Source organism: Streptomyces sp. NPDC052042, from assembly GCF_044548345.1.
In the GTDB taxonomy this organism is placed as follows: Bacteria; Actinomycetota; Actinomycetes; order Streptomycetales; family Streptomycetaceae; genus Streptomyces.
In genome coordinates this window covers 1-110,514 of sequence record NZ_JBIUBU010000020.1, presented here as the reverse complement: position 1 = coordinate 110,514, position 110,514 = coordinate 1, and the positions used below count along the sequence as shown (strand labels likewise).

117 protein-coding genes, 1 tRNA gene and 1 pseudogene (1 of these 119 only partly in view) are annotated in these 110,514 nt (G+C 66.8%); 33 read left to right on the top strand and 86 right to left on the bottom strand.

What is annotated here, in order from left to right:
• The 8 genes from ACIHCL_RS27700 to ACIHCL_RS27665 form a co-directional block, all read left to right on the top strand.
• Window positions 1-193, top strand: the end of a protein-coding gene (locus tag ACIHCL_RS27700) for a hypothetical protein (protein ID WP_399865940.1). Its footprint begins 497 nt before the window's first position; the window shows 193 of its 690 coding nt (coding positions 498-690); the start codon falls outside the window, past its left edge; its stop codon occupies window positions 191-193.
• A gap of 74 nt (window positions 194-267) precedes the next feature.
• Window positions 268-1,062 (top strand): hypothetical protein, encoded by a 795-nt coding sequence (locus tag ACIHCL_RS27695; protein WP_399865939.1) that lies wholly within the window; start codon window positions 268-270, stop codon window positions 1,060-1,062.
• The gene (locus ACIHCL_RS27690) at window positions 1,059-1,844 is read left to right on the top strand and encodes a hypothetical protein (protein ID WP_399865937.1); all 786 of its coding nucleotides are present in this window, start codon (window positions 1,059-1,061) and stop codon (window positions 1,842-1,844) included. Before ACIHCL_RS27695 ends, ACIHCL_RS27690 begins: the two co-directional genes overlap by 4 nt.
• A 91-nt stretch (window positions 1,845-1,935) precedes the next feature.
• Window positions 1,936-2,448: a hypothetical protein gene (locus ACIHCL_RS27685; RefSeq protein WP_399865935.1), complete on the top strand. Its 513-nt coding sequence runs from the start codon at window positions 1,936-1,938 to the stop codon at window positions 2,446-2,448.
• On the top strand, window positions 2,448-3,485 hold the full coding sequence (locus ACIHCL_RS27680; protein WP_399865933.1) for a hypothetical protein: 1,038 nt from the start codon (window positions 2,448-2,450) through the stop codon (window positions 3,483-3,485). Before ACIHCL_RS27685 ends, ACIHCL_RS27680 begins: the two co-directional genes overlap by 1 nt.
• Window positions 3,486-3,577: 92 nt before the next feature.
• Complete coding sequence (mobL, locus tag ACIHCL_RS27675; protein ID WP_399865931.1) at window positions 3,578-5,884, top strand: relaxase MobL; 2,307 nt, start codon at window positions 3,578-3,580, stop codon at window positions 5,882-5,884.
• A gap of 10 nt (window positions 5,885-5,894) precedes the next feature.
• Entirely contained in the window at window positions 5,895-6,650 is a 756-nt protein-coding gene (locus ACIHCL_RS27670) for an SGNH/GDSL hydrolase family protein (RefSeq protein WP_399865929.1), read from the top strand.
• Window positions 6,651-6,978: 328 nt separating this feature from the next.
• On the top strand, window positions 6,979-7,527 hold the full coding sequence (locus tag ACIHCL_RS27665; RefSeq protein ID WP_399865926.1) for a hypothetical protein: 549 nt from the start codon (window positions 6,979-6,981) through the stop codon (window positions 7,525-7,527).
• Between the two features lie 116 nt (window positions 7,528-7,643).
• Here ACIHCL_RS27665 and ACIHCL_RS27660 read toward each other — a convergent pair whose 3' ends face one another.
• Window positions 7,644-8,216, bottom strand: a complete 573-nt coding sequence (locus ACIHCL_RS27660) for an ATP-binding protein (RefSeq protein WP_399865924.1) — start codon at window positions 8,214-8,216, stop codon at window positions 7,644-7,646.
• Window positions 8,213-8,566 (bottom strand): hypothetical protein, encoded by a 354-nt coding sequence (locus ACIHCL_RS27655; protein ID WP_399865921.1) that lies wholly within the window; start codon window positions 8,564-8,566, stop codon window positions 8,213-8,215. Before ACIHCL_RS27655 ends, ACIHCL_RS27660 begins: the two co-directional genes overlap by 4 nt.
• A 246-nt stretch (window positions 8,567-8,812) precedes the next feature.
• Here ACIHCL_RS27655 and ACIHCL_RS27650 point away from each other — a divergent pair, with 246 nt between their 5' ends.
• The 5 genes from ACIHCL_RS27650 (at window position 8,813) to ACIHCL_RS27630 (ending at window position 20,738) form a co-directional block, all read left to right on the top strand.
• Window positions 8,813-9,682, top strand: a complete 870-nt coding sequence (locus ACIHCL_RS27650; RefSeq protein ID WP_399865919.1) for a helix-turn-helix domain-containing protein — start codon at window positions 8,813-8,815, stop codon at window positions 9,680-9,682.
• Window positions 9,679-9,888, top strand: a complete 210-nt coding sequence (locus tag ACIHCL_RS27645) for a DUF397 domain-containing protein (protein WP_399865916.1) — start codon at window positions 9,679-9,681, stop codon at window positions 9,886-9,888. The genes ACIHCL_RS27650 and ACIHCL_RS27645 overlap by 4 nt, the downstream gene beginning before the upstream one ends.
• A gap of 323 nt (window positions 9,889-10,211) precedes the next feature.
• A complete protein-coding gene (locus tag ACIHCL_RS27640; RefSeq protein WP_399865913.1) occupies window positions 10,212-13,139 on the top strand; it encodes an AAA family ATPase in 2,928 nt (975 codons plus the stop codon).
• A 162-nt stretch (window positions 13,140-13,301) separates the two neighbouring features.
• Entirely contained in the window at window positions 13,302-15,485 is a 2,184-nt protein-coding gene (locus ACIHCL_RS27635) for a hypothetical protein (RefSeq protein WP_399865910.1), read from the top strand.
• A 126-nt stretch (window positions 15,486-15,611) separates the two neighbouring features.
• Entirely contained in the window at window positions 15,612-20,738 is a 5,127-nt protein-coding gene (locus tag ACIHCL_RS27630) for a type IV secretory system conjugative DNA transfer family protein (protein WP_399865907.1), read from the top strand.
• Window positions 20,739-20,828: 90 nt separating this feature from the next.
• Here the strand turns inward: ACIHCL_RS27630 and ACIHCL_RS27625 are convergent, their stop codons facing one another.
• Window positions 20,829-22,787 (bottom strand): zinc-ribbon domain-containing protein, encoded by a 1,959-nt coding sequence (locus ACIHCL_RS27625; RefSeq protein ID WP_399865905.1) that lies wholly within the window; start codon window positions 22,785-22,787, stop codon window positions 20,829-20,831.
• 164 nt (window positions 22,788-22,951) lie between these two features.
• Between ACIHCL_RS27625 and ACIHCL_RS27620 the strand changes: the two genes are divergently transcribed.
• From ACIHCL_RS27620 to ACIHCL_RS27605, 4 genes are all read left to right on the top strand, one after another.
• On the top strand, window positions 22,952-28,555 hold the full coding sequence (locus ACIHCL_RS27620; protein ID WP_399865903.1) for a hypothetical protein: 5,604 nt from the start codon (window positions 22,952-22,954) through the stop codon (window positions 28,553-28,555).
• A gap of 1 nt (window position 28,556) precedes the next feature.
• The gene (locus tag ACIHCL_RS27615; RefSeq protein ID WP_399865902.1) at window positions 28,557-30,374 is read left to right on the top strand and encodes a hypothetical protein; all 1,818 of its coding nucleotides are present in this window, start codon (window positions 28,557-28,559) and stop codon (window positions 30,372-30,374) included.
• A 43-nt stretch (window positions 30,375-30,417) separates the two neighbouring features.
• Window positions 30,418-30,783, top strand: a complete 366-nt coding sequence (locus tag ACIHCL_RS27610) for a hypothetical protein (protein WP_399865900.1) — start codon at window positions 30,418-30,420, stop codon at window positions 30,781-30,783.
• Window positions 30,784-30,893: 110 nt separating this feature from the next.
• Entirely contained in the window at window positions 30,894-31,241 is a 348-nt protein-coding gene (locus tag ACIHCL_RS27605; RefSeq protein ID WP_399865899.1) for an HU family DNA-binding protein, read from the top strand.
• An 86-nt stretch (window positions 31,242-31,327) separates the two neighbouring features.
• On the opposite strand, the gene ACIHCL_RS27600 is transcribed toward ACIHCL_RS27605, so the two are convergent.
• The 21 genes from ACIHCL_RS27600 to ACIHCL_RS27500 all read right to left on the bottom strand — a co-directional run bounded on the left by ACIHCL_RS27600 (window position 31,328) and on the right by ACIHCL_RS27500 (window position 51,817).
• Window positions 31,328-31,576 carry a hypothetical protein gene (locus ACIHCL_RS27600; RefSeq protein ID WP_399865898.1) on the bottom strand — a complete coding sequence of 83 codons (249 nt, stop codon included), beginning with the start codon at window positions 31,574-31,576 and terminating at the stop codon, window positions 31,328-31,330.
• Window positions 31,577-31,587: 11 nt separating this feature from the next.
• Window positions 31,588-31,812 carry a hypothetical protein gene (locus tag ACIHCL_RS27595; RefSeq protein ID WP_399865897.1) on the bottom strand — a complete coding sequence of 75 codons (225 nt, stop codon included), beginning with the start codon at window positions 31,810-31,812 and terminating at the stop codon, window positions 31,588-31,590.
• 189 nt (window positions 31,813-32,001) lie between these two features.
• Window positions 32,002-32,517 carry a hypothetical protein gene (locus tag ACIHCL_RS27590; RefSeq protein WP_399865896.1) on the bottom strand — a complete coding sequence of 172 codons (516 nt, stop codon included), beginning with the start codon at window positions 32,515-32,517 and terminating at the stop codon, window positions 32,002-32,004.
• Window positions 32,504-32,932 (bottom strand): hypothetical protein, encoded by a 429-nt coding sequence (locus tag ACIHCL_RS27585; RefSeq protein WP_399865893.1) that lies wholly within the window; start codon window positions 32,930-32,932, stop codon window positions 32,504-32,506. Before ACIHCL_RS27585 ends, ACIHCL_RS27590 begins: the two co-directional genes overlap by 14 nt.
• A 276-nt stretch (window positions 32,933-33,208) precedes the next feature.
• Complete coding sequence (locus tag ACIHCL_RS27580) at window positions 33,209-33,694, bottom strand: hypothetical protein (RefSeq protein ID WP_399865892.1); 486 nt, start codon at window positions 33,692-33,694, stop codon at window positions 33,209-33,211.
• 387 nt (window positions 33,695-34,081) lie between these two features.
• On the bottom strand, window positions 34,082-34,789 hold the full coding sequence (locus ACIHCL_RS27575) for a hypothetical protein (protein ID WP_399865891.1): 708 nt from the start codon (window positions 34,787-34,789) through the stop codon (window positions 34,082-34,084).
• A gap of 60 nt (window positions 34,790-34,849) precedes the next feature.
• Window positions 34,850-35,500, bottom strand: coding sequence for a hypothetical protein (locus tag ACIHCL_RS27570; protein ID WP_399865889.1), 651 nt, complete (start codon window positions 35,498-35,500; stop codon window positions 34,850-34,852).
• A gap of 39 nt (window positions 35,501-35,539) precedes the next feature.
• Entirely contained in the window at window positions 35,540-35,899 is a 360-nt protein-coding gene (locus tag ACIHCL_RS27565) for an HNH endonuclease (RefSeq protein ID WP_399865886.1), read from the bottom strand.
• Between the two features lie 92 nt (window positions 35,900-35,991).
• Window positions 35,992-36,579 carry a hypothetical protein gene (locus ACIHCL_RS27560; RefSeq protein ID WP_399865884.1) on the bottom strand — a complete coding sequence of 196 codons (588 nt, stop codon included), beginning with the start codon at window positions 36,577-36,579 and terminating at the stop codon, window positions 35,992-35,994.
• Window positions 36,580-36,638: 59 nt separating this feature from the next.
• Window positions 36,639-36,941 (bottom strand): hypothetical protein, encoded by a 303-nt coding sequence (locus ACIHCL_RS27555; protein WP_399865882.1) that lies wholly within the window; start codon window positions 36,939-36,941, stop codon window positions 36,639-36,641.
• A gap of 171 nt (window positions 36,942-37,112) precedes the next feature.
• On the bottom strand, window positions 37,113-37,295 hold the full coding sequence (locus ACIHCL_RS27550; protein ID WP_399865881.1) for a hypothetical protein: 183 nt from the start codon (window positions 37,293-37,295) through the stop codon (window positions 37,113-37,115).
• A complete protein-coding gene (locus ACIHCL_RS27545) occupies window positions 37,249-38,355 on the bottom strand; it encodes a hypothetical protein (protein WP_399865879.1) in 1,107 nt (368 codons plus the stop codon). The genes ACIHCL_RS27550 and ACIHCL_RS27545 overlap by 47 nt, the downstream gene beginning before the upstream one ends.
• Window positions 38,356-38,545: 190 nt before the next feature.
• Window positions 38,546-39,634, bottom strand: coding sequence for an AAA family ATPase (locus ACIHCL_RS27540; protein WP_399865877.1), 1,089 nt, complete (start codon window positions 39,632-39,634; stop codon window positions 38,546-38,548).
• Window positions 39,635-39,744: 110 nt separating this feature from the next.
• Window positions 39,745-40,347 carry a hypothetical protein gene (locus ACIHCL_RS27535; RefSeq protein ID WP_399865876.1) on the bottom strand — a complete coding sequence of 201 codons (603 nt, stop codon included), beginning with the start codon at window positions 40,345-40,347 and terminating at the stop codon, window positions 39,745-39,747.
• Window positions 40,348-40,469: 122 nt separating this feature from the next.
• A complete protein-coding gene (locus ACIHCL_RS27530) occupies window positions 40,470-43,277 on the bottom strand; it encodes a UvrD-helicase domain-containing protein (RefSeq protein WP_399865874.1) in 2,808 nt (935 codons plus the stop codon).
• Window positions 43,278-43,577: 300 nt separating this feature from the next.
• Window positions 43,578-43,790 (bottom strand): hypothetical protein, encoded by a 213-nt coding sequence (locus ACIHCL_RS27525; RefSeq protein ID WP_399865872.1) that lies wholly within the window; start codon window positions 43,788-43,790, stop codon window positions 43,578-43,580.
• 110 nt (window positions 43,791-43,900) lie between these two features.
• Complete coding sequence (locus ACIHCL_RS27520) at window positions 43,901-45,871, bottom strand: AAA family ATPase (protein ID WP_399865870.1); 1,971 nt, start codon at window positions 45,869-45,871, stop codon at window positions 43,901-43,903.
• 468 nt (window positions 45,872-46,339) lie between these two features.
• Window positions 46,340-48,031, bottom strand: a complete 1,692-nt coding sequence (locus ACIHCL_RS27515; protein ID WP_399865869.1) for a hypothetical protein — start codon at window positions 48,029-48,031, stop codon at window positions 46,340-46,342.
• A gap of 109 nt (window positions 48,032-48,140) precedes the next feature.
• Window positions 48,141-49,379 carry an AAA family ATPase gene (locus tag ACIHCL_RS27510; protein ID WP_399865867.1) on the bottom strand — a complete coding sequence of 413 codons (1,239 nt, stop codon included), beginning with the start codon at window positions 49,377-49,379 and terminating at the stop codon, window positions 48,141-48,143.
• A gap of 278 nt (window positions 49,380-49,657) precedes the next feature.
• Window positions 49,658-50,701, bottom strand: a complete 1,044-nt coding sequence (locus tag ACIHCL_RS27505) for a hypothetical protein (RefSeq protein ID WP_399865866.1) — start codon at window positions 50,699-50,701, stop codon at window positions 49,658-49,660.
• A 108-nt stretch (window positions 50,702-50,809) separates the two neighbouring features.
• On the bottom strand, window positions 50,810-51,817 hold the full coding sequence (locus ACIHCL_RS27500; protein ID WP_399865864.1) for a hypothetical protein: 1,008 nt from the start codon (window positions 51,815-51,817) through the stop codon (window positions 50,810-50,812).
• 137 nt (window positions 51,818-51,954) lie between these two features.
• Between ACIHCL_RS27500 and ACIHCL_RS27495 the strand changes: the two genes are divergently transcribed.
• Window positions 51,955-52,476: a LysM peptidoglycan-binding domain-containing protein gene (locus tag ACIHCL_RS27495; RefSeq protein ID WP_399865863.1), complete on the top strand. Its 522-nt coding sequence runs from the start codon at window positions 51,955-51,957 to the stop codon at window positions 52,474-52,476.
• A 286-nt stretch (window positions 52,477-52,762) separates the two neighbouring features.
• On the opposite strand, the gene ACIHCL_RS27490 is transcribed toward ACIHCL_RS27495, so the two are convergent.
• Window positions 52,763-53,320 carry a hypothetical protein gene (locus ACIHCL_RS27490; protein ID WP_399865860.1) on the bottom strand — a complete coding sequence of 186 codons (558 nt, stop codon included), beginning with the start codon at window positions 53,318-53,320 and terminating at the stop codon, window positions 52,763-52,765.
• Between the two features lie 800 nt (window positions 53,321-54,120).
• Window positions 54,121-56,028, bottom strand: coding sequence for a helix-turn-helix domain-containing protein (locus ACIHCL_RS27485; protein ID WP_399865858.1), 1,908 nt, complete (start codon window positions 56,026-56,028; stop codon window positions 54,121-54,123).
• 421 nt (window positions 56,029-56,449) lie between these two features.
• Between ACIHCL_RS27485 and ACIHCL_RS27480 the strand changes: the two genes are divergently transcribed.
• On the top strand, window positions 56,450-56,956 hold the full coding sequence (locus ACIHCL_RS27480; RefSeq protein WP_399865856.1) for a hypothetical protein: 507 nt from the start codon (window positions 56,450-56,452) through the stop codon (window positions 56,954-56,956).
• A 195-nt stretch (window positions 56,957-57,151) separates the two neighbouring features.
• Window positions 57,152-57,718: a hypothetical protein gene (locus ACIHCL_RS27475; protein WP_399865855.1), complete on the top strand. Its 567-nt coding sequence runs from the start codon at window positions 57,152-57,154 to the stop codon at window positions 57,716-57,718.
• A 73-nt stretch (window positions 57,719-57,791) separates the two neighbouring features.
• Here the strand turns inward: ACIHCL_RS27475 and ACIHCL_RS27470 are convergent, their stop codons facing one another.
• From ACIHCL_RS27470 to ACIHCL_RS27250, 45 genes and pseudogenes are all read right to left on the bottom strand, one after another.
• Window positions 57,792-59,024 carry an IS30 family transposase gene (locus ACIHCL_RS27470; RefSeq protein ID WP_399865989.1) on the bottom strand — a complete coding sequence of 411 codons (1,233 nt, stop codon included), beginning with the start codon at window positions 59,022-59,024 and terminating at the stop codon, window positions 57,792-57,794.
• 254 nt (window positions 59,025-59,278) lie between these two features.
• On the bottom strand, window positions 59,279-60,001 hold the full coding sequence (locus ACIHCL_RS27465) for a hypothetical protein (protein WP_399865853.1): 723 nt from the start codon (window positions 59,999-60,001) through the stop codon (window positions 59,279-59,281).
• The gene (locus ACIHCL_RS27460; protein WP_399865851.1) at window positions 59,992-60,291 is read right to left on the bottom strand and encodes a hypothetical protein; all 300 of its coding nucleotides are present in this window, start codon (window positions 60,289-60,291) and stop codon (window positions 59,992-59,994) included. The genes ACIHCL_RS27465 and ACIHCL_RS27460 overlap by 10 nt, the downstream gene beginning before the upstream one ends.
• 52 nt (window positions 60,292-60,343) lie before the next feature.
• On the bottom strand, window positions 60,344-60,751 hold the full coding sequence (locus ACIHCL_RS27455) for a hypothetical protein (protein ID WP_399865849.1): 408 nt from the start codon (window positions 60,749-60,751) through the stop codon (window positions 60,344-60,346).
• Window positions 60,744-61,304 (bottom strand): hypothetical protein, encoded by a 561-nt coding sequence (locus tag ACIHCL_RS27450; RefSeq protein ID WP_399865847.1) that lies wholly within the window; start codon window positions 61,302-61,304, stop codon window positions 60,744-60,746. Before ACIHCL_RS27450 ends, ACIHCL_RS27455 begins: the two co-directional genes overlap by 8 nt.
• Before the next feature lie 81 nt (window positions 61,305-61,385).
• Window positions 61,386-61,667 carry a hypothetical protein gene (locus ACIHCL_RS27445; protein WP_399865845.1) on the bottom strand — a complete coding sequence of 94 codons (282 nt, stop codon included), beginning with the start codon at window positions 61,665-61,667 and terminating at the stop codon, window positions 61,386-61,388.
• Complete coding sequence (locus tag ACIHCL_RS27440; RefSeq protein WP_399865844.1) at window positions 61,664-62,962, bottom strand: replication-associated recombination protein A; 1,299 nt, start codon at window positions 62,960-62,962, stop codon at window positions 61,664-61,666. Before ACIHCL_RS27440 ends, ACIHCL_RS27445 begins: the two co-directional genes overlap by 4 nt.
• Window positions 62,963-62,965: 3 nt before the next feature.
• Window positions 62,966-63,418: a hypothetical protein gene (locus ACIHCL_RS27435; protein ID WP_399865842.1), complete on the bottom strand. Its 453-nt coding sequence runs from the start codon at window positions 63,416-63,418 to the stop codon at window positions 62,966-62,968.
• Between the two features lie 124 nt (window positions 63,419-63,542).
• Entirely contained in the window at window positions 63,543-63,833 is a 291-nt protein-coding gene (locus tag ACIHCL_RS27430; protein ID WP_399865840.1) for a hypothetical protein, read from the bottom strand.
• Between the two features lie 525 nt (window positions 63,834-64,358).
• Window positions 64,359-64,733 (bottom strand): hypothetical protein, encoded by a 375-nt coding sequence (locus tag ACIHCL_RS27425; protein WP_399865838.1) that lies wholly within the window; start codon window positions 64,731-64,733, stop codon window positions 64,359-64,361.
• Window positions 64,734-65,069: 336 nt separating this feature from the next.
• A pseudogene (locus ACIHCL_RS27420) lies at window positions 65,070-65,297 on the bottom strand (WhiB family transcriptional regulator); the annotation flags it as partial.
• Window positions 65,298-65,561: 264 nt separating this feature from the next.
• Entirely contained in the window at window positions 65,562-65,999 is a 438-nt protein-coding gene (locus tag ACIHCL_RS27415; protein ID WP_399865837.1) for an SsgA family sporulation/cell division regulator, read from the bottom strand.
• 652 nt (window positions 66,000-66,651) lie between these two features.
• Window positions 66,652-67,215, bottom strand: coding sequence for a hypothetical protein (locus tag ACIHCL_RS27410; protein ID WP_399865836.1), 564 nt, complete (start codon window positions 67,213-67,215; stop codon window positions 66,652-66,654).
• Window positions 67,216-67,226: 11 nt separating this feature from the next.
• Window positions 67,227-67,703: a hypothetical protein gene (locus ACIHCL_RS27405; protein WP_399865834.1), complete on the bottom strand. Its 477-nt coding sequence runs from the start codon at window positions 67,701-67,703 to the stop codon at window positions 67,227-67,229.
• A 148-nt stretch (window positions 67,704-67,851) separates the two neighbouring features.
• Window positions 67,852-68,130 (bottom strand): hypothetical protein, encoded by a 279-nt coding sequence (locus tag ACIHCL_RS27400; RefSeq protein WP_399865833.1) that lies wholly within the window; start codon window positions 68,128-68,130, stop codon window positions 67,852-67,854.
• Between the two features lie 2 nt (window positions 68,131-68,132).
• Window positions 68,133-68,567, bottom strand: a complete 435-nt coding sequence (locus ACIHCL_RS27395; RefSeq protein ID WP_399865832.1) for a hypothetical protein — start codon at window positions 68,565-68,567, stop codon at window positions 68,133-68,135.
• A gap of 3 nt (window positions 68,568-68,570) precedes the next feature.
• Window positions 68,571-68,774, bottom strand: a complete 204-nt coding sequence (locus tag ACIHCL_RS27390) for a hypothetical protein (RefSeq protein ID WP_399865831.1) — start codon at window positions 68,772-68,774, stop codon at window positions 68,571-68,573.
• A gap of 36 nt (window positions 68,775-68,810) precedes the next feature.
• The gene (locus ACIHCL_RS27385) at window positions 68,811-69,185 is read right to left on the bottom strand and encodes a hypothetical protein (RefSeq protein WP_399865830.1); all 375 of its coding nucleotides are present in this window, start codon (window positions 69,183-69,185) and stop codon (window positions 68,811-68,813) included.
• Window positions 69,185-69,835 (bottom strand): hypothetical protein, encoded by a 651-nt coding sequence (locus ACIHCL_RS27380; RefSeq protein ID WP_399865828.1) that lies wholly within the window; start codon window positions 69,833-69,835, stop codon window positions 69,185-69,187. The genes ACIHCL_RS27385 and ACIHCL_RS27380 overlap by 1 nt, the downstream gene beginning before the upstream one ends.
• 55 nt (window positions 69,836-69,890) lie before the next feature.
• The gene (locus ACIHCL_RS27375) at window positions 69,891-70,733 is read right to left on the bottom strand and encodes a hypothetical protein (protein WP_399865826.1); all 843 of its coding nucleotides are present in this window, start codon (window positions 70,731-70,733) and stop codon (window positions 69,891-69,893) included.
• 120 nt (window positions 70,734-70,853) lie between these two features.
• Window positions 70,854-70,925, bottom strand: a tRNA-Leu gene (locus ACIHCL_RS27370).
• A gap of 223 nt (window positions 70,926-71,148) precedes the next feature.
• Window positions 71,149-71,550 (bottom strand): hypothetical protein, encoded by a 402-nt coding sequence (locus ACIHCL_RS27365; protein ID WP_399865825.1) that lies wholly within the window; start codon window positions 71,548-71,550, stop codon window positions 71,149-71,151.
• 111 nt (window positions 71,551-71,661) lie between these two features.
• On the bottom strand, window positions 71,662-71,973 hold the full coding sequence (locus ACIHCL_RS27360) for a hypothetical protein (protein WP_399865823.1): 312 nt from the start codon (window positions 71,971-71,973) through the stop codon (window positions 71,662-71,664).
• A gap of 6 nt (window positions 71,974-71,979) precedes the next feature.
• The gene (locus ACIHCL_RS27355; protein WP_399865821.1) at window positions 71,980-72,486 is read right to left on the bottom strand and encodes a hypothetical protein; all 507 of its coding nucleotides are present in this window, start codon (window positions 72,484-72,486) and stop codon (window positions 71,980-71,982) included.
• Between the two features lie 80 nt (window positions 72,487-72,566).
• Window positions 72,567-72,833, bottom strand: coding sequence for a hypothetical protein (locus ACIHCL_RS27350; RefSeq protein ID WP_399865820.1), 267 nt, complete (start codon window positions 72,831-72,833; stop codon window positions 72,567-72,569).
• Between the two features lie 309 nt (window positions 72,834-73,142).
• Window positions 73,143-73,472, bottom strand: coding sequence for a glutaredoxin family protein (locus ACIHCL_RS27345; RefSeq protein ID WP_399865818.1), 330 nt, complete (start codon window positions 73,470-73,472; stop codon window positions 73,143-73,145).
• Window positions 73,469-73,858: a hypothetical protein gene (locus ACIHCL_RS27340; protein WP_399865816.1), complete on the bottom strand. Its 390-nt coding sequence runs from the start codon at window positions 73,856-73,858 to the stop codon at window positions 73,469-73,471. Before ACIHCL_RS27340 ends, ACIHCL_RS27345 begins: the two co-directional genes overlap by 4 nt.
• 66 nt (window positions 73,859-73,924) lie before the next feature.
• Window positions 73,925-74,440, bottom strand: coding sequence for a hypothetical protein (locus ACIHCL_RS27335; protein WP_399865814.1), 516 nt, complete (start codon window positions 74,438-74,440; stop codon window positions 73,925-73,927).
• Window positions 74,441-74,448: 8 nt separating this feature from the next.
• Entirely contained in the window at window positions 74,449-74,802 is a 354-nt protein-coding gene (locus ACIHCL_RS27330; RefSeq protein WP_399865812.1) for a hypothetical protein, read from the bottom strand.
• A gap of 269 nt (window positions 74,803-75,071) precedes the next feature.
• Window positions 75,072-75,611 carry a hypothetical protein gene (locus ACIHCL_RS27325; RefSeq protein WP_399865811.1) on the bottom strand — a complete coding sequence of 180 codons (540 nt, stop codon included), beginning with the start codon at window positions 75,609-75,611 and terminating at the stop codon, window positions 75,072-75,074.
• Between the two features lie 12 nt (window positions 75,612-75,623).
• The gene (locus tag ACIHCL_RS27320; protein ID WP_399865809.1) at window positions 75,624-76,394 is read right to left on the bottom strand and encodes a hypothetical protein; all 771 of its coding nucleotides are present in this window, start codon (window positions 76,392-76,394) and stop codon (window positions 75,624-75,626) included.
• A gap of 65 nt (window positions 76,395-76,459) precedes the next feature.
• Window positions 76,460-76,888 (bottom strand): hypothetical protein, encoded by a 429-nt coding sequence (locus ACIHCL_RS27315; RefSeq protein ID WP_399865808.1) that lies wholly within the window; start codon window positions 76,886-76,888, stop codon window positions 76,460-76,462.
• Window positions 76,879-77,307, bottom strand: coding sequence for an N-6 DNA methylase (locus ACIHCL_RS27310; protein WP_399865806.1), 429 nt, complete (start codon window positions 77,305-77,307; stop codon window positions 76,879-76,881). Before ACIHCL_RS27310 ends, ACIHCL_RS27315 begins: the two co-directional genes overlap by 10 nt.
• Window positions 77,255-77,575: a hypothetical protein gene (locus tag ACIHCL_RS27305; RefSeq protein WP_399865804.1), complete on the bottom strand. Its 321-nt coding sequence runs from the start codon at window positions 77,573-77,575 to the stop codon at window positions 77,255-77,257. Before ACIHCL_RS27305 ends, ACIHCL_RS27310 begins: the two co-directional genes overlap by 53 nt.
• 116 nt (window positions 77,576-77,691) lie before the next feature.
• Window positions 77,692-79,551, bottom strand: coding sequence for an SNF2-related protein (locus tag ACIHCL_RS27300; RefSeq protein WP_399865803.1), 1,860 nt, complete (start codon window positions 79,549-79,551; stop codon window positions 77,692-77,694).
• A gap of 63 nt (window positions 79,552-79,614) precedes the next feature.
• On the bottom strand, window positions 79,615-80,589 hold the full coding sequence (locus ACIHCL_RS27295) for a C2H2-type zinc finger protein (RefSeq protein WP_399865800.1): 975 nt from the start codon (window positions 80,587-80,589) through the stop codon (window positions 79,615-79,617).
• Window positions 80,586-81,110: a dATP/dGTP diphosphohydrolase domain-containing protein gene (locus ACIHCL_RS27290; protein WP_399865799.1), complete on the bottom strand. Its 525-nt coding sequence runs from the start codon at window positions 81,108-81,110 to the stop codon at window positions 80,586-80,588. The genes ACIHCL_RS27295 and ACIHCL_RS27290 overlap by 4 nt, the downstream gene beginning before the upstream one ends.
• The gene (locus ACIHCL_RS27285) at window positions 81,107-81,436 is read right to left on the bottom strand and encodes a VRR-NUC domain-containing protein (protein WP_399865798.1); all 330 of its coding nucleotides are present in this window, start codon (window positions 81,434-81,436) and stop codon (window positions 81,107-81,109) included. Before ACIHCL_RS27285 ends, ACIHCL_RS27290 begins: the two co-directional genes overlap by 4 nt.
• 5 nt (window positions 81,437-81,441) lie before the next feature.
• Complete coding sequence (locus ACIHCL_RS27280) at window positions 81,442-81,861, bottom strand: hypothetical protein (RefSeq protein WP_399865796.1); 420 nt, start codon at window positions 81,859-81,861, stop codon at window positions 81,442-81,444.
• A 212-nt stretch (window positions 81,862-82,073) separates the two neighbouring features.
• A complete protein-coding gene (locus tag ACIHCL_RS27275; RefSeq protein WP_399865793.1) occupies window positions 82,074-85,247 on the bottom strand; it encodes a hypothetical protein in 3,174 nt (1,057 codons plus the stop codon).
• Window positions 85,248-85,358: 111 nt separating this feature from the next.
• Window positions 85,359-87,173, bottom strand: coding sequence for a phage/plasmid primase, P4 family (locus ACIHCL_RS27270; RefSeq protein ID WP_399865792.1), 1,815 nt, complete (start codon window positions 87,171-87,173; stop codon window positions 85,359-85,361).
• Between the two features lie 1,223 nt (window positions 87,174-88,396).
• Window positions 88,397-88,720, bottom strand: a complete 324-nt coding sequence (locus tag ACIHCL_RS27265; RefSeq protein WP_399865790.1) for a hypothetical protein — start codon at window positions 88,718-88,720, stop codon at window positions 88,397-88,399.
• A gap of 350 nt (window positions 88,721-89,070) precedes the next feature.
• A complete protein-coding gene (locus ACIHCL_RS27260; RefSeq protein ID WP_399865789.1) occupies window positions 89,071-89,484 on the bottom strand; it encodes a hypothetical protein in 414 nt (137 codons plus the stop codon).
• 225 nt (window positions 89,485-89,709) lie between these two features.
• Window positions 89,710-90,495 carry a lysostaphin resistance A-like protein gene (locus ACIHCL_RS27255; protein WP_399865786.1) on the bottom strand — a complete coding sequence of 262 codons (786 nt, stop codon included), beginning with the start codon at window positions 90,493-90,495 and terminating at the stop codon, window positions 89,710-89,712.
• A 19-nt stretch (window positions 90,496-90,514) separates the two neighbouring features.
• On the bottom strand, window positions 90,515-92,437 hold the full coding sequence (locus ACIHCL_RS27250) for a DHH family phosphoesterase (protein ID WP_399865784.1): 1,923 nt from the start codon (window positions 92,435-92,437) through the stop codon (window positions 90,515-90,517).
• Between the two features lie 207 nt (window positions 92,438-92,644).
• On the opposite strand from ACIHCL_RS27250, the gene ACIHCL_RS27245 reads away from it, so the two are divergent.
• Window positions 92,645-93,148, top strand: a complete 504-nt coding sequence (locus tag ACIHCL_RS27245; protein WP_399865782.1) for an Lsr2 family protein — start codon at window positions 92,645-92,647, stop codon at window positions 93,146-93,148.
• A 127-nt stretch (window positions 93,149-93,275) separates the two neighbouring features.
• Here the strand turns inward: ACIHCL_RS27245 and ACIHCL_RS27240 are convergent, their stop codons facing one another.
• Both ACIHCL_RS27240 and ACIHCL_RS27235 read right to left on the bottom strand, forming a co-directional pair.
• Entirely contained in the window at window positions 93,276-93,770 is a 495-nt protein-coding gene (locus ACIHCL_RS27240; protein WP_399865781.1) for an SLOG family protein, read from the bottom strand.
• 58 nt (window positions 93,771-93,828) lie between these two features.
• Window positions 93,829-94,176: a hypothetical protein gene (locus tag ACIHCL_RS27235; RefSeq protein ID WP_399865780.1), complete on the bottom strand. Its 348-nt coding sequence runs from the start codon at window positions 94,174-94,176 to the stop codon at window positions 93,829-93,831.
• A gap of 2,200 nt (window positions 94,177-96,376) precedes the next feature.
• Between ACIHCL_RS27235 and ACIHCL_RS27230 the strand changes: the two genes are divergently transcribed.
• The 11 genes from ACIHCL_RS27230 (at window position 96,377) to ACIHCL_RS27180 (ending at window position 103,476) form a co-directional block, all read left to right on the top strand.
• On the top strand, window positions 96,377-96,856 hold the full coding sequence (locus ACIHCL_RS27230) for a hypothetical protein (RefSeq protein ID WP_399865779.1): 480 nt from the start codon (window positions 96,377-96,379) through the stop codon (window positions 96,854-96,856).
• Window positions 96,857-96,908: 52 nt separating this feature from the next.
• Window positions 96,909-98,186 (top strand): hypothetical protein, encoded by a 1,278-nt coding sequence (locus tag ACIHCL_RS27225; protein ID WP_399865777.1) that lies wholly within the window; start codon window positions 96,909-96,911, stop codon window positions 98,184-98,186.
• A gap of 72 nt (window positions 98,187-98,258) precedes the next feature.
• On the top strand, window positions 98,259-98,462 hold the full coding sequence (locus tag ACIHCL_RS27220; protein ID WP_399865775.1) for a hypothetical protein: 204 nt from the start codon (window positions 98,259-98,261) through the stop codon (window positions 98,460-98,462).
• A 2-nt stretch (window positions 98,463-98,464) separates the two neighbouring features.
• Window positions 98,465-98,944 (top strand): hypothetical protein, encoded by a 480-nt coding sequence (locus ACIHCL_RS27215; protein WP_399865773.1) that lies wholly within the window; start codon window positions 98,465-98,467, stop codon window positions 98,942-98,944.
• Window positions 98,941-99,306, top strand: coding sequence for a hypothetical protein (locus tag ACIHCL_RS27210; RefSeq protein ID WP_399865772.1), 366 nt, complete (start codon window positions 98,941-98,943; stop codon window positions 99,304-99,306). The genes ACIHCL_RS27215 and ACIHCL_RS27210 overlap by 4 nt, the downstream gene beginning before the upstream one ends.
• Window positions 99,303-100,430 carry a hypothetical protein gene (locus ACIHCL_RS27205; protein WP_399865770.1) on the top strand — a complete coding sequence of 376 codons (1,128 nt, stop codon included), beginning with the start codon at window positions 99,303-99,305 and terminating at the stop codon, window positions 100,428-100,430. Before ACIHCL_RS27210 ends, ACIHCL_RS27205 begins: the two co-directional genes overlap by 4 nt.
• The gene (locus ACIHCL_RS27200; protein ID WP_399865768.1) at window positions 100,358-100,561 is read left to right on the top strand and encodes a hypothetical protein; all 204 of its coding nucleotides are present in this window, start codon (window positions 100,358-100,360) and stop codon (window positions 100,559-100,561) included. Before ACIHCL_RS27205 ends, ACIHCL_RS27200 begins: the two co-directional genes overlap by 73 nt.
• Window positions 100,558-101,616: a hypothetical protein gene (locus ACIHCL_RS27195; RefSeq protein WP_399865766.1), complete on the top strand. Its 1,059-nt coding sequence runs from the start codon at window positions 100,558-100,560 to the stop codon at window positions 101,614-101,616. Before ACIHCL_RS27200 ends, ACIHCL_RS27195 begins: the two co-directional genes overlap by 4 nt.
• Entirely contained in the window at window positions 101,613-102,281 is a 669-nt protein-coding gene (locus ACIHCL_RS27190) for a site-2 protease family protein (RefSeq protein WP_399865765.1), read from the top strand. Before ACIHCL_RS27195 ends, ACIHCL_RS27190 begins: the two co-directional genes overlap by 4 nt.
• A gap of 12 nt (window positions 102,282-102,293) precedes the next feature.
• Window positions 102,294-103,286, top strand: a complete 993-nt coding sequence (locus ACIHCL_RS27185) for a PDZ domain-containing protein (protein ID WP_399865763.1) — start codon at window positions 102,294-102,296, stop codon at window positions 103,284-103,286.
• Window positions 103,261-103,476 carry a hypothetical protein gene (locus tag ACIHCL_RS27180; RefSeq protein ID WP_399865760.1) on the top strand — a complete coding sequence of 72 codons (216 nt, stop codon included), beginning with the start codon at window positions 103,261-103,263 and terminating at the stop codon, window positions 103,474-103,476. The genes ACIHCL_RS27185 and ACIHCL_RS27180 overlap by 26 nt, the downstream gene beginning before the upstream one ends.
• 152 nt (window positions 103,477-103,628) lie before the next feature.
• Here the strand turns inward: ACIHCL_RS27180 and ACIHCL_RS27175 are convergent, their stop codons facing one another.
• The 9 genes from ACIHCL_RS27175 to orn form a co-directional block, all read right to left on the bottom strand.
• Entirely contained in the window at window positions 103,629-103,841 is a 213-nt protein-coding gene (locus ACIHCL_RS27175) for a hypothetical protein (protein ID WP_399865759.1), read from the bottom strand.
• 180 nt (window positions 103,842-104,021) lie between these two features.
• Window positions 104,022-104,312, bottom strand: coding sequence for a hypothetical protein (locus tag ACIHCL_RS27170; RefSeq protein ID WP_399865757.1), 291 nt, complete (start codon window positions 104,310-104,312; stop codon window positions 104,022-104,024).
• Window positions 104,309-104,443: a hypothetical protein gene (locus ACIHCL_RS27165; protein ID WP_399865755.1), complete on the bottom strand. Its 135-nt coding sequence runs from the start codon at window positions 104,441-104,443 to the stop codon at window positions 104,309-104,311. Before ACIHCL_RS27165 ends, ACIHCL_RS27170 begins: the two co-directional genes overlap by 4 nt.
• Entirely contained in the window at window positions 104,427-105,116 is a 690-nt protein-coding gene (locus ACIHCL_RS27160) for a hypothetical protein (protein ID WP_399865753.1), read from the bottom strand. Before ACIHCL_RS27160 ends, ACIHCL_RS27165 begins: the two co-directional genes overlap by 17 nt.
• Window positions 105,116-105,388: a hypothetical protein gene (locus ACIHCL_RS27155; protein ID WP_399865751.1), complete on the bottom strand. Its 273-nt coding sequence runs from the start codon at window positions 105,386-105,388 to the stop codon at window positions 105,116-105,118. The genes ACIHCL_RS27160 and ACIHCL_RS27155 overlap by 1 nt, the downstream gene beginning before the upstream one ends.
• A gap of 61 nt (window positions 105,389-105,449) precedes the next feature.
• Window positions 105,450-105,737, bottom strand: coding sequence for a hypothetical protein (locus ACIHCL_RS27150; RefSeq protein ID WP_399865748.1), 288 nt, complete (start codon window positions 105,735-105,737; stop codon window positions 105,450-105,452).
• Between the two features lie 160 nt (window positions 105,738-105,897).
• Entirely contained in the window at window positions 105,898-106,644 is a 747-nt protein-coding gene (locus ACIHCL_RS27145; RefSeq protein ID WP_399865746.1) for a hypothetical protein, read from the bottom strand.
• 237 nt (window positions 106,645-106,881) lie between these two features.
• On the bottom strand, window positions 106,882-107,424 hold the full coding sequence (locus ACIHCL_RS27140) for a hypothetical protein (RefSeq protein ID WP_399865744.1): 543 nt from the start codon (window positions 107,422-107,424) through the stop codon (window positions 106,882-106,884).
• Window positions 107,425-107,517: 93 nt separating this feature from the next.
• The gene (gene orn, locus ACIHCL_RS27135; protein ID WP_399865742.1) at window positions 107,518-108,120 is read right to left on the bottom strand and encodes an oligoribonuclease; all 603 of its coding nucleotides are present in this window, start codon (window positions 108,118-108,120) and stop codon (window positions 107,518-107,520) included.
• A 235-nt stretch (window positions 108,121-108,355) separates the two neighbouring features.
• Here orn and ACIHCL_RS27130 point away from each other — a divergent pair, with 235 nt between their 5' ends.
• Window positions 108,356-108,838 carry a GNAT family N-acetyltransferase gene (locus tag ACIHCL_RS27130; RefSeq protein WP_399865739.1) on the top strand — a complete coding sequence of 161 codons (483 nt, stop codon included), beginning with the start codon at window positions 108,356-108,358 and terminating at the stop codon, window positions 108,836-108,838.
• Between the two features lie 59 nt (window positions 108,839-108,897).
• On the opposite strand, the gene ACIHCL_RS27125 is transcribed toward ACIHCL_RS27130, so the two are convergent.
• The 4 genes from ACIHCL_RS27125 to ACIHCL_RS27110 form a co-directional block, all read right to left on the bottom strand.
• Window positions 108,898-109,059: a hypothetical protein gene (locus tag ACIHCL_RS27125; protein ID WP_399865736.1), complete on the bottom strand. Its 162-nt coding sequence runs from the start codon at window positions 109,057-109,059 to the stop codon at window positions 108,898-108,900.
• 73 nt (window positions 109,060-109,132) lie between these two features.
• Window positions 109,133-109,600, bottom strand: a complete 468-nt coding sequence (locus ACIHCL_RS27120; RefSeq protein WP_399865735.1) for an NADAR family protein — start codon at window positions 109,598-109,600, stop codon at window positions 109,133-109,135.
• A 2-nt stretch (window positions 109,601-109,602) separates the two neighbouring features.
• Window positions 109,603-109,797, bottom strand: a complete 195-nt coding sequence (locus ACIHCL_RS27115) for a hypothetical protein (RefSeq protein WP_399865733.1) — start codon at window positions 109,795-109,797, stop codon at window positions 109,603-109,605.
• Between the two features lie 39 nt (window positions 109,798-109,836).
• Window positions 109,837-110,331, bottom strand: a complete 495-nt coding sequence (locus ACIHCL_RS27110; protein WP_399865732.1) for a hypothetical protein — start codon at window positions 110,329-110,331, stop codon at window positions 109,837-109,839.
• Window positions 110,332-110,514: the final 183 nt, after the last annotated feature.

Here is a 110,514-nt window from a genome sequence, read left to right as displayed (position 1 = left end):
CGCGGGCGACTACGTCTACGCCGTGCTGGTCGACGTCGCGGTCACCTCCAGCGCGGTCGAGCGGAACGACACCCCTCCGGGGGCGATCACCGCTCACCGCCGGATGCTGCTCCACATCACCGTCGACGCCGAGGGCGGCGTCTCGGGTCTTTCGGGGATTCCGGCAAGTGGTTCCACTCATCTCTCAGGATGATTCTAAAAAACCATTTGACTCGTCTTATTGATAGAGTTGACTGGCATTCGAGAAGAACAGCGAGTTGAGTGTCAATGGCATCGACAGAGAACAAGGAGTCAGCCGGACAGGCCGATATCAGCGTGCACAGAAAGCGTTTCACCGCTTCTTCGGACACCGGGCGGGCGGCGGACGGCACCGACGCCGGGAAGCAGCCGAGGGCCTCGGGCGCGCTGATGAGCCGCACAGCGGCGATCGGCGGCGTGGCCATGGGGGCCGCGGCCCTGTTGTGCTTCGTGCTGGCCGTCGGTTTCTCCGGGGGTGAGACCCCGGTGAGCGAGGAGACCTCCCGTCAGGTCTTCTCCCTGCGCGAGCAGATCCGCCTGGCGGAGGCTCTGCCGGACGCCAAGGACGCGGAACGCGCCCTGGTCATGGCCCGAACGTCGGCCGGCCAGGTCGCGGCGCTGCAGAACGACTACCGGTATCTGTCGCCCCGCGTGGCCGCCGCAGACGGAAGGCTCGGCACCGACGCCATGATGACGACCCGCCGGAACCTCATCCCGTACTTCGGGCCGACGGTCGGCCGGGACTCGCTCGCACCCTGGTATCTGCTGGCGAGCGACAAGGACGTGCCCGAGGGCATCGGAATCCCGATGGGCTTCGACTCCGGTTTCCACTGGAGCGCGCAGACGCCTTTCACGGTGAACGACGACGGCACCGTCCCGGTCACCTGGCTGGCGGTCGAGACGCGGCCCGCGGCGGAACAGACCCCGGTGGTGCTCGCCTGGGCCCGCGCCGACTACGACACGACCCGCAAGACGTTCGTGAACCTGGAGACCGGCGTCACGGCCCCCGGCGAGGAGCTGCGGCTGGAGGTGAAGGCGTCATGACCGTCGACGTGAAGCACTGGCTGCGCGATCACGCGGGCAAGGTCCTGGTCTGCGGCACCGGTGCCCTGCTGGCGCTGTCCGTGTTCTCTCTGGGAACCAGCCTGCTGGCCGGGGAATCGGACGAGGCCGAGAGGCAGGCGGCGCGGCTCATCGTGAAGCTGGAGAACGACCTCGCCGCCGCACAGGACGCCCTGGAGAACCGGCACGAGGCGCTTCTGACGGCCCTGCCGGGCGTGGACACCGAACGGGTCCGGCATGACGCGGCCACAGGACGGTCCATCCTGCTCAGCCTCACCGACTCCTCGGCGTCGAGCCGGGACGTGAAGCAGACGCAGGTGCTGCTGGACGCCCGCTACGAGTTCCTGGACAACGGATCGCGAGTCCTGACCGAGTTCATCCCCGAGTGGATGACGGCGACGGGATCGAGCAGGGGCGTCGGGACGGTCTACACGCCGGCACAGCTCGACATCGACGTGAGCGGCATCCACGGCCAGGACTACTCCTACGCCGGAGTGACCCGGATGGATCCCGTCGCGGTAAGCGGACCGGACAGCGCGAGCGAATACGTGGTGTTCACCTACCGCACCGCCCAGGACGGCACGGTCACCTCGCTGGACGCCTACCGGGCATCGGACAAGACCCGCGACCTCCTCGCCGCAGCCGGAGAAGAGCACGGGGCGGCCGCGACGGGCCGTGCCGCGACGCCCACGACGACGGCGACGGCGACGCGCGCACCTACACCGACGCCGACACCGGCTCCCACGCGGAGCACGGGCGGCTGATCCGCCGGACGGAGCACCGGGCTGCACCGCTTCTTCCCGCCACCCCCTCACGGACACGAGACACGCAACGACGACACGAAGGACAAGACCCATGACGGCCAGGACCCTGGACAGGACCGAGTACGAGCAGACCGGCGAGACCGCAATGGCTGCCGCACCGGCGCACAAGCCCGCCGCGCGCAAGCCCGCCGAGAAGAAGAACAGGCGGCCCGCGAAGGCCCCCAGGCCCTGGATCCCGGTCGCGATCTGGACCGTGTTCATCCGCTCCGTTGTTCTGATCGCCGACTACCTGCTCGCGTACGTGACGGCAACGGTCGTCATCCCGATGCTCGGTGCCTGGCTGCACCAGCAGTCCGGCGCGTCGCAGGGTGCCCTGACCTCGGCCGGGACGATCGCGATGTGGCTGACGCCGCTGCTCTTCCTGGTGCTCCTGATCACCGCAGGTGTGCTCGTCCTCATGCGCGGCCTGTGGCGCTGGGGCACGCGGCTGATCCAGAAGGTCCGCGACGGACGCACCGGCGGCCCCGATGCCGCGCTTTCGCGCGCACCCGCCGCACAGACCGAGACCCGAAACAAGAAGAACACCAGGAAGAGGAGCAAGTGATGCGTACCGCAGGACTGACGATGAACGACGTGTGGGCCGACCGGATCCTGCGCGAACGCGGCGTCGAGACGTACCGCTACGAAGGACTGGACGCCGACATCGGCGTCCTCGTCGAATCGGCAGAGCTCAGGCACCGGGGCAAGGAGGAGAACCACCGGCCCTACCTGCACATCACCGGAGAGCTGCGCTCGATCACTCCGGCCGAACCGCTGCCGTACGGGATCTCCCAGGTGACCTACTCCCCCGGCCAGGGCGAGAAGGTCGACGCCTTCTACGAGTTCGACAACGAGCAGCTGGTCGCTCTGACCCGGAAGGGCTACTTCTCGCGGTCCTTCGGCGTCCCCGAGCAGATCACGGGCATCGAGTGGGAGCTGCCCGCCACGGTGGACGCGCTCGTGCTGGCCCCCTCGGGCACGGAGTCCGAGTCCGACGTGCCGGTGGTGTTCACGCAGGTCCACGGCACCGCAGGACTCGAGATCGACCTCACGTCCTCGGGCTACGACCTCACGGACTACTTCGCCGATCACTCCAAGGGCAGCGCCGAGCGCACCCAGATCCTGACCGACGAGCGGGCACTGCGGGCGCGCTCGGACGCGATCAACTCGCTGTTCACCGAGGACGAGCTGGACCTGACCGAACAGACGGGACACCCGGCGAGCCCCGCCGTCCAGGAGGAGACCGAGGCCGACGAGGTGAGCAGCGGCCTGCTCCAGGTCGAGGCGGAGATCGCCGCCGAGCGCGAGGAGTACCTGGCCCAGCGGGAGCGCACCGCGGGCACGCCGGAGAACCTCTACCACGAGCGCGTGGCCCAGGCGCTGCAGGCGGGCGAGCCGGAGGCCGGCCAGGTCGCTGCTCCCCCGCGGCCCGCGCGTCCGGCACCGGTCGACCTCGATCTGGAGCTGGAGCTGGAGCTGGACGAGCCGGCCTCCGAGCCGGGCCACAAGGCACCGCGGCGGAGGACCGGCGTGGGCCCCGACGGGTTCGGTCAGACGGATGCGGGACTGCCGCTCGACGACGAAGGCCCCGACTTCGGCTGAGCCGGCGTCTGAGCGCACGACAGGAGCATGGCCCCGGTTGCTGCCCGGCAGCGGCCGGGGCCGTCGGTTTGTGAGAGAAGGGACGTGGACCGATGAACCTGAAGACCGACATCGTGATCGTCAACGAGTTCAGCGTGCCGCTGCCGGGCGGGCGGGGGTCCAGAGGGGGGACGCCCGGGAGCTATGTGACCCGGTACATGGCGCGTGACGGCGCGACCGAGTCCCTGGCCCCGATCCAGCGGCTGCGCACCGACGACTTCATCCTGCGGTACATGGCGCGGGAGAGCGCCGTCGAACGCGCAGGGATCTCCCGCACCGAGGCCAAGGCGGCGATGCGCCAGGCGCAGGGCGACGGCGGTGTGGCGTTCGGGTACGGCTCCGTGTCCCTGTCCGACGAGCAGCTGCGCGCGGCCAGCAGGGACATCCAGCGTCATTTCGACGCGGGGCACACGGTCTTGAAGACGGTGCTGTCCTTCGACGAGGAGTACCTGCGCAGGCACCGCATCGTCGACGAGGACTTCCACTGCGAGGCGCGCGGGGACTACCGGGGCCACATCGACCAGATGAAGCTCAGGACGGCGGTCATGCACGGCCTGGACCGGATGAGCGCGGGCACGAGCGGTTTCGACGACCTGCGCTACGTCGGCGTGATCCAGGTCGACACGGAGCACGTGCACTGCCATCTGGCGATGGTCGACGCGGGCACCGGGTCGCTCGCGAAGGACGGCACCCAGCGCGGCAAGCTGCTCGACCGGCACAAGTCCCGGCTCCGGCGCGGCATGGACGCCTTCCTCGACGAGAAGCAGGCGGTCGCCCATCTCTCCTCCGCCGTCGGCTACGAGCGCCGCAACGTCACCACGTTCATCAAGCGCTGGGCGCACGAACGCATCAGGGCCGAGTCGCTCCCCCAGTTCCTGCTGGCCTGCCTGCCGGAGGACCGGTCGCTGTGGCGAGCCGGGTCGCGCGACCAGCGGATGCGCAAGGGCAACGAGCTGGTCACCGAGCTGGTGACCGAGCAGCTGGAGCGCCCGGGGTCCCCGATGCCCGCGGCCATGGAGAAGATCGTGGACTACGCCAACGAGCGTCGTGAGAAAGAAGGGCTCACGACGGCGCAGTGGCGGCGTCTGGTCGACCGGGGCCGGGACCAGATCACAGAGCGGGCGGTCAACAGCGTGTACCAGATGCTGCGCGCCCTGCCCGAGACCGAGCTGCGCGTCCGCACGCCGATGCTCGACGTCATGGGGATGGACTACGCCCGCATGGCGGTGCTGGCGGCGGACCGGCAGACGGACAGGGGTGGCGGGCAGAGCACCGGGGACGACCTGGTGGCCTTCGGCTTCCGGCTGCGCAGCTACGCCTCGCGCCTGCGGCACCATACGGCCAAGGCGAGCGTCTACCGGGACCTGTCGCGCCAGTGGGAGAAGGCCGAGAGGGCGGGTGTGGCTGCGGAGGACTCCAGGCCGCTCTACGACTTCTACCGGTTCGAGGAGGACTATCACCGGCGGGTGATGGCCAAGTACCAGCACTTCCTGCCTTTCGCCGGGGACGCGGGCCAGTGGTACGAACAGCAGCAGCGGGTGGAGGACTACGGTCAGCGGCTGCTCTCGCTCATGGCGCTGCGTCAGGACGCCTCCCTGCAGCGGATGAAGGACAGCCAGCAGGCCGAGCAGCTGGGCCGGGAGATCTACGGCCAGCCCGGGGGGCGGAATCTCACCCAGGGTGCGGCGGGCCGGGCGGTGCTGGACGCCCGGATCGCGACGATGCGGCTGGCCTACGCGGAGCGTCTGGACGAGCTGCGCGCTGATCTGGCGTCCGCGGGCCTGGTGCTGCGGGTGGCCTCCGCGGGCACGGGCGACGCGGAGAACGGGAAGGACAGTGCCGCCCGGGCCGGTGGCGGTGAGGTCAGTGCCGATCTGGCGGTCGTCCCGGGCACGGCGTACGACTTCGACGAGGTCAAGGCCCTGGACCTGCACCACCTCGGCTACGACTTCATCACCGACGTGAAGGTCGGGCCGAGGGCACGGGCGAGTTTCACGGCGGCGGCGGCCGAACGGCGTCGGATGCTGTTGGCGGCGATGGAGTATCTGGACAAGTCCGGTCAGTCCGAGGCGATCTCCGATCTCCCGGTGGACGATGTCGCGGCGATGACCCGGCTTTCCCGCGAACTGGCCGTTCCGGCCAGGGCCGACGGGACGGGGCCGCTGGTGCTGCGCTCGAAAATCGCCGAACTGCGGGAGCAGAGCGAACAGGCCGCGCGGATGCGCCGGTCGAAGGCGTCGTCGCTGGACGCGGACCTCGTGGTGCGCGTCCAGGCGGAGATCGATGCCGCCGTGAGCAGTACGGACGCGGCCGCATCCGGGTTCCAGGCAGCCGGGGTGCTCGACGAGCCGCAGCACTAGCACATATGACTTGCACGGCGTCATCACCTGGGCACCGCACACCGGGCCCAAGGTCATCGACCGGTTCACCTTCGACAAGTGGATCCGCAACTCCGGTGACTTCGGCTGGCCGACGCGCGACGTCTGGAACGACGGCCGGGGCACGCACGTGCCGTTCGAGAAGACGCACACGATCGCGAAGAACGGCCGCCTCTGGTCCGCGGAGAGCATCAACGGCTCGACCGCGGTCATCATCTGCGACTCGCAGTGCGACCTCGACTCCTGGGGCGAACAGGGCGCTCATATCGGCGGGTACTCCTCGATCGTCGAGCGCGCCTACGGCGGCGGCGGGTACGCGGCCGTGGCCGGTTCGCTCGGCAGCAGCGTGACCGACGCTCTCACCTCGAACCGGATCCTGCTCCCCGAGGGCAGCCCGGGACTGGTGATGCTCACGCTCGGCGGCAACGACGCGACCGAGGGGCGCAGCGACAGCGAGATCGTAGCCGGTCTGCGCCGCACGCTGGACACGGTCCGCGCCGCGTACCCGAACGCACGGATCGTCATCAACGGCGTCATGAGCCGCGGCGACGCCGCTCACGCCGGTCGCCGCCACGTCGATGACGTGGTGATGCAGGAGGCGGCTCGTCAGGGCATCGCGCACATCTCGGTCGCCGGGTGGGGGTCCACGTACGGCGCTCAGTACCAGGACGCCGTGCACCTGACGCAGGCCGGGCACAACAAGATCGGACCCGTCTACGGGCAGCAGCTGCGCAACGTGCTCCGGTGAGCGTCTGAACTGAAAGACCGTCCGGCCGGACACATGGCCCCCGCACCTCTTCCCCCCCACGGGTGCAGGGGTCTCTTCGTGCCGTCCTGGCGACGGTGCGGGCACGACTGGCCCCCTGCGGGCCGGCACCGCGAAAGAGAATGAAGAGAGAGAGGTAATGCAAACGATTCGACAGGTGACTCACTGACGATTCAGAATACTTGTGAATGCTCTATTGCAGTATTAGTCTAAAGAGCGTTCGGCGGTATCACACAGGTCTTGTCCGGACGATGCGAATGATCACGACTGGTCTGCCGAACGGCAGCCGGAATGACGAAAGGGAGAGATCATGGCACTTCTCAAGGGCAAGGGCGCGATGACCGGGGTCAACCTCATCGCGAAGGTCTACAAGAACAACGTCACCAAGGACGGCAAGACGGTGTACGCGGACGTCCAGGTGGACGCCCGTGATGCCCGTGGGCCGAAGCAGACGAATCTGCACCTGAAGTCGGAGCGCGTGAAGGAAGACGACGGCACGACGCGCTTCAACAACGGCGTGCCGTACTCCACCAGCCAGATGGAGGAGATCGCGAAGGCCGCGGGTCCGAACACCGAGCCGATCCTCGACAAGGACGGCAAGGCGGTCGGCACCCTCTACGGCTTCAAGGGCAATGTCATGCCCGCGACGCGAGGCAACGGCCTGGTGGTCAACACCAAGTCGGTCGGCCCCTCGGACTTCAAGGTCGACGGCACGACCCTGAACAACCAGTTCGCCTCGATGCGCGCGGCGCAGACCGCGGCCAAGGAGGCGCGGGCCCAGGCCGCCGCCGCTCCGGAGCAGACGACCGAGGCGGAGCAGACCGCCGAGGCTCGTGTCGACGAGCCGGCGGTCGGCTGAGGCCCGTCACGCGGTCCTGACGGAAGGACCCCTGGAGTGATCTCCAGGGGTCCTTTCTCATGGTGAGAATGGTGTCCCGCCACGAAGGTGTCCGCGCCGTCGGCGTGCACGGATCCTCAGTACATGTGCAGACCCACGAGCAGCCGCTTGAGCAGTCCGGCGCTCGCCATCGCGTGCAGCGGTCCGGGTCTGGTCCGGATGGCACGGCGGACCTCGTCCGGCAACGGCTCCAGCGGTGCCTGGGGTCCGGGGCCGGTGAACCCCAGCTCGGCATACACGATCTTCCCGCCCGTGGACGGCACGGAGAAACCCCATCGCAGGCTCAGGGCCTCCACCAGGAGCAGACCGCGCCCGCTCTCCGCGCCGGAGTGTGCGGCCTGTGCCCGCGGACACTCGGGGCTGCTGTCCCAGACCTCCAGGAAGAGCGTGTCTTCGTGGGCCCGGATCTGCACGGCGATCAGGCCGAGGTCCTCCAGCTCCGGGTAGGTCGGGTCTGCCATCGTCCCGGTCGCCTTCACGGCGTTCGTGACCAGCTCGGACAGGATCAGCACGGCGCTGTCCGTCAGTTCCCTCTCATCGCACCCCCAGGACCGGAGCGTGTGCGTCACGAACGCCCGTGAGCAGCTCACCGCGGACGGAACAGGTGCGAGATGCAGCCAGGCCGCGGTCAGCGACGGAGCCGCGCTCATCCGGGCTTCACCTCCCGACCACCGGACTCGGCCGACGCCGCACTCCCGGCGACCCACACCGGGTGACCGATCCGGCCCGCCAGGTCCTGACAGATGAACTGCGCGAGGTGCGGGTCCCGGTGAAGGTGCGTCAGCGTCGGCATCACGAGACCGGCCCGGGCCACGCGGCACGTCGCCCCGATCCGCGTCCACAGGCTCAGCCGCATCTCGGGGCGGGTCAGGACGAAGGTCTTCACCAGAAGGCTGCGTTGTCGTAACGCGAACCCCTGAAGCGCGTTGCGCATACGTACGACATCCGACGCGGACATGTGGGGCATGCGGTGTATGTAGCCGTAGACGAAGGTGGACAAGGTTCCTCCCTGGTTGGGGCGGAGCACACGGAACCGGTCCTGCGGCGGCGTCAGACGTCCGCAGCCAGGACGGAGTTCGGCCGATCCGCGTAGCGCAGCGCTACGCGTTGGGAGCACCCAGCATGAGCCGTGTCTGTCGCACATGCAACAGCATCATTCGCATCTGATGCATTCGCGATGCCGCTTGGTGTCCCGGCCCGGCATGGGCCAGACTCGGCGCAGACAATCTCCACGAGAGGAGCAGCCATGCCGCCGGCGCGGTCCGTACCGTCGGTCAGCCTCCGCCGTCTTGCAGGCCATCTGAGCAAGCTGCGGACGCAGGCCCGGTTGAGCCAGGAGGACGTCACGGAGAGGACAGGGATCAACCGGGCGACCCTGTACCGCATCGAAGCGGGCCGGTCCCGGCCCCAGAAGCGCACCCTGACCGCCCTGCTCGACCTGTACGGCCTCGACGGGCCCCGCAGGGACGAGATAGTGGAACTCGCGACGAACACCGACCAGCAGGACTGGCTGCGCCCCTACCACGCGGACCTGTCGGAGCAGTACACCGCGTACATCTCCTTCGAGTCCGAGGCCCGCGCGGTCCAGAACTTCGAGCCGGTGTTCATCCCGGGACTGCTCCAGACCGAGGACTACGCCCGCGCGGTCATCCGGGACATCTGGTCGGCGGCCTCGGCCGCGGACGTGGAGCAGCACGTCCGGGCGCGGATGGACCGTCAGAAACGCCTCGCCGGCGCGGACCCGCTGCGTCTGTCGGCCGTCATGAGCGAGGCCGCTCTGCGCCACCACGTCGGCGGCCCCTCGGTCATGGCCGAGCAGCTGCGGCATCTCCAGGCCGCGGCGGCCGCACCGCATATCGATGTCAGCGTGATCCCCTTCAGCGCCGGGGCCCATCCCGGGATGCTCGGTGCGTTCTCCGTCATGACCTTCCCGGACCACCCTGGGATCGCCTACCTCGACGGTCCGGCCGGAGATCTCTTCCTGGAGGCTGAGCCGGATCGGGTTCGGTACACCTCGATCTTCGAAAGTCTCCTGTCGATAGCCCTCGATCACGACGAATCCCGCGCGCTGATCGAGTCTTCCCTGCAACTGATATCTGAGGAGTGCTCAGTATGACCCGACCCGACCTCACCACCGCGACCTGGCAGAAGAGCTCCTACAGCAGCGCCCAGGGCCAGTGCGTCGAAGTGGCGGTGCTGCGGGACGCCGGCGTGGTCGCCGCGCGCGACAGCAAGAACCCGGGCGGCCCGGCCGTCGTCTTCACCTCGGGCGAGTGGGCGGCATTCGTCAACGGCGTGGCTCACGCGGAGCTGACCGCCTAGGCGGCCACCACGAGACCCAGGTCAGCCACGCGGTTCCCCGTTCCCGCCGGGAGCGGGAAACCGTCGTTTCCGGACCCGTGGCCTCTCCACCTCGGGTGGCGTCAGGCCAAAGAGGCGTCAGGCCGGAGAGCAGGCCGCCGAGGCCTGTGCAGCAACACCCGGAACACAGACAGAGCATGACTCGACAGAGCCCCGGAATGCATTCCGGGGCTCTGTCGCATCCTGTCTGACTCGCCCCCAATCCCTCTATCGAGTGTCATTCATGATAATGTTTTGACTGATCTATCAAATGATTCATAGGTTTGTCGAGAGGTATCCGCAGCATGTTCCAGGACGCACGTCTCCATGAGGGCTACCCGCTCCTGTCGACGCTGTCGGACCCGCTCAAGAAGGCCGGGCGGGAGATCATCGGCCGGGAACGCGAGAAGCTGCAGCTGCTGGCGTCGCTGAGCCGCGCGGAGCTGTGCAACGCGTTGCTGCTCGGGCCCGCGGGGTCGGGGAAGACGATGCTCGTCCAAGGGGCCATGGAGCAGGACGCCGAGCGCCTCTACCTGGAGGTGGACCTGGCGCGGATGGTCTCCGAGGCGGGCGACGGCAACCTCATGGCGGCGAAGCTCAAGGCCTTCTTCGACGAGGCCGAGCGTTTCGTGAACGCCGAGGGGCGCGAACTGGTGCTCTTCATCGACGAGTTCCATCAGATCGTCCAGCTCTCCGATGCCGCGGTCGAGGCGATCAAGCCTGTGCTCGCCGCATCGGGAACCCGGGGCATCCGCATCATCGCCGCGACGACGTACGAGGAGTTCCACCAGCACATCTCGCCGAACCAGCCGCTGGTCGAGCGCCTGCAGAGGATCAACCTCAGCCCCCCGGACCAGGAGACGACGATCCGGATCCTGCAGGGGATGGCCGAGCGATACGGGGTCGCCGACCAGTTCTACGACGATCACATTTTCCGCCAGATCTACGAGTACACCGAGCGCTACATGCCGGCCAGCGCGCAGCCGCGCAAGTCGATCCTCGTCCTGGACGGCATGGTGGGCTGGCACCGCCTGACGGGCCGGGCGATGGACCGGGAGCTGCTCGCCGACGTGCTCCAGGAGTCGCTGGGCGTCAACGTGGCGTTCCGAGTCGACGGGGCGAAGATCAAGGCGCAGCTGGACGAGAGGGTCTTCAGCCAGGACCTGGCCACGCGCGCCGTCGCTCGGCGGCTGCAGCTGTCGGTGGCGGATCTGCACGACTCGACGCGACCGATGGCGAGCATGCTCTTCACCGGCGCGAGCGGTGTTGGAAAGGCCACCACAGTGTCCACACGGATCCCGGTTTGGACGCCTGACGGTTCGGTTTCATGGAGGTCGGCGGGAGAGCTTCGGGTTGGCGATTACGTCTTCGCTCGCGACGGCCGTCCGGAGGAGGTGCTCGGGGTCTTCCCCCAGGGTGAGCAGGAAGTCTTCCGCGTGCACCTCGCTGATGGACGGCACCTGGATGTTTCTGGCGACCATCTCTGGTCCGTCCGTCCCACGAACCACAACTCGTCGGAAGGCAGCCGGTGGCGCACCTGGTCGACGCGGGAGATCCTGGAGCGTGGTGTGCTGATCGACAACAGCGCATCGAAGAACGGGCGTGGCACTCCTCGATACGCAATTCCGATGAACGAGCCGGTGCAGTGGCCTGAACGTGACTTTGAGATCGACCCGTACACCGTCGGTGCTCTGATCGGAGATGGGTGCCTCACGGGCCCGACCCTGGCTCTTTCGAGCAAGGATGAGTGGATCGTCGAGCGGGTTGCGGCTGGTGTCGGCGCAGCTGGGTATCAGCGCATGACTGATAAGAACTACAGCTGGCAGTTCCTCCTCGACCCTGAGCGGCATGCGACTGGCCCCACGCGTAAGTGGATGAAGACGCGACACGCGTTGACGGGTGCGGCTTCTCGGCTGATCGGTCACGATTCGTTTGGAAAGCGGATCCCTATGGAGTACCTGACGGCATCGATCGAACAGCGTTGGGAGCTTGTCCAGGGCCTGTTCGATACAGACGGCTCAATTGGCAGTCGTTCTTCAAGTAGTGGACGTCAGAACGTCACCTACGCGACCTCCAACAGCGGACTCGCTGACGACGTTCGACTTCTCCTTCTTTCGCTGGGGGTCGATGCCCGTGTTCGCGTCAATGTGCGACCCGGGTGGCCCAGTCGTGACGGCGGCGTGCGCTCCGAGCGCACGGAGTACACCGTGTACGCCGGCGTCGACAATGAGTTGAAGGAGATGTTCTTCTCGTTGCCCCGAAAGATCGAGCGGGCTCGGGAGGCTGCATCGCAGGTTCGCATCCGGACCAAGAGGCGCGACCAGGTTCCGATTCTTGCGATCGAGAAGCTCGACGCACACGAGGACATGGTGTGCATCTATGTCGCCGATCTCGAGCACCTCTATCAGGCTGGTGACTTCGTCGTCACGCACAACACCGAGCTCACGAAGCAGCTGGCGAAGCTGCTCTTCGGAGACGACCAGCGGCACCTGATCCGCTTCGACATGACCGAGTACGCGGAGGACAGTTCGCTTGCGAGCTTCCGCTCCGAGCTGACGAAACGGGTCTGGGACCTTTCGCACGCGGTGCTGCTGTTCGACGAGATCGAGAAGGCCTCGCCGCTGGTGACACGTGTCCTTCTGCAGGTGCTCGACGACGGCCGGCTCTCGGACGATCACAACCGCCAGGTCAGCTTCCTCAACACGTACATCGTGCTGACGACGAACGCGGGCTCGGAGATCTACCGGACGATCGCCCAGTACGCCTCGGACGACACGGGCTCGGGAAAACAGCTGGAGGCGTACAAGAAGCTCATCCGGCGCTCGATCTCGTCGACGACGGGAGACAACCGCTTCCCGCCCGAACTCCTGGGGCGTATCGACGCGATCATCCCGTTCCAGCCGCTGTCCCAGGCGACGCAGACGAAGATCGTCCGCAACAAGCTGAAGCAGATGGTCCAGGAGGTGCTGGTCAAGCACAACGTGCGGGTCGCGGTGGACCAGCGGGTGCTTCAGTACCTCGTCGAGGACAAGGGTGATACGGATTCCAACGCGGGTGGTGCGCGAACGGCCGTGGCGAAGATGACGGATGAGGTGACGACCGCGGTCGCGGCCTTCATCAACGAGAACCCGTCGGAGCGGCGGATCCGGGTCGATGTCGTCGGGGAGCTGGTCAGCGACGACAAGAAGCTGCTCGTCTCGGATGCGTACATCGAGGTGAGCGCGGTGCGCTGACCCGTGTTCTCGGCTCCGACTCGCCGAGAACATCACTCGACTCACTTTCGGAAACAAGTCAAAGACTTCTCAATCACCTCTCCTTGATGTTATTGAGAGGACGGCGATAGGCTACTCATATACCAGGCGAATTGTGTTTCATCATCGAAGGGATCGACAGCAATGGGCATTCTGGGAGCGACTGCGGGAGGCCGTAAGAAGGATCGGAAGAAGAAGCCGGACGAGCTTCTTTCCTCCGTGGTCAGAGAGACGGCGATCCCGGCGGCGGTCGAACTGCTGCGAGAGAACAGGACTTTCGCCTTCCCCAGCGGCACGGCGTGGGTCATGCTCGTGCTCTCCGCCGACGCCGTCGGCGGTCTGAGCAGGCGGCACGGCCGCGACGAGGCCAAGGGTTCGATCATCGAGCTCATCGACTCGGATCAGATCAGGACCGTGGCGACGGCCGAGATGCTGGAGGAGGAGGTCGTCGGCCTCATCCCCGACGAGGGCACCCTCGCGCGGATGGAGGAGTACTCGCTCCTGACGAATGCCGTGTACGCCTGGGCGGTCGTCTGGCAGAAGCCCGGCGGCGAACTGGTGGTCGATCTGGTCGCCGACGCGACGTTCGCCCAGGCACAGCGTGTGTCCTCGGGGGCCACGTCCCTGAAGGAGGCCGTCGGCGCACAGGTGTGGGCGGAGCACAGCGGTGTCGTCGAGGCGGAGTCCGCCGACGGCGCGGACACCGCGGGCCCGGACGCAGGGCTGGCCACGGACGCAGACACGGACACGGACACCGGCACGGCCGGTGGGCTCGACGATGACGACGAGGGCGACGAGATCTTCGATCCGATCCCCGGCGACGAGGACGATGTGCCGGAGTACACCGGCGACGAGCCGGTCTTCGAGGAGGCACCGGACGAATTCCTCTTCGACGACGGGACCGACGGTCCCGGCCCCGAGGACAGCACGGACACGGACGACTCCGGTACCGGGGTCACGGCCGCGGCCGCAGTCGAGGCCGAGACCGAGACCGAGCCGGCGTTCGACGAGACCGCGGGTTTCGAGGAGGTCGACGGGGACGAGACGGACGTCTACGGGGCCGACGGCCCGGAGACCTACCCCTCCGAGGACGGGGACGAGGTGCTGCTGGCCGACCAGGAGCAGGTGCGCGACGCCATCGCCCGCCGCTTCCTCTCCGAAGAACTCGATCTGGAGGTCCGCCTGGACGAGTTCAACGCGACGTTCGCGATCGGAGCCCCGGTCGTGCAGATCGCGGTGCCGCAGGGCGCGACCGAGTGGCTCGGCGACCAGGTGGCCCAGCTCAACCGGCAGGCGAACGCGGACCTCGCCCAACTGCGCCAGGCGCACGAGGACGAACTGCGCACGCTCTACGTGACCCTCATGTCGGCGCATGTGGAGCAGGTCATCCGCGACGTGGCCACCGACCGTGAGGGATCGCGCTACAAGGCGCTCAAGGACGGGGCCGAGCAGGCGCACCAGGACCGCCAGGGGCAGAAGGAACAGCGGATCAGGGAGGCCCGTGCCCGGATCGTCCAGGACCACGAGGCCCAGGCCAAGAAGCTGGCGGAACAGGCCGCGATCCAGGCGGAGATCCAGTACAAGGAGCGCAACCGCCCCAGGATGGAGCGGGAGCAGGCCGACGCGGTCGCCGAGATCGACCGGGTCATCGAGAACACGCGCTCGCACGACCTGCAGGAGATCCTGCGCGTGCGGCGCGCCGACGCGCAGCTGAAGATGCAGGTCGGCACGAGCCGGATCTTCGAGGTGCTGGCCGAGCGCCAGGCTGAGTTCCTGGCGGCCGAGGAGGAACGCCTGGGCCGGTGGAAGGACGAGATCCAGCGGATCGTGGGCGACAACCGGCAGGCCGACATCGCCCAGGCGAACGCTCTTGCCGAGCACCAGCGGACCGTGGACGAGGTCGGGATCCTGCGCCGCGAGCAGGAGGACCTGCTGGAGTCGCTGCGCAACGAGCACGCCGACCGGATCCGGCAGATGGAGGCGGAGTTCGAGCGCAATCGCCAGGACGCCATCGCGCAGATGCGGGCGCGCGACGCGGAATGGCAGCACCGTCTCGACCTGGAGCAGGAGCAGACCGACTCGGCCACCCAGCGCAACACCGATTTGCTCACGCAGATGGAGGCGCTGGAGACGACAATCGACCGCCGCTACCAGAAGACGATCCTGGACCTGAAGTCCGACCGCGATTCGTATTCGATTGCGATGGCCCGGGCCGCGGAGGTGCAGAAGCGGTCGAACACGGTCCTCATCACCCTCGTCGTCGCGCTCTCGCTGCTCTCTGGTGCGGCGGGATTCATCGGCGGGGCGGCATCGGGTCTGTTCGGCTGAGCAGACCGGATTTCAACAGGGTGATCCGACGGCGCATGGGCTCGTGCTCCATGCGCCGTCGGCGTCTGCGGATGCAGGCGCGGCAGGCGGGAACAACACGAGGCGCAGCGGGAAGCAGGAAATGAGATGGCTCTGAACAAGCGGAAGGCGTTGCGGCCGAAGGCGAGCAACTGGGACAAGATCTCGGCCCGGAGCGCGGGCGAGACCCTGAGGAACAGGAACGTCCACGACGACCAGCAGCTCGACCGGGGCAAGCTGGAGTCACCCAGGTCGGCGACCCCGGGCGTGGTCGTGGGAGTGGTCGCGGGGGTGATCGTGGCGATCGCGGCCTGGGTGCTGTATTCGGTCATCGCCGCGGCGGTGCTCTCGGTGGGTGCGGCCATGAGTAACGGTCTGACCGGCCCGGCGGGCAGTTCTCCGGCCTCGTACTACGTCGAGGAGACGACGACGGGTCAGGGCGGGGCGGTCGTGACCTGCTACCGCCCGGTGACCGAGGCGGGCACGCCGGAGGCCACCTCCCCGTGCTACGCCAGCACGGAAGAAGTGTCGGTCCCCGGCTGGTGGACGCCGGGCGGGCAGAACACGGCCGACGCTCCGGACGACGGCGGCCGGAACGCGGCGGACGGCATCAGCGTGGGCGACCAGCTGGTCTCCGTCTCGGCGTTCAAGCTCTTCCTCTCCCTGGGCTCGGGCCTGCTGGTCATGCTCGTGATCGGCACCTGGTCCGCGCGCCGGGTCGCCGCGGCGAACCTGATGCACGACACGAGCGACATCAACCAGCACCACGGCGACCAGCACATCGCGCTCCCGGAGGAGGTCCAGCAGAACTACGAGTGGTTCCCGGACGCCGGCGCGCATTCCGCGGTGCAGGTCAGCTCGATGATCAGCCACATGATGCTCCGCAAGAAGGGGCTGGGCACCGTCGAGGTCTCCCAGCGTGCGGAGAAGGACATCATCGACGAGCACGGCACCCTCCTCTACTACAAGGGCGAGGTCGTCGACGACGACGCGGGCCCGGTCACCAGGACTCTGCCGGTCATCGACGAGGAGTTCGGCGACGCGCTCTTCGAGGCCTCCGGCCTGCCGGACGACCCCGCCCTGCGCAAGAAGTACGACACGACGCAGATCCCGTACAACCCGGACGGCAAGAACCGGGACAAGCTGGGCCGGTACAAGACCGTGGCCGATCTGATCCGTGACGACTGGACGTTCCCGGCGTACGAGGTGCAGCGGCCGGCCGGTGCGTACATCGTCGATACGGCTCCGGTGAACACGATGGTGCTGGCGATCACCCGCGCAGGTAAGGGCCAGACGTATATCGAGCCCGTGCTGGACATGTGGAGCCGCGAGAAGAACCCCTCGAACATGGTCGTGAACGACCCGAAGGGTGAGCTGTTGGTGAAGAACTACATCCCGTTCGTCATGCGCGGGTACGAGCCGGTGCAGTTCAACCTCATCAACCCGATGAAGACGGACATCTACAACCCCCTGGGGATGGCGGCCGAGGCCGCGCGCGAGGGCAACTCGACGAAGTGCGCACTGTACATCGAGAACATCGGCGAGGTGTTCTTCCCCGTCAGCGGCGGCGAGGATCCGGTGTGGCCGAACTCGGCCAACAACGCCTTCAAGCGCGCGGCCTACGGCCTGATCGACTACTACCTGGAGGAGGAGCGTGAGCTGCGGGCGTACGCCGCGGCCACGGGCATGGACCCGGCGACGCTGGAGCAGCGGCTGGACGACATGTGGGGCAGGGTCACGCTCTACAACTGCTACCAGCTGTTCGTGCAGCTGACCTCGAAGAAGCTCAAGAACCCCGAGGCCGAGCTGGAGAAGCGCATCAAGGCCGGGGAGTTCGAGGACGACGAGGAGGCGCTGTTCGAGGAGCAGGAGAAGGCGGCGGCGCAGGCGTTCCTGTGGGAGGGCCAGGCGGAGGCGGACCTCCTGACGCTGTACTTCAACGCCACGCAGGCCCTCCCGCGGAACACGATGCGCACGATGGTCTCGAACGCGCACAACTCCCTGGTCGCGATGGCCGGAGCCGAGAAGATGCTGAGCTCCGTCTACGGCATCGCGATCACCGGCATGAGCTTCTTCACGGACCCGACGATCGCCACCCTCACCTCGGGTCGGCCGTCGCAGAACACGGACCTGGCCGGGTTGTCGTTCCCGCGCCGGCTGGGCGTGCGGTTCTCGCAGACCTATCTGAAGCGGGATCATCTCATCGGCCAGCAGGCCGTCTGGACGGCCTATGGCGACCCGATGTTCACGGAGGCCCTTGGCCCGGACTTCGACCACGAGGAGATCCTCGGCCGCGAGGGTTGGGCCAGGTACAACTTCAAGGGGATCTTCCCGGCCGACGAGGCGTGGATCAAGCTCGAGCTGGTCAACCCGCAGACCAAGATGCTCGTGCGGACCTTCTACTTCCACTTCCGCAAGGGCTATCAGCTCTCGCTCAACGGCCGGCACTACGTTATCGAGCCGGTGACGGGCAAGAAGATCGTCAAGAATGGTGTGCTGCGCGAGCTCCGCCCCGTCCGTGAGGGCGGGACGAAGGACGGGAAGATCCTGCGCTACGAACCGGCGGACACGACGTTCCCGGAGGACCGGCTCGATCTGACGGTCTCGGGGGCACCGGAGAAGGTCACCGGGGATTCCCGTGCGATCACGCAGACGATCGTGCACTACTCGGAGTCGCCCAAGGCGGTCTTCCTGGTCACCCCGCCGCACCTGACGAAGTACGCCCGGCTGCTCCTGATCTTGATTAAGCAGTTGGTCGATGTGAGCTTCGATCAGTCGTACATGACGAAGAGCAATCAGAAGCCGCTGTACCGCACCCGGTTCATGCTCGACGAGCTGGGCAACCTGCAGTCGGACGGCAAGGGGATCGCGGGCTTCGAGACGATGCTCTCCATCGGTCTCGGGCAGGAACAGCAGTTCACGATCATCCTTCAGACGCTTCAGCAGCTGCGGGATGTGTACGGCGAGAGCGTCGACAAGATCGTGCAGGGAAATGCGGCGGCTCTTCACACGCTGATCGCGACCCCCTCCGGATGGCAGCGGATGGGCGACACGAAGGTCGGCGACGAGATCCTGACGCCGTTCGGCACGCGCACGACGGTCACTGGCGTCTTCCCGAAGGGCGTGCGACCCGTCTATCGGGTCACCCTTCGCGACGGATCGTCGTCGGAGGTTTGCGAGCAGCACCTCTGGCAGGTCGAGCGGTGGAAGTCGGCCATCCGCTACCTCGGCGGTACCGACGAGCACGGCAAGCGTCGATACGTCGGCACTGGCCCCGACGGCCGCACCGCGGTGCGTGTCTCGGAGGTCATCGACACGATGGAGCTGAAGCGTCGCGTTGATGCCGGTAAGCAGGTTGATCTGCCCCGCATCGAGCCGCTCGTCTACGAAGGTTTCGACGCTCCGGTGGATCCGTACGTTCTGGGCGTGGTGCTCGGCGATGGTCACATCCGTAGCCGAGATGGCTTCGTTGTGATCTCGAAGCAGGATGCCTTCGTGGTCGACGAGCTTCGTCGACGCGGTCAGGAGGTCGCTGACTACGGTGTCGACAAGAACGGAATGCGCCGCTGGGGTCTTCCGGGCCTGGGAGCCAGACTGCGTGACCTCGGGCTGGCCGGTAAGCGCTCGTGGGAGAAGTCGATCCACGAGCAGTACCTCTACGGCACCGTCCAGCAGCGTCTCGACCTGCTTCGCGGGGTCATGGACACCGACGGGACGATCAGCGCCAAGGGTGAGATGGAGTTCAGCTCGGCCAGCCGCGAACTCGCCGAAGGCGTGCAGGCGCTCGTGCGGTCCCTCGGCGGCCGCGTCTCGGTCAACGTCAAGACCAACGTGATGTTCACGTCCCCCTGGCAGGAGGAGAAGAAGGCTGCCCGCGACGCGTACCGCGTCCAGAACATCCGCCTGCAGAAGCTCAACCCGTTCCTGCTCCCCCGGAAGGCAGAGCGGTGGGTCGAGCGCGACGACAACTCGGGCAACCGGGTCGTCAGCGTCGAGTACGTGCGTGACGAGGAGGTGCAGTGCATCAGCGTCGCCGACGAACGGCACCTTTACGTCATGGACGACTTCATGCCGACGCACAACACCAGCAACATCGTCTTCTTGAAGTCGACCGACGACTCGATGATCGAGACGCTGGAGAAGATGAGCGGCACGAGGCACCGCTCGTACATCAACTCGAAGAGCATCAGCCAGGACCTGGACAAGATCGTCGGCGGAAAGACCGAAGGTCGGGTCCAGTACACGATGCAGACCGAGAAGGAACCGCTGATCAGCTACAACGATATGAACTTCATCAGCGAGCGGAACAGCATCGTCTTCCGCGCCGGCGATGCTCCGGTGTGGAACCGCAACGAGACGATCCTGCCGATGTCGTGGCGCTTGTTCAAGAACAAGATCACGCATCCGGGGCACGACTACTCGCTGCAGACGATCCCGACGCTCTCCTCGGCGGGCGAATTCGACGTCCGGATGAACCAGCCCGACTTCCGCGCGATGCTGGACAAGCGCATGCGGCAGGCCTTTAGGGCGGAGGATGCCAAGAGGCTCTACCAGGAGACCTATGGATACCGGGATGTCGACATCGAGCGCCTGGACCCGGACGTGTACTCCGACGAGGTCATGGAGATCATCATCACGATGACCGCCCTGACCGAGGGCCGGGACCCGAACTCACCGGTCATGGTGGACCCGGAGGACTACGAGGCAGCCTCGGCGCTGTTCTCCGACGAACAGTTCCTGGAGAACGTCGAGGTCGTCTCCGAGATCGCCCGGGTCCAGGCGCAGCTCTCCGATAGGCAGCGCCTTGTCTACGCCGAGGGCCTGATCAGCATGGAGATGCTGGTCAATCCGGACGGATCGGCAAAGGTCAAGAGCCTGGACATCGAGATCAGCGAGGCGTACAAGTCGGCGCAGACCGAGCTGGAGCGCGATCACGAGCATTTCTCGGTCGGCGGTGACGGTGAGCTGTGCAGCGCGGACGGGTCGAAGACGTACATCAGTCACGTGCGTTCCGGCCGGTACGCGGAGGCGGCGCGCCGGCTCAACGGGTACATCGGCAAGGAGGATTCGCGGATGTACGCCGGGGAGGACGTCACCGAGGACGATGTGCGCTCGCTGTCGACCGTGACGGTCCATGCTGCGTTCTATCAGTACCTCGCTTCGCTGCCGAGCTGGGAGATCATCGCCGACGGTGCGTTCGACCGGGCGATGGCGATCGAGATGAAGTCGAAGTAGGGCTGTTCCTGGTGCGGGTGGCTCCGGGGTGTGCGGGACGGTCGTGTTCGGCACACCCCGGAGTCGTTGTGGCGGGTGCGGCCGCCGGGCTCAGAGGGTCTTCACCCAGCGGGTCTTGCCCGCGTCGTAGATGCGCACCAGGCCGTTCTGCTGGGCGGCGGTCCGCTCGGTCCAGGTCTCGTCCCAGACGAGGCTGTCGTCCTCCCGGAAGCGGCGGCGCTGGAACAGCTCCTTGGGAACGCGCCTCCATCCGGTGAGGTTGCCCGCGTAGCGGTAGTCCGGGGGCAGTTCGGCCTCCGCGGTGAAACCGCTCGTCCGGTACAGGCCGCCGTCGGAGACGTCGTGGCTGGAGAACGAGATCCAGCGCCGGACACTGATGCCTTCGGCACGCAGTGACCGCCCGGCGTGGGCGAGAAGCCGCGTGAAGCCCCCGGGGACGATCCCCAGGGTGGCGTACCGCTGGATCTCCCAGTCCTCGGCGGCCCGGCGCATCCGGGCGTTGTTCCGGGGAGAGCGGAGACCGAGCAGGGCGCGGATCTCCCGCTGGCCGTCACGGAGCGCGAACGTCCGCGTCAGCGTTGCCGGTCCCTGGATGTGGTGCGCCCCGAGAAACGCACGGGCCTCCTGGGCCGTGGCGGTGTCCGGCGACAGGGTGCGGGCGTAGACGGTCTCGGCGATGCGGGGGTCTGCGTCCGGGAGCACCTCGGTCAGTCGTCTCGTGACACCGAGCCGGTGCGCCAGCGCGCGCACGACGATGTCCGGCCGGTCGCGCCAGTCGTCCTCCCAGACATGCAGCAGATGCAGGCCCCGGGCCCGTGCGGCGGCGCTTTTCGCGGCGTGGTAACCCGGTTTCCTGCCCGCCTCGACGCTGTGCCAGTAGAGGCCGTTGAACTCGACGGCGAGGCCGAGACCGGGCACCACGATGTCGAGCTCCTGGCCGTTGTCGAGTGAGCCGCGGTGAGAGGTGAGAACGCGGTGTCCGGCGGCGAGCCGGCGTACGGCCTCGGCGAGCCGGTTCTCGGCCTGGCTGGGCAGCGGTCCGAAGCACCGGGGGCATCCGGTCGGATTCGGCCCGGTGAGGTGGTAGCAGGCCGCGGGCCACGTGTGTGCGGCGTTGTCCGGACAACGCCAGTGCAGGACCTGTTTGGACCCGGCGGTCACCGTGGCGGCGGCCGCCGGGTCCACGAGCATCGCGGCGATGTGCGGGTGGGTGGTCGCGAGGTCGTTGACACCGGGCTGGACGGTCTGGTTGGCGCAGACGGGGCAGAGGTTCCCGGTCACCCGGTTGTTGACCTGCGCGTCCCAGATGTGCCGGGGATCGGCCTGGCACCGCCATCGGACCTTCGTCACGCTCCCGGCGCTGACGGTCCGTCCTGTGCCGGGATCGGCAAGCTGTGCGGCTATGTCAGGGTGCGTGGTGGCCAGGTCGTTCACGCCGGGCTGCACACGGTGTCCGGAGCAGTACGGGCAGCCGGTGCCGTTCTTACTGCGGTCGACGAGGCGGGCGTTCCAGGTGTGTTCGGGGTCGACGGCGCAGCGCCACCGCATCTTCCGTGTGCTCCCCGCGCAGACGGTTCCGGCGGCCGACGGATCGGCAAGCTGTGCGGCCAGGTCAGGATGCGTGGTGGCCAGGTCGTTGACGCCCTGGATCACGAGCCGGTTGGCGCACACCGGACATCCCCGTCCGAGTACACGGTTGCCGGCGTGGGACGTCCATACGTGCCGGGGATCGGCGTTGCAGCGCCACTCGGCCTTGGTCTTGGATCCGGCGCTCAGGCGGGTGCCGAGTCCGTGATCGACGAGCTGTGCGGCGAGATCGGGGTGCGTGGTGGCCAGGTCGTTGACGCCCGGGATCACGAGCTTCCCGGCGCAGACGGGGCAGCCGACGCCGCTGACGCGGCTGTACACGGCGGCGGTCCACACGTGCCGGGGGTCGGTCTCGCAGCGCCATTCGGGCTTCTTGCCGCTTCCCGCTGTCAGTACGTCACCCAGAGCAGGGTCGACGAGTTGCCGGGCGAGAACTGGGTGGGAGATCCGGAGGCTACTCATGATGAGTCCATCATAGAACTCTGTCCGGACGGATGCGCGCGACTCAGAGAGCGCATCGAATCCTTTTGACTCACGTTTCGAATCATTCTTCATCATCTTTCGAATCATCGGGATAGGATCTATAGATATTGAGAAACCCGAGCGTCCGCAGGAGGCTGACAGAGATGAAAAAGGCGCATGGACTGCGTAGGTACTTCTATGAGTACGTGTTCTACAAGGCAGTCGGAGAAGCAAGAGAGCAGAGTGGGGAAATCATTCCGATCTCTCAGGCCAAGGCGATCCGTGCCCGGGTCGACGAGATTCTCGGTCAGCAGGGCACGGCTCTGGCCGACCCCCAGTTGGGTGTCACGGCCTGCCTGACCGCGATCGACCAGGCATTCGCCGAGAAGGTCCGCGACTACGAGCCGCAGTTCGGTGACCACACCTCAGGCAACGAGCGCTACCAGTCGCTGCAGCGGGAGTTCACGCGGGCGACGGGCGTCGGAGCGCAGGTCGACCCGCGCTCCGTCCGGCTGCCGGTCAGCCCCTACGACCCGGCCTGGTCCGAGCGCGCGACCGTGAAGCGCGCGGGAACGGACCTGCTCTACATCCCCGACGAGACGATCGCGCGCGTGGCCGGCGGCGAGGTCGAGACCCTCGCCGACCCCCGCCGCGGGAACATGAAGCTCTGGCGGCTCGACGACAACGGCGCGCCGTACGAGGCCGGCCGGGCCATGACGAACGACGACGCCGCGGGACTCACGGCGCTCATGGACAAGATGAGCCAGGAGGAATACGAGCAGGTCCGCGAGTGGGCCATCGACGGCGGCCGCGACCCCCAGACCGGCCGTATCGACCGCAACCGGTTCATGTCGCCGCGCGCCGTGGCGCGTTCGGTGGCGCTGCTCGACGAGCTCAAGGCCCAGGGCATCAGCTATGAGGTGATGCGCGACCGCGAACCGGGCCAGATCAAGGCGAGGCTGGCGGGGACCGGAATGGAGATCCGGCTGACCGACACGCTCCACGAGGAGTACGCCGGGACCCGGATCTACGACAACGGCACCGTCCTGCGCTACAGCACCAACCACCGGGTGCCCGGGGGGATCGCGGTGCCCTCCCCCACTCCCGAGGACGCCGTACGGCTGTTGCGCTTCGCACTGGGCCAGCGCATCGAGCGCGAGGACATGCCCGGACGGGCCGCCGGTGAGACCGGCACCACGCACCCGGAGCTCGGCCGCGGCCGCAAGATCCTCGACGTGCCCGACAGTTACCACCTCGACCGGGAGAGCATGTTCGCCGTGGCCGACTACGTGGCCCCCGGCGAGCAGAGGCCCCGCCCCGGATCGAAGATCATGCTCCGCCGCGACGCGAAGGACCGCTCGCTGCCCACCTTCTTCGTCGATGCCGAACCGGCCGAGGCCTACGTGAAGGCGGCCGTCGAGAGCGCGCGGGAGAACCTGCGCACGGCGCTCGGCGTCGAGGACCTCATCACCCACGCCGAGGCCGAGATCGCCCGCACCGAGGGACGCACCGACGAGATGGAGCTGCCGGAGTACGCCTCGGACCCTGAGATCGCGGCGATCCAGCGCTCCTACTGGGACGTGCTCACCGGGGCGCGCAGCGAACTGCTGCGCCCGGGAGCGACCGAGGAGATGTACCGGGACCGACTGGAGGAGATCGGCGAACTGCAGGCCGGGGAAGTGCCCGACCTGGGCAACCTCGTCTATGCCGGTACGCCCGCTGACAAGGTCCGGGCCCATGCCGACGACGTCCCCTTCGAGCTCATCGGCACCTGGGAGCCCGAGCCGCACGACATCGACGGCGAGTGGGTCGACCAGCGCTTCGACCCGAGCCGGGTCGCGAGGTACATGACCAGCCCGACCGGCCAGTGGTCGAACCTGGACAACCTGGCCTCGGCGCTGCGCCGCTGCGGGGTCTCCCCCGCCGAGATGATGGGCACCGGTTTCCAGACGACCCGGTTCAAGGACCGGATCGTGAGCTTCGACGAGACGAGCGCCCGGCCGGTCGCCGCGCACGAGTCGCCGTTCCTGCTCCGCATCGGCGACACCGTCCGTGAGAGCCTGGAGCGCAACGCGGCCCAGGTCACCGAGATCCTGATCGACGATCAGGGCGTCATCCGCTGGAGCGGCGAGAAGATGCGCCGCGACGGGAAGACCACGCCAGTCTCCGGCGAGATCGGCCAGGTCTTCGACGTCGGCGAGCACGGCGAGATCGCCACGAAGTTCGCCAGCGGCGAGAACGCACTCATCGTGCCGGGCTACGAGGCCTGCATCGCCGCGCAGACGCCGGGCGAGGCCCCGACCTCGGTCGAGGAGCGCACCATCCTGCGCGGCTACGAGCAGCTGATGCGCGAGCGGATCCAGTACCAGATCGCGAGCGACCTCGTCTCCGGGCGCAGCCACACCGGCGAGCCCGCCTCGCTGAACGGGGTCTACTCGCAGGTCTACGGCACCAAGCACCCCGTCGACTTCATCGAGCGCGCGACGAGCTACGAGGTGGACGAGGCCACGGGTGAGGTCATCGGCCGGTTGGACGAGTGGGCGGCCACGATCCTGCGCACCGAGGCGCGCCGGGTGCGCTACTCGAACGAGATCAAGCAGGGGTCGACGATCTACGCCGAGTACCGTTCGCAGCGCGACCGCACCGACCCGGCCGACGACACCCGTTTCGACGCCTGGCGTCTGACCGGCGGGCGGAACATGGCGGTGCTCACCGGCCGGGACGCGAACCGTGTCGACGTCCCCGGCGGCTACTTCGACCCGGTGATGACCGGCGGCGCGACCAACCAGGGCATCGTGCGCTACCTCACCGAGGACGCCCGGGTGCGTCCGGACGGGAGCATCGAGCCCGGCGACCCGGAGACGGTGACCGGCTCCCGTGCTCCGCTGATGAGCCGGCCGGAACTGGAGACGCTGCGCTACGACCCGTTCGACCGTCAGCAGATGACCGCCTCGACGATCATGCAGTCCTCCGAGGTCACCCGCCCCACGGGGACGGCCCTGATGACCTTCGGCGGCTGGACGGCCGACGACCCGATCGTGGTCAGCCGCGATTTCGCCGAGCGCCACCGGATCCGCGGTGCGGGCGGTCAGCTCCGCGACCTCGTCGTGGGCGACAAGCTCAGCGACCTGCACGGCAACAAGGGCGTGATCTCGCTCATTATCGACCGCGACATGGATCTGGATGAGGCCGAGGGGCAGGGGCTCCGCCAGGAGGTCGAGTGGTTCCGCGAGAACCCCAGCATGGACGTGGTGATGAGCCCGTTTTCGCTGATCTCTCGACGCAACGCCGGTTCGGCGCGAGAGCTGATGAGCGGCGAGACCGCAGAGCTTCGGGCCCCGGACGTCTCGGCGGAAGAGCGTCTTCAGGCTGCGATCCGAGGGGACGACGCGGCGACGCTGGATCGGTCGACTCCGGGTGGTCTGGGTCAGATGCGCTTCGCTGTCACGCACATGGCCGTCGACGAGAAGACGAAGATCTACGACGATGAGCAGGTGCGCGTCGGCCGGGGCCGCAAGGCGTCCTCGCAGCTCGCCTGGGCACTGCAGTCGCAGGACTGCCCGGCGATCATGCGGGAGTTCTACGGTCACAACTCCGGCGCGGAGTCGAACCTGCGGGAGTACCTGCTGGTGACGGGTCTGGACATGGACGCCGACCGTACGCTGCGGGTGATCGGCCAGGCCGAGGGTCTCGACGAGCGGCCGGAACGCCGGCTCATCCCGATGCCCGAGCTGCTGCGCACCCAGCCGCGCAAGAACGGCGGCTCGCCGGTCCTGAACACCGTGGCGATGCGCAAGAGCTTCGGCAGCCTCATCGGCGACCGCGGCGGTGACATGGAGCTGCCTTTCCCGCTGACGTACCCGACCGGCGAGCAGACCGAATCCGTCTCCGCGACGAGCTGGAAGCTCCCAGTGCTCTCCTCGCACCTGCGCAGCGGCCAGGAGTTCGACGACGGCACCTCGGTCACGCACGACTACACGCGCAGCTACCAGGACGTGTTCGTCGAGGCGTGCCGTTACCGGTACATGGCCGAACAGCTGGAGAACCAGAGCCTGTCCACCGACACGCGTGCGGAGGTGCGCCGGGGCATGAGCGAGTCCGTCTCCCGGGCGCAGCGGGCCTTCGAGGCGATCACGGCCGACGTGCAGCACCGTGTGCTCACGGGCAAGCACAACGTCTTCAAGACCGGGCTGATGTCCTCGCGGCTCTCGGACTCGGCCACGATGGTCTGGACGGCCGATCCCCGCCTCGACATCGACCAGATCGCTCTGAGCTCGGTCAAGGCCGGGCAGCTGGGGCTCGTCGAGGGCGATCACGCCCTGGTGTGGCGCGACCCCGTGCTGCGCGACGCCGGCGTGCGCTACATGCGCGTGGCGATCGACGACCGGCTCACGGGCGCGGCGATCAACCCGGTCATGGACAAGTCCTTCGACGGCGACTTCGACGGCGACGCGGTCGCTGTGGTGAAGCTGCACACCGAGGTGGCCAAGCGCGAGGCGATGGAGAAGCTCTCCGTGCCCGCGAACCTGCTGGACATGGGTGTGGTGAAGGGCGACGGGACGCACCCGCTGTCGATGCACGTCTCGCTCGACACCCAGGTTGCTGTCTCCCGCGACGAGGAGCTGGCCGACGAGGTGTTCCGCGCCGAGGTGGAGGCCAACCGCGTGCGGCGCGCCGGCATAACGGGCGAGGACACCCCGAAGGAGGTGCGCATCAACCAGGAGGTGGTCACCGAGCAGCTCAGCGACATCTACCGGCAGGCGCAGCGCACGGAGTTCGGCTCGGCGCTGGCCTTCTCCGGTCGTGAGGCGCACCTGGCCAGCGTGCGCAGCGTCTGTGTCGAGACCGGGGCGAAGGGCAACGAGGCGAAGCTCGCCGACTACGCGCGCAACCTCGGCGACGAGGCGGGCATCCCCGGCATCACGCAGCAGGACCAGGAGGCGTCGATGTTCGCCACGGCGATCAAGGCGCATGGCACCGGCCTTGGCGGATCTTTCTCACAGCGGGCGGTGCGTGCGCTGCGCGGCGAGGACCTCAAGGCCGTGCTCGAGGTGACCTACCCGGTGACGCAGTCGATCCTCCAGGCGAAGCACGACGCCGCCGAGGCGCGGCACAAGTACGCGATGCTCCAGGGCCCGGGCCGGGATCTCTGGCGCGGACGGAAGCTCGAACACGTCGGTCCCGGCCAGTGGCGGCCCGAGTTCGTCGACGGCGAGCCCGTCCAGGCCACGGTCGAGGAGTGGGAGGAGCAGTTCGTCGACTTCTACACCTCGAAGGAGGGCTTCGGCGTCGACGTCAACCCCGACTACGTCGCCCGCGTGGCGCGCGCCCTGGAGGACCTGGCGACCGGGCTCATCCGCAACCTCGAAGAGGACCCGTCGCTGGCGGGCACCGTGATGGACCGGATGGCCTACGGCGGCGACTTCGACACGCTCGTGCAGGCGGCCAAGAACCGCGAGAGCGTCTACGACGGTGAGAAGAACGCCCAGTTCGCCTCGGCCGGGACCCGGAAGGCCCGGACGGAGACGGCCCGCACGCTGGAGGACCTGGACAGGCACGGTCTGGACGCCCCGGAGGCGGAGATCGCGGTCGACGTCTCGGTGGTCAAGCGCGACGTGATCGCCGAGACCGCGGACGGGGCACGGGCGCGGGGTGCGCACCGGCGTTCGGCCCACGCGGTCGGTGTGGGTGGCCGACGAAAGGTCTACGTGCCGAGCTTCGACACCGACGAACAGCAGGCCGACGGCGACTACGGGATGGGGGCCTGAGATGGCACGGGACACGGAGCGCGGAGCCGGGCCGGAGAACGGAGGACGGGCGGCGAAGGTCCTGCCCGTCGCCGACGACCCTGCACGGGATGACCGCGGTGGTCGGCGGCGCACCGAGGACCAGCAGCGGAACATCTACGCCGAATGGCGGCCCAGGAGCGAGCGCGAGGAGGAGATCGTGGACGCCGAGATCGTCGACGAGACCGGTCCGCAGGGTCCGGGAGAGAACTGGGAGCGACTGCGGGATCGTGCGCGGGAGTTCTTCGGCGCGAAGACCAAGGCGTGGATGGACGACCGGAGCAGACGGCGCAGCGCCGACGAAGAGCGTGCCGCCGCCGACGGCGACGGCCTGGACGAGCGCGAGCTGTTGCTCAAGCTGCGGGCGGAGACCAGGCTGGCCGGTGAGAAGTACATGCAGTCGCTGCGGGATTCGAAGCTGCTCGTGCCCGGCTTCAGCGACGACCAGGCCCGCGGCCGGGAGTTCGACGTCATGCACAGCGTCTACATGCAGATGATGCTGCAGAGCTGTCTGCGCCCGCTCACGCGGGGGGTGAACTCTAGCTCGGTCATCCAGGCCGTGGGCATGATGGTCGCGATGCGGATGCTCTCCCCCGACTTCCGGGAGGAGATGGGCAGCTATCTGCAGCCGCTCAACGACAAGATCCGGGAGCGCATCGACGCCCGGACGAGGTCGGTGCGGTCGTTCGCCCAGGACCAGGCCGACCGGCGCAACCGCGTGGTGGAGATGGGCACGGCGGCACGGCTGAAGCGGAACCCCGGCCTGGCCGACGACGAGACGTTCCTGGCGGGCCGGGAGAGCAGGAAGACCGACCGCACCTCGTTCGTGTCGAGGAAGTGGCAGCGCCGGATGGAGGATCTCGAACACCGCGAGCGCGGCCACCGGGAGATGTTCACCCCTCAGTCGGCGGCGATGACCGAGGTAGCGCTCATGGAGAACGCCTTCTGGAGGATGCGCGACCCGCAGAACGACAGCAACGAGATCTACGCCAGCTACCGGGCGATGCGCAAACGGCTGCGGGACCAGATCAGGGAAGACGGCCTGGACCGGCAGGACGTGGTCACGTGCGCGCGGATGATCATCGGCGAACGGATGGAGTCCGAGCCGGAGCTGCGTCTGATGTTCAACGGCATGGCACAGGGCCGGGTCGTCAAGGCTCCCCCGCACGCGGAACAGATCGCGGGCACCGACCGGGTGCGCATGACCTGGACCGGGGAGTTCGACGACCATCTCGGTGTCCGGATCCCCGACAGCGGTATGTTCACGCTGCGCCGCCCGATGGATGCCGACACGCATCAGGCGCAGCTGGGCGAGACGATGGCCAAGTCCATGCTCGACGCGATCGAGCGGGGCGACCAAGAGGCCTACGCGGACAGCGTCATAGGCTATCTCGTCGGATTCGCCGCGAGCAAGCAGGGCCTGGACACGAGCCTGCTGTCCGAGGTCCTCCAGCAGCGTATGGACCAGTCGGAGGTCATGCTCGCGAGCATGGACATCGACGGACTGTCGCCGGAGAAGCAGCGGGAGGTCTACTCCAACGCGGTCACGGACGCGATGGAGGAGGTCGGCAGGCAGCACCCTGGCGTCGAGCAGTACCTGAAGCAGGCCTTCGGCACGGACTGGCAGGCGACGTTGCAGAACGCCGTCAACGACCCGGCCCGTTTCGTCCGTGAGCAGCAGGCGAGGCCCACCGTCTACCAGGCGGGTCCCGGGCAGCCGCCCCAGCAGGGTGCCGGATTCGACTGGGGTTGGTCGTCCAGCCAGGCCGGTCCCGACAGCGACGAGTACCAGCCGGCCTGACCGAGAGCCTGACCAAGAAGAAGCAGGAGCAGGAGGAGCGAGCATGAGCAATGGCCAGTACGCCGAGCAGCAGCCGCGCTACGGATCGCGTTTCGCGCAGATGTTCGGCTACGTGACGCCCGAGGACCGCGGACGCTGGGAGCAGCAGCGAGCGCAGAACAGTAAGCGCGTGAGCGCGCTCAAGCAGGGCGCGAAGTCGACGGGCGGCGCAATGATGGAGTTCGGGCAGCGCAACATGGACTCGAAGCTCGCCGCGGCGCACCGCGTGGCGCAGCAGCAGCAGTTCGACGAGTCCCACGACAAGATCGTGACCAAGCGGCGGGACCCGAAGACCAGGTCGATCATCGAGACGGTCGACTACGAGCACAAGGACGGCCGACAGGAGATCGAGCCGGACTTCGAGTTGTAGTCGGATAGGCACGAACAGGCCACTCAGTGACTTATTGAAAAATCACTGAGTCGGATAGACTGATTTTCAAGCAAGAAATGCGGAGAAGAACGATAGGGCAAGGTGCAGGCATGGAAACGGCGGAGCACTCGCGCGTCAGTAAGCGCGAATTCATCTCGCGAGTCGCTGTGCGCAGCGGTCTGCCGGTCAAGGTCGTGGGAGCGGTGTACACGGCACTGTTCAGCGAGCTGAGGTGTGCGGTCGGCGACGGGGAGACGGTGGTGCTCACCGGTTTCGGCCGTTTCTACCGGCAAGCCCACAAGGGACACAAGGTCCGCTTCGGCAAGCAGGACGTGGGCGACTATCCGGTGCTGAAGTTCTCGGCCTCACGGAGCGTCAACCGCCGCCTGGAGAAGGAGGGCGGTACGGGCGGGAATCCGGAGCCGGAACGGGACCGGGAACGGGAGGCCGTGTCATAGACGGCAGCGAGCACACAGAAAACAGAGAACCCCGGAGATGCTGATGCATCTCCGGGGTTCTCTGTGTCTGCTGCCTGTGGGGCTGTTCAGTTGTCGGTGAGGGCCAGGATGATCACCAGCATGATGACGGGTGCGAGGAGTACGCCCGCTCCGGCCAGGAGATGGTCCCAGCCCAGAGGCGAGCTGAGCCAGGCGACGAGCCCGTTCCACAGTCCGGCGACGAAGTCCGCGATCCGGGCGAAGAATCCGGTGGGCCAGCCGATGACCACGGCGGCGGAGATTCCGCCGGCCAGACAGAGACCGATGACGACGCGGGTGTTCTTGAGTACGGACATGGCGACCTCCTCTACTTCCGGTCTTCGAAGATCAGGTAGTACAGGCCGATGTGCGGGATGACGATGACGGCCAGCGCGGTCCACGCCCGACGGGGGTCCTCGACGACCCAGTCGACAGCGGCCTTCACGGGCTCGGCGTACACGAGCAGCGGGGCGAGGATGTCGGTCCGGAAGATCACATGGAAGATGCCGTAGGCGATCCCCAGGAATACCGTCAGCCCGAGCAGACGGCGCACGATCAGTGATGTCCGGGGACTCAGGCCCCGGCGGGGTTCCTGTGCGCGGGACGACAGGTCACCGCTTTGCGTTTCCGGCAGCGGATTTGTCTCACCTTCGCACATCGCCTTGCCCCGCCCTTATCGAGTCACCACTCAATTCATTCTATGAGAAATCACTCGATGACGAAGAGAAATGCGAGTGACACGTCATTCGTACTGGACGTCAGCCCTGGACTCGGAAGATGCGGAGAGATCCGTCCAGCGCTGCCGGAGAGGGAGGCGGGAACCGGCGATCGGTTCGGGCTGGGCGGCGAGTTCGGCCAGGGTGACGCCGATGGGCCGGCCGAGCCGCTGTCCGGCGATGTGGTAGGCGGCACCGTTCGCCCGCTCACCGATCGCGACGACCTCGCGCAGCGGCGTGCCGCGGGGGGCCTCAGGGAGTGTCTCCCGCCATACGACACGGTGCGAGGGCCTGTTGACCGGGTCGGCTCCCACGTAGGTGGTCTCGCAGTCCGACAGGTCGGGGTAGCTCGGCATGTACGTAAGGGGGTGCGTGCCCCGTGCGCCGTTCTTGATCCCCAGGAGGGCGTTCATCGTCACCGTGACGAGACGCCGGGCCTCGCTGCCCGGCGGGGTGCGCTGGGCCAGAGCATGGAGACGTTCGACGTCCTGCCTGGCCTCCGGCGGCAGATAGAAGCGGGCGGGACGGTCATTCCTCAGCACGAGGCTCACCGTCCCGGGCCCGGTGCGCATCGGCCCAGGCCTTGCCGACCGGACCGAGACTCTCGGCCCAGTCGTAGAAGTCGTCGTCGGACTCGATCGCCTGGCCGGCCTCCTCGCCCCGGCCGCGCCGGGCGTCGGACTCGGCGACGCGGCGGGAGAGTTCGGCCTGGAAGGCGTTCTCGTCGCGGACGTACGCCGCGTGGTCGTACTTCATGAGCCGCACAAGAGCGGCGAAGGGCACGATGGCGGCCTCGGGCTTGTTGTCGTCGCCGAAGATCAGAGGCTCGGCCTCGCCACGGCGGAAACGCTGCAGCAGGGCACTCAGCTCCTGGTTCCGGATCCGGCCGGTCTCGGTGACGTTGACAGAGAACGTCGGGAGGTTCTCGCTGGGAGCGGGCGTGTTGTCGTTCGTCATGATTTCAGTCTATTCATGGGTAAATGACCTGTCATCGGTTCACACATGACCGCGGTCATCGGGTCGGAAGGCGTATTGGCTGATGGTTCATCCAGCCTTTTGTGGCGGGACAGGCGCGGGAGGGCTGGTCGCACCATCTCCTGTCATCGCAGGGTGTGCTCGTGTACGCCCGGCAACGGGTGTCCTGAGAAAGAAGAGAAGGCCCGTGCACATGCACAGGCCTTCTCTCCAAAAGTCAGGGGCCGGCACTGCGTGCCGTGGCAGTCCCCGGTGCGGCTACACCCAGACACTCCGCTGGTCGCCCCAGCCCCAGCTGCCGAACACGCGTCCGCCATAGGCACCCGCCTGCACGTACACGCGCCCGTCCGAGCCCAGAGGGCCCGTCCTCGTGAACGACCCCTTGTATTCATCTTCGGGGCAGGAGCCCGACACGTACCGCCAGCTTTCGGCACTGGAACCGAAGGCCAGACTCCACTCCTGACTCGGCCCCACAACGTGGCGGCAGGTGGCCTCCACGATGGCCTTCAGTTCGTACTGATCGCCATGCCGGGTGACCGTGCCGGAGACGTACACCTGGTAGTTGTTGGCCGTGAAAATGCCACCGTCGTACCGGTACTCGACCAGAAACTCCTGTGGACCGGCGGCGGTCGCAGGACTGCCACCGCTCAGCGTCATCATCATTGCCGCCACCGCGCAGAGCAGGAACCGAAAGGCGTTCCGTAAGGCTCGTTTCGACGTGGTGCGGCTGACGTGTTCCGACATGCGTCCCCTCCTGAGTTCGTGCCGTGACACGCGCCCCGTCGAAGCGGGCCCGAGTCCGGCGACGATCGACGGGAAGACTTTAACTACACGTGACTGGGGCTTAGGCCACTTGTTCACGTCTCGCACCGGTTTGCGGCGGGTTTCGGTCAATGCCGCGATCGGTATCGGCGGCCGGCACAGCAGACGGGCATCTGAAGGTCGTAGCTGTGGAAGCCGACGGCCTATCAGGCAATCATCCGTCAGGCGAGCTTGAATACCTGCGAGAGAATTGAGGTGAGGAACTGGATGTTCTCGTTGACCCACTCCCAGGCATTTTGGCCTGTTCGCTCAACACGAGGTTGCACAGACACCGTGCGTGCATCGTGAACGATGTCAGGGCGGGCCTCTCTAGTCCTCCTCGCCATCGACATCGGTGCCGATTTGGCTGGCCAGGAAGTTGTCGTCGAGAGGGTCGAAGCCGGTCTCGGCGGTGTAGTACTCGTAGTACTCGACCGGGTCGACGCCACCGGGATGCTTGCGGACAGCGCCGATCAGGTCGGCGATCTGGGTGAGCTTGTCGCAACCGGACCAGTCGGGATTGGTGCCGAGGTGCAGGGCGATGGCATCCACGATGTCCGTGTCCGTCACCGCGCCGGTGCTGCCGTTGGCGCGCGACAGCGGCTTGTTGTAGTCCGGGACGAAACCCATCGCCTGGAGCACGCTGTGGGGCAGGCAGTAGGCGTTCCGGATCGCACAGGCGGCCTCGGTGGGCGGGTCACCCGGGGAGACACCCCCGGAGATGTAGAGCCGGTACCCGGCCACGATGATCTCGTTGACCTCGTCGTCGTCCGGGCCGAGGGCTTCTTCGAGGTCATCGATCAGCCTGCGTCCGTACAGCCGGAGGATCCCGAGGGACGGCCGGCCGTCCGGGCCGAGATGCTGCTCGGGGTCGAAGTCGACGTCGAGGACGTCCTCGATCTGCCACTCGGGGTCGTCGAGGTCGAACGTCGCATTGTCGGTGATCTCGCCGACCAGCTGGCGGCCGTGGTCGAAGTCGATCGGTGCGGTGCGGTAGGCGGGAACGGCGATGACAGCGGTGAACATGGTCACGCTCATGATGGGGTCTCTCCCTGTGCGGTGCGGATGTGCGGTGGGGTGGGCGTGCTGCGCTGTTGTTCAGCGGCGCGTTCTGGTCCGGGGCCGGGTCAGCTTGTCGAGCACAGCGGTCTCGTGCGCGTGGCGGGCGTTCTGCTCGTCCCGGATCCGGGCCTGCGTGTCTTCATGGATCTGGTCTGCGACCAGCTCGAGGGCGGCGTCGAAGACGCCTTCGTACGCGGCATCGGCGAGCAGACTGAGGGCGTCGCGGCCCCGCACGGCAGGAAGGCTGTCGCAGACCAGCCCGTAGGGGTGGACGACTCCGGCCCCCGGACACTGGGAGAAGGCTTTCTCGGCCCGGTCCAGGCTCAGCGTGAGGCGATAGCCGCTGAAAAGGCCCAACACAACGCACACCACGAGAAGGCCGATATACGCGAAGACAGCACCCTCGCCCGTGATCCCGGCGAACGACGTGATCGGGTCGAAGCGCAGCAGGACCCAGAACACCAGAAGCCCGATGAAGCCCAGAACGCCCGCCACGATCACGGTGTCGTGGACCGCAGAAGCGATCCGCGCCCGACGCTGGGCGCGCAGAGCACCCCGGCCGGTCTCGTCGTCGGGAATGAACCAGGTGTCTCCGTCCCTCGGTTCGGTCAGCGGCCGGCGGCCGATCAGAAAGTAGGCAGGCCGGTCGAGATGATGCGTGGCCGCGATGGTCTGAATGATCTTCATGGTCTTCCCTTTGTGCTCAGTGGCTCCTGGAGCAGCCGGTCAGTACCTTCTGCGCCGCCGGGCCAGTCGCCAGCGATAGAGCGCCGACGGGATCCGGTTCGACTTGCGGGTGTTGTGCCGACGGCACAGCACCTGTCCGTTCCAGAGCTCGGTGGGCCCTCCCCGGCTCCAGGGCACTATGTGGTCGGCCTCCAGCCCGTCTGTCCTGCGGCAGCGTCGCCAGAGGGGGTGCTTGTGCTCGCAGCGGTACCCGGACCGGGCGAGGAGGGCTCGCTTCTGTTGCCAGGTGAACAGCCGCTGCGGATCGCGCCGATGGCGTCTGCGAGCCAGGCCGGCCAGGAGCAGGAGCGAGCCCGACAGCGCGATGAGCAGGCAGGCTAGGACCAGGACGTCGTTCATGGGCGGTGCTCTCTGCTGTTGTGCACCGAGGAACACAACGCCCCCGGAATCACAGGGGGGGCGACTCCAGGGGCGTTGTGCTGTGGCGGCGATCAGTGCAGCGGGTTGCTGACGTCGATCAGCCCTCGGGCGATCGCAAGAATCCCGTCCCAGCCCACGGTCTCGGGATCGTCGGTGAGCCGGCGAGCCTCGGTTCCCTGCGCAAGGTAGAGATGCCGGGCATCGTCGTAGACCTCGACCATGGCGTACGGATCGTCGGCTTCGTCGTCGAGGACGGACACGGTGAGACCGGGCACGAGGCCGGAATCCCGCAGAGCCTCGACGACCTTCTTCACGGTGCTCACCAGGTCGCCCCTCTGGGAGAGCGGCCTCCGGTCCCCCTCGTAAAGGTCCCGCTCGATCAGCGGGGGCTCATCCGGGGTGAGCGGGTGCGGTCTCGTGATGGCGGCGGTGATCTCCTCGTCCCAATACGAGAAGCCCGGGTGCAGCTCCTCGACGGAGATGACCCGGCGGTTGCCGTGCCGCGGCGTCACGAACATCGACCTGTAGAGGGCGTCGTGGACGGATTCGGCTTCGAGCACGGTCAGCAGACGTGCTGTGTCGGCCGGGGGCCTGGCACCACGGGCTTCGCGGCTGGTCGCCTCCTGGTCGATCTCGGAGATGATGCGGTACTCGGGCATGGGCGGAATCCTTCTCAGGCATTGGAAGTCGGAGGGTCCGGCGGGCTCTTGCGAGCGGTCTACTCCCGCTCGTCGCGCAGCCGGTCGACGCGGAACGCGATCAGGCTCCCGACGATGCACAGCGCCAGGCACACGACGAGGGCAACCAGCAGCCACGTACGGAGTGCGGGGAGCAGCAGGGCACCGAGCAGCCAGACCGGCCCCCAGAGGTACACGCTTTGCGCGATGCCCACCCAGCGGCCGGGCCGGCCGTTGCTGTCGATGTTCTGCACGCCGACGAACAGGAACAGGATCAGTCCCAGCGCGTAGGCGGTGAGTCCCAGAACGATGTCGTGAACAGGGATCGTGCTGAACGCTGTCATGCGGGCCCGCCTTCCGTTGAAGGGGTCGCGAGTTCGTGCGTCATGTCTCTCTCCTCTCTCATTCGGCGTAGGCTTGGTGGAACTCAGGGGTGTTCATCGCGGCCGAGCTCGACGAGATCATCGAGATACTCGTCGAGCTCGGCCTGCGACATGGCTCGGGGATCCGGGCGATCAGCCACGAGACCACTGGGCTTTCTGCTCGCGGCGTGTGAGCGCGCGCTCGGCCGCGGCCATCTCCTGATCGACGATCCGATCGAACTCGGAGCGGGTGTGCTCGTCGCCGTGCTCGCGGATCAGCTCGGTGAGCTCACGGATGGTCTCCGGCAGCTCTTCCCGTGCCTGAGGCGACGCCATGATGAGCTTCCGGGCCGCGAGTGCTTCTCTGGCCTCCGCGGCATCGGGTACGCCGTAGTCGAGGAAGCTGACGTCGATGACGGGACGGGCCGGACGGTTCTGCACCCGGCCGTCGCGGACATAGACGTAAGTGTCGTTCGCGTTGTGCTTCTTCACGTGCTCCTGGTACAGGCGCACGCCGAGGTCGATGCAGTAGCACGTGAGCAGGAAGTGGAAGTCGTACTCGCGGATCCCACTCCCAGATGTCGGAGCCGACGAGGTCTTCGTGGTTCGACAGCCTGCTGCGCGCCTCGTTGGCGGACCCAGCGTGCCACTCGGCGTCCTGAAGGACCCCTTCGCGACGTTCGGCAGGCGACTGCCGCGGGATGTCGATGTCGGCGAGCTCGTGATAGCCGTGGTTCTTGATCAGGACATCGAGCTGACCGTCGTCGAGGCCGTCGGTGCTCCACAGGTTTCCGAGCGTCTGCCGGGCGTTAGCCTGGGCTGCCCGGACGTGCGTGGTGAGCGTGGACTCCGACCACGATTCGTTCATCTCGGCGGCCTTCCAGTGCGCGTCGAGCAGCGCCTGGGAAGCCGCCTCGTCGAGGCCGCGGAGCTTGTGCAACTGCTTCACCAGATCGAGCTGGCGATCGCGGAAGGCGTCGGCCTCGGTGCCGAGCTCTTCGCTTTCTTCGAAGTGTTCGCGCACCAGCGGCAGGAACAGATCCGGGTCGTACTTCTTCACCTCGGTCGAACGGTCGCCGCAGAGCTTCTCGGCCCAGTAGCGCACGTCGATCGACGGCGCGCCGTCGGAGTAGTAGCCGTGGTTCTTCCCGGCGAAGGAGAAGAAGTCGATCATGTCCTCGAGGCGCGTGAACATGTAGCCGTCGGCGACGTCGCCGCTGGTGGCGAGGTGACCCGGCCACGTGGTGATGTCCCAGGACCACATGCGGGTGCCCGGGGCCTGGACGCGCAGGTGGCGGTACAGACCGTCCTCGTGCAGGACGACGAGCTGATGGTGCGTGGTCTGCTCGACGAATGTCGCGTAGGCCCTCGCGTACGGGTTGGTCGACTTGGTCATGACGGCTGCGCTGCGCTTTCTTCGGTGGACGGGTGGGGTGCCGCGAACGACGCGGCGCGTACGACGGCATGACGGAACAGGGGCCCCCGTTCCACGGAGACCCCTGTCCTGTTGTTGTGTGCGGGCCCATTTGGCCGGCAGGTTCTGTGCTGTCCGGACACCACGGGGACGGTGCCCGGGACGGCGGTTCTCAGAAGTTGATCGACTCCTTCTGTGGACGGCGCAGTGTGATCGAGACAGCCTCGAACGAGCGCTCGGGCTGCTCCTCCTTCTGCTCCTCGTCGCGGATGTCGGTGAGCTGGAAGGAACCTGCGGACAGGACGTAGCCGTCCTTGGCGGGGCGGGCGTCGCGCATGCGGAAGCCCAGCTCGACACCCTGCTCCCAGTCGGAGATCGACTGCGGGGTGTCGTGGTCGAAGAGGTCGATGAATCCCTTGATGACGTCGGTGCTGCCGTCGGCCCAGGAGATGCTGACCCGAACGGTGTCGTGGCCGGGGGAGGTGGTGCGCTTGATGTTGAGGTCGGAGATCGCCCTGGCGAAGCTCTCCCCCAGTCCCAGTTCGAAGGCGATCGCCCGCAGGTGGTCGAAGTTGATGTCGTACTTCCGGGAGAAGTCGACGACTTCCTCGATTTCCTTCTCGGCCGCTCCGGGCACCTGGTCGCGCAGGTACGTGGCGACCGTCTCGGCGTCGGGGTACGTGAAGCGCATGTGGTAGTGGAACCGCCCCGGACGGTTGATCATGTAGTCGCTGACCCGGTGCAGCTGGTTGACCGAGAGCACGTAGAGGCGCTGGGTGGTGCTCAGTCCGTCGAACAGGCTCAGGAACTGGTCCTGCGGGTTGCCGTCTTCCCTGATGTCGAAGACCTTCTCGAACTCGTCGAAGACGACGAGGCACTCCCCCAGTTCATGGAGGAACGAGGCGAGGCCGGGGGTCGAGTGCCGCACGAGCACCGTGGGCAGGCCCAGCTTGTCGCGGGCGCTCTCGGCGAGCATGCGGATCATGAGGCTCTTGCCCATGCCCTTGTCGCCGGACAGGATGACGCCCAGCGAGCGGTCCATGGCCTGATAGCTGCGCACGATGCGCTCGACCCGCGCGGCGTGGTCGCCGTAGACGGTTTCCTCGCCGGGAGCGAGCGGCTCAGCGCGGTGAAGGCTGTAGCCGCCCGTCTTCGAGAATGCGATGGTGTAGGTGGCCACCGGGAGGTGGTCGAAGGTCTGCACGGAGTCGTCGTAGAGGCGGAACGCACCGCCGGAGGCGACGATCGTGGACGCGGGCATGAAGGATCTCCCTTTCGCAGGAGTACGTGGGCTGTACGGCTGTGAGGGTGTAAGGGCGTGCGGCTGTGAGGCTGTTCGGGACCGCGACAGGCCCAGGGGCCGGAGGACCGTCAGCGGGACGCGGACCGGTAGATACCGGTCGTCTCGTCGAGTACGGACTCGCTGAGGGTCACGGTGGCCGGCATGAGAAAGGTCGTCACCAGCGCGGCCAGGCGCTGTTCGTCGGAGAGCACGATCGCGGGGATGTGACCGGGCTCAGCGAAGAAGTGCTCGGCGCGCTCGATCAGGCTGGCGGTGCGGGACTCGCGGTCCGGGAATTGCTCGACGACGGTCTGGTCCGGCCCGTACTGGGTGCTGACGGAGTAGAGCACCGCAGGGGCCGCGCTCTTCTTCCTGGTGGTGCTCACGTAGATCTGGATGCCCCAGAGACGGCAGAGCTTGGCGACTTCGTCGAGGACGGAGTCGGGTGCGCTGGTCCAGTGCTCCGTGCGGCTCTCGTACAGCCCGTGGACCTGTGCTGCACGGGTGGCGTCGATGACACCGGCGAAGGTGTCCGCGCTGGTCAGAAGCTCGATGCACATGCGCAGCCGGAACTGGGGGTTCTCGTAGTGGTCGTGGAAGGCGATCCGGTCGCCGTTGCAGATGATCAGGTCGTAGGTCGTCTCCGGCGTGGGCTCGTCGGGAGCGTTCCGCAGGGTGCCGCTGGTGTTCATGGAGTGCTCCTTCCGGGCTGGACCGGTGGGTCGTGGACAGGTTGAGAAGATACGGTCACGGGGTTCTCGTCTCGTTGCCGGGGAGAGCGAGAACCCCGTGACCGCGGTGGGGCGACCGCTTGTCAGACGGTCTGGACGACCCGGTCGGGGTCATCGGTGGTGATGTCACCGTCGGTGTCGTCGTCCAGGAGGTCCGGGTCGATACCCTTGGCGCGCAAGGCGTTCCTCTTGTCCCGTTCGGTCAGAGCATTCACGATCTGCTCGTAGCTGCTCTGGATCGGCGGGTTCTTCACCGTGCCGTAGGCGAGCACGTACTGGCTGCCCATGGCCCGGGTGAAGGCGACGTAGAACATGCGCTTCGCGTCCTGGGACATCTTCGTGTCCTCCTTGTAGAGGACGACGCAGTTGTCGAACTCGAGACCCTTGGCACCGTGGATCGTCGAGACGATCAGGTTGGCCTTGGACTCGAGGTTCTTCTTCTTTCGCTCCTGGTTGCGCTGCTTGTTGACGTTCAGCTTCTGCTGATTGCGCCGGATCTCGAAATTCAGCAGGTTGTCACGGAGCCGCGTGAAGAACGTCGCGTGCTGCAGGGTCCCCTGGTTGCACAGGGCGACCCAGCCGTTGATCACGGCGCTGTTCTCGATCCACCACTCGGAGATGGTGCGCAGGATCGCCTTCGAGACGTTGGCGTTCCCGGCGTTCTTCGTCAGCTTGTCCATGTTGTCCTTGATCCCCTGGGAGACCACGAACGCGGCGTTGGCAGGCTGTACCTGGAGGACGTCGTTCCAGAAGTTTTTAATGTACTTCGAGAAGATGTCCGTGGCGTAGACGTGCTCGCTCACGAGCGAGGCGACGTGCTGGCTGGGGTACACCTGCTCCAGCACCTGCTGGAGCAGCGCGACCTCGCGGCGCGAGTAGGCCAGGAAGGCCACCTGCTCACCCCGGTCGAGGCAGGCCTGTACGTACTGCGGAATGACCACGTTGCGCACGAGCGGCTGCAGGTCCTGCGTGACGAAGTTGCCCAGCCGGGGCAGCTCCTGGTATTCCAGCGTGACCTTCTCCTGGAAGGAGTCGGCCGTCGGCATCGCGAGCGAGTTCGCCTGCAGCTGGATGTTCGCGAACTGGTTGGTCTCCAGACCGCCCAGCACCACGTTCGCGAAGTCCAGGATCTCCTGGTTCGACCTGTAGTTCGTCATGAGCCGGAAGGTCGAGAACACCCCGGAGCCTTCCAATGTGTTCAGCGCCTTCGGGTTCGCCGAGCGGAACTCGTACAGCGTCTGGCTGGCGTCGCCGACGATGAACAGGCTCTGCGCGTGCTTGGTGATGTACTTCAGCACGTAGATGAACTCGAAGACCGAGTTGTCCTGGACCTCGTCGATGATCAGGTACTTGCTCTGCACGTGCGCCGGCTCGGCCATGTCGTCGATCCGCTGGTAGCAGATGATGATCTGCAGCTCCAGCGAGGTCTGCTGGATGTGGTCGAGCAGCGCGATGACCTCGTCGAAGTGGTTTTCGACGAAGGTGTTGAGCGCCGTGAACGCACCGATCTTGTTCTGGTCGACCTCCAGCAGGCGGTGCCGGAACGTGGCCGCGAACTGGCTGTTCGGGTAGAAGATGTCGATCGAGTTGATGATCGTGTCGATGGTCGAGACCTGGTGGGTCGGGTGGTTCATCGAGTAGATGTCGATGATCATCCTGGCGATCGTCATCGAGCCGACCGAGGGGTTCTTCTCCGTGATGTTGTCGGCGGCGGCGTTCGTGAAGCTCAGCACCGTGATGTCGCTTGCCGGCACCCCGCAGGCTTCGAGGTACTTGATGCGTTCCAGGATCACCGTGGACTTGCCGGTGCCCGCGCCCGCCTGGGTCATCACCAGCGGCTCGTGCGTGCACACGGCATTCAGCTGCTGGCTGGACAGATGCGTCGGCGGCGCGTACGTGCTCACCGGCTGGACCGGTGTCACCAGCTGAGGCTTCATCTGCTCCAGGTGGGACAGAGTGAAGTTCATCAGCAGGTTGAGGTTCTGCTTCGACAGTTTCGTGGCGATCGGCGCGGAGAAGGTCGCATCGAGCTGCTGGTGGATCCGGCGGTAGGCCTCCAGCGGGACGTTGTAGTTCTCCAGGTAGCGCAGCTGCACGGCGAGCATGTTGAGCTGCTCCTCCGTCGGGCTGGCGGGCATGTCCTGGATGTACTGGCAGACCTCGTCCGCGATCGCCTCGGAGTCCCAGATCTGGGCCAGGCGCGTGATGCGCTCATAGACCGGGTACTGGTTCATCCACTCGTCGAGCTCGTCGCTGAGGTTGGAGGCCGTCAGTCCGGTGGAACGGAGCGAGCCCTCGATGAAGTCGCGGGCGTTGTCCATCGGGCTGGTGCTCCAGTCCAGGACCGCGGCGGCGTCGTGGTTGCCGTATCCGACTGACAACGAGACGCCGATCGCGCGCTCGGGCTCGGCAAGCCCCTTCCTGAAGAAGAACAGCTCCATCCGGTACTGGACGACCAGGTCACGGGTGGACTTGGCTCCGGACCTGTCCTCGTAGAGCATGATCCCCTGCGGGGTCATGTCGAAGACGACGTCCCAGTCGTTGTGCGGGCTGGCGGAGGCGTCGACCGCGAACCGGTCGTCCACGTGCGGCACCGGCAGACTGAACGACCCGCCCGAGAGCAGCGCGCGGCGCGTGATCGGCGCGAGGGGAATCGCCGTGGTCGTGATGTCGTGATGGGTCGAGCTCTGCTTGAGCTCGATGTCCTGGTCGGCGGCATAGGCGGTGTTGGTGGCGGTGTTGACCGGACGCAGAGCTTCGTTGAGCAGGCCGGTCTTCTTGCCGCTGCCGGTGAGCTTCGAGGAGAAGAACTTCGGGTCGACGACCTTCGTGGCCGCTACGGCGGCGGCCGAGAGGTCGATGTTGTCGAGCAGCATGGGTTCGATGGGCATGGTGTTGTCTTTCGTCAAACGGTTCGATAGGCAGGCCGAGAGAAGAGAATTTCTTAATAGGAGTCAGTCATCAGTCTGACAGGAATCGAGTGGTCTCTTTAATTCCCATTGACAGGCATTCGGGATATGCGGGTACAGGTGTGGGCACGGGAGGGCTCTCGTCAGCCGACGAGCCCCCCGTGCCTCTCTCAACCCACCCGTCAGGGGCCGTGAGGCCCCTGAGTCCGGGGTCCGTGGCGTATGTGACACACCCCCGGACACCGCGCGCTACCCAGACGCGCGGTCGTCTGTCGGCGGCACTCAGCCCTCGGGCGTGAGCCGGCCGGGATCCGTGAGCGCCGCGTTCCACGGGTCGGCGGCGACAAGGGCTCCTTGCGCATCGGTCTCGAACAGGCCGACCATGAGTCCCAGCGACCGGCACTCGTCGGCATCTCGCGAGAGAGCCGCGAGATTTGATCGGGCGTCCGCGGCGAGGTCAGCAGTGGTCTTTTTCGGCACGGAGATGGCGGTCATGGTGTCTTCCTCTCTCCCGCAAGAAACGGGGAACGCGGAGACACCCCGGGCGGACGGACGAATATCGGTCTGTCCGCCCGGGGTGTCCCTGCGGTGTTGCTGCTGCGGCGTCAGGCCGTAGCCGGGTCCTCGGCATCGGGTCCGGGCTCGTCCTCGCCCTCGGGGCGGGAGTCGGCACCGGCTGACGCCGTGGTGCCCCCTGCGGCCTGGGCGGCGAGCAGGCGGTCCTCGATCCAGGTGCGCACGGCCTTGCCCGCCGGCCGCGCACCCTGGGAGTCCATGAAGGCGGTCTCCGCGATCGTCCGCAGCTCGTCGTCGGGCATCGACACGGGAAGCGTCTGCGCCAGGCGTGGCTTGCTCTCCAGGATCCGGTCACGCTGCCGGCTGTAGTCGGCGGCGGTGATCGCCCGGAACGTCGGCTCGTCGATCGGGTTGAAGCCGATCACGAGGGAGAACCGGCCCAGCAACTCGGCGTCGAAGAAATTCGACAGCTCTTTCGCCAGGCTGCGGGTCGAGACCTTCTCTGGTGCAGAGCCGAATCCGACAGGCTTGTGGCTGAGGGCCTCCCGTGCGGCGTTGGTCGTGCAGATCACGAGCGCCTTCGAGAAGTCCAGCAGCTTGCCGTGGGAGTTGCGGATGTAGCCCTCGTCGAATGCGGCGAGGAACAGCCGCTGTACCGCCTTGTCGGCCTTCTCGAACTCGTCGAGGAGGACCACCCGATGCGGATTCGACTCCAGGGTGTCGAACGGGAGCTCCTGGTTGGAGTCCGATCCGACGTAGCCCGGAGGTGCACCGACGATCTTCGCCGTGTCCGAGGGCCGGTGGAACTCGGTCATGTTGAGGATGATCGGCTCGGTGCCGGTCATCTGCTCGGCGATGATCTTCGCGGCCTCGGTCTTGCCGACGCCCGACGCGCCCGCGAGCATCCACGTGGTGGGCGTCTTCGCCGGGAAGAGAGCCAGCTCCCGTCGTGCGAGACGATCCACGAACGTGTCGAGCACGTCGTCCTGCCCGCGCAGGCGGTCCAGGAGGGTGGCCCGCAGCGTGGCGATGTCGAACTCCGGGCGCTGCGCGTTGCCGGTCATGAGGCGCTTGGCCACGTCCAGAACACGGTTCTCGGTGAGCGGTACCTGTGCGATCGAGCCGAGGAACTGAGCCAGTGACGTGTCGCCGGCGTTCTCGGCCTGGACGATGAGCCGCTTCTGCTCCAGCACCCGGTCGGCCATCGCCCGGTCCAACAGGGTGATGGCGTTGTCCGGACGGTGCTGGCCGGCACGCGCGTACTCGTCAGCGATCTTGACGGTTGCGCTCAGGACCTGGTCGGAAACCGACACCTGGTACCGGTAGTGCGCCGCGAGACCGGGCCGTACGGTGGTGAGCACCTCTCGGGTCTGCTCGGCAGTGAGCTCGTCGACGATGAGCTGGGTGAACCGCCGCGCGAAGGCGGGGTCCTCGTCGAAGGCCCTCGACTCGTTGGACGTGGTCGCGCCGATCACGGACATCTCGCCGCGCGCGAGCGCGGGCTTGAGGATCTGTGAGATCTTGCGCCCGGTCGCGTCCCCGTGGGTACCCGAACCGCCGGTGATCTGGTGGATCTCGTCCATGAACAGGATGACTTTGTTCTTCGGGTCGGAGGCGTACTCGACGATCGCCTTCATCTTTTCCTCGAGGGACCCGACGATGCCGGTCCCGGCGATGATGTTGGTGATCGGCAGCTCGTAGATCGTGTAGTCCCTGAGCTGGTCCGGGATGAGGGTGTCACCCAGAGCGATGCGCCGGGCGATGTCCTCGACGATCTTGCTCTTGCCCACGCCGGCGGAGCCCTTCAGCAGGACGTTCGGCTTGTTCTTGCTGATCAGCACCGACAAGACCTGCTCGATGAGCGTGTCGCGGAACTTCGTCGGGCTGGCGTTGCTGAACTTCGCGTTGTAGTCGACGAGCAGCTCTTTCACGGCGTCCTCGTCGGTGCCGCCGACGCCGAGGCCCATGGGCGGGAAGTGCGGAGGAAGACCGCCGGACGGGCCGGAGCCGTTGTTCTTGTCGTCGGAGCCGGAGCCCGACGTGAAATTGGACAGGCCCATATGGTCCTCCTGTGGTGATGGGGTGATGGGTGCGGGCCCGCCGGATGTCTGCCGGTGAGCGTCTGGGATGTCATGACGCTTCGGCAGGGAGGCCGGAGAGCGTCCCGTCGGGCGGGATGTACGGTCCGGCGGTGGGCGTGAGCGTGGGTTGGGGCTGAGGCTGAGGCCGTTCGAGAAGAGCGGCAAGCTCTCTGACTTCGGCCAGCGCCGTGCGGAGATCGGCGATGATGTCGGCCACGATGTCCGCCGGGGGCCGATGCTGTTCCAGTTCCTGGACGAGCCGGTCCCGGCATCGGCGGTTCACCCGGCGTGACGGCACACCGGGGGGCGGAGAAGCGGAAAGGAAGCGGAGAGGAAGCGGAGAGGAAGCGGAGAGAGAGCGAGAACACCAGGAGCGGTGCCGTGAGGAGAGTTGGGCGGCACCGCTCCTGGTGTTCTCCGGGGCCGGGAGGCCGCCGGGTGTTCAGATCAGATGATCATGCCCAGCAGCTTCTGGCGGATACTCGGATCGATGTGCTGCATCGAATCCGCGTAGGTCTCGGCGGACCGGACCATGTAGTCCCAGTCCATGGCCGAGCACGGGGCGTAGTACAGGTTCCTGGGGTGGTCCACACGGGCCGCGGGCGGGGGCCACTCGAAGTCCGTGATCATCAGCGACAGCCGGCGCTTGCGCACCGGTGAGGCGTTGATGTAGTCCCACACCTGTTTGAACTCCGTGGCACCACTGACCTTGGGGACCTTCCGGAACTCCTTCCAGATCTGCCGCATCGACTTGTTCTCCACACGCAGCAGCGTCTCCTGCGAGAGGAGGTGGCTGAAGCTGTTGAAGTACAGGTTGACGTTGAGCTTCTTGGCGATCCGGATCAGCATCATCACCGCCTCCTGGTAGTTCTCCTCGGAGATCGACCCGGAGGTGTCGATGTAGATGTGCAGATCGGGCATGTAGCTCACCGAGGTGATCCGGCCGGGCTTGTTGAAGTCGTCCGGATTACGGCGGTTCGCCTTGAGGAAGGTCGCCTTCGTCGTGCGGAAGATGTTCTGCGACTGGTTGACCTTGCCCATGCGCTTCAGCACCCGGGTGATGTCCTTGAGCAGGTCCAGCTTCGTGGGCGGGGCCTTGCGGAACTTCACCACGGCCGAGCGGCTGCCGGGACGGCCGTGCTGCGGGCCGGACGCCATGGCGGCGGCCCTTGCCGCCGCACGGGGCAGGCTCGTGAGCTTCGACAGCGCGGTGTGGGAGATCACCTTCACCGGCGAGGTCAGTGACTGGTTGATGAGGTTCCACTCCCCCGTCACCGTCGCGGCGGTGGCCCGGGCATGCGCCTCGACGTTGACGAGGACGAGCGAACGCGGGCAGAACAACTCGCCGACGGCGAACGGCAGCACGCCGACGTCGACCGGCACCGCGAAATGCCCGGAGGTGGCCTGCGACTGCTGGTGCTTGACGTAGGACATCAGCATGTGGATGAGCAGACGGGCGAACGAGAACTCGTCGTTGCCGTCGGTGTCGTCCTGGCGCAGCAGCAGCGACTCCGTGAGCCCCTTGAGGGACAGGCCCGCGAAGTCGTTCAGCAGCCGGATACTGTCCGGCGGCAGAGCCGGTGCCATGGTCTGCACCTGTTGGGTCAGCCAGACCTTGAAGCTGTCGAACGCGGCCGACGACTGGAACCAGAACCCCAGCGTGTCGGGGTGGTAGGCGTAGGCGAGCGCGACGAAGAACTGGCTGGGCTCCCCGATACCGGCGAGGAGCTCCTTGGCGGCGGGGATGACGGCGTTGGTCGCGTGGTACAGGACGTTCGGCGACGGTGCGGGCAGGCCGTGCTTGCTGCCGGCCTGGGCGGCGAAGAGCTCGCCCACCGGGAGAGTGGTGTTCTGGTCGAAGTGCACCAGCGTCTGCCCGAGGAGCTCCTTGACGGTCTTCTCGGCGCTGGTGTCCACCGTGTCGCCGAGGCAGCGCACGACCAGGTCCTGGATGTCGCCGGTCATGTCCTGGCCGTGGCCGTCGAGGATGCTCGCCGGGGCGGCCGGGTTCAGCGGTTCCAGCAGAGGATCCACGAGGATCTGCCGGATCGCGGGCATGGGGTCGTAGTCGCCGGTGCACGAGATCGTGTGCAGCGCGTCGAGCACTGCCGGCTTCTGGTTCGTGACGGTGATCGTCATGTCGTGGTCTCCTTCTGCGGTCTGAGGCGACTGGTCAGTCACCGGGGATGGCGGGGGACGCTCCAGGACGGAGCCTTAGAGCGTCCCCCGCCCGCCGGTGCCCGGTCGGTCAGAGGAAGGCGGACAGCACCGGCTTCGCCGCGTTGACGACCGGCGTGTCGAGCTGGAGGAAGGACTCCAGGTTCTGCCGGTCGATCTGCCCGTTGGTCACCATCTCGATGAGCGTGCGGGTGTGCGGCGGCTCGATCTGCTTGGCGGCATGGGCCAGCTGCTCGATGAGACGCGAGTTGTCGTCGCTCTCCTTGAGCGCGTACAGCAGCGAACCGGAGATCTCGTTGTTGGTGAGACCCGCGATCTCCGTGGTGAGATCGGTGACGGTCCGCGCCTTCTTGAGACTCGTGTAGCAGTTCGGCTTCGGGACGTTCACCCGGTTCTGCTGCTGGCCGCCGGAGTTCGACGCGAGGTCCTCGGCGATGACGCCCACCAGCTGCGCGGTGAACATCGTGTCCCCGGTGAATGCCTCGATGGCCTCGTTGAGCAGCGAGGTCTCGCGCCCGGCGATCTGGACCTGGGTCGCGAGGTACTTCCCCAGCTCCTGACGGTCGGCGGTGTTGAGCCACCGGGACACGTTGTCGATGGTGCGCGGCGTCGTGAGCTGGTTCATCTCCTCGCCGCCGTCGAACAGCTCAGCCATGGTGACGTTGCCGTCGTCGTCATCGTCCTTGCCGTCGGCGACGATGGCGTGGGGCGTCGACTTCTGGAAGACGAGAGCCGGGTGCTGGGTGAGGACCTTCTTCACCCACGGGTTCATGTCGTCCAGGATGGAGACCAGGGTGGCTGCATCGGGCTCCACGTGGAAGATCGTGAAGCGCGACAGGCTCGCCTCATCGAGCGTGGTGACGGTGCCCTTGTCGTTGCCCGCGACGATGAGGCGGACGTTGTCCGGCAGCTCGATGTGGCCCATGCGGCGCAGGGTCACCAGGGTGAGGGCTCCGGAGGTCACGTCGGACGTGGTCCTGTTGATCTCGTCCAGGAACAGCAGCGGCCACTCCCGCGGGTTGTCCAGGGCGTAGTCGATGCACTCCTGGATGACCTGGTGCGGGTAGAACACCTGCTTGTAGCTCTGGGTGCCGTCGGCCTTCTCGTAGGGCACCAGGCGCGCACCGGTGAGGTCGGCCTTGTCGGCCAGCTGGTTGCACGGCAGGACGAAGGCCTTGGTGCCCATGCTGTAGGCCAGCGCCTCGACGAACGAGCTCTTGCCGATGCCCGGCTCACCCATGAGCGCGGGGGTCGCGCCGACTTCGAGGGACTGCCGGACAAGAGTCGTCAGGGTGTCAGTGAACTTCATGATGATGTCTTTCTGGTCGTGGGCGAGCTGGGTGAGCTGAGCAGGAAAAAGGAAGGGAGGGGAGAAGAAGAGAGAAGAAACGGCTCTCGCTGCACCGCACCCGGTGCGAGAACACGGGACACACGGGACACGAGAGCCCGATCACGGGATCCGGTACTCGTGCCGGTGCCAGTGGCGGTGTAGCCCCCGTTGCACACCGCCACCCGATCGCGCTCCGCGCGATCCAGCCCGTCCCCCTCGCCGTCACGTCGGCAGCAGCCCGCCCAAGGCCCGGGGGATCAGAAATCGCGTTGTGCATACACGTCGGACGCCTCGCGTTCCGCGACGAGCGCCGCGGCACGGTCGAGCAGGAACGGCCGGCCGTTGCGACGCTCGTTGTGCTTCGGACGGGCCGGCAGGACCTCCAGTGCGGCCTGGTGGAGCAGCCAGGCCCGGTCTCCGGTGGAGTACTGCATGCCGAAGGTGCCGTAGGTCTGCAGGGGTGCCTGCATCCAGTGGTAGAGGGTGCCGAGGACGGAGAACTCCCAGCGCGAGAGGTCGTGTTCGAAGTCCTCGGGGAGTTTCAGGCGATCGCGGGCACCGTTCAGGGTCTGCTCGACGATCCTGTCCGCGTACGGGATGTCGGGCATGGAACCGTCCGTGCTGACGGCGGCCGCGGTGGCCGTGCTTTCGCGAGCCTTCGTGGCCAGGCCGGCGTAGAGCTCTTCGACGGAGGCGATCTGCGCCGGTCTGGCCACCGCGGCGACATGGCCGACGATGCGGTCCGGGACCGGGTTCCTGGTGAAGGTCACCCAGTGGTCGAACAGGATCTCGTACCAGCCGTGCTCCTCACGCAACACCCGCTTGCCCGCGGCGACCGGGAAGTCGTGCAGGTTCGCAGGGGCCGGCGCGACGAGGTGGAACCCCAGGCCGGACATGGACAGCTCTGAGTAGACGATGCCCGGCAGTCGCAGCAGGTCCGTGGCCACCGCCGGGGGGCAGTCGGGTTCGATGTCGATGACGATCAGGCCATCGGTCTGGGCCTGTAGGTAGAACGCCGCGTTGGCCGCGTGCGGCAGCGCGGCGGTGAGCTCGTCGAGGGTGAGCAGGCAGGTCGCGTCCAGGGCGAACGCCCCGCGCAGTGGACCGGTGTGGCGGCAGCCCGGATTGCATCCGTCGATCAGATGACGGACATCGATCGGGGCCTTCCGGCCCGGCTCTTCGCCGTCGGAACCGAGTTCGCCGAGCCGGCCGGAGATGGTCCACCGACAGGCGGCCGCCAGAGCGCGGATCGCAGCGTTGTCGTAGAAGGCGGGGAACCAGGTCCGGGGGTCGGCGGTCATCGTCAGGCGCACACTTTCGGTCGGAGGGCAGGGGGCGGAGAAAGACGAGACCCCCGCACTGCACAGAGGTCAGTACGGGGGTCTCGTCTGTGGTGGGGGAAGGCTGGATCAGCCCTGGTAGGTGATCCCGGCCTGCTGGTCGCCCGCCTGCTGGTCCCCCGCACCGCCGTTCTGGCCGTTCCAGGGGCTCGGGGAGGCAGGAGCGGCGACGGGCGCGCCCACGGCCGAACCGGCGTTCTTCAGCTTCTCGTTCTCCGCCTTCAGACGGGCGAGCTGCGCTTCGAGCGACTCGGTCTGAGCCGGGGCCGGGGCCGGGGCCTGGGGCTGTGCCGGGGCCTGGGGCTGTGCCGGGGCCGGAGCCACCGCGGAGGGAGCCACCGCCGTGGGAGCGACGGCCGTGGGGGCCGCCGCCACGGGAGCCACGGCCGGGGCCGTGGGCTGCGGGGCCGGGAAGGGGAGCCCGTCCTGCATCTCGGTGCCGACTGGCCCCGTCGCAGCGGCAGCACCGGCGGCACCGGCGGTCGTGTCGCCCGCCGGGGCCTGCATCGCGGTCGGCGGCGTGTTGAACACGATGCCGCGCGCGGCGAGTTCGCTGGTGGCGACGCTGCCGGCGTTGTAGTAACGCGGCTCCTCGTTGACGATCACCTGGTCGAGGGCCAGGCCGCGGTTGGCGAAGTTCTTCGGCTTGTAGACGCGCAGCACGAGCGTCACGTTGAGGCCCTGGGCGAGCTCGCGGCCGCTGGTGTCCTGGTCGAAGGTGCCGTCGCCCTTGTTGGAGGGGATGGCGATAATCGGCAGGGTCGTCCCCTTCGAGTCGATCGAGTAGTTCGGACCGGACTGCGGGTTCTTCTGCGAGGGGTAGCGGCGCTCGGAGACGAAGGCCTCCTCAGGCGTCGGGTTCGCCGGATCGGCGAAGACGACCTCGGCCTCGGTGAGGGTCGCGGTGGTGTGCGGCTTGCCCACGGGGCTCATGCCGTTCTGGATCTTGCGCTGGTCGCTGGCTTCGAGCTCAGCCCCCTCGATGGGCCGGGTGAGACGCGCGTAGGCGAGCTTTCCCTGGATGAGGATGTGGGAGCCCTCGGTGAGCTGACTGGCGGAGACGGAGTAGTTGGCCATGGTGATGCTGTTCTTTCTGTCGGGGTCTTTCAGTGGTCTGTCGCGATCTCTCGCCTCGTCTCGGAATGGCTGTCGCTACCTTTCATTCTAACAATGCTGACTGAGCTATGAATATAATGTTGATAGGTAGGTGAGTGATGCGAGACATCATTCGCAGAGGAGAGGCGACAGGAATGGGGAATACGATTCAGAGGACCGAGGGAACCGGAGCCGGCGAGGTCGGACCCCTGGGATACGGCCGCGGTCCGGTGATCGCGGCCGGGCTGATGGTCTGCGGTGCGCTCCTCTTCGCGGGCTGGGGCATGACGCAGATGCTGATGGCGGATCACGCCGCAGCCGCGGTGGCACCGGCGGAAGAGGATGGCACCGTCACGGTGCCGGACAAGAACGGCAATGGGATTCCCGATGCCTTCGAGGGCGGTCACACCGAAGGTGACAGCAAGGAGGGCGATCCGGGCAAGCCCGTCGAGCCCGGAGGCGAGACAGGCCGTCAGGAAGAGCCCCGTGTACGGATCTATACCGTCCAGCGGGGCGACACCCTTTCCGCGATTTCCGGCGAGACCGGTGTACCGGTCGGCCACCTCGTGGAGGAGAACAGGATTCAGGATCCGGATTTCATCTACACCGGTTCGTCATTGTTCATTCCGCCTGTGGGGTGAGCAATGACGATGTCCCCGCGAGGACCTTCGACACCCTGGTCATCTCGTTGATGACCAGGGTGTCGTTCTTCCCATCGCGAACCGTCACCCGGGACCGGCGTGAGCCGGTCCACGGCCCCGGCCCCGTCCTCTGTTCCCCCGCTACGGCAGAACACCGCACGCGGGACGTTCGCCCCGGACGGCAACAGGAACAGACCCCGCCATGGCATATGCCGAGCGGGGTCTGTGTTCGTTTCTGCGCCTGGGCCTGAACCTGGGACATGGCGGCACGGCAACAGCAGGATCTTCAGGCCGCCCCGGACGACGTGGGCCCGTCGGTGTCGTCCTCGTCATCGACCTCACCGGTTTCCTCATCAAGGGGCTGTCCGTTCAGGAAGCCGCGTACCTGGCCGCTGGCCATCATGTCGGCCAGATGCGCCAGGAGCACTTCGCGCTGAGTGTTCCGGCGGTCGGCGATGGGGTCGTGTTCTCGCAGGACCCGCATGTCGATGACCCACCCGTCCTCACGCGCGACGGCCCGGTCGAGATCGGATCCCCTGGGAATCCTCATGCGCGTGAAATCGTGGTCGAACTCGGGTGTGACGTCGAGGCGATGATGAGTGGGGTCGTCGACATAGAGGGTGTCGCCGCCGATGCGCCGGCCTCGCTGGTCGAAGGCCGTGAGGGAGACCCGGTCGGCTCGTGAGGTGTTCTCCACGTGCACGGCCATGACGGCCTCATCGGCGAGGAAGCCGGTGAGGCTGAGGCGCTCATACACCCGAGACCTGGCCTCATATGACCACATGAGCCTCCGCGCTTCGTCGAACCCGCGGAACTCGTCGGATGTGGGGTGAGGGCGGATCATCGGTGCACTCCTTCACATGCAAGATCGGGGAGGTTTGCAATGTCAGGGGCATATCGGCTATGGCGCATGCCCCGAGGCGGCGGACCTCACCCGTTCTTCGTCACCGGTCTGGTAGTCCGTGACCAGTTCGCACGACGCTGACGAGCACCGGCGTTTGCTATTCACCGAATCTGTTTGCACCAGGTCCTCAATGCGGATCTTTCTGGCATCGAGTCCGCTGCCGCCCACTGATACGGCAGTACGCACGTCCGGCGAGTTCTTCAGGTGTCCTATGGTCATGTGGTTTGCCCCGTTATCCCGGGGCTGAGGTCAGGAAGAGCTTGTTCCGCTGATATCGCGGCGCGGACCGCTGGCTTCCCTGACTCAGGTGACGTGCGTCAGCACGCTGCTGAGAGCCCCGTAGTTTCCCTCTGTCGGCTGGTGACGACTCCCCCGGGAGTCATCACCCAAGCCCTTCCTTGCATCAGCAACGATATGCATATGCGATGGCCGACGCCATTACCTCACTGCACAAACCGGGCGGTTGGATGTTTCGGATCTGCACCTGACGACCGCTCAACAACGCAGGTGTGCACCTGTCGCATGAGACACGTACCGAAGGTGCACATCTCGGGCGGCATGTGCGACCATCCGGAGCCTGACCAGCCTCGCTCAGAAAGTTTCATCAAGACCGTTCAGTCGGTTATTGATGGCTGGGTTCAATCGATGCAGAGCGCACCAAGTTCCGTACACTGTTCACTATTTACGCGGGCGAACGCGCAAGGCAACGGGCGGTCGACTGCTCTGAATCTGCGCCTGGGTCAGGCCACAACGCGGCTGAGGTGATTCTCAAAAAGGCCAGGATTGCCTGAAGCAACGTCCAGAGAGATCTGGAGGTCGCGCACGCCGGAGAGAGTGGACAGGTCTCGTTGCATGTGGTTCTCAAGAGCACGCAGATGGGCGCGCACCGTTACCTCGGAGAGTCCGAGTGCGCGGGCCGCAGGTTCAACGTGTGCGTCAAACGCGAGCCAGGCACGTGCCGTTGCCAGAAGGTCGCGCCGATCTGCCCGGGCGGGTCGAACCAACGCCTGCGCCCACGTCTGCACCTGAGGGGTGGCCAGGAGGTGTGCCAATGCGGGGGTTTCCGTGCCTGTGAGCTCGGCCGGAACAGGCATCTCTCTCTGCGTGACCACTTCCAGCGCGAGAGCGACGGTGATCCGATCGGCTATACGTCCGAAATCCATGCGGAGAAGGTCAGCCGCCGTGCGAACGCGGCGCATGACGGTGTTGCGGTGCAAGTGAAGCAGGCGAGCGGCCACCGTATACGGATAAGTCAGAGCAGCCGGGAGTGTCTCGCGCATCGACTCCCACTGCGCCCCGTCTTGCATCAGCGGGCTCAGCAGATGACGGGCCCAGCGCTGCGCCTCCACCTGAGGAAGAAGGCTGACGAGGTCGGAAGCATGAACTGACAGAACCACAGGTTCTGGCTGCAGTGCGGCAAAGCTCTGTGCGGCCATTGCCTCGTGAAGGGCGTCGGCGAGGAGCGTCACCGAGTAGACACCGCTGCCGCCCAGCGACGACCGAGGCCCAAATGTGCCGACCAGGTGGGCGAGCTCGGCAGAAATAGCGGCCCCGTTGTCTTCTTCAGAACGGACCGGATGCACGATCAGGACCCTTCGTGCATTCCTTGGGTCAGGAGCGATGAGGACCTGATCACCAATGGCTGAACTACAGCGGCTCACAGCGGAATCACGATGCGCCTGCTCGGTTTCTATAACGAAGACACGAGCAGTGTCTGGTTCCATCAGCCCGGGAACCATGTTAGCCATGACACGGCGGGCCTTTGCCACCTCACCATCCAAAAGCAGCTCAAGAGCCGCGCTCCGTGCTGCCTTGGAAGCATCGGAGGCCGCCCGGTACTCACGGTGCGCCTGATCTACGAGACCCAGGAGCTTTGCCGCATGGCGCAGTAGTTGCAGGTCCGCCTCAGTGAATGCGGCGTTGCGAGCCACGGCGAGTACGGTATCCACTGCTGAGGTCGGGGACAGCGAAATGAGTTGGGTGTGCGGCCCGGAGGGAGCATCGGTTGGGCCGGCGTCAATGGACTGCTGGATGACGGCTTGCGCGAGCTGCTCGGCGGCAGTGGCCGGCGAGGCCGCGAGGATCCGCTGTGGCTCACTGACCAGGACTTGAGCGTCCAGAACTTGAGCGAGCCAGTCCGCAATCCGCTGGACAGCCCGGGAGTCGGACAGTTGGGCAGGCAATTCCTTGACGAGTGAGCTGAGTTGGGAGGCCCGACGCTCGGCAAGCCTGAGCCGGACCTGCTGGACCTCTTCGTGCATGCCTTCCCACTTCTCGGCAGGCGCACTCGTGGTCAGAAGCAGGACGCCCAGGCGCTTGGCCTGATCTATAACAGACCGGGGAAACGGCTGCCGCGCGCCGGAACCAACGCTGACGACAAGCCCCGGACTCCCCTTCCGGCGCATGAACTGAAGCAATCGTTCCAGCTCCGCCATGATGCGGCCCTGGAGTCGGAAAGGCACCGCACCGATGACCAGGACGAGAGAGCCGTCAGGCAGGTCCCCGGGGATGCCGTCGTCCAGCAACTGCTCAGGAGCCAGGGTGAACACCCCTATGATCTCCTTGGCCTGGGCATGCTTCGGCTTGTCCCATACGAACGCCAGTCCGAGTTCAGGCTTGTCGGTGGGCAGCGAGCCCAGTGTCAGCATCGAACACTCCTCGGGCTGTCCAGGCAAAGTCATGAATGCACCCAGAGAACTGGCGGCCTGTCTAGGGCAACAGGCACGTGATAACCGGTCTGGGCAGCACTGTCGTCGACTTCACCTTCAGCTCTCCCCCCTACCGGCGCAGCACCTGACCTGAAGACGCGACCCCCGGGTCAAGCGGCATGCGCCCCGCCCCAGTTCGCGCACCATCGTCCTTCCACGGCCAGGGGGGCTTTCACGCCGAGCTTTCGGCACACATCCCGCTGAGCAGCGGATTCGTCCTCATCGTGATCCTGCCTTGCGCACATGAACGTGTCAACTAAAGTAAACAGAAACGAGTTCCCGACAGAGCGAGAGACTGGTACATGGCCGTGTGCAGTCATCAGCAGGGTGGCGTCCAAGCCATGTCCGGCAGCTCCCGCCCGTGGTGAGCAGCAACCGCCGATCCTTGGCGGAGAAGCTCAAGGCCCTCATGGCCGGGTGCGGCGTTCCCGACGGCCGGACACACACATCGCGATCGCTGTCAGCGTCCGTCAACGCACTGCCAGATGAGTACCCCTCCGTTTCAAACACGGCCGTCTTTCATCTGGCCAAGGGCTCTCAGGACAATCCGACCGTCAACACGGTCATGGCCCTGTGCAGAGCTTTGGACATCCCGCCCGCCCACCTGCTGCCGCATGAGAGCTATGACGATCTTGAGGCCCTGACCGCCTTCGAGGATCCTCTCGCGCGCCGTTTCCTTGTACTACTCAAGGGACTTCCGCGCGGTGAACTGCAGGAACTCATCAAGGAATTGGAGCGACGTCGGGCCGACCTTGGCCTACAGCAGGCCACCGACAGCGACGCCTCCAAGTCACAGGGCAGACGTCAGCGCCGACGGAGTAAGGACGAGGCCGCGCGCTATGCGGCTGACGCACTGGAGGGGCTATAAGTGGACGGCATAGTCTTCGGAACGTGCACCGTGGCCGGCGTGCTGGTCTCAGCTCTCTGCATACGGAGAGCTGTGGGTAATGCACGTGTCTCTACATGGGCCATCGCCATCGCTTTCGTAGTTTGCACATTCGGTGTCCTGTGCGCGGTCCCCGTAGTTGCCAGTGCGATGGAGGAAATAACAGGTATAGCCAATGTGGGCAAACTGGTAGCACATGTCTGCGCGATATTGTGGTGCGCCGCTCTGCAGATCACGATGGTGGACCTGGCCTACCGGCCTGAGTACCTGAAGGCTGCAATGTACCAGCGCGGCTTTGCCGCGCTGGTGGAACTGGCAATCATGGTGCCGCTCTTCCTGACCACGAACCGTTCGGAGACCCAGTTCACCACAGCCTACGTTGATGACCCCAGGGTCGCTGCATACCTGCTGGCCTACCTCTCGTACGTATTGGTCACCTGTGGCGAGCTCGCTTTCATGTGCGGCAGAACAGCGCGACGCAACTGGGGGACCCGACCCTGGAGCGGTGCGGGTTTCACCCTTTCCTCAATCGCCGCTTTTCTGGGCATGATGTACTCAATTTCCAAGGGTTCGTACATCATCTTCTACATTCTGGGTGATCCGTGGCCGCTGAAGACCGAGGAGGTCGTAAGCCCCATGCTGAGCGGGCTGGCCGTGCTGGCCCTCTTTGCAGGCCTGACGCTTCCCATGATTGGCTCCGTACGTGAGCGTCTTCGCCAGAAGAGGGCCGCGATCGCCGGTTGACGGCCCGTAATCGCGATCACGACGAAGGCCCCGGAGGTCTTGGATTCAAGGGTCGTCGCAACACCACTTGGTTTCAGGTGGTGAGTAGATCACGTAGACGCTCGGCTGGGGTATCCCAGCCGAGCGTCTTGCGTGGGCGGCCGTTGAGTTCCTGGGCGACGTGTTCGAGGTCTTCGGGGCTATGGACGCTCAGGTCGGTGCCTTTCGGGAAGTACTGCCGCAGCAGCCCGTTCGTGTTCTCGTTGGAGCCGCGCTGCCAGGGCGAGGCCGGGTCGCAGAAGTAGACGGGCATGCCGGTGGCCATGCTGAACTGCTTGTGGCGTGCCATCTCGCTGCCCTGGTCCCAGGTGAGGGAGCCGCGCAGGTGGGCGGGCAGGGTCTGGATCGTGGTGACGAGGCCGTCGCGGACGGTTTCGGCGTCGTGGGCTCCGTCCGGGAGGTGGACCAGCATGGTGTAACGGGTGCTCCGTTCGACCAGGGTGGCGATCGCGGAGCGCCCGCCCGCGCCGATGATCAGGTCGCCTTCCCAGTGACCGGGCATGGCCCGGTCCTCAATGTCGGTGGGGCGGTCGCTGATCATCACCATCGGGTCGATGAACCGGGGAGTGCGCCGCTCGGGGTCCCGGCGTGGTTTGCGGCGGGTCCGGCCGGACCGGACGGCCGCCTGCACTTCCCGTTTCAGGCCGCCACGGGCCTGGAAATACAGCGCCTGGTAGATCGTTTCCACGCTCGCCCGCATGCTCTCGTCGTCGGGATGCTCCACGGTCAGAGCGTGGCAGATCTGCTCCGGTGACCACCTCCTGCGCAGTCCGTCCTGGACGAAGCGGCGCAACGGTCCCTCGCGCAGCAGCTTGCGGTCCCTGGGCCGGGGTCTGCGCGCGGCGGCAGCGGCCCGATGGGCCGCGTAGGGCTGGTAGCCCTCGCTGCCGGAGTTCGCGTCGATCTCCCGCTTGATTGTGCTCGCCGGCCGCCCCAGTGCCCGCCCGATGGCCCGCAACGACCGGCCCAGCGCGCGGAGATCACGGATCTTCTCGCGCTCGGCCAGTGTCAGAAACCGCGGGTGAAGCTGCTTCTCCAGGGCTGTCAGGCCCACCGGTGGCGTAGTCACACCGGACATCGTGACGGTCCCCGCCGCGTAGTCGACACGGCGCCCGTCCGGATAGGTGCGCGAAGAGCGGGTCTTCCTGACACCCCAGTCCCAGTCCTTGGCCGTGCGCTCGTTCACGCCGGCCTGCCGGGCCGCCCGGGCGACGCCCTGGGCCCGCAGGCGCTCGTACTCGTCGCGCCCGGGATGCCTGCGCGGCATGCGCACCGAGGACCGTCCGGCCTTCCGGGCCCAGCCGAAGGCAGTGTTCCGGTTCACCCCCAGCTCCCGGGCCACCACGGTCACGTTCCCCACCGCATCCAGCCGCGCAAGGAAACGCTCCCTCAATCCGGCAAGATCAGCACGCTCAACGCCCACGGTCCTCGCAACTCCCACAGATCGCGGGTGTTGCGAAGACCGTTAGAACCCAAGCTGCCGAGGTCCTGGCCGATACGGCAACGGCCCCGGCAGAACGGTCATGAGTGGACTCGCGTCACGGACTCCTTCTCGGTGACGGGGAGCCTGCGCTGCCCTCTGACCGGGATCTCGTGCCGGTGCAGGACGACCGCGGGGACGTCGATCCCGCACGTGCCGCAGGTGAACACGTGGTCCTCCCACGGCTTTTCGCAGCAGAAGCACACATCCCCGTCGAATTGTGGTGTCGTGAGCATGACAACGCGTTGCGGGTTTCCGCGGAACTCCACGGCCGCGAAGTCGTGCGGGAACATCGCGGCGGCCTGACGGGCGTTCTCCTCCCCGATGAATTCCGGGTGGGAGAGTCCCCACTTCTTCAGCTCGGTGGCGACGTTCTTCGCCAGGGCATGTGGCAGTTCGTAGGCGTCGCGTACGTACCGGGCCAGCGCGGTCTCGGACGGGGACTTCCTCCCGAGAACCAGCCACCTGCCACATGCGGTGCACCGCTCGTCGGGGATCGTCCCGTGTTCGCCGCCCGACAGACCGGTCAGCTCGGTACGGGCCATCTCCTTCGTCACGGCCTTCGGGAAGTCACCGGAATCGTAGGAGTGCTCGTCGTCGACGCTCACCCCGATCCGCTCGGCGGCCCGCCGGATCGCCTCCTCGTGCGTCTTGCCGCGCTGTATCACGATGCCGTTCACCCGCATGCTCGTGATTGTGCAGGACGGGCACAGGACTTCGGCCTGGTAGCTGTAACCCACCACCTCGTTCATCGTCAGTCCCACGGGGTCTCCCTCGTGATCTGCACTCGGCGTTCCACCTTGTCGACGTTGACCCGCCCCATCGTGCGGCGCTCGATGTCCTCGACCGCACGGGCGATTGCTTCTGGGGTGTCGAGAGTGACCTCGGTACCCGAGTTCACGCCGTAGCTGTAGTGGATGCGCGCCTGCTCGACTCTCTCCCACTCCGGATCGACCTGTACGGTACGGCGAGCAAGCAGCACGCGAATGTCCTCGACAGGGACAGGGATCGTCGTTCCGTCGTTCTCGCTCAGGTTGCGCGTGTAGTCGCTCATCCCCGCACCTCCCCTCGCTCGATGCGGTGCATGTCCGGCGTGCAGCCGTCCATCACTGCGCCGCTCCTCGCTCGATGCGGCCGGCCTCAGCCCGGAGCCATCCGTCAGGCGTGGGACCCCCCGGAACTCGAACCACCTCGGCCACGTAGCGATCTGCCATGTCCCGCAGCGCTTCCGCCTTCGCGGCACGCAGAGCATCCACGGGGGCGGAATCGAGGGTGGTGACGATGAACGAGTCATCACCAAGGACGCCGACTGACTTCAGGTGATCCACTTCGGCCCGCAACCGCCCGATCACGGCCAAGGCGGCGTCGCGGTCGGCGGCGGCCTCAGCCAGTGCGTCCAGGACGGTCTTCGCGTCGCTGAAGCACGTCACCCCGGGGCCGGGGAAGTAGGGCTTCCACCCGCTGCTGTCAGCCCACTCGCGCAGCCGTTTCGCAGCCTTGTTCACGTCACTCATGTGCTTTTCCGTTCTCGCCGAAGAGCATCTTGAACAGCTCGTCGGGCGACAGTTCGGGGATGGGCGGGGTGTGCTCCGGGCACAGGAAGACGTAGTGGCCGTCGTCCTGTTCCACCCAATCGTGGGTCGTCCCGACGCCGCAGTCACGGCAGAACTGGCCGAGCTGCTCACCGGTGAAGATCCGGCTGCTGAACGTGCCGCAGTGCTTGCAGAAGCCGGCCCCGTTCTTGTAGCCGCGCGGCTCCCACTCGTGCCCGGCATTCTCCGCAGCACGCTCGGGCGTGCAGTTCAGTGCGAACTGATATTGCTTCCAGCAGCTGTCCTCACACGCCTCGGGCGTCTCGCCCTCGCCGCGGATGAACGCCGCACCGGGGGGATAGACCTCCATGAACAGCGTTGCGTAGCCAGGCTTTCCGGGTGTGTGCGAGAGCACGACACCATGTCCCGCGGAGACCACGGTCTCCTCAGGCCACAGGTGACGTGCCAGGTACGGGCCGATGCTCCGGAAGTCGATCGTGGTGCCGATGTCCTCGCCGGTGATGATCGCCTTCATCGTCTCTCCTTGGTGTTCTCGGTCGTGCCCGTGTGCTGCGTGACGGTGCCTGTGCGGCGGCTCAGAGCCAACGGATCGCGCTCAGGCCCCTGGCTTGCTGTTCATGGCCGACATGACCTTGAGCATCTGGCGCTTCTCGGCCTCGATCCGCTGCAGGTCGATGCCGAAGAAGTCGGCGAGCACCTGCTGGATGCTTCTGCCGACGGGCACGAGCTGCGGATCGCGGTAGCCGTCGATCGCCGTGTACTCGGCCAGGACGTACGGGCTCTCGTCGAGAAACCGGCCGATGACCTCGGCCTCGTCGAGAACAGCGGCCTGCTTGGCGTGCTCGCGGTACAGCTCGGTGGTCTTCTGGTCGGTCATGGCTGGTTCTCTGTTTCGTTCGTGATGCGGCGGATGCCCGCCAGGCGGTCCGTGACCGCCTGCTCGAAGCCGTTGGCAGTCGGGCGGTAGTACTGCGAGCCGAGAACCTCGGCGGGCAGGTACTGCTGGGCGACGACGCCGTGCTCGTGGTCGTGCGGGTACAGGTACCCGGCTCCGTGTCCCAGGGCCTTCGCACCGGGGTAGTGAGCGTCCCGGAGGTGCATGGGCACGCTGCCGGTCCGGCCGCGCCGGACGTCGGCCAGCGCCTGGTCGATGCCCCGGATGATCGCCGGCGACTTCGGTGCCGTGGTGATCGCCACGGCGGCCTGGGCGAGGTTGATGCGTGCCTCGGGCATGCCGATCAACTGCACGGCCTGGGCCGCGGCGACCGCGATGCCCAGCACCGAAGGATCCGCCATGCCGACGTCCTCGCTCGCGTGCACGACGAGGCGGCGGGCGATGAACCGCGGGTCCTCCCCCGCCTCGATCATCCGGGCCAGCCAGTGCAGTGTTGCGTCCGGGTCGCTGCCCCTCATGCTCTTGATGAACGCCGAGACGACGTCGTAGTGCTGATCGCCGTCACGGTCGTAGCGCTGCAGTGCGGCCCCGGTGACCTGCCGGACGGTCTCCGGCGTGATCTCGGCGGCCCCGGCCGCAAGCACCGTCTCGGCGCAGGTCTCAAGCCGGCCGAGCGCCTGGCGGGTGTCGCCCGAGGCGAGCTCTGCGATGACGCCGAGCGTCTCCCGGTCCGCCGACACGGCTCCGCCCAGACCTTCGGGCGCGTCGATGGCGCGCTCCAGCAGGCCGACGATGTCATCGGCGTCGAGAGGCCGCAGGCCCATGAGGACCGACCGCGACACCAGGGCGGAGTTCACCGCGAAGCTGGGGTTCTCCGTGGTCGCGCCGATCAGGGCGATGAGCCCCTTCTCGACGACCGGCAGCAGGATGTCCTGCTGGGCCTTGGAGAAGCGGTGGATCTCGTCCAGGAACAGCACCGTGCCGGTGCCGTCGGCGTCCAGGCGCTTCTCGGCGGCGGCGATCTCGGCGCGTACCTCCCTGACGCCGGCGGACGTCGCGGACAGCTCCACGAAAGCCTGGCTCGTCTGCTGGGCAATCACCTGCGCGATCGAGGTCTTGCCCGTTCCAGGAGGCCCGTACAGCAGCACGGAAGTCCGCGACGTCCCCGCGGCGAGCAGCTCCAACGGCGAACCCGGGAAGACCAGATGGCCCTGCCCGACCATCTGGTCGAGACTGGTCGGCCGCATGCGGGCGGCCAGTGGTCGGTTGGCGATCATGGTCTACTCTTCCTTCGGGGTGAGGCGGTCGATCTCGGCCTGGATCCGGGCCTCCTCGTACTGCGCGGCCGCGGTGGCTGCCTTGGCGGTTTCGAGGCGCGCGTGAGCCTCACGGAGCAGCTGCTCGTTGGTGAGCGCCTCGACGACGCGGACGGCATCCGTCACCGGCTTCGCCGCATACGCATTCACGCGCACCGCGATGCTCAGGTAGATGTCGTCGTGCTGGGAGCTGTAGTGCTGATTGCGAGGCCTCCCGAAGAGATCGACGGTCTCCTCGTCCTTGCGGGTGTAGATCCAGCCGGCCGCAGTAGTGGCGGCGATGACGCTGCAGTCCGCGACGGCCGCCTGGATGGCAGCGAGCACGGGCTCGACGAGGTGCGCTGCTGTGCTGCCTTCGGGTGCGTACGACGGCAGCTGGTCAGGGTAGAGGTTCCGGGCTTCAACGCGGGAGTGCATGGTCGCTCCTTCTGCTGTGCGGTCGACGGTCGTGACCGTGGTCTTACCGACACCGAGAGGGCTCTAGAGGGCTCCTCCGGAGGCGGTCGGATCCGACGTGTCCGGCAGGGGGTGGCCGACGCAGTCAGCGTGAGCTGTCATGACTGGTGCGGTCCGTGAGGTGTTGCCCGTTGAGGGCGGTGTCGGCGAAGACAGCGAGTCCGACGGTCTGGTCGGCCTGGTAGATGCGGGTTTCGGTGTTGGCGCGGTTGATCGCGTCCTGGACGGGGTCATCGCTGCGCGGGGTGTAGACAGTGGCGAACACCGAATCGTCGAGGACGGAGACGTCGAGGATGTCCTGGCCATCTCCGGTGGACATGCCGGCCGCCAGCTTCGTCGCGGGCAGAGAGTAGAAGACCGTGGTCTCTTCGGTCATGATGCGGATCTTCTCCTTGGCTCGGATGCGTGAGGCAGCTCAGGATGTGCGCCGTCGGTCGAGGAGTTGGACTCTGATGCGGTGGATGGCAGTAGCGGCATCGTCGTGACCGCCGGGTGGGTGGTCAGGCGTGCTCGGCTGCCCAGGCCGGGAGCCAGCGGTCGATCCACGTGTCGACATCGACGCCCGGGAGCACGAACGTCGGCAGTCGTAGCGGATCGACCGCTGGCTCTCAGTCGGCCACGCTTTTTTGAGCGGCCATGGGGTCGCTTCTGGCTGGCGGTCAGCGAGCCCGGCGGTAGACGGGCTGGCCGAGGCTGTTCAGCCCCGCGAAGTCGACCGGTGCGCCGAACGCGCAGCGGGCGGTACTCGACGCCAGAGCAGGCGGAGTGCCAACCGGCAGCACGAAGCGCCGGCCCGAGTCGATGAACAGCCCTTCGGCAAGAGCTCTGCGACCTGCTCCAGAGTCACGCCGAGGGCGGTCTCGGTCTCGGTGAGTGCGTGCTTCATGCTGCCGGTCATGGATCAGTTCCTTGCTATCTGGCGGCCGCGCTGGACGTCGCCCTCGGTGTAGGTGAGCAGCTCGGCGGTGATGATGTGCTGCATCGCGTAGTGGTACGGGGCGCGCCAGATGACCTTGACCCAGCCGGCCGCTCTCAGGGCCTCGGCGAGGGTCTTGTCACCGCCGGACCCGGCGAAGAACGCGCTGTCCGCGTCGAAGCTGCGTGCACCGTTGCGGTTCATCTCGGCGACGATCTCGGTGTAGGCGGGATCCAGGAGGATCGCGCGCACCTCGTCGAAGGTGCTGGGGTGCGTGGTCCGGATGCGGTCGAGCTGGTGACTGATCTGGGGCCAGAAGCCCGTGGGAACGGTGCTCTTGGCCGGTGTCTCATGCATCATGCTGGGCCTCTTCTGTTGGACGGGACATGGTCACGGTCGTGGTCGTGGTCTTCGCGAAGTGCAGACCTCGCGCGCGGACATCGGGCACAGGGAGCCCTGCCGGGCCCTGGATCAGCCGGTGGACTGCGCCAGCTCTGTCTCTTGTGTGCGGCGGTTGCTGGCGTTGCTGGCGTTGCTGGCGTTGCTGGCGAGGACCCTGTACACGGTCTTGTCGGAAACGCGGAGCGCGGCGGCGATGGAAAGGACGTCGACCCCGTCCTCGGCCATGGCCACGATGGTCTCGTTGCGCCGGTTCCTCTGCCTTTGGGCACGGGTCAGCGACGCGGCGGCCGGACGGCTGTTCCTGAGACGGTTGCGCTCCAGGGCGGACAGACCGCCCCAGATGCCGAACTTCTCACCGGCGGCCAGTGCGTAGGCCAGGCATTGGGCCCGCACGTCGCAGCTGTCGCAGACGCTCTTCGCCTCGGCATTGCTGCTGCCCTTCTCGGGAAAGAAGAGCTCCGGATCCGTCTGTGCGCAGAGGGCGTTCGCCCGCCAGCTCTCATCGAGATCTGACTTGGCCATGTCTGCGTTCTCAGAGGGCGGGATCGATGTCGGCATGGTCGAGAATCCGCTCCAGCCAGAGCGGCCCCTTCGGGTCGTCGGGCTCGTAGGCGTCGGTCACGTCGGAAAAGGGCGGCGCGATCACGGAAGGTCCACTCCTTTCAGGAGGTTCATCGCCGGTGGTCGGCGTCGATGCAGAGGGAGTTGATGCGGGGGAAAGGTGAGTTGACGACGCTGTTCTCGGGAACGCACGCGTGTGGGGCGGCTCGGCCGCCCCTGTGTCGGTCAGTTGCCAGCCAGAAGACGTGCCAACGCGGCCTCCCGCTGTATGACGAATTCCAGGGCGTCGGATTCACCACCGTATGGAACAGCCTCGGCAGTCCGCCGGAGAAAGCTCTCGACCGGCTGGCGACGAGCCGTCAGGGTCGCGCTCTTGTCGTCGACACTGAGACTGATGACGATGGCGGATAGCTCCGGATCAGGGATGATCTGTATGTCGCCCTCGCCTGTCGGGCGGGAGAGACCGTCACGGATCAGGTCCCGGCCCATGTACCAGACGATCGGGTCACCCTCTGTGCCGTTCTGGAACGTCACACGCACGGCATACGGGTCCTGCTGTGAGTAGTGAAGGAACGCGTCGACGGGAATGTAGACGTACGACTGCGGCAGGTGAAGCCTCATTGTGCAGGCCGCCGTGACAGGCCTCTGCACCTCAGCGTTCATGGAAGTGAGTCTCCTCGGTGACGGCTGCCGCTGATGCTCTGATCTCAGGGCTGCTGGATTGCGGAGTCAGCACAGGGCAGCGCTTACGGGCCGGACCTTCGTGGGGGGTGTTGTGTTTCTGCTTCGCTCAGGCGTCGAGCAGTACGCAGACGGGACACTCGGGTGCCCCTGGCGGTGCGAAGTGCCGCATGGTGTGGCCGCACAGGCAGCCGTGGGGTGTGCGGTCGGACACGTGCAGGTAGGTGTCCTCCCGCCCGCGGATCTGGCTGCGGGCATCGGTGATCTCACCGGGCTCGGCGAAGGTGATGCTGGTGACGCCCGTGGGGGCGAGGTTTTTCGCGGTGGCACTCTTGAGCGCCGTCGCCTCCGGAGTGTCATCGTCGCCCCGGGCCGGTCGGCCCGGTGTTGTGCTGAGTCGAGCCTGGATCGGTGTTCTCGCGGGTCCTGCCGGAGGAGAAATCCTTCATCGGGCTGTGGCTCCTGTGTTGTGGGCGGCGAATCTCAGTGCTTCGTGGCTCTCGTAGCAGGTCCGAGAGCACAGAAGCCCTGGGGAACCGTGTTCCCCAGGGCTTCTCGTTGCCTCATGTCGTCGTCCGGGGCGGCTGTGCCGCCCGTTCTGTATGACTGGCGCCCAGGTCAGGGCCGGGACGGGTCAGGGAAAGAGGTGCGCGTACCGCTCGTCGCTCAGGTCGATCACAACGCTCCGGCCGTGCTCGCCGACGACGGTGAAGACGCAGCACTCCTCGTTGGGCGGCCGGCCATCGTCGCGGCCGAAGTGCTCCCGCCAGGTATCCAGGGCGGCCTGGGCAGGGGTGACATCCTCATCGCTGTCGACCTTCCACTGCACGAGGGAGGAACCGGGAACGACAGTGTCGGGGTCGAGGCCGTCGGCGCTGGCACCGGACGGTTCGTCGTCCGTGCGGTGCTCGGGCACACTGGCGGCAAGGATCAGCTCGACGAGCCGCTCGTCGTTGGCGGGCCCGCTGTGGGAGGTGAACTTCTCACCCTCGCCGGGCCGGTACGCGACTCCGTCGGAGAACCATCCCGCGGCCGTGCACACGGCGTTGCGCTGGCTCGGGGTGAAGTAGCCGGTGGAGCCGACGGAAACCTCGGCGATGTCGTCGAAGACGATCGCGCGGTGGCTCTTTGCGGCGACCGCGGCACGAGCGCGTGAACGGAAGTCGGTGTTCTTCTCGCGGTGGGGGATCTGCGTCACTGGTCATTGCCCTATTCGTCGTCGGGATCCCTCAGGACGTTGCCGATCGCGGCAAGGCCGTCGGACAGCGACCAAGTGATCGGTCTGGTTCGTAGGAGCTGGGTCTCGTCGTATGCGGCAGCAAGGCCGCCATGGTCGGTGACAACGTTGTATTCCGTGAGCCACACGGTGAACCACGGCTCGGCCGGAGCACCCATCCGAGCACTCGAGTTGGATCCCGGTACCACGCCCGGGCCCAGCTTCTGGGGCGATGACCGATAGTGGTCCTGTCGCCCCGCGATCATCGGGCAGGCCCGCACCGTGTAGGCCGAGCACCATGGATGAAGTGCAGGCTCGCTCGAACGCTTCCTCCGCAGATCGGACAGCCGCATCATCAGGACGAGGCGTTCCTGTAGAGCTTCGCCGCAGACCCCGCAGAGCCTGTTCACCAGCGCGCGCTGTACTCGGTGGTGATCCACCGATCCGAACAGATATCTGCCATCTGCCATCTGCGGAGTGACCCATGGGACCACGAGTCCCGCAACGACAGGGCGGTGTTGCAGAGCAGCGGGGATCCGAGCCTGGTCATCGCTCACGGATGTGACCTCACTTCTTCGTTGCTCTTGATTTCCCCGGCTGGTTTCTCCGTGGGCTTGATCACCGGTCATCGCTTCCGTTGTCGAGGCCGAGATTCCGAGCCAGTCGCGCGATGGCGTTACGTCGCAGCTCGTCATAAGCCGCCCAGAAGTTGTCGTCAGCGCTCTCGCGAATGGCCCGGTTGATCTCGTCGTCGTCGAGATTCGCGATCAGCTCGGCGTTGACGCGGGTGAGGTCGTGCGATTCCGGGGCGTCTTCCAGCTCAGCACGCACGGACTCGGCGTCGATGTGGATGCCCTCTTCTTGGAGAGGGATGGTTTTCGACTCGAACTCGGCCATGGTCAGCTCATCCCGGTGGTGCGGGCAGCCGCGAGGGCGGCCCTGGCACGGGTGAGCGTCTCGTCGATCTTCTGGGCCTGCTCGCGGTACGCGGCCGCATCGTCCACGTCGCTCTCTTCGGCGGACGGGATGATGTAGTCGTAAAGCTCGGTCGCCCACTTCTGGGAGGCGTCGATCAGCGTCACGAGGTCCGCGGGGGTCAGGGCAGTGGTCGAACCGCCGAGCTTCAGAGCCTCGGCGACCAGAGCTGTGAGGCCTGCCTCGTAGGTCCAGCCGGTGGTGACTCCGTCACCCAGCTCCCAGGCGAAGGCCTGGAGGGCCGGCTCGATGCCGGGCTCGTCGATCTCGCCGACGCCGCGTTCGATGCCCTTCTCGCTGAGAAGCCGAGCAGCGGCTGCCTCGGCGATCGATGCCGCCATCTGATCGGTGGTCGTCATGGGTCAGTGCTCCTGGTTCTTCTGCTGGTCGCGGATCGCCTGGCGCTCGCGCTCGCGGCGGGTGCCCTTCCTCGGCTTCGGGGTGTGCCGCTGCGCGGCACTGGACTTCCCCAGCTCGCGCATCCAGTGCGCCTGTTCGGGGTTGGCCGTGGGACGGAAGCCCTCGGTGGACTTGCGCGATCTCTTCCGGGGCTTCCCTCTGCCCATCTGGGGTTTCCTCTCGGGTATTTCGCGGGACCCGTCTCAGCCCTCGATGCGATGCGAACTGACCGGAGGCTCTCCGGTCGTGGTCGAATACACGACCGGTTCGTCGTCGTCCTTGCCCGGACAGGCGTCGAGGCCCGGATAGACACCGACGTCGAGCCAGTTCACGTCGCAGCGCACGCAGCGCCCGGCGACGTAGACGTGGGGGTCGACGACGTACTCGCTTTCCTCGGGGTCGTCGACGACATCGACGTAGTGGCTACGTCCTAGCTGCTCATCGATGGCACGAGCCCGGTCGTCGTGGCGAGACGGGTGAGCGTCGTGCTTGGTCGTCGCCGGGCAGCAGAGACAGCTCAGCATCGACGGGTGTCGGTTCGGGTGCCCGCCGGCCTGGTCACGGTCGTCGTGGGACATCAGGACTCTCCGTTCTCGGCGATCTGTCGGATCGCAGCATGGTGCAGCGTCAGCAGCCGCGGCGGGATCGGTGCGAGCACGGCCCAGCAGGTGGGGTTGAGCTGGTCTTGCTCCCATAGCGGTGCAAGGGATGCGAGCCCGTCGATCTGCCAGATGTCGTTGCGGGAGGCGTCGCCGTGCGCGTAGCGACCGGCGAGAGCCTCGTCGAGGTCCGACACGTAGACGGCCGCCTGCTGGCTCGGCGGAACGAAGCGCACATAGCGTCCGAGACGCGGGTCTCGGATGTCCAGGCCGACGGCCAGGATGGAGCCGCGGTTCGACCGCGGGCTGACGTGGAACACCGTGTCCGATAGGTCGCGCCGGATCGCGCTCTGGAACAGCACCCGGTAGTCGAGACCGGGGTCCTGCTCGCTGAGGCGCAGCATCTGCTCCGCGACGACAGGATCGAGCTCCCGGCACGAGACCTTGAATCGGATGTGGTCGCGCGTGCGCTCGGCGTCCGTGTGTCCGGTGCGGCTGAACGACCGGGCTTCGGCCTCGGTGTCGAACCACTCGGTGCGCCGGCGGATCTCGCCGCCCCACTCACGGGTCTCGTGCTCCCCGACCCATTCGCCGGTGGTGTGATCTGCGTACGGCTGGGTGGGGCTCATGGGGCACTCGGTCTCTCTGGGACGTGTCTGGTCGGGCTGGGGACAGCCAGGCTGCTCAGCCGCGGTCGAGGATCGCCCGGGCCCTGGTCACGACCAGCTGCAGCACCTCGTCGGGGATCCGGTGCACGGGACCGAGGTCTCGTGTGCGCGTGCCGAGGCCGGGGATGAGCGGGGGCCGCGTGACCGCGCCGCCGTGCTCGCTGCTCAGGTACGCCCTGCTGGCGGACTCGGCGGCGGAGATCGCACGGATCATCGGCGGCGAAGCCTTCATCAGCTCCGCGGACACCGCGTTGGTCAGGATCCGGTGCAGTCGCTCGTCCGGGCTCACGAACCGGTTCACGTCGATCTCGGCGCGATCGAGGTAATCGAACACGGCGTCGATCGAGCGGGACAGCTGCCACATGGGAAGCCCGGCGAAGCTGCCGTCCTCGTCGAGCACGGCGTTCCAGTCCTCCTGGCGCTGCCGCCATTCTTCGACGGCGACGTCTTCGGGCTGGTCGGACTGATTCTGGTAGTGGTAGTCCGTGAACAGGCCCGTCTTCTCCAGGGCTCCCGCATAGGTGTCGCCGCTGTAGAACGGATACACCAGCACGCGGCCGGACGAGGCCTTGCCGAAGACGATCGAGAACCGGAGCGGATCGTTGAAGGCCGAGTGGTGCCCGAGCTTCCGTTGCTGCTCGGCCCAGTGCACCCCCGCTGTGGTGAACAGCGAGAGGCTGCCGGAATCGCCGGACTCGCGGGCGACGTCGTCGACGACCCGTGCGACTTCCTGGGCAACGATCCTGTCGGCTTCGGAGGCGAAGGTCTTCTTCACGGCCGCCGAGACTGTGGCGACGACGTCGAACAGGGATGTGCCGGGATCGACCAGCCGGAGTCCGTCGTACAGCTTCGTGCTCATGGGTCTCTTCGTCTCTCTCGGTCAGCCGTCGCCGTACTGGCCATGTGGTCGCAGTGGCAGCTGAGAATCGATCGGGGTGAACAGGAAGCCCCCGAGAGCTGGGGGGCTCTCGGGGGCCGGTGCCGACGCGAGGAATCGAACCTCGGACCTGCTGGTTTTAAGGCAGCTGCTCTTCCAACTGAGCTACGACGGTGGGATCCGCGGATCCGGGCTCGTGATCTGAACCCGGACCCGCGGGATGGCGGCGGTGCGATGCCGCCGGATCGTCCGGCCTCACGCCCGCAGCAGGCGCACACCGGCATGGTGACGACCGGGCAGGACCTGCTGCCCGTCTGCGATTCAGCTTGTACCCGGGTCGGCTGCGCCGACCCCGCCGCACTCCTTCGTGTCCCGTCGCACCGGGACACCCCGACGCTCAGGACTTGTGCATGCGGTCACGCAGCGCCGCGAGCTCGGTAGCGATGGCCGCCCGTGTCCTGACGCGTGTGTCGAGACTGCGGATCAGACGATCGAGCTCGGCAACGATCTCGGCACCGTTCGGCGGCATCGTGTTCTTGCTCAGCTCCGCACCGTCGACGGCCTGGATCGTCTGCTCGACGAGCGCCTTCCACCTCCGGAGCTCGTCACGCTGGCTGATCCGCTCCTTGTACCGCGCGAGGTGCGCGTTGCAGCAGCTGTCGAGCGCGCCCGGTTCGTCCTTGTCGTGGCGGTACGACAACAGGTAGTTCTCGGTCTCGCCGAGCTTGTCGTAGAGCGCGCCGACGACGGTGTGGCGTTGCTCCTCGGTGAGGGTGACGGCAACGGTGAGTTCGGTCATGACGGGGTTCTGCTTCCTTCGTTCGGGGCATCGTGCGGGATGGTCCGGTCGAGCACGAGTACTTCGTCGAGCAGACGGACACGCCCGACGGTTCGACGACAGCCCGCCGCGTCACGGGTGTGTGTATACGGGCTGCATCTCGACGACTGCTCCGTCCGGGCCGCCGGGGATACGCTCGATCCGGCCGTCCTCGTGCTGGATCTTCTCCGACGCCCACGGTCTCGTGCGGTCGAAGGCCCGCCGTGCGAGCCTCTTGCGGCGACCGGTGAGGTTCTCGAACCGGAGGGTGTCGTCCCACATCTGTGCGACGGCCAGCGACGTGAACCACCCGCCCTCAGGGACTCTGCGTGTGACGTACGGAAGGCGGCGTGCCTGGATGCCGATGCGGATCGTCCGGGCGTGCCGGGCTCTGATCGTGGCCATGACGCCTCAGACCTTCCTGGACGTGACGATGAACGCGACACCGTCGTCGTGCACCCACTGGGTGACGACATGCAGCGACAGCCGCGCCAGATGCCGGCGGATCGCCGTGATCTCGTCATCGGTGATCTCCCACAGCCGCGCACCGGAGTCGGGGCGGTAGGGCGCGCGGGCGTAGATGTTGATCCGGGCGACGGTCGAGCAGAAGCACACGCTGGGCGGCAGCTCCAGGCCGGCGGCGCGGTCCTGGTTCCGGGGGTGGCCGAGGTGGTCTCCGTAGCTGAGATCCCCGTGGACGATCCGGGCGATCTCCTCGATGCCCCGGACGTGCTCGGCCGTCGGATATGCGGGCCGGCGGTCGATCAGCAGCTGGGCGTACTGGTCGCAGAGCTGCCGGTTCTTCCGGGAGAACGCCGACTTCTCGGCGTCGTGCTCGCGGTTCTGTGTGTTGATGACGTCGCGCAGGTCCGCGATCTCGCGGGTGTCATATGCGGTCGTGCCGTAGATGTGGGTCATGTCGTGGTTCCTTGTTCTGGCGTCAGGCGTACTCGTCGGCCTCCGTGGGGATTCGCGCCTGTTGCGGGCGTGAAGTCGGTCTACGGCTTGCGGGTCCTGGGCTGCGTGCGCTCGTCCAGGGCGATCACGGCAGCGCGGGTGTTATCGGGTCCGTCCTCGACGAGGTCGCACAGGTAGTGCCCGGCGAGGAGGCCGAGGGTGTCCTCCAGGCCGTAGTCGGAGATATAGGCCTGTGCGCTTCCGCCGAAGCCGCCGACCTGGTAGACGTGATCTCCCTCCGCGGTGTCCTCCAGGCGGCGGATCATGAGCCGGCGGGCCGGCTCGTCGACGAGGAGGGAGACCTTCATCGACGGAAGGTTCGCCGGCCACCGTGCGGATCCGGATCCTGGGGTGGGCTCCAGCCAGTCGCGGGTCGCGGCCGACAGTGTGATCGTAGATCTGCTGTTGTCGGCGTGGAACACCGCGATCTTGGCCGGTCCGTGTCTCCGGCCAGGCTGGCGGCCGTTGCGGCGAACGAGTTCGAAACCCATGGCTTTTCCTTTCCGGCGGCTCGGCCGTTGTGATCGTTCTGGCTGTCAGCGACCGCGGGCCTGGCACCCTGTCCTCAGCCCTTGGCCGGTTCGGTGATCGTGTCGCCCAGGCCGCCGATCAGCAGGTCATCGGTCATCCGCCTCGTGCTCGGGGACGATGCCCTGGGTGCACAGCCGCACGAGGGCCATGAGCATGTCCATGCGGTGACCGCCCCAGTGGACGGTCTTGCGACCCAGCTCGACGACGATCACCGGGGCCTGCAGGTAGCCGAGGTCCTCGGTGACGTAGCGGTGGTTCTCGTCACCGGCCTCCAGATCGATCTTGGTGTAGTCGATGCCGTGGCGGTCGAAGAGCTTCATCGCCGTCCCGCAGTTGGGGCATTCGTGCGGGCCGAAGATCTTGATCTCCGGCACGGAGTGCGTGGTCTTCGGAATGTCCTGGCTCGTCGTGGTCATACGGAATCCTTCGGTGTGTTGTTGGTTCGGTGGTGGGCCCGGCGGTGGTGGTGTCGGCTCAGTTCGGAGACATGTCCGGCGCATCCGAGCGCCCAGAACCTCGCATCGTCATCGCGGCCTGCCGCCCGCGCCTGAGCCCGGCGCACCGCGGCGGTGGTGGCGTCGGCGTCGATGGGCAGCCGGTGGCGGATGATCAGCGCGAGCGTGACGTCGAGCGTCACGGCGCGCTCGCGGGCGGCTCTGTCGGCGGCGAGACGCTGTGCCCGTGGGGTGTTCTCCTCGTGGTGGTGCTCTTCGTACGACCGCCGGGATTCGAGGAGGGTCCCGAGGATTTCAGGGACAAGGCTCTCGGCCGTGATCGGGTGGGCGGTCTGCTGGGGGGACATGCGGGGTCTTTCTTCCGGGCCCGGGGCTCGGGATGAGGTGTTCTGGTGGATGGTGCGGAATGGTGTCTACTCGGCGGCGGTTTCGCGTCCGAGGTACTCGCGCAGCGAAGGCGCGTCTTCACCCGGGAGCTGGATGCTGTCGAGGACGCTGTGGAGCCCCTCGTCGTCGATCCGCGCGCTTTCGTGGTCGACCACGGCGGTGGCGAGCCGGACGAGCAGGCTCTCGACCAGGGCAGCCCGGTTCTCGTCGGCGAGACGGAGCTCCTCAAGGTCGATCAGGCGCTTCTCGCAGAGCGCCTTGAGGTACCGGGCACGCGTGCGCCACTCGTGGAGCTCGACAAGCCTGGTGCGGGCGTCGGCCTGGTATTCGTTCAGTCGGTGGATCTCGGCCTGGTCCTGCCAGTAGGCGAGTTGCCGGTCGATGCTGTGCACCGTGGTCTTGAGCCAGTGGCTGGCCTGGTTGATGCCGTGGGGCGTGGAGACCAGCTCCTCCCAGACATCCTGGCTCTTCAGAGAGCTGCGCATGAGGAGGTTGAACTCGCTGTCGCCGTTCACGGGCCGGGTGGTTGTCACGGTCGTCATGCCGGGTCCTACCCTTCGGTCATGTCTGTCGGATGGGAATCGTCCGCCCGGTGCTCTGGGTCCTCGGCGGCCTGGCGGTAGAGCGTGTAGAAGCGCTGGAGATGGTCGAACTGCAGCCAGTAGCCGCTGCCGTGATACTCGACGTGATGCACCTGGCCGTGGCGTTGCCAGACCCGGCTCAACGGGATGTTCTCGGCGGTGGCGGGTGCGGCCGGTGCCAGGTGCAGCAGTTGCTCGACGACGGCCGCGGTGGATCCGCCGATGGAGTCAGCCTTGTCGACGATCTCCTCGTAGTGCTCTCCGGTGACGTGGGCGACGAGTTCGACCAGAGGGTCGGTACCGGTACGGGGGGTGGTGCTCACGGATTCGGTTCCTCCTGGGGATCTCCGGTGCATACGGGGAACCGGGCCTGCCCGCCGGACTCATGCCGGAGCACGTGTTATCGCCGAGGCCCCAACCCGGGAGGGACGAGGCAGACCGGCGGGCAGTCCCGGTTCTGTCACCCCTCCCGGGTCGGCCCCGCCGACCCCTGCCGCACCCTGCTGATCCCTGCTCCGAGACCAGTGCCCGCGTGGCGCGGTGCGGCGGGCAAGGGGGGCAAGGGGTGGGGCAAAGGAGCGCACCTGGCGAGTCACTCACCGGCGAGAGATGCGAAGTGCTCCTCCCACTGCGCGAACGTCCGCCCATTGAGCTTCAGGGTGTTGACGGCGGCCGCGGCGAGGCGCAGCGCGTCTTCTCGGGTGTGCCGGAACCGGGCGAGCCAGTCGTCGTCGCGGGACGAGGGCCGCGGCTCCCACTCCCAGGTGCCGTCGGCGGACAGGCAGTCGCCGCAGTGGTCGAGCACCGCCCAGCGGTCAGCGCCGGTCTCCGGATCTGTGCCGCGCCAGGTGATGCGGAGCACGAAGTGCTCTTTGCCGTCAGCATCGGAGTCGGCATAGCCCTTCGGCAGGATCCGGTACTCCGAGGGGACAATGACGGCGTCGCCGAACACCCGCTCCATACGAGAGCGCTCGTCCGCGAGAGCATCAGCCACGGCGGACTTCTCATGCTGCCCGATGACCTCGGTGGTCAGCTCGGGGTACATCGACTGCTCGTTCTCGTCGACGAAGTACAGGCGCATGGACTCTGCGCCCGCTCGGACGCCGCGTTCGAAGTCGGTCGGGTCGGACATGAGGCTCTCCATTCACGGTGTGGGCGGGTGCGGCTCGCCGATTCGAGCTTCGACGTAGAGCACCGCACTACTGAGGTCGACGGTCGGGGGCTGGTACGGGGCGATCATGTGCCGCTCGCGTCCGTTGCCGCCTTGGCAGTGCTCGTACGTGCACCACTCGGGTCGTTCGATCGGCTTGAACATCCTGTCGAGGAGCGTCGGCGTGGTGCCGAACGGATACAGGTGCGTATTACCGGCGATCCCCCAGAAGGACAGCATCCGGCCGGAGAACTTCGGGAAGGACGGCAGGAGAAGCTCGATCAGTGCGGCGTATGCCGGATCATGCTCTTCGTCCCGGGCGTCCGGCACCTGAACGTCGATCGTCAGCTGCGACGTTTCGTCGTGCGTGCTGAGCGTCGCCCCCCGAAGCTCGGCGATGAGACGACCGTCGCTGCTTCGACTGCCGGGGCGGTCCACCTGGTAGACGCTGACGTCCCAGGGACCCTCACCGTCGGCGACGGTGAACAGTTCGGTGTCGATGCGCTGCAGACCGTATGTCTGCGCGCCCGAATGCCATGCGTATCCGGCGTCGACGAGTTCGCGGACAGCATCGGCGAGACGCTCGTCCGGGGTGAACTCGGGGTCGAGCCTGTACTCGGGCCGGAGGGCGTACTGGGACATCCGGGGTGCGGCCTGGTCGAACCAGTCGCGGTCGAGCGTCAAGGTGCCGGAGAGGCTGCGACGCGAGTAGAGCAGCTGCGCGTCCTCGGAGAGAGCGGAGAGCGGCAGAACGGGGAACGTCATGACTGGTCCTTCGTGGAGGGTGCCCTCCCAGATGGCAGCTGCGGCGTCCGGCCGTATCTTCATCGTCAGGCTCCTTCGGTGAGGTCGGGTGCGTCGTCGAGCGCACTGGCGTGGGGGTTGGTCACCAGCACCGTGGCGACGAACACAGCGAGTACGGCGATCTGGTCGTAGAAGCGCGCGGTCTCCTTGCAGATCTCGACGATCTGCTCTCGGGTGCACGTGATCCGCACGGGGATGTTGCGCTCGGTGTAGGTCTCGCCGGTGGCGGGGTTCTCCCAGGTGCCACGGACCGGCTGGACGAGCGTGAGCCCGCCGGCAATCCGGGTGACAAGAGCGTCCCACTGCCGGTGGTGCCTGACCGTGAACGGCCGACCGGAGTTCGACACCGTCGGCACGAGGATCTCCCACAGCGGCGTCGATGCCGTGTCCTCGACGGTCATGTCGGTGAGGATCGACTTCGGTTTCATCAGGTGTGGGAACGGTCTCAGCGGCATGACTCGGATCTCTTTCTGTGGGCTGCGGCGTGCCGCAGCCTGGCCGTCCACCCGCCGAGTACGTGCGCGGGCGTGTACCAGGTGTCGAAGGTCTCCCGCGTAAGTGTGTCCCGGCGGTGGACCGCCGCGGGCACGTGCAGGAGTGCCAGGTGGATGTAGGCCATGTGCACGGCTTGCGGGGCTATGTCCTCCGCCGTCACGTGCAGCTGCGTCTGGTAGTTGAAGCCGTTCCGGCAGAGTTCCTGTGTCAGGGCGATGACGTATGAAGCTGCGCCGCAGGTCGGTTCGTAGAACCGGGTAAAACCCCGCTCCTTGCTCTCGTCGGCTACCGTCGCGGCCGTCATGGCGGCAGTCAGGCGGCTGACGTCATAGGGCGAGTAGAACTGGCCGAGATGCTTGTTGCCCAGCTCCAGCTCCATGTAGAGGCGGCCGAGTACGTCGCCGGGATCCTCCCCCCATCGCCTCTACGACGAGGGCGAGCGCCTCGGCGAAGCGGTCCAGCTGCTCACGCGTGTACCGCCCGGCCGTGAGGAGATACTGCTCCTCGCGTCGGGCACGGCCCGCGCGGTCGACGGCGTTGCGGATCGCGAGGGCAGCCATCTCGACGAAGTCCTCGAAGACGTCAGCGATCCGCCGGGCACCGGTGTTGGCGGTGAGGAGGCTCACGATCCGGTGGTAGTGGGTCATGTCGCATGCTTTTCTCGGGTGACCGGGTGATCCGGTGATGTCGAGTACGGGGAGCCGCGACGGCCCGGCTGCCGGAATGCAGCCGGGCCGTCGTCGACCGGAAGGGGAGAGGGGATTCAGATGCGCTCGGAGACCCAGAGGCCCTTGAGGTCGTCCTGGATCTCCTCCTCCAGAGCGGCCAGCAGCATGTCCTCACCGGAAACGGCGTTGATGAGGGTGTCCTGGACCCGCTGTTTGTCGGCGAGCACACCGGGGATGCGCTCGTCCTGGGTGCCCTTGGCGATGAGCCGGTAGATGATCACCGGCCGCTGCTGACCGGGGCGGTGGAGACGGCCGTTGGTCTGCATGTAGTGCTCAAGCGAGAACGGCAGCGTGTACCAGATCATCGTCGAGCCGCCGTGCTGCAGATTCAGACCGTGTCCGGCCGCGGCCGGATGCAGCAGCATCACGGGGATCTGCCCGGCGTTCCACCGGCGGACCATGTCACGCGAGCCGTCGAACGCCTGCGCGTCGATGCCGGCCTTCTTGAAGCGCGCGAGCAGCTGCTCCTTGTCCGACTTGAAGTGGTAGGCGAGCAGCACCGGTGCGCCGCCGTTGTTGCGCACCAGGTACTCGGCCATCTCGAGCTTCTTGTCGTGGATGACCTCGTACTGGCCCTTCGTGCTCGGGTCGTCGGGGTCGGCCGTGTAGAGCGTGCCCGAGGCGAACTGCATGAGCTTCGACACCAACACTGCCTGGTTCTCCGCGACAATCGACTCGACGCTCTGCGTGAGCCGGCCGTCCTCGTCGAGGTAGGTCTTCACCACGTCGAGGACGAGATCGCGCTTGAACTCCTTGTAGGACTGCATCAGGTCCGGCGGGAGCGTGACGTTGACGTCCTGGATGGTCAGCGGGGGCAGGACCAGCGTGGTGTTCTCCGCACTCATCACCAGGTGCGCGATGGCCTGATGGATCTCTTCCTCGGCGTTGGGCGTGGGGATCCACTTCGCCGGTGTGTTGGTGCCGGGCACCATCTTCGGGATGAACCACCGGTTGCGGAACGCCGTGATGTCCTTGCCCAGCGCCTGGCCCTGGTCGAGCAAGTGGATCTGGCTCCACAGGTCGTGCAACCCATTGGGGGCGGGCGTGCCGGTCAGTTCGATGAGCCTGGTGATCGCCGGGCGCACGGTCTTGAGGGCTTTGAAGCGCTCGGAGGAGTGCGACTTGAAGCCCTGGGACTCGTCGATGATCACCGTCTGGAACGGCCAGATGATGGTGGGCTGTCCGTTGATCTCCTGGACGGGCATCTGGTCGACGAGACCACCCTGGCAGCGCGCGCAGCCCTCGCCGGAGCAGACGCGGCAGTCTTGGGTCTCCCGTGCGACGAGTCCAGCCGCCAGCAGCGCGCGGATGCCGTCGAGCATCCGCTTCTTCGATGCCGGCTTGTTCTTCCGAGCGAGGCTCGGGATCAGCCGGGCATGGAACACGGTCTCGTCCTGGGTGAGCGGGCCGGAGGTGCGCAGCAGGTCGAGGATCGCTACGGCGTCCTCGGACGGCGCGGGCCCATGCGTCATCGTCGCGACGAGGACGTTCTCCGGGTTGGACGGCTGGGTGAGCAGCTCCTGGTTGATGAAGTACATCGTGGGCGGGTCGGAGAAGACTTCCCGGAAGCGTGCCAGGCGCTTCTCCTTGGAGAGCTGCCTGTCGTTCTCGTTGACGATGAGCGACTTCGTGCGGATCGGGAAGCCCCACTTCTCGATCTCGTCGAGCCACGTCGAGCGCGCGATCGCGACCGGGGCGACGACGAGGATGTGCCCGATCGGGCGCACCGTCTGCAGCACCGCGAGGGTGCTGAGCGTCTTCATGCCGCCCACGGGGACCCATGCGCCCGCGAAAGGCCGGTCGACCAGGAAGTCGTGGATCTGCTGCTGGTGCGGCAGCAGCGTGACGGGTCCGGGGTGGGCCGTTGTCTGGTGAGGTGCGGGGATCGTGGTCATGGTGCGCGGCCTCCTCTCGTGGGTCGTCTGCGGTCTGGTCCCGGGTCCTGGTCCGGGGCCGGGTCAGGCGTTCATGGCCTCCTGGACCAGCGCGAGACGGGCCTGTGCCTCGTCAGCACGCCTCGACTCCTTCGCGAGCTGGGCTTCGAGCTCGGCGACCCTGCCCTGGAGCAGGGTGATCTGCGGGTCCTCGCCGAGGGCGGCGCGTATGCGGCGCAGGACCTCTTCGGGGCTGTCGACGACCGGTGTCTTGGTGGGCTGGGTGGCTGCGGGCACGTCGGGCTCTGCCTTCTGCCCGGGACCGGGCCTCGTGGTCGGCCGGTTGGTCCGGTGCACCCGGAGGTGCGACCCGAGGGCAGCCGGTGAGCGGCAGGTTCTTCCGCAGACCGGGCAGACGTGCTCCGCGGGATCCGGAACAGCTTCAGCCGGACCCGGAGTCGCCCCCGCCGGCGCTTGCGCCGGGATCGATACGGTCACGGCCGCGACAGCAGTCGCGGACTTGGTCTCAGCCTCAACCTCGGACTCGGACTTGGTCCCGGTCCCGGTCCCGGTCTCGGTCTCGGTCTCGACGATGTCAAACGTCGGCTGGTCGTCCGGGCCGATGACGGCATCGAGCAGCTGATCCGCGGACAGCCCCGACGCCAGTTCGTCGAACCACCGGGAGAACGCCGCACCGTACTCGACGAAGGCCTGGGCCACGGTGATCCGTCGCGGGCTGTGCGGTACCCGCGGTGCCCGGCTGGATGCTTCAGGCTGCCCGGTACGGCGGTGCTCAGCCATCAGCCGGCGCACGTCTGCCCGGGTGTTCTGGGCAGAGCGGTTGGAGGAGGTCATGCTGCGCGGTACCGCCGCGGATCCCCCGGTATTGTTTCGCAGGATGCAGTGCCCCTTGGACGAGACACGGCCGAGATACCCGATCGCCATCGACTCGAGGATGAGGTCCCGGGCCTCCTGGTCGAAAGCCGCCAAGTCACTGCGGGTCAGACGCCGCAGATCCGCGGGCTGGGTGGCGTTGGTCCTGCTCACGCGCTTACTCATCGCGCCGGATCCTGTGCACGGTCGTTGCCGACGGCGGTGCGTCTTTGCCCGATGGCGTAGGCGGTGCTCTCGGCGGCAAGCAGGTTGAAGACGACGGCGGCCGCGTGGTCCTCGTCAGTCTCACCGGTCAGCCACTGCATGAAGTGGCGGAAGGCGCTGGCCTTCATGCGGTCCAGCTCTGCCTGCGAGTCCGCCTTCTCCCAGTTGCGTTCACCTCTGGTCGAGATGGTCAGTGCGGGACATCCAGGCAAGTGCTGCCCAGCGTCTTTCTCACCTTCGGAGCAAGTGCACTCTCCGTACCTGGTGTACTTCTCAGCTCCGCTGGTCATAAGCGCGGCACAGCACGTGAGCAACTGCTCGTCGTACGGCACGTTCTCAGGCACGATCAGGTCGAACCGGGGCCTGCCTGTGGCGGGTTGGCTCAGCATGCCGGAGGCGTACTGGTCGCGGCGGCCGGGGTCCTTGGTCTCGTACGGAGTCGTGTTCTCGTACGGGGTGGTATCGAAGGCTGTGACGGTCATGCTGTTTCTCTCTGCTCCCGGCCGCGGCCTTGGCCGCGGGCCAGGAGGTCGATCAATGCGTCGACGCTGGGCCTGTCGTCGACGACGTAGACCTTGGCCCCGAACCGGCGCAGCTTGGCGTGGACCGCGCGCTGCCGGGGCTCGAGGTCTCCGCCCGGGCGCTTGACCTCGACGAAGACGGTTCCGGAGTACGAGACGACGATGCGGTCGGGCACTCCCCCGCGCGCCGGCGAGGTGAACTTCATGCAGAGCAGGCCGTTTCGGCGGCACTGCAGCAGCAGGTAGCGCTCGATCGGGTTCTCGCGCTCGGGGGAGTGCCCAGGCATCGCGGTCAGCTCTCCTCGGCGGCTTCCAGGAAGCCGGGGAGGAAGGTGTCGTCCTCGATGTAGGGGGCGACGGCGTCGGGGTCGTCGGCGAAGCTCGGGTCATCGGGATCGACTGCGACCCACTTCTTGGCGGCGTTGCCGAAACGGGAGACGCCCTTCTCGTCATGAAGGGCGACGAGACCTTGGTGCGCGAGCTCCTTGAGACGGGTGCGGATCCCGGACTCCGAGGAGCGTGGGGTGTCCGGCTCCATGACGACCTTCATGTTGTACGCGGCGATGAGCTCGTCGTGGGTGAGCGGCTCGTTCTCCCGGACGAGGTCGAGGACGACGGGGCGGACACGGGACGCACCCAGGGTGGCCTTCACGGTAGTGGCGTAGGAGGTGTCGGAGTCGTCGGTGCGGACGGGCAGTGCGGACGGGGACATGGTGACCTCTCGATCTCTTTTCAGAAATGAGTCAGACTCATCTCTGTACTCAATTATGACGTGAATTGATACGCCTGCTAGAAGCCACCCGTAATGAGTCGACTGATCTGCCAGGGTCCTTTCGAGTCGTTGACTCGAATGCTGGCCGGTGCCAAGCCGTGCGCCTGTTGCCGGGCCGTGTCTCCACGACACGGCCCGGCAACAGGTGTGCTTCAAGCGGAGTTGCGCCAGTTCTTGGTGAACGTCTCGCCGAGCATCTGGGTGTAGGTGGCGAGGTCGAGCGCCTCGACGAGCTGCCGGATCCGCCTCTCGGGCAGCTCGTGCAGGTCGTCGTTGACGACGACCATCGACCATGAGGGGTCGATAGCGTTGATCCGCCGGATGACGACGTCCTGGTCGTCGGGCAGCAGGGCGAGGCCGTCGGAGGAACTGGCCTCCGCGCGGGACCTGGCCCAGCCGTGGTGACGCAGGATCTCCAGGGCGACAGGATCGCGCCGGACACCGGCCGCCCCGCTCTCGCGGCGCTTGGCCTGGCTGGCGGGCGTCACCTTCCACGCACCGGCGTTGTGCAGGCTCACGGCACCGTAGGTGCCGTCCCGGACGACGAAGACCCGGTTGACCATCTGCAGTGCACGCGGGTCGACCAGCACCGCATCGGTGTCCTCGTCGTCGTCACCGGTCCCGTTCGCCACCGGCTCGGCGGCGAACGGATAGGTGATCGAACTCCGCGACGCCGCAATGACGTTCTGGAACAGCAGCAGCGTCCTGACCGGGTCGGCGGGGAAGACCGCCTCTTCGATCACCTTCCGGCCCAGCTGCGGGTCGAAGGGCTCGGCGAGAGCGGCTTCTCCCCTGCTCGCCACCGTCTGCAGGTAGCGGGCCAGAGCGAAATCGATCACCGCGGGGTGTGCCAGCGACTTCGTCGGACTCGGGCCCGTGTGGCAGGCCAGCGTCCCGCCGGAAGCACTGAGGATCGCGCTGTCGGCGAGGGTCCGGCCCGCTTCAGGTGCGGGGGCGGCCAGTTCGAGCCGGTTGTTCGAGTCCTTGCTGATGAGGTACATCAGCTCCGGCTCGATGTCGACCCCGATCAGCGCGGCCTGCTCGGCGAGCACGCGGTTGTTGGCCGCCTCGTCGAAACCGTTCCCGCCGTCGACGACCGAGTACAGACCATCGGTGTTGGTGCTGATGATCCGCGCGCCGGCCAGCGTCTGAGCCTGCCCGATCCGCCAGCTGAAGAGCTGGCCGAGGACGCGCATCGAGATGATGCGGTTGTTCATCCGGATCGGCGTGCGGTGAGCCGCGTCGCCCGCGCCCGAGGCCGAGTTGAGGATCAGCTTCGTGCCGTTGCGCAGCGTGTTCAGCCGCGTCTTCTCCTCCGCGGAGATGCCGGGCTGCTTCATCTCGAAGCCGTAGCGCTCCTTGTCGAAGAAGATCTTCGTGTAGCGGTCCTCACCCAGCTCCGGGTTGTAGAACGCGCGCATGTTGCGCAGCAGGTTCGGGTAGTAGCTGGTGAAGTCCTCGTGGATCACCAGCCCCGCCGAGGTGCGGGCGTACTTCGGGTGCAGCTTGGTCGAACCATCCTCCTTCCCGGTGAACAACGACGGAGCCTTCTTCGCCGGCTCGTCGCGGTACGCGGCCTTGGCCGCCGTGGTGTTGGCGAGCACGACCCTGCCCTCCAGCACAGTGCCGTCGGCCAGACGCACGTGCAGGGCCTCGGCCTCGGGCCGCTGCGTGCGCAGCAGATCAGCGGGGTCCGGGAGCTGCTCCTGCGCGCGCGCGAGCTGCTCGGCCTGCACCGGATCGTCCTTCTTCGCCTTGCGGTACTTCACCTTCTCCGGATCGGAGCCGATGAGCACCAGGCGCTTGTCGACGGACGTGCCGTCGGGCAGCGTCAGCAGGTTGTGCTGACGCTTCGCCTCGGCGACGAAGTCCTTCGCATCGGGGAAGGCAATCCTCGCGCGCGTGAGCATCATGTCCTGCTCGACATACTCGATCTGCTCGGTCACGAAGACCGACATGTCGACCTCCGCACCGTGGATGCCACCGGTCGAGAACGTCGCGAAGCACGACGAGGGCGAGCCGTCCGCGTTGAAGTACGGCACGTTGTTCGGCGTCTTCGGAATCTCGCGCAGCGACCTCGCCGGGAGGCCGAACAGCTCGCGGTACTCCGCGGAGTCGTTGAAGTTCTGCCCCTCGATGGCCCGGTAGTAGTCCACCACCTGCATGAACTGCCGGTGTGCCTCGCGCTGAGCCAGTGTCGCTCCGGGGTGCGTCTGCGGATCGGGCGCGACGTTCTCTTCGAAGAACCGCACGCACTGGTCGAGCACGTTGACTTGGGCGACGCCGGTCTCCTTCGCCACTTCGGCATCGGGGTACAGGAACGACACCGCCTCGATGTCGTTGAGAGCCGTGTACGGCGCGAGGATCCGGCCCACGAACTTCGCCGAGGACGAGTCGATCGCGAGCCGGTCCCGGCGCACGGTTCCGTTCTTGGCGTAGACGCACTCGCTGTACTGCGTGAGCAGACCGGCCTTCAGGTCGAAGTTGTTCGCGTAGGCCGGGTGCTGGAACAGCCGGGCCAGGCCCACGCAGTCAGCCACGTTGTAGGCCAGCAGCTCGTAGAGGTCCTCGACCGCGGTGATGGCCGTGTCGTGGCTGAGCTTCTCGGACTCCTTGATCTGGCGGCCGAGCATGCCGAGCAGGCGCTTGAGCCCCACCTTGAACTGGGCCTCGTTGAGCCGGGCGACATCGAGGTGACGGCCGGACTGCAGCATCGCGCGGCGGATCCTGGCGGCGGGGCCGTCCCAGCCGAGGTAGCCGGGCATGTACTCGATGTGCTGCTCGCTGAAGAGCTTGTCGTTGTGGTCGCGAAGGGTGCGTGCCGTCGTCGGCTGGAACAGCCTCGACGAGGCGGGGTTCGGGAACACCTCGTTGAGGTAGAGCGCGAGCATCGTCGTGTCGTAGTTCATCGAGTTGTAGCCGGCCAGGAACGGATGGAGCATCGGGTCGTACCCGGGATCCGTGTCGCACACCGGACGCAGGGTCGCCGGGTAGTTCCCCGTATCGGCCAGGTCGCAGACCTGCTCCACGTTGGACAGACCCATCAGCTCGGCGAGGCGGAGGCTGCCCCGCTCTCCGTTCAGGTTCCAGAGCTGGACGCGCACTGCGGCCAGGCCGGGGATGGAGTCCACCACGGTCCGGTAGAGCGCCTGCGGGTCGACGGCGTCGGCCAGGGTCCGGTCGTCGGCCAGGAAGAAGATCTCCAGGTCGTCCACGGCCCGGCCGGGACGCGGCGTGTAGGCGCAGAGACTGAAGACGTTCGCCAGCGACTCGATGTCGTAGAAGGTGAACGATGCCGAGGCGGCGGTGACGGGTCTGAGGGGCATGTTGGAGCTCTTTCGGTCGTGCTGGCCTTCACAGCCGGCGCGGGGGTTGTCGGGGGGATCCGCGCGGTTCCTCCTGGCGGTCGTACGGGGTGACGGGGTGTGCCGGGACTCTCAGTCCTGCTCCTCGTCTCCGGGGATTGCTGCGTGCCGTAGCAAACCGCGGTAGTTGGCCTGCAGAGCCGGCTGCGACTTCTTCAGGGGGTCCGAGCCGCTGTAGTGGGGGTTCATCCACTTCTTGAGGTCGTACTCGGCGATGAGCGGCTCGGGGTCGTCCATCATGTGGCCGTGCCGGATCTTGCGGTTCTTGTCCGGGCAGTGCCACAACGGGTCGTCGCGGACGATGGCGACCAGGTCGGTGACGAACTGCTTGTTCGAGACGGGGCTGCCGGACGGCGAGACGTCGGCGAACCAGGACTTGTACAGGTCGTAGGCGAAGGTGAAGGGCACCAGGTCCCATACCAGCCGCTCGCGGAACTCCTCCCAGAAGGCGCGGACGGGGTCGTTGGCCTCCTTGTACTCGGCCAGCACCTGCTTGGTCGCCACGGGCTCGGAGAGCTCGTAGTAGCAGCCCGGGTCAGCGGCACCCGCCTGGTTGAGCACGTACCACAGGGTGTACTCCAGGACCTCGCGACGCTGGAGGTAGTCGTCCTTGATGTACTTGCGCTCCATGCCGGTGAAGCTCTTGTGGAACGGCACGAACAGCTGCCTGCGGTAGAAGCTCTCGCTCTTGTCCTTGACGCGGGGGAACTCGTTCAGGCACTGGACCATGAAGCCCCAGAACTGGTAAGCCACCGGCATCCGGTACTTCCGGTTGATCTGGATGACGTCATTGGTGACGATCGCCTTCAGGTTGGCCGCCTTGTCGATGAAGGTGCCCACGTCGTTCTCGTCGACGATGATCGCGCTGGCGCGTACGAGCGGCTCCAGGGCGAAGTCCTTGCCGAAGTCGCTCAGCGGGATCGACGTGTGCGAGCGCGGTCCGCACAGGTTGCGCATCAACGAGCACAAGGTCCCCTTGCCGTTGTTGCCCTGCTCGGAGTAGAACCAGGCGGTCTTGCCCCAGGAGACGTGCGGCCGGATGATCGCGCCGATGATCTCCCAGAGCAGCTGGGGGATTCCCTCGTCGTCGGAGAGGTCGTCGACCCAGGACACGATGTCCCAGGTGGTGCCGTCGACCGGATGAACGATGACCGGGTTGCCGGGATCGTCGACGTAGTCGACGTAGCACTTCGCCAGGAAGACCAGGTCGGGGTGGAAGGGGTGCAGGCTCTTGGCCTCGAAGTGGAACTCCGTGCCGGCGATCGTGATATCGATGCTGTGGCGGCCGTAGTAGAAGACACCGTTGTTCACGGCGATCAGGTCGCGGTGTGCCAGCTGGTGCCGGCGCGGGCTGTCCTCACGCAGGACGGCCATCACCTCGGCGAACTCCTTGAGCGTCAGCTGGGTGTTGTACATGCGCGCCGTGGTGCGGATGTCGTCCTCACTGGTCGTGTACGTGCCGCGTGCGGGGCCTGTGGCCTGGTACATCGCCAGCAGGTCGTACTCACGGTCGGTGTCCTTGGTGCTGGGCGAGATGCGGATGACGTGGTGCAGACGCAGCAGGATCTGCGCCACCTGCCAGTAGGTCAGCGTGCGCACGAGGAGCAGCTTTTCCGTGGCCACCTTGGTCTTGGCGTTCTCCGACTTGCAGACCGCGTTCACGATCGCGAGGAGTTCCTTCTCGAGGACGCGAGCCGTCGGCGGATCGTCGACGTCGATGGCATCGAGATACGCCCGGGTGGAATACGTGATGACCTCGTTGATGGGCGCAATGCCCATGTGCTGCGAAAAGTGGTCCAGGACGCCGTTGAGAGCGTCGGCCAGAGCGTTGGTGCGCGCTGCGCCGGAGCCGGTTGCGGATGCTGCCGTGGGGGTGTCAGGAGTCATGCTGCTGCTGTCTTTCTCGATCGCGTCCGAGCCCCTGCCAGCGATAAGTGGGAAGCCGATTGGTCTCGTAATCGAATAGGAACGTGATCTCAACCCTAGGGCATTCGAGTGATTATTCGCAACGAGTCGAGTGATTTCTTATTCATGACTGACTCGTGGCCTGACAGGAGCCCGGAAAAGCGCTCGACAGAGACCACGAGGAGCCATGGGCAGGGGTCCGTCTGTGTGCGGCAGACGTCGGCATCCGCAACCGGCCCATTTCCGCACGGCCGCAATCGGGAGCGTGCGGCCAGAGGTGAGAACCAGTGACTCCGGGGGCGGATGCCCCGCGGAGTCACTGGTCTCTCGCACTCGGCCACGCACCCGCGGGCGGCGTAAGCCGACCGACGCCTTCTGGCCGGGCCCCGCCTTCTGGTCGGGTTCGGGGAGTTCTTCTGACCGGCCACCCGGCAGCAGCAGAGCCGGATCCGGCTCCACCGGATCCCGGGATATCCCCGGGGGGTATCAGGGGTGTGTACCACGAAACGTGGTACACACTTTTCCCCTGGTCAGAGGAGGAATTCCCAGAGCCCGACGGCGATTTGTACCACGTAGATTTTCTACGTGGTACACACGTTTCCCCTGGTCAGGCGGACTTTATATACCCCCTGCACCACTTGTACCACCAAAAAAAGACCTAATACACGCGCAGGGGGGATATAAGAGCAGACTGGTGACCTGCGGGGCGGAGGGGGGTCCGTACCGGTTCTCTCACGCGCATATAAACGGTCGGAAAAACGTGGTACACGTGGTACATAGCCGAAAAATGCTCGTTTACCAGGCAAAACCCTGTACCACGTCCGTGTCGCTACGTGGTACACCCCCTCTCGCCATCGACGTCCGGGGCCATCATTTCCCCAGGTCAGAGGCAAGATCCGAGGTGTACCACGTCTCGTGGTACACCTCGTGGTACACCCTGGTGGTCATCAGTCCTGCGCCTCCCCCGGACGACCAAGGGCGTCGCGTGTCGCGCCGACTTCCACTCAGAAGCCCTGGGCGGCCTCTGGACGCGTCCGAATCGTCTCCAGGGCCCTGGATGTCACCCGCGGGGTTTTCCGGCGCCCTGAGGCCCTGTCAGGGCCTCAGGGCGGATCAGACACGGTGTCAGAAACCGGCGTTGCTGCGATGAAAGGAGAAAGCGGCAGCGCTCTCACCATCGGCGGGACGGGGCACTGCCGCTTTCGTCACTTCGGCTGCCGGACGTACTCCGCGGGCGACGAGAAGACCTGTGTCTTCTTCACGGCCGTGGTCTCACCGGTGTGCGGATCGGCGACATAGCCTTGCTGCCCTGGGGAGAGCGGTACGACCCGGCCGTCCGGGCTCACGAATCCCAGAGGCGTGGAGCGTCCTGTCGCGGGATCCGTCTCATATGCCAGCGGCCAGCCGGCCGCTGCGGCCTCCGCCGCATCGCGTCCGGTCTCTGTCGGCGTCGGGGCGGCGACGGGAACGGCACCTGCGGCCATCCATAAGACAGCGGTCGTCGCCACGATGTGATGTACGAACTTCATGAGGGCCTCGCCTCTCAGAGCTGGGAAAGGCCCCAAGCATAGGGGTCGAATCAGGTGGCCATACTGCGGCGCAAGGACGTGTCTGCCGGACAGGTAGGTGATGGTTCAGACAGGGCCGAAAAAGACCTCTTTGTGCGATACGCAATCCGACTTATCAGGCATTCGAGTCGTATTGCACATGATGACTCACGACTGCTATCGTGAATATCGGTGGTAGGCGCTGTCATCACCAGAAGCTGTTGCACAGGAACGTGAAAACAGAGAGGCCGGAGAGCATCCCCGTGGGAAGGGATCTCTCCGGCCTCTCTGCATCTTGTGATGAATGCGAGACGGTCACGGTACGGAGCGGGTCAGCGGAAGGCGACTGCGCTCGGGTCTCGCCGGTATCCCGCATAGGGGGATTCGGGTCTGCGGCTACGAGCCCGCGCCGGCGTCTCGACGGCGTAGAGGATCTCGTAGGTGATCGAGATGTTGTTGTTGCAGTAGATGATTCCCTCGGTCTTCTTCATCGCGATCTTGCGGTAACCGCTGACGTCCTCAACCCGGGCGAAGAACCGCGCGAGCAGTGCGTTCATACGCTGGCGCGCGTGGTCGGCCGTGAGACCGCTGGTCGTCAGGGTGTGGACGTGAACATGACCTCGATCCAGGGTGAGGGACTCACCGGTGTCGAAATCGCCGCTGAACTTGGCGCTGCGGATGTCGGAGCGGCCGGGATGGACGAGCTGTCCCTGGGCGTCGTAGATGCAGGGGCTGACGATGGCCATGGTGGGTTCCTCTCCTTCCTTCACGAGTATGTCTGAACGTTTTCCTTCAGACATTCCCCCGGTGACCGGATCACCCCGGTCACCCGAGAGCAGCCCCCGGGAGGGGCCCTCGGCTCAGAAGCCGAGCGGTCCCGCCCGGAGGGCACCATCGTCCTTCCCCGGATGATGAGCCCGGCCGCTCACGCGGTCCGGGGCTCGTCCGTCTCACCTTCTCCCCCGGCCCGGTCAGGACCGGGGGCCACGTCGCCGTCGCCGGTCCTGACCGGTGATCTTCTGGTAGAGCACGAGTGCGCACCCGAGAAACGCAGCGGTCAGCAGCATCGCGGAGACCGGGTTGGCGAAACCCGCCAGGGCCGGGGCGGGAACGGCCGTCGCCGCGAGGTTGAAGCCCAGGTGCACGAGGACGCAGGGCCAGAGCGCGCGGGTGCGCTCGTAGACCAGGGCCAGCAGCACCGCCAGGGGCAGAGTCGAAGCGGCCTGGACGGCGTTGCCGTGCAGGACACTGAAGGTCGCGGCGGTGACCAGCACCGAGGCGATGACTCCGGTCCTGCGGCGCAGCAGCGGATAGAGCAGCCCCCGGACGAGCATCTCCTCGGCGACCGGCGCTACGACCAGCGTGAGCAGCAGTACGGTGGCGGGCTCGGCGGCCTGTCTGGCTTCCTGGGACTGGTCGAAGCCGTTGGAACCGGCGACCGAGTACAGCCAGAGCACCGCGGCCTGGCTGGCGAGGAACGCCAGGGCGAGCCCGCCGAGGACGAGCCACATGAACCGGGGCGTCCCCGACCCCGGAAGAGGGCCGGGCTCGTACGCGGTCCAGCGCGGCCGGAGCAGGCGCATCGCACCGACGAGCACGGTCACGGCCACGCCGAGCACGGCGGTCCCGAGGACCGGTTCGCCGACCGCGGTCACGACGGCTGTGCCGAGGCCGAGGTAGGCCGTGACGACGGCGGCGGGCAGGCTGACGCACCACACGATCGTGAAGAGCCGGGTCTGGGTCAGGGCAGTCGCCATGTCGGCTCCTCCTCCGGGGTCAGGCAGATGCGGTGATCTGCTCCTCGATGACGGCCTGCACGCGGTCCTCGCCGCGGAAGGTGTTCAGCTGCAGCTTCGCGGTGAAGCGCAGCGTGCCCGTCCGGGTCCGGCTGGCGGATCTCACGATCCGCGCGATCTCCGGCTCCTTCTCCTCGGCGACGTTCCACCACAGGCACGACAGCCCGGAGCGGGTGATGAGCCTGAGGTGCTTCTTGCACAGGCGGCAGACGCGGTAGCCGCGGGCGTTGGTCATCATGTTGGCCTCGGTGCGCTCGTGTTCGCAGTCGGCGTCGGAGCCGATGCGGTCCACGCGCAGACCGAGGGGTTCCAGCGCGATCTGGACGACCGGCTCGGGGAAGCCGTGACCGAAGGGCCGCAGGCCCTCGACCCGGCGGACGAACTCCGCCAGCGGCTGAAGGTCGTCGAGTCCGGCGTCGCAGTCGGCGTCCGGGCCGAGCACGATGTCGGCCCGGAACTCGCCAGCGGCGGTCGTGTCGTGCAGCAGCGTCCCGGTCTGCAGTGCGTCGACGAGCATGTCGAGCAGTTCGGCCCGGTCGGCCTTCACGCCGCACGCCTGCTGGTGGCCGATGGCCCGGAGTCCGGCATACGGCTCCAGCGCGTCGATGATGTCGAACCACGCCGGCGCGCGACCGGAGCCGCTGACGGAGTCGTCCGGACCGGAGGGCCGGTTGACGACGACGAGCGGGTGTCCGTGACGCTCCATCATCCGGTTGGCCAGCAGCCCGTACATGCCCGGGTAGGCGTCCGAGAAGTACACCCAGGGGGCCAGCGGCTGGTCGCCCTCGTCGAGTTCGGCCAGGTGGAGCTCGATGAGCTGCTTGCGCTTCTCGTTGTATCCGATGACCTTGTGCGCGGCCTCCAGCATCGTGTCCTGGTCGGGGGCGGTGAAGACCTCGAAGCAGGGTGCGAGCGGATCGCCGGTGCGGCGCGGGCTGTTCATCGCCGGGGCGACGTAGAAGCCGTAGAAGCCCTCGTCGATGCTGTCGATGTCGCGGACCTTGCCCGCCTGGCCGAAGGCCTTCAGCAAGGTCGCGAAGCCGTCGAAGGCCCGGACGAAGACGGGGTGGTTCGGGTCGATGCTCAGAACCTGCATCAGGGTCGACTTCTGGATGTCGATCGCGTCCGGGTCGGGGTCGAAGCCCCAGGGCACCGGAATCGTCCGGGGGGCGGGCGAGTACAGCAGCCGTGCGACGGAGAGCGAGTCGCGCACCAGCTGCCGGTTCTCGTACAGCACCGGCATCACATCGCTGACCGTGCCCAGGCCGGCGAAGAGCCTGAGCAGGCGCACTTCCCAGAGCTTGCCGGGCTGGTGGACACGGGTGTACGCCTCGAGAACCTGGTAGAGCACGTGCGCGCCGCAGATCCCGGGGTGGGCGTAGGTCTCGTCGATCCTGCACGGGTTGACGGTGATGTCGGCGGTGGAGCCGGGTTCGAGCTCCTGGTGGTGATCTGTGACGAGCGTGGTCCACCCCCGGGCCCGTGCGGCGGCGATGCCGCGGTGGGAGTTCACCCCGCCGTCGCAGGTGAGCAGGACCCGGGTGTCGGGGAAGCGCTGGGCGATCTCGTCGATGTCCTCGGGGGTGAGGTCGTGACCCCGGCGGTAGTCGGGCAGGTGCAGCTCGACGTCGAAGCCGAGTTCGGAGAGCCCGGCGTAGCCGAGGATTCCGGACGAGATGCCGTCCATGTCGAAGTCCGGAGCGATGGTGACCTTCGCGCCCGCGGTACGGGCGTCTTCGAGGGCCTCGACCATCTCGGCCAGGCCCAGGAGCTCGTCGTGCTCGTCGGACTCGATGGCCTGGAGGTACTCGTCGGTCCAGCCGCGGCGCTGGCACATCAGGGCGAAGAGGTCGATCCCCTCGTCGGTGAGCGGGTGATCTCCAACGGTCTGAAGCGTGGTCATGGCTGGGGGACCTCTCGATCGCGTGGGTGATGGTTCAGCAAGTGGCGAGAAGGACACCCACTGGCACTGCGATTCTAGCATTGCGATCTTCGTTTCATGCTCATATAGCAGCATCTCCGAGGTGTCGGCGTATCTCTCGACAGGCAGGTCGGTGAGTCGTGTTGAGAGGCTTCTCGACAGGTGTCGAGATGAGCTACCCTCCGAGGTATGGCGACTGAATTCGTTAGCGTGATCAAGTCGGACCTGACTGGGGAGAGAGACGCAGCCACAGTCACCTTTGGACTGGAGGGTGAGTGGTACGAGATCGATCTGACCGACAAGGAGAAGGCGAAGCTCCGGGACATCCTGAAGCCCTATGTGGGCAAGGGCCGGAAATCGAAGAGGAAGCCGAGAAAACTGGATGTTCGTGAGACAACACCTGAGGAGCGGGTGAAGATCCGCGACTGGGCCCAGGAGGAGGGCCTGGACGTCTCCGAGTTCGGCATGATCCCGAAGCACATCGTGGACGCCTACGACGAGGCTCACGGCAATGTGCACGCCGAGGCGAGCAAGAAAAGGGAAGCCTCAGAGGCTGTCTCCGATCTGCTCGCGTCTGACAGGATCCGGGCCTGGGGGAAGGAGCAGGGTTTCGAATTCGCCGATTTCGGCAGGCTCCCGAAGAAAATCGTGGAGGCCTACCGTGAGGCGCACGGCATCGAGCAAGACGAGTAGCCGCCAGGGGCTGAGTGCCTCTGGGCATCCTCTCGATCCCCGTCTCGAATCATCTCTCCGGCCGGGAACGGCTCAGAAATGAAGAGCCCCGCAGCACGAGGCTGCAGGGCTCTTCGTGCGTCCGGAGTCAGGCTGTCAGCGTCAGCCCGGAGGGGAAGACGTCGACCGTCTCGATCCCCACGGAGAGCGCCTCGGCGCGGCAGTGGACCGTGCCGTGTGAGAAGTGCCCGGGGACACGGGGCGCGAGCTGCTGATGGTGCGACATCCGGCAGCCCGGTTTCCGGCACAGGTCCAGGAACGCGGCGCACAGCACTCTGCTGCCCTGTTGGCGCAGCGAAACCGCGAGCTCGACCATCTGCACGTTGCGCACGAGTCCGGCCTTGCGTCCATGCGTGCCCCAGTCGGCGGCCATTCCCTGCACCTCGAAGCCGGCTCCTCGCCAGAGCCGTTCGGCCATGGCGTCCGCACCGTCGGGACAGTGTCCGGAGACCAGCAGCGGCCGGGTGACCGTCTCGGGTCCCCAGGTGCGCCAGGCCGTGTTGAACGTGGTGCGCATGGCGTTCTCCTCGTTCCAGGTGCGCGCCCCGGTGATCAGCAGGACATGCGAGTACGGGCCGGTCACATTGGGTCTCTCTTTCCGGAAATGATTCCGCCATTGATTCTTCGTCGCGGGCGACAGATCACCGCACGGCGTCCGCTGGCTTGTCGGCATCGACACCACCCAGGCCGACATCCCCGGACCGGAGATGGAGCACGACGCTGATCTCGTCGTCAGAGCACTGAGGATCCACGTGGATGACGTGGCCGCCGTCGGCTCGCCGCTCCACATGCATGACGCAGACGATGCTCCCTTGGTCGTCTTCGAAGTCGACCTTGCCGAAGTCCTCGGCGGGGGTTGCCTTGGTCACGGTGGTGCCGTAGGGGATCCAGGGCTTCGGCTCGCACCGCGCCCCGGTGTCGTAGGGCGAGATCTTCGACCGTGGTCCGTACGCGGACTCGGTCTGGGTCTCGTTCTTCCGCTGCGTCATGGCAGTGCCTCTTCGTTCTTCCGGGTGCAGATGTCGGGCAGTCGGGCACCGAGCGCGGACCCCTCCATGAGGCCGCGGGGGCCCGGTGTCCGGCTCCGCACCCGTGCCAGCTCCGCTGGCTGACGGCCCGTGGATCACGCTTCTGGATCCGCTCTGGATGGGTCGCGCAGCGACCCGGTCGCCGGGCCGGCTTCTTCGGACGAGCCGGGCGCGCAGCGCCGGGCGATCCACCGCCGTCTCGTTCTCGGCCGCGGGCTGGCCACCTGTGGACAACTGCGGCGTCGCGGCGGTGGGTGTTCCTCTCTCAAGCGCAGCGCTGGGCATGGCCGGAGGGAGCGCCAGCGACCGACGGTCCGTGCGAGCGGAGCGAGCGGTGGAACCTGTCGGCTATGCCGACCAACAGCGTCTCGGAGCGCAGCGGAGAGGCCGAGCGGAGCGAGGGTCCGCAGGACCGCTGTTGCCAGGTTCCCTTATGCCCTTTTCCTTCTTGCCGTCCCATTACTCCGTTCCACGGCTGGAGCGTTAGCGGAGGCCTGGAACATCAGGCGAAACGGCTCGCACCCTCTTGACCCGTACCCCTCCCCCTTTCCCGCGCAGCGGGGGTACGGGTCGTGTCGTTTCTCCTGGTCTCTGCACACTTTTGGGGTACTGCCCTTTTGCCGTCCGTGGCAACGCCGTACCTCTGGGCTTCATCGCCTCGTGAGGAACGATCGAGGCAGGGGGTACGGGTCTGCTCCCGTTGTCGTCGGGCTGCGCAGCGGCCCGGTCTCGGCACCTCGTCGCAGCATGCTGCCGCAGGCGTCGCAGCCGTCGCCGCCGACGGCGGATCTCCTCTCCCGCGACTGTGTCGCTCAGGCTGTGGATAACCCTGTTGTCGCGGTACTGCTGCAGGTGGTCGCGGCAACTTGTTGCGGCAGCCGTTCTCGCACCGTCGCGTCGTGCTGGCTGTGCTGGTTCCGGCTCTGTCTCTGGCTCCGGTACGGTGCTGTGTCGCCGGGTCGCCGGGGCGCTGCCTCCGTCGCAGCGTAGCCGTGCCAGCATTTCGTACAGGCGCCCGAGGCGGGTGCTTCTCCGGTTTCCTCGTGGGGGCACCCGGGCACCCGTTCTAGCCCCGGGCTGTGCTCGGTGTCGCGCCCGCGCGACGTCCGGGGCGCTCTCTCGTGGGCGCATCGGAAAAAGAAGATCCCGGGCGGACCCTCACGCGCGGCTCGTGTCGTGTTGTGCTGCACTGCGCTGCGCCGTGTTGTGTTGTCCGTCACCGGCTGACAGGCCGTCACGAGGTTTTCGGGACAGGCTCCTTCCGCATCGAGCGGCTGTGCGCGGGGCTGTTCTGCTCTCCGCTCCCCCGGCCGCTTCTTCTCTCGTTGCGCACGCTGGTGGCTCTGCTCGCCGGCGTCGGGTGCTGCTGCCCGACGGGCCGGTTCACGCTGTCCCCCTGGGAAGCCCGGAGCACGGCTCGGCGGCACTCGGTAGTACTCGGTGGCACTCAAGTGGGGCCGGATTCACGGGACTGATCGTGGTGTCCGCATGGACAGATCACGTCTGCGTGTGGTCGATACGAGACCAGGAAAAGCCCAGGAAAAGGCGCGAGTGAGTCCAGACAGGCTATTTCTTTCGTCGTGAGAGGTCACTGGTTTGATTCGGGGCTCGTATCGATCTGCCTCGGGGCTCTTGCTGGTCCCGCCTGAGCCCGAGACGAGACCCGTGGTGTGCGTGGCCTCTTCAAGGTCTCCTGCCGGGCTGCCGGTTGTGACCCTTCGGCCTACCAACAGACCAGCGGAAGCCCAGGGTTGACCGTGGCCTTCCGCTGGCGCAGTGCCTGTCCGGGGCAGGCCTGGGGCCGGTCCGGGTCGAGACCAGCAAGAGCCCCGTGCCTTCTGGCGCGCTGGACTCTTCCGGGTCCTGCCGGGGGCGGCAACGAGACCACTGCGGGCCGATGCCCTATGACAGCGACTCTGACTCGTTTTTTGAGTGGTCTTTCAGTGGTCTTCTTTAATCCTTGCGAGAGACCAGCAAAAGGCCATACGATAGCGAGAAAGAAACGACTCAGAGAGACCACTCCGAAAAGAGTGGGCCAGCAGACACGAGACACGAGAGCAGACACGCAGGACAGGAAGAGAGGGTCGGTCCGAGATGACGGAAGGCGTCCGTATTCACACCGGTGTCCACACCGCCGCCCGGCGAGGAGGAGGTGGGGACCATGCCGAAGCAGCCTGAGCCGCGCCGTCTGCGCTGGAGCGTCCCGCAGGCGGACACGTCGACGAACCAGTGGCTCGATCTGCAGCACGACATCTCGCGCTCGTTGCAGCTCCTGATCCGGGAGTCGATCCAGCGCGACGGCTATATCGACGTCGTGAACCGGCCCGTCGAGCAGCTGCCGCGCCGCGGCCGGCCTCCGCAGAGCGGGTCGGAGCCCGACACCGACGAGCAGCGCAGCCCGCTCGCCGACGAACACACCGTCGAGCACCAGACCAGCCAGACCAGCGAGACGAGCCAGAACAGCGCAGCCGAAACCCGCGCCTCGGATCGCGACGACGCAGCGGACCGGCGGGCGGCGGCCGCTCCTGAGGGGAACCCCACGTCGGCCCGCGAGGCTGGCGGCCCGAGCACCGGATCCCGTTCCCCGTCGTCGGGCGGCGGGCCCATGGACATGGACGCGATCTTCGGCAATCGCCGCTGATCCGCCGCTGCTGATCCCCTGACACACGTTCACGAACGAAGGAAGCAACAGCATGAGCACGGACACCATCCACCTCACCGGCGGGATCGACGTCGGCAACGGGTACGTCAAGGGCGTCATCCGCAACGAGAACACCGCGGCCGTCGACGAGGTCGATCTGCCCAGCGCGGTGATTGCCACGCCCCGCCAGTCGCCGAAGGTGCCGCTCGATGACCAGACGGCCGCCGAGGTCATGGCGGACACGGACCTCGACTTCTACAACCGCCTGGACGCGTCGCTGACGACGCCGCTCATCGGGGACAGCGACCGCAGGATCTTCGGCCGCTCGGCGCTGTCGGTGCGCGGCTCGAAGTTCACCGAGTTCGAGGTCCACGACGGCCACGGCAGCAAGGCCGACCAGAACCTCAGCAAGATCCTCGTGCTCGGCGTGCTCGCGGCCAAGGCGCTGCGCGACCACGTGCGCGAGCACGGCGCGCTGCCGGACCACGAGCTGCGGGTCAAGGCGCGCCTGGGTCTCGCTCTGCCGATCTCGGAGTTCGTGGCGCGCCGCCACGCTTACGCCGCAGAGTTCACCGGGATCCTCGGCTCGGCCGACCCGACGGTGCACCTGGTGACGATCAAGAACTTCTCGACGCCGGTCTCGGTGCGCATCGAGATCCTCGACGTGCAGGTCATCGCCGAGGGCGCGTCCGCGCAGTACGCGATCGGCGACAAGGGCGAGCCCCTGGCCGAGGCCCTGCTGGCGGACCTGCGCTCGCGCGAGCCCGGGGTGCTGGAGGGCGTGACGGCCGCCGACCTGGTCGCCGTGAAGAACACGATCGGCATCGACGTCGGCGAGGGCACGGTCAACTTCCCCGTCTTCACCGACGGCCGGTTCAACCCGGAGGCGGCGTCCACGCTCGACATGGGCTACGGCACGGTGCTGGCCAACGCCATGGACCGCCTCGATGAGGCGGACCTGCGCTTCACCAGCCGCAAGCAGCTCGCGGACTTCCTGCAGAGCACCCCGTCGGCGTTGCAGCGCGGCCGCCACCAGCGCGCGCAGGCCCTCGTCGAGCCGGACATCAAGTACCTCGTCGAGGCGATCGGCCAGTCCTTCGACGAGGTGCTCGCCGCCTCCGGTGAGAGCACCGAGGCCGTCTACGTCTACGGCGGCGGCTCGGGCCCGATCAAGGATCTGCTCTACCCGGCGCTCCTGGCGATCGCCGGTGACGTCCCGGTGCTCTACCTCGATGCCTCGTACTCACGGCACCTGAACCGCGAGGGCCTGTACATCGCCGCGCGCGCTGTCGCCGAGCAGGAGTCGGGCGGGCGTGGTGCCGCGGCCTGACGCAGGGGTGCACCGCCGGCCCTCAGGGGGTCGGCGGTGCACCCATGCCCTGAGCAAGAACGGAGGCGCGTGATGGCGCACGAGCAGGAGATCCGCGTCGGCCAGGTCTGGCGCAGGAAGAAGAACGGCAGGCACATCCGGATCGTGCGCGAGCGTGCGGGCCTCCACGGACCTTCGGACGACTGGGCCTGGGAGGGCGAGGACTACAGGGGCAGGGGTGTGAGCTACGGCTCGTACATCCGCCGCGACTGCGAACCGGTGAAGGAGGCGAGCTGATCATGGCCGCACCCGTCAACTACACGACGCGGATCGACGCCACGCAGACCGTCGCCGAGATGCAGGCTCTGCTGGCGCGCCACGGCGCACGCCGGATCTCGGTCGACTACGGAACGAGCGGCGTGCCCGCGGCGCTCGACTTCATGCTGGAGACGCCCCACGGCATGCGGTCGTTCTCGCTCCCGGTCGACGCCGGGCGCATGAAGCGGCTCCTGGAGAAGGAAGAGCAGGTAGGCCGCCTCAAGACCGGCTCGAAGAGCGAGCGCACGAGCCTGGAGCAGGCCGAGCGCGTCGCCTGGCGGGTCATGAAGACCTGGCTCGAAGCGCAGCTCGCGCTCGTGGCCGCCGAGCTGGTCGACCTGGACCAGGCGATGTTTTCTTATCTCCAGGTCGGCCCCGCCGGCGAGACGCTCTACGAGGTCTACCGCACGCGCGAGAACCTGGCGCTGACCGATGGCACGAACCGAAAGCGCGGCTCGTGATGCTGCCCGAAGCGCCTGAGCGGGCCGAGGCGCTGCGTGACGAGTTCCTGAGCGTGGGCATCCCCGCGGAACATGTCGCGCCGAGCGCGTTCGTGAGCCAGCAAGCGGTCATCGTGCAGACGGGCACGGTTCCGCCGACGGTGCACATCGCCGTGGACGAGGGCTACCGCTGGCAGGTCTCCGGCCGCACGAACAGCCACAGCCACGGCCACGACCTGCCGCGGCGCACTTCGGCCAGCGACGTCGTCGAGCTCGTGGCGCTCTGTGTCGCCGGGCAGTGTGCGAACGTCCCGGTGCTGCAGGTGAGCAGGATCCCCGGCGGCTCGACCACCGGTGCAGCCGAGAGGAAGGCCCGGGCATGACGGACTCGACGACACCGGCGCTGAGCGCCCGCATCACCGGATGGATCCGCGCGCACCCGAAGACGGTGTTCGTGCTGCGCCATGTGGGCGTGTACGGGCTGGCCATCATCTGGGCGCTGGTCAAGGCGACGCTCATCGCGGTTCTCGTCGGGGTCATCGCCTCCGTGGCGCAGCTGGTGATCATCGCGACGGCGTATCAGGCGCTCATGCCCGAGAAGTCCGTCGACGACATCGTCGAGCCGTCGGCGGGCCCGGTGATCTTCGTGGCTGCGATCGCCTGGATCGTCGCCGTGCTGTCCCATGCCTGGCACGCCGGCCGCGGCGTCAGGCGGTTCAGCGTGCGGACGCTGTACGGGTCGACCGAGTACGCCGAGTGGCGCAACGCCACTTCGCGGGCCCGTGAGCTCGTCGCGCAGGCCGTCGTCACACGGTCGTCGGGAATCCCGGTGCACAGCATCACGCTGCCCCCGGGCGGCATCGGCCACGTGAACTACAGCTACTTCTCGTCGCGTCCCGACACCTGGCGCGAGCGCATGGTCGCCGCCTGCGCGCTCTCGATTGCGGGCGACGCGCTGCACCAGGACCACGCGGTGCTCGATTGGGCAATCGTGAACGACGCGACGGCGGAGGCTCCAGCGGGTTTCACTCGGGACGAGATCATCCGCGAAGCCGCGCTCGCCGTCGCCGATGCTCTGCGCAATGCCGACGGCGACGTCCGTGAGCCGATCGAACGCGAGCTGCGCTACGTCGGCCGCATCGACGGCGGGCGGCTGGAAGGGCTGCTGACCGAGGCAGGCGTCCCGGCACTCTCGACGCAGGATCAGACCGTCATGTCCGCGCAGGCGAGTGCGATTCCGGAATTCCGGAACGAGAAGACCCCGCCGATGAGCACATGCTCACCGGCGGGGTCTCCTCAAAAAAAGAACGATTCGACAGGAGCCACAGAATCTATTCGATTCGCCTCTCAACATGCCAGGATAGAAGCATATGAGAGGTTTTCGTCGTCTTGTCGATCAGCGCGACGAATGCCCGAAGAGGAACAGGAGAGACCATGGCACGGCGACTCAGGAGCATGTTCGACGACGAACTCGACAGCACGATCGATTCCCTGGCCGAGGATCTGAGCAGCGTCTCCCCCCTGGCCCAGGCGCTCGACGACGCGACGGCCGCCCACATGCCTGCGACCGTCGCGGAGCGGCAGCTGGCGGAGTACCGGGCTTGGCGTGAGCAGCGCGACGCGGAGGCGCGGCGATGAGCGGGCGGCAGGTCGAGCAGGTCATCGAGGTCACCGTCATGGAGGGCCGCGATGAGGCGTCGCTCCATCCTCGGAAGGGCTGGCTCGGCGTGGGCCACGACGAGCGCGGCGGACTCTTCGGCGAGGTCATGCACGCCGACATCGGCATGCCGACCTTCACGCAGCGCTGCTACCGCGTGGACGAGTACTTCGAAGACGGCTTCGCCGCGCAGGCCGCCGGGCAAGACCTCGTTCTCGACGCCGGCACGAGCCGGAACATGGTCGTTGTCCCGGCCCCCGAGATGCAGCGCGCCCTGACGACGCTGCGCAAGCCCGTCGCGGCTCTGGCTCCGGGCGATCACGTGACGGTGCTGCGCAATTCTGAACACCCCGCGTACAAAGACCAGGTCGAAGGCGAGTACGGCACGGACTACGTCCTCCGCGACGACTTCCAGCCTCTGGTGGCGCACAACGTCGCGCTCACCGAGCGGATGAACTCCAGCGTCCGGGGTGCGAACGGCTTCTGGTACGACCAGGAGGGCAAGCAGGTGGGTTCCGAGGCGACGATGGTCGTCTCGGAGCAGTCGGTCAGCGGCGCGCACCTCCCGGTGGCTCTCCCTTCAGAGCCCGTCACGCCCGAGCCCGCGACCACGGATCGCTTCGACCAGGCGACCGTGGCGCTCGGCGAGCAGATCACGGCCTACGAGGGCGTCGTCTCGCAGTGGAACCCCCACAACGAGAAGATGCGGCCGCGCATCGAGGAAGGCCGGCGTCTCATCGACAGCGCCCAGACCGACCTGGATCACTTCGGCTACCTGGGCAGGCGGTTCCCCGAGATCCCCCTCATCGACGCGGCCGAGGTCGCCCGACGTCGTGAGCGCGTCGCCGAGTACCTCGAGCGCTCCTCTGCCGAGCTGTCCGCGGGCATGGACGTCATCGGCGTGCAGCTGCCCGTTCAGCCGATAGCACCGAGCGCTGAGCACATTGCTCGGCTGGCGGAGCTGAAGCGCGCTCCGTCGCGCTTCGAGCAGCCAGTCTCCGAGCACAAGACCAACACCGGGGCGTCCTTCGCATGATGACCGTTCTGCTGTACGTCCTCGGCGTGCTGATCTTCCTCGTGGCGCTGTTCGTCTCGATCGCTCTGCACGAGCTCGGGCACCTCTCCTACGCGAAGAAGTTCGGCTGCCGGGTGAGCCATTACATGGTCGGCTTCGGGCCGACCGTCTGGTCGCGTACGAAGGGCGACACCGAGTACGGCATCAAGCTGATCCCGCTCGGCGGCTACGTGAAGATCATCGGGATGTTCCCGCCGGAGACCGACCGGGAGCACAGCCTCGCCGTCGGCGAGGCTGTGCCTGAGCAGGGGCAGCGCCAGGCAGGCCAGGCAGCAGAGTCTGCGCCGGCAGGGGACACGGCGATGAGCAGCCTGGAGGCCGCGGCGGTGTCCCCGGCAGAGGGGACCGGTCAGGCCGCCGGGCAGAAACCGATGCTCCGGCTGCGTAAATCCAACACGGGCCTGTTCGCGCAGATGGTGTCGCAGACCCGGGCCGCGGAGTTCGAGCTTGTCGAACCCGGCGACGCCGACCGGCTGTTCTGCAAGCTCCCGCCGACGAAGAAGATCCTCGTCATGCTCGCCGGGCCCGCCGTGAACATCGCGATCGCGTTCGCCTGCTTCTGCGCGGTGTTCGGCCTGTACGGCATCCACGAGACAGCACCGACGGGCTCCACCGTCGTCAGCTAAGTCTCCGACTGCGTGATCCCCGAGTCGGAGAACAGGACTGTGTGCCAGGAGGGCGACGCGCTCTCCCCCGCCCGGGCCGCGGGCCTGGAGCCCGGAGACGAGATCGTCTCGTTCAACGGCCAGCGGGTCAGCAGCTGGGACCAGCTCTCGGACCGCATCCACGGCAACCTCGACGGCGCGATGGCCCTGGAGGTGATCCGCGACGGCGAACGGGTCGTTCTGCAGCAGGCCCACACGGTGGCCATGGAGCGCGACCTCTCCGCCGAAGGCACGGCCCAGCGCCGGCTCGTCGGCTTCCTCGGCGTCCGGCCCGAGTCGCACGAGGTGGTGACCCGCCTCGACCCGTTCTCCACCCTGCTGCACATGGGCGAGATGACCGCGCACGCGGTGTCCTCCGTCGTCGATCTTCCGGGCCGTGTGCTGAACGTCGCCCTGGCCATCACCGGGCAGGAGCAGCGCAGGCAGGACGGGCCCATGTCCGTCATCGGCGGGTCCCGCCTGGCGGGAGAAGTCGCGGCATCCCGGGCCGCGGGTCTCGACGTCGGCGGCAAGGCTGCGCTGTTGGGCATGGTCGTCGGCTCGTTCAACCTCTTCATCGGGGTGTTCAACCTGATCCCACTGCTGCCGCTCGACGGCGGCCACATCGCAGGGGCCGCGTGGGAGGGCGCACGGCGACGGCTGGCCCGGCTGCTGCGCGTCCCGACCCCGGTCACGTCAACGTCGCCCGGCAGCTGCCGGTCGCCTACAGCTCGGCTTCGCGCTGCTGTCGATGAGCGTGGTGCTCATGGTCGGCGACCTCGTGGTGCCACTCTCATCTGGCCTGTGACAGCCCTCGACCAGACCACTCAGAGACCACGGAAAGACCAGCACCTGACCAGAACGACCCGCACCAGACCCCATCAGGCTCGCACGAGACCAGCAACAGCCCAGCGACCAACCAGCAACAGCCCACGAACAGCCCCCGGAAGGAAACAGCACCATGACCGACCACGACGAGACCCATAACAGCCCCGAGAAGGACCAGCATGAGACCGAAAAGAAGCCACGGGGTGTGGTCGCTCGGCTCAAGCGGCTGTACGAGGACCGGCCCGCGGTCTTCGCCGTGCTGGTCATCGGTGCCTCGGCACTGGTCCTCCTGCTCGGCGGACTCGTCCTCGGCGAGTCCGGCTTCGCCGTCTATCTCTCGCCGGACTGAACGGCTCGGGCCGAGACGAAAAAAGAGACCTCCCCGGCGCAGCACAGGGCTGCGTGGGGAGGTCTCATCAGTGTGCGCACGCGATGGGGCCGGGCGCACGGACAGGAAGGCGAGCGCGGGGGCGGGAAGACGCCGAAGGCAGAGACGGCGGATCAGACCGCCTCGCAGGCGTAGCCGTCGCCGTAGCTCACGTGACGGATGGTGTGCTCGGAGGTCCAATGCTGGTCCCCGTGACCGGGCTCGGGGTTCTCGCAGTAGTAGCCGCTGTCACGGTGGGAGCACGACGGCAGCGGGTACGCCAGCGGGTGCGCGACCTGACAGAGTGGCGAGAGCGTGGCCTTCTGGGTGTTCGTGCTCGTTGTCATCGTTGCTGTCACCTCTCACCTCTCACCTCTCAATTCGCTGTTGTGGCCTTCACGCCGCGGCCGCGCCTTTTGCGGCCGTGGGCCGGGGCTCGCGGGTGCGCGCTGGATCAGACCACCCACTCATCGGCCGCCTCGTCGAAGTAGGCGACGTCCGCGTACCAGGGCGCGACGCGTCGCGGGTCAGGGTGCGGCGGCTCGTGCGAGTCTCGCGAGGCGTTCCAGGACGCGGCGGGCGTGGTCGATTTCGTCGGACGTGTAGCCGACCGTGATCCCTGCGAAGAGTCCGACACCAGCCTGACGCCGCCAGAACTCGGGGTTCTGATCGAAGTCGCGGAGCCATTCGGCATACTCGCCGCGTCCGTCGTCGATCTGGCGGAAGTGGGCAAGGAGCGTGTTTGTCGGGTTGTGCTGCTTGACGGGCTGGACCACAGAATCGGTCATATCGTTTCGTGCGTCCTGTGCCATGGTCATGCGTTCTGCTCCCTCGGTTCATGGTGGTACGTGCCGCCGATCAACCCGGCCTTGATGGGCGCGGCCAGCGTGTGCGGATCGTGGTTGATCTGGGCGCGGCGTTCTCGCCTGCGATCAGACCACCCACTCATCGGCCACTTCGTCGAAGTAGGCGACGTCCGCGTACCAGGGCGCGCGCCGGCTGATCTCGGTGATCACGTCCTGAGGGGGCACGCGCGTCGCACCCGCCAGTGCGTGGCTCCAGGGCGCGGCGGGGAGCGCGGGCCGGGAGAGGTGGAGCTGCCGGGAGACCGGGGCCCCGGTGCTGTGATGCGACGTGGAACCTTCGACGGCGTACCCGTTGTTCAGCGCGTGGAAGGTGTATCCGCAACGCGCCGACTCGACATACCGGTCGAGCTTCCGGGTGATGCTCCAGCCGTTGCGCACGGCGGTGATCAGCAGGTCGGCATCCCCGAGGTCACCGAGCGGGGCTTCCGCCTCTTCCGGTCGCGGACGGGCGATCCACTGCTGGATCCCCTCCGCATCGAGATAGTCCTGGCCGATGCCGACGAACGCCGTCGGTCCGTTGCCGACCTGGGCGCTCACCATGAGGTGGTTGCCTTCATCCGGCAGCCCGGCCTGCGCCAGCAGCACCTCCTCGACGCGGTGCAGATGCATGATCCATCCGATGGGAGCGGGAAAGTCCGCACCCAGGCCCTCGAAGCCGAGAAAGACCTCGTCGATGCCGCCGCTGCGCAGGGCCTCTTCGGCGAGCCCCACCAGTGCAGCGGGGATCTTCCGGTCGATGTCTGCACCAGTGGGCATCACTCCCCCTCTCCGATTGCCGCGAGCGGTTCGCGGGCGGCTCGATAGATCGGCGTCCTCGGCTGCTTCCACTCGTCCACCTCGTCCAGCGCTTGGCGCAGTTCCTCGGCGCAACCCTGGACGTGCAGTGCGTGATTCGCGGCGATGGTGGCCGGGGTCATGGTGTCGCGGCGGGTCTCGGCCCATTCGGACAGGGGGAGGTGCTCGGGCGAGGGGGCGGGGAGGTTGCGCTCTGCGCGGGTGAACGCGCGGGCGGTTTCGGGGTAGGTCATGCGTTCTGCTCCTTTGTTGCCCAGCGGGCAGGTCCGGTCTTGACTCGCCGGGTGCGCCCGCTCATCGGACCGCCTGCTCCGGCTCGGGCACCCGGAACTCGCCGACGGTGCCGCGGTGGCCGCAGCCGCCCCGGCGCTCGTAGCACTGGATCGGGTCTTCGTCCATGAAGCCGTCCTCGTCGTCGATGACACGACCCGGGAAATGGTCGTTCTCCGGCTGCGTGCAGCTCATGAAGCCGATCCCGTCGTCGAACATGACGACGTTCATCGTCATCTGCACGACGAAGGCGGTCTCGCTGAGGCATTCCGGGCACCGGATGCCCGCGAGGTTCTGGGTGTTCGTGCTCATGGCGATCTCCTCGTCAGGTCGTAAGTGGTGTTTTCCAGCGGCGACGTGTTCTTCAGCGGCGAATCCGGATCGGCTGTGTCGATCTGGTTGTCTCCGGCTGGAAGAGAAAGACCCCGCCGCACAGAGCACAGCGCTCCGTACGGCGGGGTCGTGATCATTCTCAGGTCCGGGCGACGTCGTGCTCGGCCGCCAGGGCGTCGAGGTTCTTCGCGAGCTCGTGCATGTCCGCCGCGGCGGCCGCCCGAACGATGCCGGGCTGGTCCGGGAGGCTGACGGTGCTCAGTGCCGTCGCGACCTCCCGCACGACCGGGAGGTACTTGCCGAGCATCCGGAGCATGCGGTCGTCCTTGCCGTGGCCGAACTGGTGCCGGATCGAACCGGCGTTGTCCTTCAGGTCGCTGGCCTTGATCAGCACGGCCGCGGACCCCGACCACGCCAGCTCGGTGACATGAGTCTGGTAGGCCTCTGCGCCCGTAACAGCATCACCCTCGGCCGGGTTGGTGACCCGCATGACGTACCCGGCCAGCACCGGGCCGTAGAGCCGGGACAGACACTGGACCGGGCTGTCGCCGGGCCGGCCGAACATCGCGATCAGCTCGTCGGCGCAGTCTTCGACGACGTCGTGCAGCAGGGCGGCGGCGACCAGGAACGGATCGCGGACGCCCCAGCGGATGAGCCGGAGCGCCACCCGCAGTGGGTGCTCGATGTACGGCACCCGGGGCAGGCCGCCGCGGACGAAGCGCGCCTGGTTCCTGTGCAGGTACGACGCCATCGTGGCGGCCGAGGTGATCAGTTCGGACGACACGGGCATCACGCGCTGCGTCTCGCGGTCGAGTTCGAACACCAGCATGGCCAGGTCCATCTGCTTGAGAGGAACGCGCGGGAAGACGGTGGACAGGACGCTCATGGCGGTCACCCCTCATCGGTTCAGAGATCAGTAGTCGAAGGTCTCCCGGCGCTGCCTCGCAGCGCGCTCTGCTTCATCTGCCTGCGGCAAAGAAGAGACCCCGACACCGGAGCGAGAAGCTCCAGACGCCGGGGTCAGGGCTGTGCAAGGGCGGCCTTCACGCTTTCGAGGTCCTGGACTGCCCAGGTGTACGTGTCGTAGCCGTGGTCTGCGGCCTATGAGGTTCGTACCTCCTTGTCAGAACTCGGCGAGCAGGATGCCCGCCAGCGCATTGCCGGCGAGGTTCTCGGCGAGAGTGCCTGCGAATGCCGCCTCGCGCTGGGTCATCTCGGGGTTGAACCGCCCGTAGCGGCGCAAGTCTGAGAGGTTCTGGGCGAGGCGCACGGCGTGCCGACGGCGTTTGAAGTCCCCAAAGCAGAACGCCTTGATGGTGCGGCGGTACTTGCGCGCGACATCGTCACCGGCGACCAGCAGTGTGTCGAGGTGCGAGCGGAAGCGAGCATCGCGCCAGAGCTTGCGATGCGAGAAAGCAGCCTCGACGCTCTGGTGCGAGCCGGCCAGGACGTGTTCGAGGAACGCGGTCCAGCCGATCTGGACGACGTCGAGCCCGTCTCGCACGGTGTGGCTGGCGCGAGGACGGCGGGAGTCCGTGACGATGAGCCAGTCCTCGTCGCTGCTATCGGTCTGGAACCCGTAGAGCCGCGATCCGTGCGGCGTGGCGAAGATGATCTCGCCATGGATCCGCGGCAGGGCCTCGGAAGAGGGCAGTCGGCCGGTCAAGGCAGCCTCCTCACGAGGTCGTGGATGGTGTCGAGATGCGCCGGTGTGAGTCCGTGCTGGAACTCCGGCGGGGAGACGCTGTGCTGCGCGGGATCAGCTGTGCGACGAGGACGAATCGTCCTGCGATTGCAACTGGTGGCATACGGCGGCCCGCTGCTGGTGGGCCTCGATCAGGGTCTGGCCGATGTCCGAGAGCGCGCGGTGCGCGCCGAACGGCGCTGCGGTCTTGTTCGCGGCCTTGGGTAGCTCGACCTCTGGCGCGTAGAGCGCCAGGGTCTCGCGGAAGCCGGAGACGTCGATCATCCGGTGCGAGAGCAGGCTGGCCAGCTTCGGCATCTGCAGCTCGATCATGTACAGGTCGAGGCGGCAACTGGAGCCCAGGATGATGCCCGGCTCGCCGGAGGGCGTTCCTACTCCCTGCCCGAAGAGCCAGGTGGCGGCCTCCTCGTCGACGTCGGCGAGAGTGAGCGACGACGCGCGCACCTCGTCTAGCAGTCCGTTCGAGGTGTGCATCTCCCGGACGTAGTCGTTCATCCGGGCGAGCTTCGCCTCGGATGCATGCACAACGCGGGATCCGAAGGAGGAGATCAGCTTGAGGTCGCGGTCGACCAGGAGCATGGCGAATTCGAGGATCGCGTCGTCGGCCGGGTGCAGTCCGGTGGTCTCGAGATCGATGGGGACGGGATGCTGGGACATGACGGTCTCTCTCTGCCGACGATCGGCGGTTGTTTCTGACACGTCAACGACATCAGACCGGACATGCTCACCGCTTAGTGGTCGCCTTCGGAAGTCCTTCGGGGGCTGACTGCAGAGTCGGTGTGGTGCCTGGTGTCCCGACTTGCCGGATCGCCTATGAGTCTTTCCGAAGGCCGAGTGGCGTCGAGGTTGATGTCGTGGACTTCTCCGCGGGCGTCGCGGCAGACTCCTCGGCATGGTGCAGCTGCGCGTTCTCACGAAAAGCGACTGGTCGTTGTGGCGGGAGGTTCGCCTTGCCGCGCTGGGCGAGGCACCGCAGGCGTTCAAGGCTCGGCTTGCGGACTGGCACAGCGGCGGAGAGGAGCGGTGGCGTGAGCGCTTGGAGATGCCCGACGCCTACAACATCGTTGCGTTGCTGGGTGGGCGAACGGTCGCGTTGGCCAGCGGCCTTCCTGGAGACAGCGGCGTATGCGAGCTGAGGTCGGTGTGGGTCAGTCCCCAGGCGCGGGGGCGCGGCGTCGGAGACCGGTTGATAGCGGCAGTCGAAAGGTGGGCCCTGCAGTCGGGTGCTGCGACGCTGAAACTCGCGGTGATCCCGGGCAACGAGTCGGCCATCGCGCTGTATCAGCGAAACGGCTTCATCATCGCGGAAGAGCTCGGAGACCTTTTGGCCGATGGTGTGACCAGGGAACGGGTGATGATGAAGGCGCTTCGCTGACGAGATGGCACGCGAACTCGGCGGATCATTCCGCCTGCTTGCGTGGCCGTAGGACGCCTTCAGACGTTTAGATCGGTGAGGTAGAGGCTGCAGGCGCAGTCGAGTGCGTCTGCAGGGGTACCCGTGGCGCTGCCGCTGGGCAGCAGGGAGTCCTCGTAGCGGTCACCGCTGGCGTGGTAGAGGGCGAAGCCCCACCTGCCACCGCGACATACCCACCCCAACACCGACCTGACCAAGCACTACTAGGTGGACGTCTGATCTGAGTCCTGGTGAGATCACCCCGTCGATGTCGTGTCAGGATGCTTGGGTGGGCGGAGTGTGGTTCATGCTGCGCAGCGCCATGAGGAGCTCGCCGAGCATGTTTGTGCCGGGCACGCCGGCGTGACGCGGGCAGGTGCAGTCGCCCCAGAACTGGTCGTGCCAGTGGTTCGTCTCGACGAGACGGAGTGCACCGGTCGCGACGAGCTTCTGAGCCATCGGGGTGTGCGGCGCGAACTTCGCCCGCAGCACGGTCTGCATCGCGAGCACACGCCCGCCGGTGTCCCAGTCAGGACGGAGCGTGACCCGGCGGCCGCGCTTCTTGGACTCCCCCGGCGTCGGGGCGGCGAGCACGTGCGCGCGCTCGTCAGGGTCGAGCGTCTTCAGCGCGTTGAACGCGTGCTCACCGGAGCCCACAGTCTCGCCGAGGATCGGGACGTGGAACGGCTCTGCGTGGTAGTTCGACAGGAACGCGAGGTCATCGCGGAACATCGGCTCGGGCATGGTCAGATCCGATCTCTGGAGTGTTCGACGAGCAGCTCGACCAGGTCGAGGTGCTGCTGGAAGACGGCGGCCTTCTGCGGGTCGTTGTCGACGATCGCGACGTCGACGTTGGCGGCGAGGAACTCACGGAGTTCCCTGATCTTCGTCTCGGTCGGTTTTGCCTCTACGGGCACGATCTTGTAGGTGCGGTTGGTCATGATGCGGCGCTCCTCGATTTCCAGTGGGCTGGGCAGGGATCAGAACGGCACGGGGCCGGTTGCATCACGCTGCAGCTCGAAGATGTCGATCTTCTTGCCGCGAGCCAGCTCAGCTCCGGGGATCGACAGCCGGTGGCCGCCGACGGGGTAGCTCGGGTGGGTGCTGGCGACGACGATGCAGTCCCACCAGCCGGAGTGCCGGCGGCGAGGCAGCGGCGCAGTGTCCTCCTCGCCCTCGGGGCGGGAGTCGGCGTGGTACTTGAATGGCACGACGACGACGCGGTGCGGCTCGTCGTACAGGCCCATCTCGGCCCACGGCAGCTCGATGACGAGGTCTTCGGGCCAGCCTTCGATGGTGATCGGCAATTGCGACAGCGCATGAGCCTTCGAGCCCTCCGGGGCCTGCGCGAGACGCTCGCGCTCCTGCTCGGCGTTCTCGACGAGCCCGATCTTCTTCAGGAACGACAGGTAGTTCTCCTCGGAGATCGACCCGGAGGTGTCGATGTGGGCGGATCGGACATGTAGCTCATACATGATGGGCTCCCCTCGCTCGCCGGACTCCGGCGGATGGTCTGGTGTCGACAAGACCTCCGGCCCAGCTGCGCTGGGCCCTGCGAAAAAGGGCTCTCCTGCCGTATGTGTGGGCGCTCTGACCTGGCCGGATACGTGAAACACGCCGTTCCCTGCGAAGCTTGAGGTCTCTAGTCACAAGCTCAC

Coding starts and splice junctions, on each gene's coding strand:
- ACIHCL_RS27225 (WP_399865777.1), top strand. CDS start 96,909: ATGAGCACGGACACCATCCACCTCACCGGCGGGATCGACGTCGGCAAC.
- ACIHCL_RS27190 (WP_399865765.1), top strand. CDS start 101,613: ATGATGACCGTTCTGCTGTACGTCCTCGGCGTGCTGATCTTCCTCGTG.
- ACIHCL_RS27645 (WP_399865916.1), top strand. CDS start 9,679: ATGACCCGACCCGACCTCACCACCGCGACCTGGCAGAAGAGCTCCTAC.
- ACIHCL_RS27200 (WP_399865768.1), top strand. CDS start 100,358: ATGGCACGGCGACTCAGGAGCATGTTCGACGACGAACTCGACAGCACG.
- ACIHCL_RS27115 (WP_399865733.1), bottom strand. CDS start 109,797: ATGACCAACCGCACCTACAAGATCGTGCCCGTAGAGGCAAAACCGACC.
- ACIHCL_RS27290 (WP_399865799.1), bottom strand. CDS start 81,110: ATGACCGTCACAGCCTTCGATACCACCCCGTACGAGAACACGACTCCG.
- ACIHCL_RS27635 (WP_399865910.1), top strand. CDS start 13,302: ATGGGCATTCTGGGAGCGACTGCGGGAGGCCGTAAGAAGGATCGGAAG.
- ACIHCL_RS27430 (WP_399865840.1), bottom strand. CDS start 63,833: ATGACCGAAGAGACCACGGTCTTCTACTCTCTGCCCGCGACGAAGCTG.
- ACIHCL_RS27555 (WP_399865882.1), bottom strand. CDS start 36,941: ATGACAGCGTTCAGCACGATCCCTGTTCACGACATCGTTCTGGGACTC.
- ACIHCL_RS27520 (WP_399865870.1), bottom strand. CDS start 45,871: ATGGGCCTGTCCAATTTCACGTCGGGCTCCGGCTCCGACGACAAGAAC.
- ACIHCL_RS27495 (WP_399865863.1), top strand. CDS start 51,955: ATGCGAGACATCATTCGCAGAGGAGAGGCGACAGGAATGGGGAATACG.
- ACIHCL_RS27220 (WP_399865775.1), top strand. CDS start 98,259: ATGGCGCACGAGCAGGAGATCCGCGTCGGCCAGGTCTGGCGCAGGAAG.
- ACIHCL_RS27630 (WP_399865907.1), top strand. CDS start 15,612: ATGGCTCTGAACAAGCGGAAGGCGTTGCGGCCGAAGGCGAGCAACTGG.
- ACIHCL_RS27295 (WP_399865800.1), bottom strand. CDS start 80,589: ATGAGTAAGCGCGTGAGCAGGACCAACGCCACCCAGCCCGCGGATCTG.
- ACIHCL_RS27525 (WP_399865872.1), bottom strand. CDS start 43,790: ATGACCGCCATCTCCGTGCCGAAAAAGACCACTGCTGACCTCGCCGCG.
- ACIHCL_RS27580 (WP_399865892.1), bottom strand. CDS start 33,694: ATGTCGGAACACGTCAGCCGCACCACGTCGAAACGAGCCTTACGGAAC.
- ACIHCL_RS27665 (WP_399865926.1), top strand. CDS start 6,979: ATGGCACTTCTCAAGGGCAAGGGCGCGATGACCGGGGTCAACCTCATC.
- ACIHCL_RS27485 (WP_399865858.1), bottom strand. CDS start 56,028: ATGCTGACACTGGGCTCGCTGCCCACCGACAAGCCTGAACTCGGACTG.
- ACIHCL_RS27585 (WP_399865893.1), bottom strand. CDS start 32,932: ATGACGAACGACAACACGCCCGCTCCCAGCGAGAACCTCCCGACGTTC.
- ACIHCL_RS27235 (WP_399865780.1), bottom strand. CDS start 94,176: ATGACGCAGCGGAAGAACGAGACCCAGACCGAGTCCGCGTACGGACCA.
- ACIHCL_RS27205 (WP_399865770.1), top strand. CDS start 99,303: ATGACGGACTCGACGACACCGGCGCTGAGCGCCCGCATCACCGGATGG.
- ACIHCL_RS27500 (WP_399865864.1), bottom strand. CDS start 51,817: ATGGCCAACTACTCCGTCTCCGCCAGTCAGCTCACCGAGGGCTCCCAC.
- ACIHCL_RS27180 (WP_399865760.1), top strand. CDS start 103,261: ATGACCGACCACGACGAGACCCATAACAGCCCCGAGAAGGACCAGCAT.
- ACIHCL_RS27320 (WP_399865809.1), bottom strand. CDS start 76,394: ATGACGTTCCCCGTTCTGCCGCTCTCCGCTCTCTCCGAGGACGCGCAG.
- ACIHCL_RS27470 (WP_399865989.1), bottom strand. CDS start 59,024: ATGCCGCGCAGGCATCCCGGGCGCGACGAGTACGAGCGCCTGCGGGCC.
- ACIHCL_RS27450 (WP_399865847.1), bottom strand. CDS start 61,304: ATGAAGGCGATCATCACCGGCGAGGACATCGGCACCACGATCGACTTC.
- orn (WP_399865742.1), bottom strand. CDS start 108,120: ATGTCCCAGCATCCCGTCCCCATCGATCTCGAGACCACCGGACTGCAC.
- ACIHCL_RS27255 (WP_399865786.1), bottom strand. CDS start 90,495: ATGGCGACTGCCCTGACCCAGACCCGGCTCTTCACGATCGTGTGGTGC.
- ACIHCL_RS27335 (WP_399865814.1), bottom strand. CDS start 74,440: ATGACGACCGTGACAACCACCCGGCCCGTGAACGGCGACAGCGAGTTC.
- ACIHCL_RS27195 (WP_399865766.1), top strand. CDS start 100,558: ATGAGCGGGCGGCAGGTCGAGCAGGTCATCGAGGTCACCGTCATGGAG.
- ACIHCL_RS27145 (WP_399865746.1), bottom strand. CDS start 106,644: ATGAGCGTCCTGTCCACCGTCTTCCCGCGCGTTCCTCTCAAGCAGATG.
- ACIHCL_RS27245 (WP_399865782.1), top strand. CDS start 92,645: ATGGCGACTGAATTCGTTAGCGTGATCAAGTCGGACCTGACTGGGGAG.
- ACIHCL_RS27215 (WP_399865773.1), top strand. CDS start 98,465: ATGGCCGCACCCGTCAACTACACGACGCGGATCGACGCCACGCAGACC.
- ACIHCL_RS27505 (WP_399865866.1), bottom strand. CDS start 50,701: ATGACCGCCGACCCCCGGACCTGGTTCCCCGCCTTCTACGACAACGCT.
- ACIHCL_RS27550 (WP_399865881.1), bottom strand. CDS start 37,295: ATGGCGTCGCCTCAGGCACGGGAAGAGCTGCCGGAGACCATCCGTGAG.
- ACIHCL_RS27355 (WP_399865821.1), bottom strand. CDS start 72,486: ATGACCCACATCTACGGCACGACCGCATATGACACCCGCGAGATCGCG.
- ACIHCL_RS27375 (WP_399865826.1), bottom strand. CDS start 70,733: ATGAGCACGAAGCTGTACGACGGACTCCGGCTGGTCGATCCCGGCACA.
- ACIHCL_RS27530 (WP_399865874.1), bottom strand. CDS start 43,277: ATGCCCATCGAACCCATGCTGCTCGACAACATCGACCTCTCGGCCGCC.
- ACIHCL_RS27340 (WP_399865816.1), bottom strand. CDS start 73,858: ATGTCCCCCCAGCAGACCGCCCACCCGATCACGGCCGAGAGCCTTGTC.
- ACIHCL_RS27270 (WP_399865792.1), bottom strand. CDS start 87,173: ATGACTCCTGACACCCCCACGGCAGCATCCGCAACCGGCTCCGGCGCA.
- ACIHCL_RS27445 (WP_399865845.1), bottom strand. CDS start 61,667: ATGACCGACCAGAAGACCACCGAGCTGTACCGCGAGCACGCCAAGCAG.
- ACIHCL_RS27260 (WP_399865789.1), bottom strand. CDS start 89,484: ATGGCCATCGTCAGCCCCTGCATCTACGACGCCCAGGGACAGCTCGTC.
- ACIHCL_RS27680 (WP_399865933.1), top strand. CDS start 2,448: ATGCGTACCGCAGGACTGACGATGAACGACGTGTGGGCCGACCGGATC.
- ACIHCL_RS27365 (WP_399865825.1), bottom strand. CDS start 71,550: ATGACCGAACTCACCGTTGCCGTCACCCTCACCGAGGAGCAACGCCAC.
- ACIHCL_RS27625 (WP_399865905.1), bottom strand. CDS start 22,787: ATGAGTAGCCTCCGGATCTCCCACCCAGTTCTCGCCCGGCAACTCGTC.
- ACIHCL_RS27510 (WP_399865867.1), bottom strand. CDS start 49,379: ATGAAGTTCACTGACACCCTGACGACTCTTGTCCGGCAGTCCCTCGAA.
- ACIHCL_RS27265 (WP_399865790.1), bottom strand. CDS start 88,720: ATGAAGTTCGTACATCACATCGTGGCGACGACCGCTGTCTTATGGATG.
- mobL (WP_399865931.1), top strand. CDS start 3,578: ATGAACCTGAAGACCGACATCGTGATCGTCAACGAGTTCAGCGTGCCG.
- ACIHCL_RS27250 (WP_399865784.1), bottom strand. CDS start 92,437: ATGACCACGCTTCAGACCGTTGGAGATCACCCGCTCACCGACGAGGGG.
- ACIHCL_RS27150 (WP_399865748.1), bottom strand. CDS start 105,737: ATGAGCACGAACACCCAGAACCTCGCGGGCATCCGGTGCCCGGAATGC.
- ACIHCL_RS27435 (WP_399865842.1), bottom strand. CDS start 63,418: ATGCACTCCCGCGTTGAAGCCCGGAACCTCTACCCTGACCAGCTGCCG.
- ACIHCL_RS27515 (WP_399865869.1), bottom strand. CDS start 48,031: ATGACGATCACCGTCACGAACCAGAAGCCGGCAGTGCTCGACGCGCTG.
- ACIHCL_RS27540 (WP_399865877.1), bottom strand. CDS start 39,634: ATGCCCGCGTCCACGATCGTCGCCTCCGGCGGTGCGTTCCGCCTCTAC.
- ACIHCL_RS27160 (WP_399865753.1), bottom strand. CDS start 105,116: ATGCCCACTGGTGCAGACATCGACCGGAAGATCCCCGCTGCACTGGTG.
- ACIHCL_RS27535 (WP_399865876.1), bottom strand. CDS start 40,347: ATGAACACCAGCGGCACCCTGCGGAACGCTCCCGACGAGCCCACGCCG.
- ACIHCL_RS27560 (WP_399865884.1), bottom strand. CDS start 36,579: ATGCCCGAGTACCGCATCATCTCCGAGATCGACCAGGAGGCGACCAGC.
- ACIHCL_RS27390 (WP_399865831.1), bottom strand. CDS start 68,774: ATGGGCAGAGGGAAGCCCCGGAAGAGATCGCGCAAGTCCACCGAGGGC.
- ACIHCL_RS27130 (WP_399865739.1), top strand. CDS start 108,356: ATGGTGCAGCTGCGCGTTCTCACGAAAAGCGACTGGTCGTTGTGGCGG.
- ACIHCL_RS27570 (WP_399865889.1), bottom strand. CDS start 35,500: ATGAAGATCATTCAGACCATCGCGGCCACGCATCATCTCGACCGGCCT.
- ACIHCL_RS27310 (WP_399865806.1), bottom strand. CDS start 77,307: ATGGAGCTGGAGCTGGGCAACAAGCATCTCGGCCAGTTCTACTCGCCC.
- ACIHCL_RS27650 (WP_399865919.1), top strand. CDS start 8,813: ATGCCGCCGGCGCGGTCCGTACCGTCGGTCAGCCTCCGCCGTCTTGCA.
- ACIHCL_RS27455 (WP_399865849.1), bottom strand. CDS start 60,751: ATGAGTGACGTGAACAAGGCTGCGAAACGGCTGCGCGAGTGGGCTGAC.
- ACIHCL_RS27615 (WP_399865902.1), top strand. CDS start 28,557: ATGGCACGGGACACGGAGCGCGGAGCCGGGCCGGAGAACGGAGGACGG.
- ACIHCL_RS27415 (WP_399865837.1), bottom strand. CDS start 65,999: ATGAACGCTGAGGTGCAGAGGCCTGTCACGGCGGCCTGCACAATGAGG.
- ACIHCL_RS27400 (WP_399865833.1), bottom strand. CDS start 68,130: ATGGCCGAGTTCGAGTCGAAAACCATCCCTCTCCAAGAAGAGGGCATC.
- ACIHCL_RS27620 (WP_399865903.1), top strand. CDS start 22,952: ATGAAAAAGGCGCATGGACTGCGTAGGTACTTCTATGAGTACGTGTTC.
- ACIHCL_RS27545 (WP_399865879.1), bottom strand. CDS start 38,355: ATGACCAAGTCGACCAACCCGTACGCGAGGGCCTACGCGACATTCGTC.
- ACIHCL_RS27120 (WP_399865735.1), bottom strand. CDS start 109,600: ATGCCCGAGCCGATGTTCCGCGATGACCTCGCGTTCCTGTCGAACTAC.
- ACIHCL_RS27280 (WP_399865796.1), bottom strand. CDS start 81,861: ATGTCCCCGTCCGCACTGCCCGTCCGCACCGACGACTCCGACACCTCC.
- ACIHCL_RS27300 (WP_399865803.1), bottom strand. CDS start 79,551: ATGACCACGATCCCCGCACCTCACCAGACAACGGCCCACCCCGGACCC.
- ACIHCL_RS27575 (WP_399865891.1), bottom strand. CDS start 34,789: ATGAGCGTGACCATGTTCACCGCTGTCATCGCCGTTCCCGCCTACCGC.
- ACIHCL_RS27155 (WP_399865751.1), bottom strand. CDS start 105,388: ATGACCTACCCCGAAACCGCCCGCGCGTTCACCCGCGCAGAGCGCAAC.
- ACIHCL_RS27325 (WP_399865811.1), bottom strand. CDS start 75,611: ATGTCCGACCCGACCGACTTCGAACGCGGCGTCCGAGCGGGCGCAGAG.
- ACIHCL_RS27275 (WP_399865793.1), bottom strand. CDS start 85,247: ATGCCCCTCAGACCCGTCACCGCCGCCTCGGCATCGTTCACCTTCTAC.
- ACIHCL_RS27170 (WP_399865757.1), bottom strand. CDS start 104,312: ATGACCATGGCACAGGACGCACGAAACGATATGACCGATTCTGTGGTC.
- ACIHCL_RS27440 (WP_399865844.1), bottom strand. CDS start 62,962: ATGATCGCCAACCGACCACTGGCCGCCCGCATGCGGCCGACCAGTCTC.
- ACIHCL_RS27605 (WP_399865899.1), top strand. CDS start 30,894: ATGGAAACGGCGGAGCACTCGCGCGTCAGTAAGCGCGAATTCATCTCG.
- ACIHCL_RS27490 (WP_399865860.1), bottom strand. CDS start 53,320: ATGATCCGCCCTCACCCCACATCCGACGAGTTCCGCGGGTTCGACGAA.
- ACIHCL_RS27425 (WP_399865838.1), bottom strand. CDS start 64,733: ATGATGCATGAGACACCGGCCAAGAGCACCGTTCCCACGGGCTTCTGG.
- ACIHCL_RS27315 (WP_399865808.1), bottom strand. CDS start 76,888: ATGCCGCTGAGACCGTTCCCACACCTGATGAAACCGAAGTCGATCCTC.
- ACIHCL_RS27165 (WP_399865755.1), bottom strand. CDS start 104,443: ATGAGTGGGTGGTCTGATCGCAGGCGAGAACGCCGCGCCCAGATCAAC.
- ACIHCL_RS27610 (WP_399865900.1), top strand. CDS start 30,418: ATGAGCAATGGCCAGTACGCCGAGCAGCAGCCGCGCTACGGATCGCGT.
- ACIHCL_RS27565 (WP_399865886.1), bottom strand. CDS start 35,899: ATGAACGACGTCCTGGTCCTAGCCTGCCTGCTCATCGCGCTGTCGGGC.
- ACIHCL_RS27230 (WP_399865779.1), top strand. CDS start 96,377: ATGCCGAAGCAGCCTGAGCCGCGCCGTCTGCGCTGGAGCGTCCCGCAG.
- ACIHCL_RS27110 (WP_399865732.1), bottom strand. CDS start 110,331: ATGTATGAGCTACATGTCCGATCCGCCCACATCGACACCTCCGGGTCG.
- ACIHCL_RS27405 (WP_399865834.1), bottom strand. CDS start 67,703: ATGGCAGATGGCAGATATCTGTTCGGATCGGTGGATCACCACCGAGTA.
- ACIHCL_RS27660 (WP_399865924.1), bottom strand. CDS start 8,216: ATGAGCGCGGCTCCGTCGCTGACCGCGGCCTGGCTGCATCTCGCACCT.
- ACIHCL_RS27360 (WP_399865823.1), bottom strand. CDS start 71,973: ATGGCCACGATCAGAGCCCGGCACGCCCGGACGATCCGCATCGGCATC.
- ACIHCL_RS27690 (WP_399865937.1), top strand. CDS start 1,059: ATGACCGTCGACGTGAAGCACTGGCTGCGCGATCACGCGGGCAAGGTC.
- ACIHCL_RS27695 (WP_399865939.1), top strand. CDS start 268: ATGGCATCGACAGAGAACAAGGAGTCAGCCGGACAGGCCGATATCAGC.
- ACIHCL_RS27350 (WP_399865820.1), bottom strand. CDS start 72,833: ATGAAGGTCTCCCTCCTCGTCGACGAGCCGGCCCGCCGGCTCATGATC.
- ACIHCL_RS27600 (WP_399865898.1), bottom strand. CDS start 31,576: ATGTCCGTACTCAAGAACACCCGCGTCGTCATCGGTCTCTGTCTGGCC.
- ACIHCL_RS27345 (WP_399865818.1), bottom strand. CDS start 73,472: ATGACCACGACGAGCCAGGACATTCCGAAGACCACGCACTCCGTGCCG.
- ACIHCL_RS27385 (WP_399865830.1), bottom strand. CDS start 69,185: ATGTCCCACGACGACCGTGACCAGGCCGGCGGGCACCCGAACCGACAC.
- ACIHCL_RS27175 (WP_399865759.1), bottom strand. CDS start 103,841: ATGACAACGAGCACGAACACCCAGAAGGCCACGCTCTCGCCACTCTGT.
- ACIHCL_RS27305 (WP_399865804.1), bottom strand. CDS start 77,575: ATGACCCACTACCACCGGATCGTGAGCCTCCTCACCGCCAACACCGGT.
- ACIHCL_RS27640 (WP_399865913.1), top strand. CDS start 10,212: ATGTTCCAGGACGCACGTCTCCATGAGGGCTACCCGCTCCTGTCGACG.
- ACIHCL_RS27285 (WP_399865798.1), bottom strand. CDS start 81,436: ATGCCTGGGCACTCCCCCGAGCGCGAGAACCCGATCGAGCGCTACCTG.
- ACIHCL_RS27685 (WP_399865935.1), top strand. CDS start 1,936: ATGACGGCCAGGACCCTGGACAGGACCGAGTACGAGCAGACCGGCGAG.
- ACIHCL_RS27380 (WP_399865828.1), bottom strand. CDS start 69,835: ATGAGCCCCACCCAGCCGTACGCAGATCACACCACCGGCGAATGGGTC.
- ACIHCL_RS27395 (WP_399865832.1), bottom strand. CDS start 68,567: ATGACGACCACCGATCAGATGGCGGCATCGATCGCCGAGGCAGCCGCT.
- ACIHCL_RS27460 (WP_399865851.1), bottom strand. CDS start 60,291: ATGAGCGACTACACGCGCAACCTGAGCGAGAACGACGGAACGACGATC.